Source organism: Mucilaginibacter calamicampi (assembly GCF_042676765.1).
Lineage (GTDB): Bacteria > Bacteroidota > Bacteroidia > Sphingobacteriales > Sphingobacteriaceae > Mucilaginibacter > Mucilaginibacter calamicampi.
In genome coordinates this window covers 1-114,219 of record NZ_JBHTHU010000002.1, presented here as the reverse complement: position 1 = coordinate 114,219, position 114,219 = coordinate 1, and the positions used below count along the sequence as shown (strand labels likewise).

Genomic DNA, 114,219 nt, shown 5'->3' with positions numbered 1-114,219 from the left:
CCCTATTCTGTCGCCGTAGGTAATCCTGCACGCGTTATTAAGCAGTATGACGAGGCAAGTGGTGAATGGGTGTCCGTAAAAAATTAGTTGTAAGGTTTAAACCTTATACGTTACAGGGGGTCGAATAGCTATAATTCAACCTGACATACCATGAAAAAAATCACCATTGCCTTTTCGCTAATGATCGCGTTTGCCGCCTGCAGAGTTCCATCGTACACTATCGGAATGTCTGAAACAGACTTTAAATCAAAACACAAATGGACCGCGCAAGTGGCCGAGCAAACCGCAAGCCATACTGTTTATAAAGTACAAACAAGCTTCCAGGATGAAAAAAGGAAAACTTATCAGTTTTTTTATTTTGAGAATGGTAAACTGGTACGCTTAGACGAAGGCCAGGCCATGTTTGGCATTTAATTGTACTGCGGATAGTTTTACAATTGGTAGGCTATCCGCATAAAACTTAAAACTTCCTCATTGATGTCCTCTGCGTGCAATAGCCGTAAGTGATGGTTGAATTGATTGCTGCCGGGTACCTGCGCTACTTTCTGAAAACAGAGATTGTCATAATACGGCTCCCGGAGCGGGAATACTACATGTATAAAGTTTTTGCCTAACTGCGTTACCCATGCAATACGTTTATGGCTGTTGGATATACCGATCATGGTTTTGGTAGCTTCTGTACTGATCTTCCCTATCTTTTCAAACTCGCTTATAAAATGACGGTAAAGAGCCAGCGTATGGGCAGACTTGCCTGCCAGCAAATCCTGTACTTGTTTACTATTGTCCATAGATTGTTATTTAAATCATTAAATAGATCGCGATTAGTCGCTTCGAAAAGATTTCTCCCTCCGCCCAGCTCAATCCCACGCTGGTCGTCTAAATGACAACGGCGTTATAACCATTTTGTCATCTCGACGCAAGGAGAGATCTATACACATGCCACTCCTGTGGCTCAAACTATGTATGGATTTCTCCGCCGCGCCAGCGCTCACGCCTCCCGCCGCTCCGTCGAAATGACAACGATGTTAATCTAATTTAGGAATAATCGCATCCAATCCCCAACGCTCCTCAATACCTAACCCAAATAAAGCGAAATCATATTTTACCGGGTCAAGCGGATCAAACTGGCGCAGCTTTTCTGTTAGTTCAACGGCTGTTTGCCAATCGGTTTGCTTTCGGTATATAAGTTTCAGATTACGGGCAACACGATCAACGTGCAGGTCGCAAGGCATTATCAGGTCGGCGGGTTTTATTCTGTTCCAAATGCCAAAATCAACGCCTTTATCATCCTTGCGTACCATCCAGCGTAAAAACATGTTCAGCCGCTTGCAGGTTGATTTTTGCGACGGCGATGAAACATGTTTTTTTGTGCGATGAGGTGCGTCTTCCAACGAAAAAAAGTAAGATCGGAAGTGGTTTAACGCGTTTTCAACGGTGGGACTGTCACCACCGCCCGGCAAGAAAGCATCCTCCAATGAGTTGTAATTAGAATAATGCTGTCTGAAAAATGCGACGAAATACAAAGTATCTATATCATTAAAAGTGCGGTGTTTAAAATGCAGCAGCTTTTTCAGGTCAGCTTCCTCGTGATTCATTATAAAATCATAAGGTGCGCCATCCATCAAGCTAATTAGTTCTTTACACTTATTAATTATGGTTACCCGTTGCCCCCATGCCAATGTAGCCGCCCAAAAGCCCATTATTTCTATGTCCTGCTTTTTAGTAAACAAGTGTGGAATAGATACCGGATCGTTCTTTATAAAATCCGGTTGGTTGTATTGAGCAACTTTGGTATCAAGAAAAGCTTTAAGATTGAATGGTTGAATAACACCCATTACCTGCTATTAATAAACTAATTTAGAATTGCTATTTATCATATTCACCACTTCCTTAAAGCTTTTCGAAATAAGTTCAGGACGAACGTCTTCTAATGAAGGATAAATCTTATATATTCCGACTCTGCCGATTCTAAAACCAATGTGATTAGCAGAAAGCGAGTAGTCGCTAAACGTGATAAAATCTCTTTCCGGTTCAAACTCTTCGATTATCCTCTCAAGCGACCAAACACTGAATAAATGTTCTTCCCATTCTAAATAATCGAACCCATTCATCTCTAAGTAGAGTTGCTTAAAATCGTCCGGAAATTGAAAATTCAAAAATGATTCGGCCGTTTCAATAAGGGTAGTTGAGGCCTTTTCGTTGAGTTTCAAATTTTGAGATTTCCAAATACCCAAAGCTTCATCTAGCCATTTTTCCATTTAAAAAAAAATATGTTACAATAAGTTAGTCAAAAACTCCCCCTTTAGGGGGCTGGGGGGCTAAAGCCTGCTTCAAATCCTCCAGCAAATCATCCACATCCTCTACTCCTACACTTAAACGTAAAAGGTTATCCACCACTCCTACTTTCTCACGTGCTTCTTTGGGTATAGAGGCATGCGTCATGGTAACAGGGTGATTAATTAGTGATTCTACGCCGCCTAATGATTCTGCCAATGTGAACACTTTAAATGATGATGCTATACGGAAAGTCTCCTGAAGGTCAGCATCTTTCAAGGTAATAGATATCATGCCGCCAAAATCGTGCATTTGCTGTTTAGCAATGTTGTGATTAGGATGATCGGTAAAGCCCGGCCAGTATATTTTATCAACTTTGGGGTGCGTTTTTAAAAACTCTGCTATTACGCGGCCGTTCTCGCAATGGGCTTTCATGCGTAAATGCAGGGTTTTAATGCCACGCAGTACCAGAAAGCTGTCCATTGGGCCCGGTGTAGCACCACAGGCGTTGTAAATGAAGAACAGGCGTTTATAAAGGCCCTCGTCGTTCATCATCAAAGCGCCCATCACTACATCGCTATGGCCACCGATGTATTTGGTAACAGAGTGCATCACAATATCTGCACCCAGATCAATAGGATTTTGCAAATACGGCGAAGCAAAGGTATTATCAACCACAGTAAGTAAACCCTTCTCCTTGCCAATTTTGGTCACCGCCGCTATATCCACTATTTGCATAGTAGGATTGGTTGGTGTTTCTATCCAGATGAGTTTTGTTTTTTCATTGGTATACTCCCTTATAATATCAGGATCAGACAGATCCAGGAAGTGAAATTTAATTCCGTAGTTGGCGAATACTTTAGTAAAAATGCGGTACGAGCCACCGTACAGGTCATCGCCGGTAATAACTTCGTCACCGGGTTGCAATAGTTTCATTACCGCATCGGTCGCACCCATTCCGCTTGAAAAAGCTAAACCGAATTTGGCATTCTCTAAAGCTGCCAAACAATTTTCTAATGCCTTACGTGTAGGATTGGTGCCACGCGAGTATTCATATCCCTGATGATCGCCCGGCGATTTCTGCCAGTAAGTTGAGGTCTGGTATATCGGCGTCATTACTGCGCCGGTGCTTGGATCGGGCTCTTGCCCTGCGTGTATAGCTTTGGTGGCGAATTTCATGTTGTGCTTTCAGCACGGTCCATAGTCGATAGTCGATGGACCATAGTTAAAATAAAGATATCCATAACTATGGACTATCGACCATGGGCTATGGACCTAAACCTAATATGCTCGTGCAAAAAGCACCCGTTGATTTGACGGCTTACCGGTAAGAATACACTTACCCTCCTCTTGTTTATTATCTAAAGGTATACAACGTATAGTTGCTTTAGTTTCGTCTTTAATGCGTTGCTCTGTTTCGGGCGTTCCATCCCAATGGGCAGAAAGGAAACCGGGTTTTTCGTCTAACAAGCGTTTAAACTCTTCATACGTATCAACCTCCGTAGTACTTTCTGTTCGGAAAGCAGCCGCTTTCTGATAGATGTTTGTTTGAATTTCTTCCAATAAAGCCTCTATCTTCACAGCTAAGCCATCCTGATTTACGGTTTCTTTAGTTTTCGTGTCGCGACGAGCCAGTTCCACCGTGCCGTTCTGCATATCGCGACTGCCAATGGCAACGCGCAACGGTACCCCTTTTAACTCGTACTCGGCAAACTTAGCACCTGGCCTGTGTGTGTCCCGGTTGTCAAACTTAACTGATATGTCTTTAGCTTTCAGTTCTTTACTTAGGCTATTTACATAAGCAGTTATATTGGCTAACTCCTCATCATGTTTATAAATCGGTACAATAACAACCTGTATCGGAGCCAGCTTTGGTGGCAATACTAAACCGGCATCATCAGAATGCGCCATAATTAAGGCACCTATTAAACGCGTGGATACGCCCCATGAGGTGGCCCAAACGTAATCTTGTTTATTATCTCTTGTAGTGAATTTTACATCAAACGCTTTTGCAAAATTCTGCCCCAAAAAGTGCGATGTACCTGCCTGAAGCGCTTTTCCATCCTGCATTAAAGCTTCAATACAATAAGTATCCAAAGCGCCTGCAAAACGTTCGTTGGGTGTTTTGCGTCCTTTTACAACAGGCAATGCCAGCCAGTTCTCAACAAAATCAGCATAAACATTCAGCATTTGTTCGGTTTCAGCAATAGCTTCGTCTGCAGTAGCGTGCGCGGTGTGCCCCTCCTGCCATAAAAATTCACTGGTGCGTAAAAACAAACGCGTGCGCATTTCCCAACGCATTACGTTGGCCCATTGGTTAACCAAAATAGGCAGGTCGCGGTAGGATTGGATCCAGCCTTTATAAGTGTTCCATATAATGGTTTCAGATGTTGGGCGGATGATCAGCTCTTCTTCCAGTTTAGCTTCCTCATCAACTATTATATTACCCTCGCCGTCGTTTTTTAAACGGTAATGTGTAACCACGGCGCACTCTTTAGCAAAACCATCAACATGGCTTGCTTCTTTAGAAAAAAAAGATTTTGGTATTAATAAAGGGAAATAGGCATTGCTATGGCCGGTATCTTTAAACATTTTGTCCAACACACCCTGCATCTTTTCCCATATAGAATAACCATACGGTTTAATGATCATGCAGCCTCTTACAGGCGAGTATTCGGCCATATCGGCCTTAATTACCAGGTCGTTATACCATTGCGAGTAATCTTCATCTTTACTTATAACTCCTTTGCTCATACTTTGTGATAGAAATGTGACTGTTATTTTTATACTTTCGCATCCAAATTTATAAATTTATACGTTATTAGTCCATGTTAATTAAACCTTAAGCCTATTTATCTGTCTAAATTAGAAATCTATCAATACTAAAAACTATGCAGCGCAACCTAAAATATTTAATAGCTATCTGTGCTATTGCGTTGAGTGCCTGCTCAACCAGCCAGAAATTAGCTTCTACACCAGGCGTTGACGACGACGATGTATATTACACACGGGCAAAAGCCGGCGACGAGATTGTTTATGCTGATAATAATTATCAGGCAAATAATGGCTATAGCGACGACAACGACGACTATTACTATTACGGAGATTATGCATCCAGGATAAACAGGTTTGATTACTACTCTCCTTTCTCGTACAACAATTTTTACTATGGTTACTCACCCTATAACCGCTGGGGCTGGGGAGGAATAGGCATGAATATGGGCCTGGGCGTTAATTATGGCATGGGTTACGGTTATGATCCCTTCTTTTACGGCGGCATGTACTCCCCTTATTTTTACGATCCATTCTATGCCTCTTTTTATGGATATGGCTATGGCTTAGGTTATGGATACGGGCTGGGTTATGGCTATGGTTATTCGCCATGGGGTTATGGCGGCTACGGTTTGGGTTATGGATACGGCTACGGTGGCGGCGGGTATTTAACCGGTGGCTATGGCCAAAGACAAAACCCTCGTCCGGTTTATGCTGGCGGCACTGCTGCAACATCAACTACACCGGGAAGAACCACAGTATATCAAACTATGCCGGGCCGCAGGCCTGGTGACCTGAGCACCCAAAGTATTTCTACCGTGGGTGGACAAGTACGTGGTGTGCGTGATACCAGAACCCGCGACGGCAATGTAAGCCGCCCTGAAGTACAACAGGTTAGGCCACAATACAATCCACCTGCACCATCTACCAATTTTGGCGGTGGTGGCGGCGGCGGAAACTCCGGCGGCGGTGGTGGTGGCGGCGGCGGTCGTCCGGTTAGGCCATAATAAACTTTTATTTTTTTGACACAACACTATGAGAACTAAATATATAATGTGCCTGATAGCTTTAATAGCGATAGGCAAAACCAGCTTTGCACAATATGCTAAGGACGCCGTTCGCTTTTCCGGTGCGCAAACCGGTACTACCTCGCGGGTAAAAGCCATAGGCGGTGCCAATGTTTCAGTGGGTGGCGATCTGACCTCGGTTAGTGGCAACCCTGCAGGTTTGGGTTTCTTTACACGCTCAGAGATAAGCGTTACGCCTGAATTTAACGGAACAAAGAATAATGCAAGCTATTTGGGGCAATCTACCTCACAATCAAAAAACTCGGGCAACCTTAATAATGTGGCGGCGGTTTTTTACAGCAGGCTTAATACGCCACGCGGAACAGATAAAACCAAAGGATGGTTAAGTATGAACTTTGGCTTGGGCTACAACAGAACAAATGATTTTGGTGAAAATATACGCTTTGGCGGTACCAACACCAACTCCATTAATGATTACTATGCCGACCTCGCTAACTCATCCGGCATTCAGGGCGACTTTGTGCAGGGATATGCTTATGATCATAATCTGATAGACGCCTATAATACTTCTGCTACACCTTACCAAAGTAACAACCCAAGGCCCATTTCTGTTAAACAGGCTAATGATATTATACGCACGGGCGGGCAATCTGAGTTTAACCTTTCGCTTGGCGCTAATTACAGTAACAAGTTGTATCTGGGCCTGGGCATTGGCATAGTTGGGCTTAATTACAACTCAACCAACATGTTTAATGAAATCGGTGTGGTTAATATTAGCGAAGGAACGCCTGCCACATTTGTTAACAGGAATTATAACTCAAGCTATACGCAATATCAAAACACTAAAGGTGCCGGTTTTAACGCTAAACTTGGTTTGATCTATAAGATAGACGAAGCCGTTAGACTAGGCGCTCAAATAACCACCCCTACCTGGATGAGTGTTGATGACAGTTTTAGCGAGGGGCTGAACACCCAAATAAGCAATGGTACTAAATACACCAGCGAGTCGCCGGCTTATACGTTAAGCTATACTATGCGCACGCCGTTTAAAGCAGCGGGAGGTTTATCAGTATTTATAGGTAAGGCAGGCTTTATTACCGGCGATGTAGAGTACGTTAACTATAGCTCAGCCAGACTTAACAATACTGATGGCTACAATTCGTCATACGATAACTCTATTATCAGGAACAACTATAAAGGTGCGGTAAACATACGTACTGGTGCCGAAATAAAGGTAGTGCCTAACTTTATGCTGCGCGGTGGTTATGGTTTACTGGGCAGCCCGCTTAAAACCGATGGTAAAAACACTACCATGGCAACAGGTGGCTTAGGTTACCGTTTTGGTACCTATTATTTTGATGCGGCCTACCAACACGTATCCGGAACGCAAAATATCAATCCTTATTTATTAGGCACCGCTTCGCCGGTAGCAAATGTTATGCGTACTAATGATAACTTCTTCCTTACTTTAGGCATGAGATTTTAAGATCAGTTAAATAAAATTTCTGAGCCCTCCCCGGTTACCGGCGGAGGGCTTTTTGTTGTCTTATTTATGTATTCTTAAATTCAGGCTAATCTCTTACATTAGCTATCACATCAACATTGCAAAATACTTTATGCTTACCATAGATAACTATTTGGACACTCATTACATTGGTAGAAGCAATTGGCTACGCGCGGCAGTTTTAGGCGCTAACGACGGCATTATATCTGTTTCAAGCCTGGCTATTGGCGTTGCGGCGGCAAGCAGCACACGTGAGCCTATTCTTCTTGCCACTGTGGCGGGGCTTGTGGCAGGAGCACTTTCTATGGCGGCAGGCGAGTATGTGTCGGTAAGTTCACAAACGGACACTGAAAAGGCTGATATTGAACGGGAAGCGCTTGAGTTGAAAGAAATGCCTGAGGAAGAACTCAATATGCTGGCCCAGATATATGAGCGGCGGGGCTTAAAAAAAGCAACTGCCATGCAGGTAGCGGTTGAATTAACAGCGCATGATGCTCTTGGTGCCCACATGCGCGATGAATTGGGTATTAACGAAATTAGCCAGGCTAATCCTATACAGGCGGCTTTGGCTTCGGGTGCATCATTTACCGCAGGCGGTTTGCTGCCGTTGCTGGCGGTATTGTTTTGCCCGGTTAAGCAGATGGAATATTATTTATATGGATTCACCATTATTTCATTGATGATACTGGGCGCCGTGGCGGCCAAAACCGGCGGCTCACACATTGGCAAAGCGGTTTTACGTATTACAGTTTGGGGAACAATAGCCATGGGATTATCCGGTTTAGTGGGCTATATATTTGGTGTAAAGGTATAATCACTTAATAGACACTACCCTAAAAATACTTCTCAAAATTCATCCCGTACGTAAATAGCAAATTCTCGCTGCCTGTTCTGTTCTGCCGGTTGTAGTTAAGGGATGAACTGATGCTTAGCCAGCTGCGTAATTTAAACGATAAGCCATTGGTAGAGCGGATAATATAATCATAGCCCCTGTCCAGGGAGTTTTGCAGAAAAGTATTGCTCTCAACAGTAACCACGTTATTGATATTGAATTTAATGGCCAGGCGGAAGGAGTTGCGGTAGGTATGGTAAGTAACATTATTTCCGGCAAGCAGTAAGTCGCTGGTGTCGTACAAAATGCCGTCGCTTACGTTAAAATAGGCCGTTGGTTTATCTATTATGCTGTAAGCTATCCCCGCTCCGGACAGTAACTGATTGTTAATTTTAAGTGAATAACTGGTATTATAGTTCAGCAATCCCCAATAATAAAAATGCTCGGGCCCCTTGTACAAATTAAAGTCGATAAATGATGAGTAATCGTTATTAGTAAGACCCACGTTTTGCCTGCCGTAGATCCACGTGTTGGTGAAGTTGAGCGAGATATCCTTTTTACGAATGTTAAACTTAAGGTTGTTATTTAGCAGATAAGCTGTATTGCCGTTGGCTTTGTTAATAGAACCCATTGGCGCGAAGCTGATATGGTAGAAAGTACTGTCATTATACTGCGCGCTGGCTTTTGCCGTGCACAGTATTATCGCTAAAAACAATATGTACCTTATTTCTTTAAATATCATTAGCCGTTTACTACTTCGCCGCCGTTAACGTGTATCACCTGCCCGGTAATGAAAGAAGCGTCGTCTGAAGCCAAAAATACATAAGCCGGCCCTAATTCGGAAGGCTGCCCTGCCCTTTCCATAGCGGTTTGCTTGCCGAACTTTTCTATATCCTCCTTTTTAAATGAGGAAACAATAAGCGGCGTCCACACAGGCCCCGGCGCAACCGCGTTCACCCTGATCTTCTTTTTTGAAAGATTGGTGGCCAATGAACGTGTAAATGATGTTATAGCGCCTTTGGTAGAAGAATAATCTATTAAATGCGGCGACGAGCGATAAGCCGTAACCGAAGTGGTGTTAATAATGCAATCGCCCTCGTGCATGTGTTTAAGGGCCGCATCAGCAAAATAGAAATAGGCGAATATGTTGGTACGGAAGGTTTCTTCCATGTGCTTGTCGCTAATCTCTCTAAGTTCTTCCTCCGGTATTTGCATACCGGCGTTATTTACCAATATATTAAGCCGGCCAAATTCATTGATCATTTTTTGCACGGCCTTTTCGCAAAATGCGCTCTTTTTAACGTCGCCTTTTATAAGCAGGCATTTGCGGCCAACACGTTCTACTTCTTTTTGCGTTTCTAATGCGTCAACGTCTTCATTGAGGTAAACTATGCCCACATCAGCACCCTCGCGGGCAAAATGTACGGTAACCGCTCTGCCAATACCGCTATCGCCGCCCGTTATTAGCGCCACTTTGCCCATTAGTTTACCGGCAGCTTTGTAATTGGGTTTTATGTACTCGGGCCTCGGGTCCATTTTGGCCTCAATGCCGGGTTGTTTGCTTTGCTTTTTAGGTATTTTGGTTGCCATAGCGATAGTGTTGTTGTTATTTTACAACTAACGCTTGTATTATAATGTTTGGCAAAATGTGATATTCAAGGGATATCCTCAGAAAAAGTTTGTCATCCTGAACGCAGTGAAGGATCCTATTCAACTGATAGTTCACACAATATTATAGGCGACATATCGCACGGTTTGCGTGGCGTATAAGATTCTTCGCTGCGCTCAGAATGACAAGCTAGTGTTTTACATTCTTTCCGGCACTGCAATGCCCAGCATGTTCATGCCCCTGCTAATAACCTTTGCCGATGCGGTAGAAAGCTGCAGCCTGAACTGTTTGGCCAGCTCATCCTCTGCCTGTAATATGGAGTGTTCGTGATAAAACTTGTTATATACTTTAGCCACTTCGTACACATAATTGGCAATTAAGCCCGGATTGTGCCCTTTAGCGGCCTCTTGTATCGTGTCGGGAAAACGGTTCAGCAGGACAATAAGATCGCGCTCTTCGGGCGCTAATTCGGTTGGTTGCTGCGCAACGCTGTTAACACCTGCCCTGGCTAATACCGACTTGATACGCGCATGGGTGTATTGTATAAACGGCCCCGTATGCCCCTGAAAATCAACCGACTCATTCGGATCAAACAGCAAACGTTTTTTAGGGTCAACTTTTAGCAGGAAGTATTTTAAGGCACCCATACCTATGGTGTGGTAAAGCTCCTGTTTTTCTTCGTCGCTAAAGTCGTTTACTTTACCCAGCGCTTCTGTTACTTCTTTGGCAGTGCTTTCCATTTCGGCTATCAGGTCATCAGCGTCAACCACCGTTCCCTCGCGCGATTTCATTTTACCCGATGGCAGATCAACCATCCCATAGGATAAGTGATACAACCCTTTTGCCCAGCTTTTTTGCAGCTTATCCAATATCAGAAAGAGCACTTTAAAGTGATAATCCTGTTCGTTACCCACCACATAGATGGATTCATCCATGCCAAAATCATTATACTTTAGCTGCGCGGTACCCAGATCCTGGGTGATATATACCGAAGTACCATCCGCACGACGAACCAGTTTTTCGTCCAGCCCATCATTAGTCAGATCTATCCACACCGAGCCATCTTCCTTTTTAAAGAAAACGCCTTTTTCCAGTCCCTCCTCAACAATATCCTTGCCTAACAAATAGGTGTTAGATTCGTAATAGAATTTATCAAAATCAACGCCCAGCGCTTTGTAGGTTTTGCCGAAACCATCATACACCCAGGTGTTCATGGTTTTCCAAAGGTCCAATACCTCCGCATCGCCGGCCTCCCATTTTTGAAGCAGGGTTTGCGCCTGCTTTATCAACGGAGCGTTCTTTTTTGCTTCTTCTTCGGTCTGCCCCTCGCCTTTCAGAAATTCAATTTCCTTTTTATATTCCTTGTCAAAGATCACATAATACTTACCAACCAGGTGATCGCCCTTCATGCCTGTTGATTCAGGCGTTTCGCCGTTACCAAACAGCTGCCAGGCCAGCATTGATTTACATATGTGAATGCCTCTGTCGTTTACCAGGTTCGCTTTTATTACGTCGTAACCCGCTGTCTTTAATATTTCGGCTACAGAGTAGCCTAACAGGTTATTACGCACGTGGCCCAAATGCAGCGGCTTATTGGTATTGGGCGAAGAATATTCTACCATCACCTTTTTGCCGTTGGGCTTAGCAATGGCAAAATCTTCGGTTGCGATGTTTTTATATAACTGATTTATCCAAAACTGATCTGAAAGGGAAATATTCAGAAAGCCCTTAATTACATTAAATGCAGATACTTCAGTTAATTCGTTTTTTATGAACTCGCCGATATCGGTCCCTGTTTGCTCAGGAGATTTGCGGGAAAACCTGGTGAACGGAAAAGTAACGATGGTTATTTGGCCATCAAACTCTTTGCGGGTTTCCTGCAGGCTGATGTCGGCAGGTGTAATATCAGTTTGGTAGATATGTTTTACCGCTTTAATTGCGGCATCAATTATAAAATTCATCGGGGCAAAAATACGCATTTAGTCGGGAAGACGGAAAGACCGCAAGTGGGAAAGATTTGCTGGGGGGAAAATCTCAACAATCCAACACAAAACACAAACCCTATAAAATTTGCGTTAAGTAAATATTAAGGAATAACCTTCAGCCTTTCAAGCTGTTTACTTTAACATAAAATAAGATAGCTTTGCTTACTAAACGTATGAAACAACAAACAAATGTTAATATAAACGTAGGCTCTGAAATTGGCAATCTGCGTTCTTTACTCATTCACAGTCCAGACAGCGGGCTGGGTCGGGTTGTACCGTCAAAAGCGCAGGATTGGCTGTTTGAGGATATTGTGCACCTGGACAGTATGCGCAAAAACGAGTATGATTATTATGTTAAGCTGCTGCTTTACTTTTTAGATGCGGATAAGATCAAAGGAAAGCTAAAAGAAATAGATTCCGCAGAAAGCGACCGCAATTTTTTTAAGCCCGACAATGCTGCCTTTTACGCGTCGGACAAAGTAATTGAGATACAAACCTTGCTTGCTGATATTTTAGCACAGGACGAGATCCGCAATACGCTGGTGGCATCGGTTTGCGCTATTGAGGGCTGCACCTATGTTATGCAGCAAAAGCTGATAGGCACTACACCTGTTGAGTTGGCCAAGATCTTTATTTCGGGCTCGTTAAACGCTGCTGAAATGATCTTCGCTCCCATCCCCAACCTGATCTTTTCTCGCGATCTGGGCGTTGTTATTAACGATCATATTTTGTTGAACAGACCGGCTAAGAAAGCCCGTTCGCGCGAAACGCTTTTGATGCGGTACATATTTTTTAATCACCCCATATTTGCGACTTACCGGGATAAAATTATTGAGATACCCGAGAACAGGCAGCTGTTTTTGCGCCCCGGCGAAGCTAACGATGAAAAAACCACTATTGAAGGTGGCGATTTGATGATGGTAAGCCCTAACCATTTAATAATAGGCTGCAGCGAGCGCACATCAGTAAGCGGCGCTAACGAGGCCATAAAGCTGCTGTTAGAAAAGGATGTAGTGAAGAAAATAACCATCGTAAAAATACCCAACAAGCGCGATTATATGCATTTAGATACGGTAGTTACCCAGGTTAAACGGAACATGTGGGTGCTGCTCAGATCATTAAGCACCACCGAGGGCGAGCCATTACAAAATGATGCCGTAGCATGGTTCTCTGATAAAAAGAATAAGGATAAAACCGAGATAGTACAATTCAGACAGGATAGAAAGCCTAAGAGCTTTGCCACGCTGGAGGCATTGCTGGATAATATTAGCAGGAAAGACCTGGGAAGCACAACGCCTACCCAATTTATTTACTCGGGCAATGATGAGTTTCCGTTTGATGCCCGCGAGCAATGGACAGACAGCTGCAACCTGCTGGCCCTGCGCGAAGGTGTGGTTTTGGGCTACGACCGTAATGACAAAACGGTAGGCGCCTTTAAGCAAAACGGCTTTAAAGTTATTAATGTAGATGAATTGCTTAAAAAGCTGGAAAGCGATGAGATTGATCCGCAGCAAATGAGGGACACGCTGATACTTATGCCATCTGCAGAACTGTCAAGGGCGCGCGGTGGTTTTCATTGTATGAGTATGCCGTTGCAGCGCGATGGTCTGAGTTAGTTAGGTGAATAAATCCTAAAATCATTTAATCTTAAAAATCCTAGTTCAGACAATGAACCAATCTCATATCCTAATGATCCGCCCGGTTAATTTCGGGTTTAACGAGCAAACTGCGGAGAGCAATGCTTTTCAAAATTTAGATTCCGACCAGCAGCAGGTGCAAGGAAAGGCGCTGGCCGAATTTGAGGCGTTTGTGCAGGTTTTGAGAGTTAATGGTGTTGACGTTACTGTTATTGAAGATACACGGGAACCGCACACGCCCGATTCGATATTCCCTAACAACTGGGTGTCTTTTCATGAAAATGGCGATGTGTTTTTATATCCGATGATGGCCGAAAACCGGCGACTGGAGCGGCGGGAAGATATCATCAGAAAGTTAGAAGAACGGTTTAACGTAGCGCATGTAATAGATTTAAGCCGCTTTGAAAAACAAGACAAATTTTTGGAAGGCACGGGCAGCATGGTGTTTGACAGGGAAAACAAACTGGCTTATGCCTGCCTGTCGCCACGTACTGATGTGGAGGTTTTAACTACTTTTTGTGAACATGCCGGGTACAAGCCGGTGGTGTTTAACGCTGCAGATGAGAACGGAAAGGCTATTTACCATACTAATGTATTAATGTCCATTGCATCGAAATATGTGGTGATTTGCCTTGATGCTATTGCTGACGATGATGAAGCGGAAATGGTGATAGACACGATTGCAGAAAGTGGTAAAGAGATTGTTGCCATCAGTTTTGAGCAGATGAACAATTTTGCAGGCAATATGCTGGAAGTTTATAATAATAAAGGCGAAAGTTTAATCGTGATGTCGCAGGTAGCATGGGGTTCGTTAAATGATGAACAAAAGGAAGTATTATCGGGCTTTAGTAAGCCGGTATATGCCGACATCAGAACGATTGAACAAAATGGTGGCGGCAGTGTGCGGTGTATGATGGCGGAAGTGTGCTTGCCTGTTAGCTTATAGTTGATAGTTACAGGGCATAGCCAACAAGTAGTCAGTTCGATATCACATATAAATTAAACCGTGTTTTATTGAATTATTATAAATCACAAACTATTATCCATGAACCATGAACTATGATCCATCAACAATTAACCCACTACTGAAACCCATCGGCATAATTTTATCAGCATTAAAACGATTAGAAGATTGCCCTTTACAGGAACGTGAAAGCGATACAGAAGCTGAGCTGCTTATTTCGCCGGAGTTTGCGGATGGAATAGCTGATCTTAAACCGGGTGACAAGATAGTTCTGCTTACCTGGATGCATCTGGCAGACAGAAACGAACTGAAAACGCAGCCGCGAAACAATATAAACGCGCCTTTTACAGGCGTTTTTTCAACGCGGTCGCCTAACAGGCCCAATCCAATAGGCTTGCATCAGGTAACCGTTCTTTCTGTAGCGGATAACCTGGTTAAGGTTTCAGGTTTGGAAGTATTGGATCAAACGCCGTTAATAGATATTAAACCGGTGATCGGCTGATTAACATCGCCGGGAAATGTAAAAGAGGTGTTGCAGGAAAGCGTAAAAAAGCGGGCAAAAACGGCTGTTGTTATTAAACTGATTATAAGAAAGTTATAACTGATTTATAGGTGATTATACTGACTTATATGTCTGTTGCAAAGTGTTGCATGTTTAAACATTTAAGTATTATAAATAATTAACAATCAAATATATGCAAAAAATGGTGTTGCAAGTGTTGCAAAGTGTTGCCTATTTTCTGCAACAGGTGTGCTTATGCCAACAGGTTGTTCACAGTAATAATTACATTCCCACCACAAAAAATTACATCAACATTTACGTATTAGTAACGTTTAAAATTTACATTTGCCCCAAATTTTAATAAATGCAGAGTTACCAGGAATTTCTTGACTTAAGCGTGGGCTTTCCTCAGGAGGGTTTTGAGATCATAGATGATGAATTATACTTCCATGATCTTAATTTAATGGAGATGATAGAGACGTACGGTACCCCCCTACGCTTTACCTATTTACCAATGGTTACCAAGAAGATACAGCAGGCAAAACTGCTGTTTCAGCAGGCTATTATTAAAAATAACTATCGCGGCAGTTATAAGTATTGCTATTGCACTAAAAGCTCGCACTTTAAGCATATTGTTGAAGAAGCGCTGAAGAATGAGATCCACCTGGAAACATCTTCGGCCTTTGATATGCCTATGATTGACGCGCTGGAGAAAAAAGGCGTGTTAACCAAAGACATGACCGTGATCTGCAACGGCTTTAAAACCTTCCAATACAAGCAATATATTATTGATATGTTGCATGATGGCTTTAAGAATATCATTCCGGTACTGGATAATAAAGAGGAATTCAATCTGTACGACGACGAGATAGAAATGAGTACGCCTTGCAACCTCGGCATCCGCATAGCGGCAGAGGAACAACCAGACTCGCAGTTTTACACCTCGCGTCTGGGCATCCGCATGGAAGATATCATTGATTTCTATTATAACAAGATAGAGAACAACCCTAATTTCCAGGTTAAGTTGCTGCATTTCTTTATCAACTCCGGGATCTCAGATACCCCCTACTATTGGAACGAGTTAGAGAAGTACGTTACGCTGTACTGCAAGTTCAAAAAGATCAATCCGCATTTAGATACCTTGGATATCGGCGGTGGCATGCCGTTTAAAGATTCGCTGGTGTTTGACTTTGATTATGAGTACATGATCAATGAGATAGTAAAGCGTATCAAGGAGATCTGCGCCGAACACGATACCATGGAGCCGGACATTATTACCGAGTTTGGCAAGTATACCTGTGCAGAGGCATCGGGTATTCTGTATAAAGTATTGGGCCGTAAACAACAAAACGATCGTGAGCGCTGGCTGATGCTTGATGGTTCTTTCATCACCAATCTGCCTGACGTTTGGGCGCTTAATCAAAAATACATCCTGCTGCCCATCAATAACTGGGATTCTGAGTACGAACGCGTAAACTTAGGCGGCATCACCTGCGACGGACAGGATTACTACAACCAGGAAGCACACATGAACAGCGTATTTATGCCTAAAACGCGTAAGGTGCAATATTTAGGCTTTTTTAATACAGGTGCCTATCAGGAAGTTTTAAGCGGCTATGGGGGTATACACCACTGCCTGCTGCCATCACCAAAACATGTTATCATCCGCCGCAACCGCGACGAGACCTTTAACTTTGAAGTATTCGGCGAAGAACAGAACAGCAAGCAGGTACTCAAAATATTAGGTTACACTACCTAACTTTGATTAGTTGACCACGGATTAGTGATTGTTTTTTTTATCTTTAGAAGTGAAATAACCAATCACTAGTCAACTAAACCATGTTTGCCAATCACAAAGGCGAAATCCCTTTTGTTATTTTGTCGCTGCCGTTTCTGGCTGGTATAGGATTAGCTTTATATCTCCCCTTTCAGGTTTCAGTAACTAATCTTGCTATTATATTCGCTTGTTTAAGTATTGCGTATATTGTTCTGAATATCAGCTATAAAAAGCTGGCTTTATATAAGCACCAATGGATTGGCGGTGTGCTTGTTAATTGCATTTTATGCTGCGCAGGATGTCTTACTGCCTTAAATTATAGCGACCTCAGCAAAGCCGATCATTTCTCCAAAATCCAGGTTCAATATCTTACGGTAAAGATTGACAATGAACCCGTTATTAAAAACGGACTGGTGCGCTTTGCAGCTACGGTGATTGAGGGCATTGACAAGGATATCCATTTACCGATGTCGGGCAAACTACTGATTAGCATTAACGACAGTTCGGCTTTTAATTTAAATTATGGCGATATAGTATTAGTTCCTGCAAAATATAATGCCGTTGATCCACCTTTTAATCCCGGCGAATTCAATTACAAGCAATATCTCGCTCATCAAAATATTTATCATCAGGCTTTTCTGTATCCCCGGCAATACGTAGTGGTACAACACAATACAGGCAATCCGCTTATCGCATTTTCACTGCAAACCAGAAAGCAACTGGTAGCCAGGTTTAACCGCACCATGCACGATTCATCAGCCATTGCTGTAGCATCAACCATGATATTGGGTTACAAAGCTGATTTGAGCGAGGATGTTTTACAAGCCTACGCCAAAACCGGCACTTTACACGTGCTGTCGGTATCGGGCGCACACGTTGCAATCGTATTCATTTTGTTAAGTTGGGCATTGTCGGTTTTAAACAGGTTTAAACATGGCAAGATCATCAAAACGCTTTTCATTGTCATACTGATATGGGCGTATGCATTGCTAACTGGGTTCTCGCCCGCTGTTAATCGCGCAGCTTTAATGATCAGCCTTATTATCGGCGGTAATAGTTTTTACCGGTATGTCAATCCGCTTAATCTGCTGGCAGTGTCAGCTTTTGCACTGTTACTATATAACCCGTATTACTTAACCGATGTCGGTTTTCAACTCTCCTACCTGGCTGTTGGCGGCTTGATAGTTTTACAGCCGGTTTTGTATAAATGCGTTCAAATTGAAAACAAATGGCTAGACAAATTTTGGAAATTGTGTTCCGTGTCAATAGCGGCACAGGGCATCACATTTCCCCTAAGCATGTATTATTTCCATCAGTTTCCGGTTTATTTTTTGTTAAGTAACCTGTTTATACTTTTGCCGGTTTTAACCATTATGTATATCGGATTGGCATTTTTATTATTATCCTGGCTTCTGGTTGTATGTACGGCATTAGCCTATCTGCTTGAGAAGAGTATTATTTTAATGAACAAAGGGCTTATCCTGATTGAGAAGTTACCTTACGCAAGTATCAACAATTTATGGATAAGCAAAATTGATTGCCTGCTGATATACGGTATCGTAATTCTAATGTTCTATTTCTTATTTAACCGAAACAAACTACTGCTTAATCTGGGTTTAGCATTAACGCTGATTTTATTTGTAAGCGTAGGTTGGAAAAAAGTTGATTCAGAAAAAAGTAATGCTATTACTTTTCTTAACTTAAAAAAGCAGCGTGTTATAGTGTTTAAAATGGGTGAAAACGCCATTGTGTTGTCTGATCTAAAGCCCTCTGATAAGAATTATCGCTATTCTGTTCAGCAGGGTTTAGATAGCACTAAAATTGAAAATATTAAAGTGTTCAGCTTCACCGAAGATATTAACCTGCCTTATTTAAGGAAGCGAGGAAATCTTATCCGGTTTCAAAATAAAAGCATTGTATTGCTTGATAGTTCCTTTCAAAAATTGAATTTAACACCACCGCTTAAACCTGATTATGTTTACCTGACGCATAATCCAACTGTTTCAATAAACGAAGTCAATGATATCTTTAACTATGAATTGTTAGTTATCGGTGCAGACAACAGCGACAGATATATAGACTCCGGTAAAAAGCACCTAACCAACAGTGGTAAGAAATATTATGTACTGAAGCGTAACAAAGCTTTAAACCTTACATCTGATTAAATATGACACAGGTGTTTTGTAATTTAACAGCAGAACAGATGAATAAAGTAATTTTAACACTACATCAGGTGGATATTTTTAACAAAGGTTTCTTAACGTCAAACTAAAATAAAGTACTTTTGCCAACCGATGTTGAGAAACCTTTTTTTTAGCTTTTTGCGGTTCTTCCTTTTTTGGCTGCTGTTTTTTGCCATTACACGCGCCACGTTCGAAATTTACTTTTACGGACATTTACATGGTGTGTCCACCATTGATATTATAAAAACCTTCTTGTATGGTATTAGGATGGACGCTTCGGCCACGGCCTATATTGCCATAATTCCCTTAATAGTGTTTATAGTCGAATGGTTTATCGGTGGCAAACCGTTAAAACCAATATGGCTAAAAGCCTACACATGGTTTGGCGTATTTATGGAGAGTTTTATTGCCATAATTGACCTCGGTATTTTTACTGAATGGGGAGCGAAGGTAAATTTCAGGGCCTTTGAAACCTTGTATAATTCTCCTAAAGAGTCATTCTCATCAACATCATCAGCACCTGTTGCGCTACATGTAACCATTGGGGTAATATTACTAACACTTGGGATTGTGTTATCGCATTTCATAATAGATTATAATATTAAACGCCCCATAATCAGCAAACGTAAAAAAGCGCTTTATGCAGTCTTATTGTTCGGCATCAATTTCATCATCCTTAGGGGTACCCTGCTCCCTGATCCTATTAACCAAAGCGCCGGTTATTTTTCCGATAATCAATTACTTGATATCTCCGCGCAGAATACAGAGTGGAATTTAGCCAATAATATTTTCGAGAATCTGCGTCACCCTTACAATCCCTACCTGTTTATGCCCCCGGTACAGGCAAAAAAGACCGTTACTGAGACTTTTAGGGTTGATAAGGACAGCACTATAAGTATATTGACTGTCAAACGGCCCAACGTAGTCATCATTCAGTTAGAGAGCTTCACCGCTGACCTGATAGAATCTTTAGGAGGCGAAAAAGGTGTGGCACCCAATTTTGAAAAATTGGCCGAACACGGTGTATTGTTCAATAATATTTATGCGGCAGGCGACCGCACTGATAAGGGCGTCATATCTATTTTAAGCGCATTTCCATCTCAGGCTATACGCACAATTATTGTAGACACACTTAAGCAGCGAAAACTGCCCTCGCTTATTACCGAGTTTAAGAACAATGGCTATTATACCTCCTATTTTTATGGCGGCCATAGCAACTATATGAATTTTGATACCTACATGAATGATCATAAGATCGACATGATATTTGATAAATCGCGTATCCCGGCTAACCAGATCGGTTCGGTTTGGGGAGCACATGATAATGTGCTTTTTCAGAAGAACGTGGCTGAGTTAGGTAAGCATAAGCAGCCTTTTTTTGCACTTGTACAAACCCTTACAAGTCATGAGCCGTTTGTGTTGCCCACTCCACCTCATTTTAAAGGAAAAGATGTGGCAGAAATGTTTAAAAGCACCGCCTGGTTTACAGACTCGTGCCTGAACGCTTATTTTGAAAGTGCTAAAAAACAGCCCTGGTATAAAAATACTTTGTTTGTTGTAGTGGCCGATCATGGTCACCGTTTACCGCGTAGTACTTCATGGGCATACAGTCCGGGTAAATATCACATCCCCTTGTTGTTTTATGGCGACGTAATTAAACCTGAGTACAGGGGCCAAAGGGTAACTAAGCTGGGTAATCAAACTGACCTGGCCGCTACCGTGCTTGCTCAATTACAATTGCCACACGGCGATTTTAAATGGTCTAAAAACCTGCTTAACCCTTACAGTAAGGAGTTTGCTTTTTATGATTGGGATAACGGCTTTGGCTTTATGATGCCGCAGCAGGCGGTTGCATATGATAGCCAGGGTAAAAGGGTTATCTACCGTAAGTATCCAAATGCACATGTTAAGTTTACTGAGGAGGCATTGACAAATGGTAAGGCTTTTATGCAGCAAATCTATACGGAGTATTTGGCGTATTAAACAAGATTGTCATTCTGAACGCACAACGAACTAATTAATTTCCCTACCCAACTCCACTACCCAATCATTAAATAATCTCGTTTCTATCTCAACTGCTTTATCTGCGTGTAGCTGCCAATCGGGAGAGAACTTGTGCAATTGGGCAATCATTTCTTCTAAGTGCCCCTCTTCTTCTAAGATGATGGATTTAACGTTGACTTTGCTGCCCGCATTATCCAAAGCGTCCTGATATACCGGGTACAGCTCATCAGCCCGCACTTCAATAGCATAGGTTACCAGTAAATAAGCAGCAAATCGCAATTCTTTACCGGTCAAGCGTAGATCTTTTTTTAAATATCGCGACACCTCAACATCAAGCACATTCAAATAATACTTGCTGTAGGCTGGCGCTACCAAATAATCGTCTGCATATGTTGGGCAATGCTCTTTGCCTGTTTTTTCTATCTGTTTTTTCAGATAAAAAGCATGACGATGCTCCTCGGCAGCATGTTTTAAAATGATATAGGTAACTGTTACGGGGTCCTCACTCGCTGATATTTTGCGGGCACCGGTGTTCTCCATTAACGACAACGTATTTAACCAGCGTGCATGTAACTGATTATTGGATATTATTTTAGGTAGTATGCTATTTAAGCTCATAGTGTTTCATAAAATAAATTCAACCGACCTGTAATCAACTAATCACCAATCTCCACCAACGCCTGTTCAATTTTGCTGTAAATGTACTCCAAGTCGGCATTGCTTATGCAATACGGAGGTAAAATATAAACAACATTACCTAAAGGCCGTAAAATTATACCTGCATCTAAAAAGTAACGATATAACACATCGCGCAGCGAACTAAAGTAAGATGTATTGCTTCCGGTATGCCACTCCAGCGCCAGTATGGTTCCGGTTTGCCTAACGTTTTTAAGTTTAGGGTTATCTCTTATTTTATCAGCAAAAGCAGCATGCTGCTCAGAAATTCTTTTAATACTGGCATTGGTATGTTCCTCTAAAAAAATATCCATACTTGCCAGCGCCGAAGAACAAGCTATAGGGTTTGCTGTGAATGAATGCCCGTGAAATAACGTTTTTAGCTTATCGTCACTCAAAAACGCCTCGAATATTTGTTTTGTACATGTAGTAACACCAAGCGCCATGGTGCCGCCGGTAAGGCCCTTTGAAAAGCACATTATGTCCGGCTTTTCATCTACATGGTTACATGCAAAAGGTTTACCCGTGCGCCCAAAGCCGGTAAAAACTTCATCGTCAATTGTCAAAACGCCTTCCTGTCTGCAATGCAGCATCAATTCATTAAGATATTTGGCTTCGTACATTATCATACCCGCCGAACCCTGCACCAATGGCTCAAAAATAAAACAAGCAAGTTGGGATTTTAGATTTGAGATGTACGATTTCAGATTAGAAATATTGCTCTCATTGGGTAAATCAATAAACTCAACCTCAAATAATAAAGAATCAAAGGCCGCTGTAAAAGCACTGCGCCCGCTAACCGCCATTGCACCAAAAGTGTCGCCGTGATAAGCGTTGTTAAAGGCAAGTATTTTGTTTTTTTTAAGCCCCCGGTTATGCCAGTATTGCAGGCACATTTTAATAGCTACTTCTACCGCGGTTGATCCATTGTCAGAATAGAAAACCTTTTGCTGGTTATCAGGTAAAATAGCCAATAATCGTTCTGCCAGTTCAATAGCTGTGGGGTGGGTAAACCCTGCAAAAATAACGTGCTCAAGCTGCTTTAACTGATCGGCTACTTTTTGTGCTATATGCGGATGCGCGTGACCATGTATATTAGTCCACCAGGAAGAAACGGCGTCAATATATTTAGTTCCATCTTCGGCAAAAAGATAAGCGCCCTCTCCCCTAACTATCGGCACGGGCGGCAACGCCGTTTTCATTTGCGTATACGGATGCCATATTACTTTCTGGTCACGCTCAACTAAGCCCATATTGTTCTCTTAATAATTTAACTACATGCTGATCTATCGGAAAGGTAACATCTCCCGTTTTTAAGTCGTTGATTTTAATCCAGCGAAACGCCTGTAAAACCTCGCCCTCCTCATCAAAATCAAATGGCACCTGTTTGAAATTCAGATTTAGCGGCCTGGTGTTTTTAACCATGTAATAAATACTTACTATCTGGGCGTCGCTAAAGGCTGATTTTAAAAAGAAGTCCGTAGTATAAAAATGACTTAACACTTCTATCTCCGCGTTGCACTCTTCCATAAATTCACGCTTCAATCCATCTATTGTGCCCTCACCATATTCCAATCCGCCACCCGGAAATTTGGAAAACATCATACCGTACTCTTTCTCATCGCTGATCAATATTTCATCATCAGCATTAATTAGCAGGCCATATACGCGGATACTATGATGCATTACTGTTCAAAATGTTTTTTGTTGCGAATAACCCTGTCAAGTGTCCAGCTGATATCGGTTGTTTTTGCCTCAAATCTTATTGGGCAATTAGGCATACTACAATAGTGGCAGCAATCCGGTAAACAGGGGTCTGTATGGATAAAAAGTTCCGTTTTGGTTACCTCGCTATTTATCATCTTATCAACCAGCGAAACCTCTTCATGTACCTTATTCAAATCAAAATAATTGGGGAGCGTAAGGTGGCAGTCAATATGTAGTTCGTTGCCGTATTGCTGCGCCCTGAAATTGTGTATATCAATCCATTCGGGCCGGCGCTGGTCATTTAGTATTTTGAGCACTCTGTTAACAACTTCAAAGTCGGCTTCGTCCATTAATCCTCCTACAGACCGTCTAACCAGTTTATAACCAATAAAAACAATATAAAACCCTACCAGTATGGCCAATATACTATCCAGCAACAAAATCCCGGTAAAATTTATCAGCAGTAAACCCAGTACCAATCCGCCACTGGTTACCATGTCGGTTATTAAATGCCGGCCATCTGCCTCCAGGGTTATTGATGCAAGTGCCTTTCCTTTGTTAACCATGTAATATCCCAAAGCGCCATTAACTACGCCGGTAATACCAATTATAACAGCGCCTGTTAATAGTTGGCTTACTGCATGCGGATAAAATACACCATAAACAGCCTTTATAATTATTAGCACCCCGGCTAATAAAATAAGGGCCCCCTCTACAAAAACTGAAAAAAACTCAATCTTTCCATGCCCATAAGGGTGATTTTCATCCCGGGGTTGTGCAGACAGATAGATACTAAAAAATGCGAACGAGCTGGCAATAACATTCACCACGCTTTCTGCGGCATCTGTTAATATAAATGTAGACGAGGTTAAAAAGTATGCGCCAAACTTGGCCACCATCAATATGGTTCCCGTTATTAAAGAGATTAATATTATGCGTTTTTGTTGATGCAAAACAAGCTTGTTAAGTGCCAAAGTTAGAAACAACAACCGCATTTACATAAAAATGTTATTTCTATTTCATAGTCAAATCTTTATAATAAAAGAGTTCAACTTTAGTCTACCTGTTTAGTATAGAATTTCTATATTTGCCGCAATAACCATCTAAAAAACAAAAATGAGTGCACTTAGTAACAGGATAAACAACCTGTCGGAATCAGCAACTATCAAAATGGCCAAAATGGGCCGTGAACTTGCCGCAAAAGGCGTTGATGTGATCAACCTTAGCTTTGGAGAGCCGGATTTTAACACTCCGCAACATGTTAAGGATGCAGCCAAGAAGGCCATGGATAATAATTTTACTTATTATACTCCTGTGTCCGGATATCCTGAACTGCGTAAAGCTGTTGCCGCTAAGCTAAAGAACGAGAATGGTTTGGATTATGATTTTAGCCAGATAGTTGTATCAACCGGTGCAAAACAATCTATTGCTAATACGCTGTTGGTGTTAGTTAACCCGGGCGAAGAAGTGATCATTCCTACCCCTTATTGGGTATCATACTCAGAGCTGGTTAAACTGGCTGATGGCGTGAGCGTTTTTATAGATAGTACTGTAGAAACAGATTTCAAAATTACTCCTGAACAACTGGAAGCAGCTATAACGCCCAAAACAAAGTTGTTTATGTTTTCATCGCCCTGTAACCCAACAGGTAGCGTTTATACTAAAGAAGAGTTAGCAGGTTTAGCCAAAGTGTTTGAGAAATATCCGAATGTGTATATCATGGCCGACGAGATCTATGAGCACATTAATTTCCTGGGTAAACACGAGTCTATTGCGCAATTTGACAGTATTAAAGACCGCGTTATCATAATTAACGGGTGGTCAAAAGGCTTTGCCATGACAGGCTGGCGCTTAGGCTACACGGCTTCAAATAAAGAAATAGCCGCAGCAATTGATAAATTACAGGGGCAGGTTACTTCCGGTACATCATCAATTACCCAACGTGCCGGTCTTGCCGCTTACGAAGGTGGTTTAGAAACAGTATTAGAAATGCGCGAAGCCTTCCAAAAACGCCGTGGCATTGTTTATGATATGTTGAGTGCTATACCCGGCATTAAAGTAAATCTTCCGGGAGGCGCATTTTATTTCTTTCCGAATGTTACCGCATTTTTTGGCAAAAGCTATAACGGCAGAACGATTAATGATGCTGATGAATTAAGCATCTATTTGCTTGAAGAAGCGCATGTATCAACGGTAGGTGGCGATTCTTTTGGCGACAAAAAATCTATACGTATATCTTATGCAGCATCAGAAGAAAAACTGATAGATGCAATGAACCGTATTAAAGCGGCTTTAGGTAAACTACAATAGCAGTCTAAGATAACGTCAATAAAAAAGCCTTCTGTTTTTACAGGAGGCTTTTTTTTATCCCCATATATTCTTTATCGCCAAATGAAGTTTTGCCATGCGGTTTTACCACAAAATCTAGTTTTGCGTTCAAAAAATGACTTATTCGTCAGTTTTGTAAAATAATCGCTATAATTATTTGTTGACTAACATTCTAAGCTTTATTTTTAAAATGTCATTCACCTAAACCTTATCACAAATGATACAAAGTCGCTCCGGTTTACCGGGCGACTTTTTTTTTGCTATTGCTTAGTATAATACGCCTGTTCAACAAAGTGGTATTCTGTTCTGATGTCCAGTCCCCAGCCCAGGCGAGGAAAAGCATTATAAATGCCTTCAAGCGCCATATTGGTCTCCGTTAAACTTCTTATTGTTTTAGTTTCGCTGCCTCCCCCATTTGGTTTAAGTATTATGCTGGAGCCATTGATAGTATATTTTAAAAACGAAGTTGTATCAGCTTTGAGTATGTTGTTTTGCTTATAAGGTTTGCCGGTAACAAACGCGTTCCCGTCGGCATTGTATATTTCAAACCACCAGTTTATATTGTTGGCAGCATCATAATTTATCGTAGTATCTTTTAGCAATGTATTGTTATCAATGCTATAAACAAGTGTGTGCCGTTGCGTTGATAGCCAGTTTCCAATTATTAAAGAAGCATTCTTTGACGAAATCTTCACCTCGCGCTCCTTTTTACAAGCTGTTGCAACTAAAACAATAAAAACAAACGTAAGTAAGTAGCGAATATCTTTCATAGAGATGGACGAGGTATAGATGTTTAACAAAAATATAAAGTTTTGTTTTAAAGTTTTAGTTATCCTTTATAATATTTTTGCTTAATGGAAGATGTATTAGGACAGGCGGTGTACGATCACTTTAAAAAAGACTTTACCGGTAAATTGTGGATCTACAATAAATATGGGCCACGTGAAGAAATGCCGGCTAACGTCTACTTCAGAAATGAAGACAATATGCCTGATATAGAATGGCTGGCCATTGAGCGATGTAACGGCAAGGTGCTTGATATAGGCGCTGGTGCCGGTAGTCACGCGCTGTTATTACAACAACGGTCCCTTGAAGTAACCGCGTTAGATATATCACCGTTACTTGCAGAGGTTATGCATAACCGAGGTGTTAAAAATGTAGTGCTGGCAGATATTTTCGAATACAATAATAGCAGGTTTGATACTATTCTGCTATTAATGAATGGTATAGGGCTTGCTGGTACGTTAGTACGATTAAAACAGCTGCTTTTACATTTTAAGAACCTGCTTAATCCTGATGGGCAAATACTTTTTGACTCATCGGATGTTGCGTATTTATATAATAGCGATTTGCCTGCCGACCATTATTACGGCGAAATAGCTTACCAATACGCCTATAAAGGAGTTAGATCAGAATGGTTTAAGTGGTTGTATGTAGACGAAAAAACCATGACAGGTATAGCGTCTGATTGCGGGTTCGATATGGAGGTTTTGCTGGAAGATGAATTTGGTCAATACCTGGCACGACTTACCCCAAAAGCCGGATCAATTACCTAAAAGTTTTTTCTTCTGCGCGTTAAATTCAGCTTGTGTAAGGGCTCCGGCATCTAACAGCTTTTTTAATTTAAGCAGTTCGTCCGCAACGCCGGTAGCTGGTGTTGATGCAGTATTTGTTGTAGTAGCACACGGTGTAACTTCGCATGCGGCAATGGCTTCTTCAATCCATACATCAAAGTTTACCAGGCCGTTACCTTTAACAACAAGTATTATTTTGTTGCCGCTATCAGTAAAACGGCTACCGGTTTTAATTTTCTTTATAACCGCATTGCTATGTGCAAAATCTTTGCGGGCACTTAAGTCGTTGCCGCTACGGCGCGGCGGTAAAAATGCGGGTTGACTTGCAGTTATATATTTGAAATTCCCGTCGGGCATTGAGCCTAAAGCTACTTTCACGGTATCTCCTATACGATAAGTTTTACCGTTAGATGCCTTATATTCACTTTGAGCAAAGCTGATAAAGGGCAGTAAACAAAATATCGCGATAATTATTTTTTTCATTTTAATAGCATGGGTTAATTAATCAAAGGTAACAATTAAGGATATAATGTTGGAGTTGCATTTTTTCATCATAGCTTAACTGCAAATCGTCGGCAATTTTATCAACTGTCGGTCTGATTATCACGCCGTACACCATTAAAATAACTGATATCAATAAAAAAAGGAAATTGGACGTTAGGATATAAGTAACAATTGCAAACAACGATATGGCCTCTAACGCCGCCATTCGTACAATCAGAGCAGTTTGATAGCCGGTAAGCTTACTTAGCAAATCGGGTAAGTTAACAGCTTTTGCAATCAGCGTTTTAAATAAAAAATTCGAAATCAGGAACGATGCGATAGCAAAGCCGGGGATAATAAACGTAAATTGATCGTGCTCATCAAATTTAACAGTTGTTTGCTGTGAATTAGTGAAAGCCACTAAGGCAAACAAAGCCTGGCCAGCTATTAGCGCCAAATGTATTATATTGATAGTGCGAATAATTGTCGCAGGTGTTTTTGCTTGAATGCTATTCATATAATTTTTTTAAAGTAAAGATATTTTTTTGCGCGTAACAATTACAAGTGCCAAAAAGTGCAGGTAACGGTATATAAATTATATCCTAAACTACTATTTATCGTTATTAATTTGGATTTATAAAAAAATGTTTTGTAAATTCACCTAAAAACATAGTTGCTATGAAAAACCTAAAGCCCTTAATGCTTTTGTTAGCTATGCTAACAATGCAGATTACGTTTGCGCAGAATACATCGCGTTTAAAGTTTTCCAATCCCTATCCTGAAAGAAATGAAAAAATAACCTTTACCTACGACGTCACGCCGGATTTGGCAAAGGTTGGCGGAAAAGTTGAAGGTACAGCCTGGTTTATTGAGGATACCGGATACCCGTCTACACCTATAACTATTCAGGGTGATGATAAAACAGTTAAAGGTGAATTTAGCGTATCACCGGGCGCCCGGGCGTTTTTTATAAAAATCAATAAAGGGACAACCATTGATAATAACGACGGAAAGGGATTCATTTCTCTTGTGTATAAAGACCAAAAACCTTTAGAAGGCGCATACGCCAGCAATGCTTTTATATTAGCAAGCGGTATTGGTACCAGCTATGCAAAAATTATCAGGAGCACCGATGATGCTGTTGTGCTGTATAAAAAGGAATTTGAGTTATTCCCGCAAAGCGAAAAGAAATATTCTAATAACTATTATACTTTTTTAGCTGCCAATCCGGCTAATATAGGTCTGGTCAACAAAAAAATAGCGGAATTACAGAAGAGCGCCGAGGAAAATGATTTCCTGTTTGCAATGAATCTGCTGAGGGCTTCCGGTCAAACATCCGGTATTGATTCGCTTACAAAACTGGCTAAAATAAAGTTTCCTATGGGCAGAGCGGCTATTGGAGAAGATGTCGGCGTGATTGGCAAAGAGAAAGATCCGGTAAAAAAAGACTCGCTTTTTAAGGCATTTTTGGTGAAGTATAACAATGCTGCTGCCAACTTAAAAGAACCCGTTATAGTTAATATGCTTGGGGGTTATTTAAAAAGCGGCGATACTAAAAGTTATGAAAAATACTCGGCCATGGTAACTAATAAAGAATTGATCATCATGACGTTAAATAACACATCCTACAATTGGGCGGTAGCCGGCGAAAGGCTTGCAGAAGCCGAAAAGTTGTCTAAGCAAACTATAGATATCATTCTATCAAAAGCTGGTATTATCTCGCTAAGTGATATAACGAAGACGAACGTACCGCAGTTTGCCATGTTTGGCGATACTTACGCGTACATTTTGTGGAAGGAAGGCAAGTTTGATGAGGCTGTAAAATATCAGTCTGTTGTTTACAAACTGGGTAGTGATAGCAGGGAGGTAGTTGAGCATTATGTACAAATGTTGAATTCTGCTAAAGATCATAAGCAAGCACTCGAAGTAGCGGAAAAGAGCATAAGAAAAGGACAAACATCAGATGCAATTGAGCAGGAATTTAAAACGGCTTATCAAAAAGTAAAGGGAGACATGGGTGGCTTTGACACCTATTGGGCCGACGTACAAAAAGCGAATAACGAGAAAAAAGAATTGGAGAAAAAAGCTTTTGAAGTGCAGCAAAAAGAAGTGTTAGCCAACGCAACTTCTGCTAATAATTTGCAACAGCTTGCTAAGGTTAAAAAAGACCTGAGCAGCAAAATTATAAAAGAAGCGGCACCCCTATTCACCTTGAAAGATCTGGATGGTAAAGTTGTTTCTTTAGCCAGCCTAAAAGGCAAAACAGTAATAATAGATTTTTGGGCAACCTGGTGCGGCCCGTGTATAATGTCTTTCCCGGGTATGCAGATTGCGCAAAACAAGTATAAAAGTAATCCTGATGTTGTGTTCCTGTTTATTGATACCTGGGAAAACGGTACTAATTATTTACCCGGCGTTAAAAAATTTGTTGCCGAAAAAGGTTACTCTTTCCATGTATTGGTGGATGAAATGGGTGCTGATAAAAGACAATCAAAGGTTATTAGTACCTATAAGGTTGATGGTATTCCGACCAAATTTATAATCGACAAAAACGGTGATATACGATTTAAATATATTGGCTATACAGGCAGCACTGAAGGCGTAGTTAATGAAGTTACCGCCATGATAGAGTTACTGGATGACCCTATCGCTAAAAGCAACACAACTGCGCCTGGCACAGCGCCTGCCGGAGTTAAGCCACCAGCGGCACCATCATTAAACAAATAAGAGCATAGTAATAAGAAAGCCCGGTTTTACCGGGCTTTTTTTGTTAAATATCCAGGGGTATTCGTATAATTATGGCGTGTTAAATAAGATTTATGCTACCATCTTTTCCCGCTGCGCCCGGCTATAAGGTACGCTACCGAACCCAAAAAAGGCGCCAGCAAAACCACGACCAGCCATAATAGCTTGGTTGTGGTATCTTTAAATGACGACTGAATAATATCTATTATACAGTAAATGGCCAATACCGCGTATAATATCCCGAATATTGAAGTACCGAACCCAAAGCCTAAAAAAAGTAAATTGCTCATACAAGGTTTTTAAACTAAGATAGCATTTGGCGTAACATATTACAGCATATTTGCAGAATTATTGTTATTAGAGCCAATGAAGATCTTTCAGCAACATATTCAGCTAAACCAACGCCGCCGGGGTTTTCATTTGATTACCGCTGAGGTTATTCATGCGCTTCCGCAGATCAGCGAAATAAAGGTTGGTATATGCCAGGTGTTCATTCAACATACTTCAGCTTCCCTTACTATTAATGAGAACGCCGACCCAACTGTACGCAAGGATTTTGAAATGTATTTTAGTAAAACAGTTCCTGAGAACGACCCGGAATATTTGCACGATGACGAAGGCCCTGATGACATGCCTGCGCACATTAAGGCATCTATGTTGGGCGCATCAGTAACTATACCTATTCGCAATGGCAGACTTGCATTAGGCATGTGGCAAGGTATTTATTTATGTGAGCACCGTAACTACGGTGGATCGCGTGGTTTGATGATTACCGCCTGGGGAGAATGACTTTACTATCGCCCATCAATAAGCCTTATCCCATAAAAAACTTTTCCCTATATCCGGTCGGCGTCATTCCTACAGCTTTACGGAAAACCTTTCTGAAAGCTTTCGGGTCGTTATAACCCGAGTTAAGCATAACCTCGGTCATTTGTTGGTTAGTTTGCACAAGTAACTTCTTTGCAGCTTCTATACGGGTTTTCTGCAGATATTCAATTGGGGTAATGCCTGTAATGTGTTTAAACCGCCTTAATATGTTACGGCGGCTGCCGGGTATTTCTTTAATAAGATCTTCAATAGTTCCGTTGTGATGAAATCCCTCCTCAATTCGTCGCTGGGCCATTGCCACCAGTTGGTCGTTATGTTGTTGCGCCGGATAAAAGGTACTGAAGTAAGTTTGCTGTTCGCGATCCATATCAATAGAAAAAAGCTTCGCAATACGTACGGCCATATCCTTACCGCAATACTTTTGTAACAGATGCAGCATTAAGTGGAAACTTGATGTAGAGCCGCCACTTGTATATAAACCGCCTTCACCGGTAACCACCTTATCGGGCTGTAAATTTACGGCCGGAAAACGGGCGTTAAACGCCTGGCAGGCATCAATGTGTGTGGTGGCCGGCCTGCCATTGAGCAATCCGGTGGCACCTAATAAAAACGCACCCGTACAAACACACGCTATCTCTGCACCTTTGCTAAATTGCTGCTGTAACCATGGTATAAGCTCCTGATTAGCGGAAACTGCACCAAATACATCATCCGTACGGAACGCCGGAACAAAAACAATATCCTGTTGCGGGGTTTCATTTAAAACCTGCACCTGGTAGCTGTTAAACTCTAAGTTATGGTTATCCCGTTTAGCAGTAAGCAGTGTAATGTTAAAAAAGGGTTCTCGCCCTTCCAGTTTGTAAAACCGGTTAACACTTTCAAATACGTCTAATATGGCTGCAACACTTAGTAAACGGTAGTTGTTGGTAAGCAAAATACCTAAGTTTTTCATGGTCAAATATTTATCTGTCAGCAAATATTAAGAATGTCTCAAATGCCCCCTACAATTGACCCCTATACCCATTTGATAACGCCAAAATACCAATTATTTTAGCATTATATTAAAAAACATTAAAACTTAACATAAAACAAAACAACTATGGCAACAATTAATCCTTATTTAAACTTTTTAGGCAATACCGAAGAAGCTTTCAATTTTTATAAATCAGTTTTTGGCGGCGAGTTTGCTATGGTTATGCGCTTTAGCGATACCGAATATGGCGCTACACTGCCCGAAGAAGACAGAAATAAGATAATGCATATAGCATTACCCATTGGAGGCAATATGCTTATGGCGACCGATTGTCTAACATCTATGGGGCAGAATCTAAATTTTGGTAACAATTTTTCTATTTCGGTACATGGTGACAGCCTGGAGCACGCCGAAAATCTGTTTAATAACTTATCAGCAGATGGTAACATAATTATGCCCTTTAAAAAAGAATTCTGGGGCGATTACTTCGGAAACTTTTTTGACAAGTTTGGTGTGCAATGGATGGTGAACTATCGCGAAATGCAATAACCTTTTAAAAAAGCATCTACCTATGAATATTTTAAAAGATCTTATTGAAACAAAAGCGGCTTTACTGGAAGCAATTTCGAACGTTCCAAAAGAAAAGTTTAACACCATTCCATTTGAAGGAAGCTGGACAGCCTCTCAGCTAGCGGAACATTTGCTAAAAGGAAACAATAGCGGCGTGCTATATGGTAATACCGAGGTTTCAGAACGGCCTATGGACGAAAAAATTCAGGCTATTTCGGACATATTTCTGAATTTTGAGTTAAAGATAACTCCTCCGGCCAATATCGTTCCATCAGGCGATCCACATGAAAAACACGAAATGTTAACAGGTTTAACCGTTAGTTTTGATAAACTGATAGAGGCAGCTAAAACGCTTGATCTGTCTGCTGTTTGTACATCGTGGGTAATACCCGCGTTCGGTCCGTTAACCCGGATGGAGTTTTTATGGTTGTACAATGTCCACTCCATTCGCCATACCAGGCAATTAAAAAATATAACTGTAGCGCTGGCGCAGGTTTAAACGTTTAATGGTTTTTATTATGATAGTTGAAGTTTTCAAAACAAATGTAGCGGAGGTTGAACTGTCTGAACTATTAATTCGGCAGCTTGAAGATCAATTTCCAGAAAGTCATATCAATTTTGATATGGAGGATTGCGACAAGATATTGCGCGTGGAGGCATCCATAATTGCACCGGAAAAAATAATTAAAATTTTAAATTCAAATGGCTATTCTTGTGAGGTACTCACGTAGCAAAGAGCCGATTACATACCATGACCTTTAAAAAATTTTTATCTGCTATAAAACTTTCACTTAGCGGAGCGGAACAGGATTACACAGAAGGAAGCATTAAAAAAGCGGTGTTTCTATTGGCAATACCCATGATACTGGAGCTTAGTCTGGAAAGCATATTTGCCTTGGTTGACATATTTTTTGTGAGCAAATTAGGGCCAAACGCTATTGCAAGCGTTGGTTTAACAGAGTCTGTCATCACGTTAGTATACTCTATAGCAATTGGTTTAAGTGTGGCTGCTACAGCCGTTGTAGCGCGACGTGTTGGCGAGAAAAACGGAAAAGCAGCCGGACATGCCGGGGCACAGGCTATTTTGGTGGCTGTGGCGTTGTCAATAGTTGTAACTATAGTAGGGACTATTTTTGCACCGCATGTTTTAGCCATAATGGGTGCCAGCCCCGAAGTTGTTGCCGAAGGCTCCATTTTTACCCGCATTATGTTTGGCGGAAGTATAGTTATTATGCTGATATTCCTGATCAACGGGATATACCGCGGCTCGGGCAACGCGGCAATGGCCATGAAGAGCCTTTGGATAGCCAGCGCGGTAAACATCATCCTCTGCCCTATTCTTATTCATTTTTTAGGATTAAAAGGAGCGGCAATAGCAACGGTTACCGGTCGTACTTCTGGCGTGCTTTATCAGTGTTATCATTTATACAAAGGCAACGGTATAATTAAATTCAATATGGCCGACTTCGGCTTTGATGCCACTGTTGTTAAATCTTTGATAAAAATAGCCTGGCCCGCTACACTGCAGTTTATAATAGCCAGCGGAAGCTGGATCGCTGTAACCCGTTTAGTAGCCGAAACAGACGGAACCAATGCATCTGCAGGGTACCAGTTAGCTATGCGGAACGTGATTTTCTTTATTTTACCCGCCTGGGGATTGAGCAATGCGGCAGCGACTTTAGTTGGTCAAAATTTGGGTGCTAAAAAGTTTGACCGGGCAGAAGAAAGCGTAAATATCACCGCTAAATACAATGCCATTTTTATGGGTTTTGTAATGCTGGTGTTTTTATTGTTTTCAGACTTAATTATTAAATTTTTTACACACGAACCAGAGGTTGTCAAATATGGTTCGCTGGCGTTAAAAATAATGGGATCTGCTTATATATTTTACGGTTTGGGCATGGTAATGAGCCAGGCATTAAACGGCGCCGGCGATACGCAGACACCCACCTGGATCAACTTTATTTGCTTTTGGCTGATACAAATACCGTTGGCTTATTTGCTGGCTAACACGCTCAATTTACGTTCAACCGGCGCGTTTATGTCTATACCCATTGCCGAAACTATACTTGCACTTGCAGCATGGTATTATTTTAGAAGAGGAAAATGGAAGGAAGTTAAGGTGTAAACTGCTGTATGAAAAAGATCATTGTTGAAAGCTATTCTTTAAGAGAGGCAACTTTAGCTGATATCCCCCAATTAAAGGAACTGGGCCTGGCCGCTTATGGCCAATACGCCGAAACTTTGGGGCCTGAGCATTGGGCCTTAATGCAGCAAAATTTAAGTAATGAGGCAATGTTTAGCGATCTGCTCAACAAATCCACCTGCTTTGTAACGAGCCATGAAGGCAATATTATTGGCATGGCTTTTTTGCTACCGAGCGGCAATCCAATTGATGTTTATGAAGCAGATTGGTGCGCTATACGGTTAGTAGCGGTACATCCATTATACAAAGGCAAACATATAGCAAAAACGTTAACGCAATTATGCATCAACCAGGCTATAAATACCGGCGAACACACAATTGCGTTACACACCTCATCAATGATGCCCGCAGCTATGCACATCTATGAGAGCTTTGGATTTAAAGTATTAAAAGGTATTGGCGAACGTTTTGGTCAGCCATATTTTCTATACACGCTTGATCTTCCCGCTAAAACCGCGGCTCCATAAAATGATAGCCATATACATCGGCAACGGCTTTATAGGTAACAGAGCCTTCAAAAGTGTTTAAGCCTTTTAATAAGGCTGCGTTATCAGCAAAGGCTTTTTTATAGCCTTTGTTGGCAATTTGCAGCGCATAACCTAACGTAGCGTTCGTTAACGCGATGGTTGAAGTATAAGGCACAGCACCCGGCATGTTGCCCACCGAGTAATGCAATACGTTGTTTTTCAGGTAAACCGGATCATCATGTGTGGTGACATGGTCTGCCGTTTCAAATATACCGCCCTGATCTATAGCCACATCCACAATAACTGATCCCGGTTCCATAGACGACACCATTGCTTCTGTAACCAATTTTGGAGATTTAGCACCCGGTATTAATACGGCACCGATTACCAGATCAGAACATTTAACAATTTGCGCTATGGTGCTTGAGTTAGATGCCAGCGTTGACACCTGGTAACCAAATATATCATCCAACTGGCGTAAACGATCAAGATTGGTATCCAGAATACTAACCTCTGCACCTAAGCCTACAGCTATCTTTGCCGCATTGGTTCCGGCTACCCCTCCGCCAATAATTGCTACTTTAGCCCTGCGCACGCCGGGAACACCACTTAGCAATACGCCCTTGCCACCATTTGGTTTTTCCAGATAAGCGGCACCAACCTGTACAGCCATACGGCCGGCAACCTCACTCATTGGAGTTAACAGCGGTAAAGTTCCGTTAGGTAATTGAATAGTTTCGTAAGCTATTGCGGTAACTTTATTGTCTAATAAAGCCTTGGTAAGTTTGGGTTCTGCAGCAAGATGCAGATAGGTAAATAATATCAGGTCATTGCGGAAGTATTGAAATTCGCTTTCAATGGGCTCCTTTACCTTCATCACCATGTTTGCCGCCCAGGCTTCGGCGGCGGTATCAACCAGGGTTGCACCGGCCTGCTCGTAAACAACATCAGTAAATCCTGAGCCTTCCCCAGCGCTTTTCTGAATGCTAACTTTGTGGCCTGCAGCAACTAATGCCTCAACGCCTGCAGGTGTAACTGCTACTCTGTTTTCGTTATTTTTAATTTCTTTTGGAATGCCGATAGTCATGATCAGTTAAAATAAATGTGTTTGCATATATTAAATAACCGATACCGGCTGGCCAATAAGCCATCCAATACTATTATCGCACGGTAGTAACGCGCTTTTTTTTGATAATAAGTCAGTTAAATAATGTCGCAAAAATAAAACTAATTTTCGTCAAAATAGTTTTAAATATCGCTTAACAAGGCTGGGTTTGTTAACATAAAAATAATATTAACTTTACCTTTCATTAACCTATTTTTGTCGCTGTACTTCAACCACTTATTTGAAATTAACTTCCGTATGAAAAAGAATGAAGCTGTAGCTATTGCAAAAAAAGCACGTAAAGCATTTAAAAAAGAATTAACCGATAAAATAGCTACACAATTAAAAGCCGCTGTTGGTGAGCTGGGTACTGATGTTAAGAAAGCTAGCAAAGCAATTGAAAAGGCTGCCAAAAATCTGGCAAAAAAATTATCAAAGCAGGCGACAAGCAAAAAACCGGCAGCACCTAAGGCCGAAGCTAAAGTAAAGCCTGTAGCAAAAGCCACCCCTGCCAAAGCTGACGCTCCTGCAGAAAAAGCTACCACACCTGCAAAAAGCAAAGCTGCTACCGCAAAAAAACCTGCAGCAAAGGCAGACTAACAAGATTTAGTTGTTAAAACTTCAAGGAATACCCGCTGTGTTATAAAAAAGTTTATTTTTATAACGAGGGGATTAATTAATTCAAAAAAAGTATTCGTTTGTAGCAAATTTGCTGCGTGAATATTATATTTGTTAATCCCCGTTAAAAAGTTGGTATTGATCTGCCTGAAAAAATATTTCTCACTTCCAATTGCTACTTTAGGGTGGTTGGTATTTTTTTTGGTTTGTTTAACCGGCTGCGAGAAACAATCAGACGACTCAGGCCGGTACACCGAAGCTTTTCTGCCTGTATTTAATCAAACTACCCGTTTTTTTGATGCTGATCAAACCGAAAAGGGTCTTACTTATTTGGATTCGACTTTTAGTAAATTGTCTTCGCCATCCTATTCAGACCGTTTCCGGTTTTACGCTTTTCATTATGTGCACTATCAACGTGTGTTGCACAATTATCCAACCGCTTTATTGTATGCCGATAGCATGATGCAAATGGCTAACAAAACCAGCGACAAGCCTGATTATGTGCACTATCTTGCCGAAGCTAACTATGCCAAGGGCGACACCTATTTTGATCTGAATCAATACAACGAATCCTATCAATGTTATTACCAGGGTTATCTGCTTGGTAAAAGCTACCTTAATAACGAAGCTCTTTCTGATTATACTTATCGCATGGGGATGATCATGTATAAAAAATCACGGTATTTAGCAGCTGCCAATTACTTTAAAGAAAGCTATAAACAGAGAAGCGATATTAAGGCAGAGAATGATTTTGTGGCTTTTTACCGCATGCAGGAGTTGCTGGATAATATTGGATTAAGCCATAAACACAACGGCGACCTTGACAGCGCTTTGGTCTATTTTAATAAGGCCACGTTGTTTGTGTCTGCCAACGCGGATAAATACCCCGAAAAGAAGGGATTTAAAGAAATGGCCCTGGGCGTAATATATGGGAACGAGGCAGAAGTTTACATTGAACAAAAAAAGTATGACAATGCGATTGACCTTTTACAAAAGAGTATTGCCATTAATAAGCAAAAGGGCTTTGATAACACAGATGCGCAATACGCACAGATTAAGCTTGCCCGTATATACGCCGATCAACACCAGATTACAAAATTAAAAGGGCTGCTAGATGAACTGCGCCCGCAACTAGATTCTACCAGGAATGGTACAGCCGAAGCGGAATGGCACCGTTTGATGGGTGAGTATTACATTACCCAAAATAACCTGCAACAAGCGATGAGCCATTTGCAGCTTTACAATACACTTAAAGATTCGCTGGCCAAACAAACCAGCCTATTGCGCGAAAGTGATGTTAATGAGCAGTTAAGCAACTACGAAAAGGCACACGAAATTGAATTACTGAATGAGAATAATAAGATACAACGTATTTATCTGGTTGTATCTATATTATTTGGCTTGATGGCGTTGGTTATTATTTTGCTGGTTTACCGTTACTGGCGCCGGTCTAAAAACGATGTTAGGTTGATGAATCAGCTTAATAAGCAAATAAATGAGCAAAACAGCAACCTTGAAAAAGCACTGGAAAAGCTACAGGTAAGTAGTCAGGAGAAGGACCGCATTTTAAGGGCTGTAGCGCACGATCTACGCAACCCGATAGGCGGAATAGCATCATTAACCACTATAATGGCTGAGGAGGCTTATAGCGATGAGCAGAAGGAAATGATAAACCTGGTAAGGGAAACATCGTACAATTCGCTTGAACTTATTAATGAGATACTGGAGGCCGCCAACGTAACTTCAATTCAATTAAACCCCGAGCCGGTTGAGATCAACGCGTTGGTAAATAACAGTGTTGAACTGCTGCGGTTTAAAGCTGCCGAAAAAGGACAGCAGATACTTTTTGACCCATTACCTGCTCCACAGGAATTGCAAATAAGCCGGGAAAAGATATGGCGCGTTATTAGCAACCTGGTAAGTAACGCCATAAAGTTTAGCCCAACGGGGGCTACAGTTTACGTTTTGGTTGAAAAAGCTGCCGATCAGGTAATTATTTCTGTAAAAGACAATGGCATTGGCATTCCTGAAAAAATGCAGGATCAGGTGTTCAATATGTTCACCAGCGCGCAGCGCCCGGGTACGGCCGGCGAAAAATCATTTGGATTAGGCCTTTCTATCTGCCAGCAGATAATGGAAAAATCGGGAGGTGCCATTTGGTTCAATAGCCGCAAGGACGGAACAACGTTTTATATAAGCTTGCCGTTAACAGATGGATCAGTAGGCGGCTCAGCTCAAAAAATCAGCGTACCATTTACCCGATGATTTGACAATGCGCTGCTGCGTTTCAAAATCAACATATATTATCCCAAAGCGCGGGTGGTAGCCTTCTGCCCATTCAAAGTTGTCTGTAAGCGTCCATATAAAATAGCCGCTCACCTTGCAGCCTTCATTCTTAGCTTTTAATACTTGTTGTAAATACTCCTGTAAGTACGTAACCCGCATGGGGTCGTCTACCGCGTCTCCTTCCCTGTTGTCGGGAAAGGCCGCGCCACTTTCTGTTAGATAAACCTTTTTTATTTGCGGGTATTGGTTGTATTTATGCAAAAGGTGATAAATAGATTGCGGCCATACCTCCCAGCCCATTGTGGTTACAGGCACATTCCTGTTTTCGGCTTTAACTAAGGATGCCTGTATATAGGGTGTGAAAAAAGAATATTTTACAATTTCGCGCGTGTAATTTTGCAGGCCAATAAAATCAAAATCAAATGCCAGCTTATTCTCATCGCCGGGCAGCATATATTTTTTGATGCCTTTTAATACCGGCAGATCTGCAAACGGATAACCTAAACCCAATACAGGCTCAATAAACAAGCGATTAAGCAAAGTATCAACCCTTTTAGCGGCAGCTATATTCCGTGGGCTGTCCGAGTAAGGTTCAATGTAAGAACAAGAGAATGTTGTACCAATTTCCGCGTTTGGAAGTATCTCCCTCAGTGCCTTCCCTCCTGCTGCTACACTCAATGTAACATGATGAACAGCCGGAAGAAAATTACTTAACCCGGTTTTTCCCGGCGCATGTATCCCGAAAAAATATCCGGCACCTGTAAACACCGAAGGCTCGTTCATCACCATCCAATGTTTAACCCTATCGCCAAAAGCGCGGGCACAAACGCCAATAAAATCTGTAAACCAATTTATAACCTCGCGGTTTGTCCAGCCGCCTTTAAGTTCAAGTGTGTGCGGCAGGTCCCAATGGTACAACGTTAGCCAGGGTTCAACACCAAGCGCCAGGCAATAATCAATTACTTTATTATAATAGTCAATACCGGCCTGGTTAATTGCACCCGTACCGTTTGGCATAACGCGCGACCATGATATTGAAAAGCGGAAATTTGGAATGTTTAGTTGCTTTATGAGATCAATATCGTTTTGATACTGATTATAAAAATTGCAGGCTGTGTAATGGTGAACGTTGCCACGGATCTTGCCTTTTTTCCGGGCAAATACGTCCCAGATAGAGTCGCCTTTGCCATCGGCATCATGCGCACCCTCAATTTGTACAGCAGCTGTAGAAACACCCCAGATAAAGTCGTCGCCAAAAAGCGCCTTGCTAACAGGTGTTTTGTTGTTATTAGATTCCATTAAATTGAGCTAACCAGCAGCCCAAATTGTATATTATAATTTGATAAAAAAAATCCTTTGGCGGATTAGTGAATAAAAGACGACCTCATGCTTTTTGAGATCATCCAGTCGCGTAAGCTGTTAAAAAAACCAATGATGTATTTCATGATATGCTTCTTTATGGTAATAAAGGTACGCTGCTGGTATGACGTTAGTATAACAACAACATTATCATATTGTTAAGCACTTTTTGCAAATAAATGACTAACAAGCTGCACAGTAACGTTTAAATTAGCCCATTAGAAAATGCTAATCCTATGTTTAAAGAATATTTTGCCGGGCTTTTTAAATATGATGCGTATTGTAATAAGAAATTTGCCTCTCTTATTAATTCGGCCAACAATAATTACCGGTCTACTGAATTAATGTCTCATTTGTTAAATGCGCAGCAAATTTGGCTGAGCCGCTGCCTAGGCACAGCTTTTACAACAAACCAACTTTGGCCAAAATGGGAACCGGACACATTTGATGGAATAATAGATAAAAACTACACGGAGTGGATGAATTTTCTAAATAATGATCCGGACGTTCATCAAACAATAGTTTATAAAAACACAAAGGGCGAGCAATTTAGTAGCAAGCTTATTGATATTCTGGCTCATGTTATAAATCATGGCACCCATCACCGCGCGCAAATTGGAATTCTGTTAAAACAAAACGATGGCGTAGAACTACCATCAACAGATTATGTACACTATGTGCGGGGCCTGCAATAATCAATCCCTTTAATTAACGTTATAAACCCATAATAAACCTTAATTTTGGCAATCTTAAAACTCACCCGACTCATGAAAAAATTGTTTATTCCCTTTGCGCTTATTGTTTTAGCATTTGCCTCCTGCACTGATGAAAAGGCCCAAAAAGAGGCAGAAGAAAAGACAAAGGAAAAGACATATCTAAACGAAGTGATTAAAATTCATGACGAAGTAATGGGTAAGGAAGATCGGTTGATGCGTAATAAAATGAAAATAGATACCATTTTAATACCCGATACGCTAAATGCTAAATACACCGTTGTAGAAAAGGCAACTCTAAGTGCTCTAAGATCAAAATTATTGGCGGCTGATGAAGCAATGTCTAAGTGGATGCAGGATTTCGACGCGGAGCTAAAAGGAAAAACGCACGAGGAAAAAATCAAATATTATATTGAGCAAAAAAAGGCTGTAACCCAAATTGACTCAATATTTACGGCGGTTATAGAGGGATCGGACAAATATCTGAAAGAAATAAAAAAATAAAATGAGAAAAATACTATTAGCAGCGATTGTAATTGTATGGAGTGGCTGTAAGTTTAATGATGATATTAAACGCCTGCCTATTGCAGGTAACCGCGATGTTGCTACCAAAGTAGTTAATGGGCAAACGGTTACTGATACAGTATATCAAACTATTCCGGAGTTTAAGACAGTTAATCAATACGGAGATTCTATTAAGAGTGTAAACCTGGATGCTAATATTTATGTAGCCGATTTCTTTTTTACCACCTGCCCTTCCATTTGCCCTACTATGCACCGTAACATGCTTAAGGTGTACGAAGAGTTTAAGGATATGCCCGATTTTAAAATTATATCTTACACCATCGACCCAAAAAATGACAGCGCAGCGGTGTTAAAAAAGTACGCTGATAAACTGGGAATTGAGGGCAACCGCTGGTGGTTACTACAAGGGAAAAAAGAAGAGATCTATAAACTATCGCAAAATTACCTTGTAACCTTCCCGGTAGAAGATGCCAAAGAAAAGTTCATTCATGATGGCTTCTTTATATTGGTGGATAAACAAAAGCGCATTCGCGGTCAGTATGACGGTACGCAACCTGATTCGGTTCAAAAACTGATCAATGATATTAAAATTTTAAGAGCCGAACCCGAACAAAAATGAAGTGGAAAGTAACTGGCTTTCTGGCTTTGTTTGTTGTTGCGCTGATAGCCTGTCAAAGCGACGAAGAGTTGGAATTTGCCCGTTACTACTCTGCCGGAATGGTAATATATCAAAGCAAATGTCAAAACTGCCACGGTTCTGACGGTAAAGGTTTAGCGGCTTTGATCCCGGCGCTCAACAACCCGGCGCACCTTAAAGCTAACTATTCATCGTTAGCCTGTTTGGTTAAATACGGTTCAAAAAGTTCAATAAATCCTGATGGGAAGACTTTTGGCGGCGAAATGCCCGCGACAGATCTGCCCAATGTTGATATTGCTAAAGTGTTAACCTATGTAACCAATTCTTTTGGAAACAAAATGGGCACCATCAACACGCAACAGGTAGAAAACAATTTAAAAGATTGTAAATAATATTATCTGCTTTTGCTCATTAAGGGCATTACCACCAAACGCACTATGGTATGTGCTACTAATGATAAGGTCAGGGTAAAGCCAATTATCATCCCCTTTTTTATCGGCGTATTGAAATAGTCTAAGAAAGCAGACTGCCCGTTACGGCTGCTAAGCACTGCCAGTGCAAACACTGTTAAACCAGTAAGCCACAATGTTAAATGCGAGTAGAAGTAACGTTTTCGCGCTAATTGTGAATTAGGAAAAGCCGTGAATAACAGTATAACATGCGCCAGAAATAAGCCGGCGGCTACCATCCATAAAAAATTATACATAAGGTAGATTTTTTTACCAATAATAACCACTTTTAGGAGTATTTACAATAGTGTTACTGCTTTTTAACTTCAGACTCAATGGTATTTCCGGTTTCTTTGTCAATTTTCTTAGGTAGCTTTTTTACATTTCTTTCAACCTCTGTCTGTTCTACATGTACAGCATAGTCAGCAGGTTCAATGCGCTTGCCTTTAAAATCAACATATGCCTTTGTAAATTCGGCACCAAAGTACAGAATGGCAGCAGTGTAATACACCCACAAAAGTATAGCTATGAGCGAGCCCGCTGCCCCATAGGTGGAACTATTGGCAGATGACGCCACATAGATGCCAATTGCAAAGCGGCCCAGCATAAACAGAAGTGAAGTGAATATGGCACCGGAACGCACATCTTTCCAGGCTATCTTGGCATCGGGCAGTACTTTAAATATCACCGCAAAAAGTGTGGTGATCACTATAAAGCTTATAATTATATTAATCGCATTGAAAATCAATACGGTAACATCAGGCAAGTAGGTTTTAAGCCTGTCGCTCAAAGCCAGCAGCGCACCATTTAGAATAAGGGATACCAGCAACAAAAAGCCTAATGAGATAATTAACGATCCGGATAGCAAGCGGTCATTTAGCATTTTAAGCCAGGCTTTTTTAGGCTTGGCTTTAACCTGCCAGATAATATTGATGGACTCCTGTATCTCGCCGAAAACTGTTGTGGCACCTATAACAAGTGTTATAGATCCTATGATGATAGATAGGGTTGATTTACCCGTTAATTCTAACCGTGCTATCATATCCTGGATCTGTTTAGCCGCGTCATTCCCTACAAAGCCATTTATTTCGGCAAATAGCTGTCCCTGGATAGCTTCTCTCCCTAAAAATAAACCCGCCAGCGATATTACCAGCAGCAACAGCGGCGCTAAGGAAAAAATGGTATAGTAGGCCAACGAAGCGCTGAATTTAAGCGCCATATCGTTAGAAAACCCTGCAAATGCTGCCTTAATGATCGTCCACCCGTTTTTAAGTGCCTGTATGGTAAAATATTTCTTCATAATAAGTTTAACTGCCATAACCTTCAACACAAGCACATAGCTTAGTGTTTTGCTCAACTTGCATTTGTTATCTAAATCATCACCACACTTGGCCTGTGCTTACTTACCGACTTAAACGCTATCTTTGTTACGCAAAACGTTCTATCGCTGTCTTGATTTTATCGGGGCGGAGGAAAGTCCGGGCAACACAGAGCATCCTGCTTCCTAACGGGAAGGCGCCGTCAGCCGGCGACAGCAAGTGCCACAGAAAATAAACCGCCCCGATTTATTGGGGTAAGGGTGAAAACGTGAGGTAAGAGCTCACGGCTTTTCCGGGCAACCGGGATCGCGGTAAACCTCAGGAGTTGAAAAACCAAATAGGTCCTGAACGCGGAGCTGCTCGCTCCCACTCCGGTAACGGAATTTCAGGATGGGTAGGTTGTTAAAGCCTGTTAGCAATAGCAGGACAAGATCAATGATAGAAACCCTTTTAGGGAAACAGAACCCGGCTTACAACTTTGCTGCTGAAAATTAAACGCCCTGCTTACGCGGGGCGTTTTCCTTTTTATTTCGCAATCGTTTTAGACGATTTTTACCTATTGCGGGACAATTACACGCGGCCACTTGTCTATTAATAAGCTAAAAACAGCTATTTTGCGCCCTTTAGGTTTGGTAAATTACTTTACTGAAGCAACCAATTTTAACCCGATTAAATTAAAATTAAGCAATGAAGATGATCTTAACAGCATCCAGAAACTTTATTTGGATATACGCGCTTGTTTTGCTGGCGTTCAGCGCCAGGGCAGACGATGGGCACGACCTTTGGTTAAGGCCGGTAAACGCAAAACCTGTAAAGGTAACAGGTGTCAACGCCAAATCGCCGATGATGGGTATAGCCAAAAAAGAAATTGAACAACGTTGGTTAGGTGCGGAAAACGCCACGGTAGAGTTCAGAATAGTAAAGGACCCAACCGTTAAGACCGATGGTTTTAAAATAACCGGCAATGCCATAAGCGCTACCAGCGAAAGCGGAATACTTTACGGCGCATACGAGCTGCTACGCCGCCAGCAAACCGGCGATTTGAGTAATGTTATCTCTAACCCATCGTACCAACGGAGAATATTAAATCATTGGGACAATTTGAATGGCTCCATTGAACGTGGTTATGCCGGCAACTCTATTTTTTGGCGCAGCGGCGATAATGCATTCACCGTAACCGAAAAAGACAAACAGCTATGGCAGGAATATGCACGCGCTAACGCGTCTATCGGCATTAACGGCTCTGTTTTGAACAACGTTAACGCATCCGCCCAAATATTAGGTGCAGATCAGCTAAAGCGATTGGTAGCCATTGCGGCGGTGTTGCGCCCATATGGCATTAAAACCTACTTGTCTATTAACTTCGCCTCTCCGATTGGTTTAGGCAAATTGCCTAATGCTGATCCGTTAAACCCAGAAGTAATAAAATGGTGGAAGGAAAAAGTAGCCGAGATATACAAGCTGGTGCCTGATTTTGGAGGCTTTTTGGTAAAGGCAAACAGCGAAGGCCAGCCGGGCCCGCAAGATTATAAACGTACACATGTTGACGGTGCCAACATGCTTGCCGATGCATTAAAGCCGTATAATGGCATTGTAATGTGGCGCGCGTTTGTATATAACGCGTCTGAAAAAGATCGTGCTAAGCAAGCTTATCTGGAGTTTATGCCTTTTGACGGGCAGTTTAGAGATAATGTAATTATCCAGGTAAAGAATGGCCCGATAGATTTTCAGCCGAGGGAACCATTTAGTCCGCTGTTTGGCGCCTTGAAGAAAACACCTATTATGCCTGAGTTACAGGTAACGCAGGAGTATCTGGGACATTCAGAGCAACTGGTGTTCCTGGCAACCATGTGGGAGGAAATGTTTAAGAGCGATACCTACCAGGAAGGTAAAAACAGCACCGTGGCACGCGTAACAGATGGCAGCATTTTCCCACAAAAATATACCGCTATAGCTGGTGTATCTAATGTAGGCCTTGACACCAACTGGAACGGGCATGAATTTGCACAAGCCAACTGGTACGCTTACGGCCGTATGGCCTGGAACGATCAGTTAGATAGCAAAACCATAGCCGACGAATGGATAAAGTTAACCTTCGCTCCTGCTGATGTTAACAATAACTGGAAAAACGGCTTTTTAGAGCCTGTTAAGAAAATGATGTTGGAGAGCCGTGAAACGGCTGTAGATTATTCAATGCCGCTTGGTTTACACCATATTTTTGCTGGCAGTCATCATTATGGCCCGGGCCCGTGGTGGGCTCCGGCAGGAACACGTAAGGATTGGACGCCTCCCTACTATCACCAGGCCGATGCCAATGGTATTGGGTTTGATCGTACCAAAAATGGAACCGATGCTGTAGATCAATATCACGCGCCATTAGCTGCTGATTTTAATAATGTAGCCACCACGCCCGAAATGTACCTGCTTTACTTCCACCACCTAAGCTGGGATTATAAAATGAAAAATGGCAAAACTTTGTGGGATGACCTGTGCTCGCACTGGGATAGCGGTGTTAAACAGGTGCGCCAGTACCAGGTTGTTTGGGATAAAGTTGAACCGTATGTTGACGCGCAACGTTTCGCCCGCGTTCAGGAGAAACTACGCCGCCAAACGCGCGACGCTCAGTTTTGGAAAGATGCCTGCATCCTGTACTTCCAGCAATTCAGTAAGCGGCCGATCCCTGACTATGTAGAGCGACCGGTAAATAATCTGAATTACTATATGACTACCGACCCGCTTAGCATGAAACCGGTGCAGCAAAGACGATAGCAAAATCTATAAAATGTATAAGAAAAACGCCTCGAATTAAATGAGGCGTTTTTTGTTTTTATAGGGTCGGCCTATCACAATTATTATACTTTTGCGCTAAATACTATTCTGCATGGCAAATAACATCAATCTACAGGTATACCACGGCGTTGAAGCAACAGTTAACGCCTACATTTTCTCAGACGATCAAAGCATAATTTTGGTTGATTGTCTTCGTAACAGCAACGAGGCATCAAAATTGGCCGCTCAAATTAAAGAGATGGGCAAGCCCCTAACCCATTTATTTATTACACACGGGCACCCTGATCACTACACAGGTATGAACGTAATTAAAAATGAGTTCCCGGATGTGCGGATAGTTGTCAATGCACCCGAAATAAAAGCAGACATCATCAATTTTTCAACCTGGATGGAAAGCGTTGGCTGGCTGGAGGGCGAACCGGCATTAAAGCCAAAAACAGATGCTAATCCTGATGGCTTTGACTATGAAGGTAACATCAGCATTTTAAAACGTGGTAAATTGATTTTGGCTGAAGGCGCTGAAATTGAAGCCTTTAGTAACTACGAACCTACTGAGTGCGAGCACCTGACCACTTTATATAGCGCGGACTTAAAAGCTTTCTTCTCGAACGATTTTGTGTACAATGGCGTGCACCCATGGCTGGCTATTGATAAACAGAATATTGAGAACTGGAAAAACCAACTGTTGGAGTTTGCTAACGTGCTGGAAAAAGACTTGACCATCTATCCCGGCCATGGTAAACCGGCTGATATAACCGTTTTTGAAAAACAACTAAAATACATTAACGATTTTGAAGCAACCGTAGCCGCTGCAAAAAGCCGCGAAGAAGCTATGCAAAAAATGCAAGAGCTATACCCGGATTACACGCAAGCTGATTTTCTGCTTGTCTATTCGGTTAACGCTTTTGTAGCAGAATAATATTCAGGGGTGGCAAAAATACCTTTTATGTGTATATTTGCCCTCCCGACTCCGTAGCTCAGCTGGTAGAGCAAATGACTCTTAATCATTGGGTCGAGAGTTCGAATCTCTCCGGGGTCACTAATAAGTCTCGGCAATTAGCCGGGACTTTTCTTTTTACTCGTCCCCGGTCACATCCCCCCTTCATTTAGTCACATATCCACCTCATTGCCTACAACCTTTTAACAGAGATTTGTGTTATTAATTAATCACACGAAAAACTATAAAAGGACACAAACACCATGAGAAAGATCATTGTATTATCATTCATCACATTAGACGGCGTAATGCAGGCACCGGGAGGACCGGAAGAAGATCCATCAGAAGACTTCAAATACGGCGGCTGGAGCGCGCCGTTTGACGACGAAAGCACAGGGCACCTAATGCAGAAAATGATGGAACCTGCCGATTTGTTGCTGGGCAGAAAAACGTTTGACATTTTCGCTAATTATTGGCCCACACATGCTGAAATTTGGCCCGGTGTTAACGATGTGCACAAGTATACACTATCAACAACGCTAAAAAACAGCGACGCTGTAGTTACTAGCTGGAACAATTCATCCGTAATAAACAGCCTGGATGAAGTTAAAAAGCTGAAAGATGCTGAAGGTTCTGACCTGAAGATATGGGGCAGCAGCAAACTTGTTCAGTCACTGCTTGAGCACGACCTGGTTGATGAGTTATGGATAATGACCCACCCTGTTATACTAGGGAAAGGCAAAAAACTATTTGCTGATAATTCCCTGCCGGGATCGTTTAAACTGGTGGAAAGCTTTGTATCAGACAAGGGTGTAATAATAGCAAACTACAAACGCGCCGGTGAGGTAGAGACAGGTAACATGGGCGTTTAAGCTCATAAAATTTCTAAATATCGCAATAGCCATGGGGTAACGCTCATGGCTATTTGCATTTCCGTCATTATTTATTAAGCCCCTCGCCTACACAATCCCGCGGGTTGTCTACACAACCACGCTGGTTGTCTATTACACACTAAGTGCCACTTAACTTTTTGTTTTTCAGCTTGTCATAGAGGTGTATTTAAAATAATTAAAAAATATTCACCATTAAAATATTCAAAAAAATGAAAACTCAATTCGCAACAATCATTACTACAGTAGCTCTATTTGTAAGCACAACCACCCTTACATTTGCTAACACAAAAACAGAAGGTGGAAACCTTGTTTCAACAGAAATAAAAACAGCCGGAAAAATTGACGCCGTTGAAGCCAGCGGCAACGTAGAGGTGTACCTGGTAAACGGCGATTATGATGCTGTTAATGTATACAGCGATTACTATGGCGAAAACGCTGTTGTTAAAAACGAGCAAGGCGTATTACACATAGCATCATACGCGGCTGATAAATTGGTAGTATTTGTTACCGTAAGCGATCTGCAATCAATTACCGCAAAAGATAAGGCCGCTGTAAGAACTTATGGCGACGCGTTATCGACAAAATTACTGGATATCAATATCAAAGATAACGCTACAGCACAGCTAAAGCTTGATGTTGTAGCAGCCAATGTAACGGCTAACAGCAAAGCTAACGTGCAACTGGCCGGTACAATTGAAAATTATCAATTAAACTATAGTCCTGTGGCAAGTATTAATGTAGAAAATCTTAAATGGAAAGCAGCCAGAACAAAAGAAATTGAGCAAGCAAAGCCGTTCCGTGTTAATGCAATGGCGTTCGGAGTAAACGCGGGTTTGTTAAACTAACCTGGCATAACCTTTAAAAAAAAACCCTTTGGCTAAGTGCCAAAGGGTTTTTTGTTTGAAGCGTACGGTTGGGCTACTTTTTATTAATAACACCACACCCTATCCTACTGCCTGAGTTACCGGTGGGCTGCGTTGTATAATCATCCACACCGGAGTGAACTATAATAGCGCGGTTTAAAATATTGGTTTTTTCAGGGCCGCCAATTGTCCAGCGGTCTGTTTCAATTGTAAGGGATGCCCGTCCGTCTTTATCCAGCTTGATATTACCTATATCGCCTGAATGATATTTGGCTGATCCCCATTTACCGTGGTCTTCTTTGGTTGGGTTCCAGTGGCCGTGCGCGCCTTTACCCTCATCGCCGCAGTCGCCATGCTCATGGAAATGAACAGCTACCGTTGAATTTGCTTTTTTAGGTACATTAAGCGTCAATGTAAGTTCAACTTTACCATCTCTTCTAACAAACCTGGCCACGCCTGTTACTACCGTATCAGCTTTAGTACCGCTTAGATCGGCAACTGCTTCGTCGTACATAGCGGTATCAGCATGCATTGTGTGCATAGCCGTGTCAGGTCCGCTTAATGAGTCTTCACGAGCTTCTATCACCTCGGTTTTTTCGCCGCCGCCACAGGCAGCCATAGCCAGCACCAGGCAAAAGCCCATTGCTGTCAAAAAATGTTTTTTCATGTGTTTAGCGTTTATATAAATACTAATGATTTTTTGTACGAAATTGTTTTAACCGCGATATCGCATTTCGGGGTTTAACTTATAATGTTATTTTTGATTTAATGTGGGACCTATTTTATCAAAGCATCCAAAAATTAGGTGTCGTTCTTAACGATGACGAAAAGGCCGTAATTCAGCAGCTGTTTAAATACCGCAAATTTCGTAAAGGCCAATACATTGTTCAGCAAGACGATGTGGTTAAATATGAAACCTTTATCATCAGCGGCGTAACGCGTACTTATACCGTTGATGATAAGGGGCAGGAGCATATTATTACATTTGGTGTTGAAGGATGGTGGACCGGCGACCTGTACAGTTTCTATACCCAAAACGCTACTGCTTTTAATATAGATTGCATTGCCGCGACCGAGGTTTTGCAAATAACGCAGCCTGCATTGGACGAACTTTGCCTTGAAGTGCCTAAAATGAATATTTACTACCGCAATTTGTACCGCAACTCTGTTATTGCCTTTAGCAAGCGTATGCAATCAACTTTAGAGAAAAGCGCGCCGCAGCGCTACGAAGAATTCAGGCAAAACTACCCTCTTATTGAGCAGCGCGTGGCCAACCACCAGATAGCGTCGTTTTTAGGCATTACACCACAAAGCCTTAGCCGTATACGCAGGTTGGTGGCAAAGCCAAAAAGTTAACCTATGTTAACGTAATTACTTATCCTGTGTGATTGCGGGATTTAATGCTTACCTACATCTTTGCATCATTAATTTAATACAAAGATGAAAACAGCAACATTCAACAAACAATCAATTTTTAAAACCGGCGACAGCTTCGGGCCACTTTTGTTAAGGGTTGCAGCGGGCCTGGTAATGCTTGTACATGGCTCGCAAAAGGTATTCGGTACATTTGGCGGTTATGGCTTTAGCGGTACCATGAACTTTTTTACCGAAACCATGCATTTGCCCTGGCTAATAGCGTTGTTGGTAATAGCGATAGAGTTTTTTGGTTCGATAGCGTTAATATTGGGTTTAACAACCCGGCTGGCCGCTTTTGGCATTACCGCAGTTGCCTTGGGCATAGTTATTACCTCGCATATACAATACGGCTTTTTTATGAACTGGTATGGCAGCCAAAAAGGCGAAGGCATTGAATACTTTATACTTTACATAGCTATAAGTGCCTCGCTGGTGATAACAGGTGGCGGTAAGTTTTCTGTAGACAGATTAATTCAACGCTAAATTTTCAACACAAAACTTACGCGGTGTGCTCCTGAATTTTCTCTAACAACGATTTTAATACGTCCCTTGGCAAAGCCTCACCGCTTATTTGCGTGCTGGTTTCGCCAATTGATATTTCGGCTACAGTTTCGTCATTTTCAAGGATAGCATAATGGCCAATGCTGGGCACCACTTCAAATTCCCTGTTTTTATTACCCGATCTTACAGATACTAAAAACCTTTCGTGTAAACCTTCCATAATAAATAAGTTTTGGTTGGTTATATAACACTAAATGCGGGTGTTATGTTTGAGAGATAAACAGCGGATGTTATCGGCAAATTCTAACCAGATATTAACATACATCTTCTATAACAAACAGCTAATGACCTCAATGCCCCTTCCCAAACAACTTCTCGCCCGCTTTAATAGCCACAGCAAGCTTATTCTCATCAGGCGGTTTAGGACATGAGTACAAGTTAGAAAACGCGCAATAAGGGTTGTACGCCTTATTAAAATCAAGTACCAGCAAGTTATCCTTAAACTCAGCTTCGCGCAGGTCTATATAACGGCCGCCACCGTAGGTATCATTGCCATTGGTTTCGTCTGTAAAGGGCAAAAACAGGTAATCTTTATACTCTGGCAGCGCCATCAGAGCTGTACTCCGGTAAACAGTCAATTCCAATGCTTTGCCGTTAAGGCTGAACTTAAGTTTGGCATAAGGCAGGTACTCGCGCGCGGCACCGGTAAACATGGGCATCATAAAGGCGTTAGGGCCGGGTATTTTCTCAACTTTCGCAGTTACCCGGTAGGTGCTGTCGGCTTTGTAAAACCGCAGGTACGGAAGGTCCTCTTTTTTTATGGGTGAGTTTTTCTCTGTTAAAAAATCGTTCTTATATTTTTCACGGAAAGCGGTAATCTGGGCATTGTGATCTTGCGCGAAACAAGCGAAAGTGGTTAACAGTAATAGTAAGGTTAGGTAGCGCATATAATTATTTTGTAGTGCAATATAGTAATTTGAAGAAAAATTTGAGATAGCGTACAGTAATTGCGGGCGAATTTACTGTTGCAGCAAAATTGCAAATTTTGCCTTTTTACAGCAATTTGATTATCAATATATTAGCTCACATTTACAGCTAAAAATCCTGACGAATAAGTGTGTTGCAAAGTGTTGCATGTTTAAACTTACAATAGTTATAAAACACTTAAAATCAATTACATACAAAAACTGCTGTTGCAAGTGTTGCAAAGTGTTGCCTATTATCCTGCAACACCCCTACTTAAATTTTTAGTTTGCCAAAACATCCTTAACTAAAAAGTGTTTACTTTACAATACAAACTATATATTAGCAATAACAACTACTTGAACGGCACATGGCTAAAATATTAATTATTGATGATGAGCGGGCGATCCGCAATACCCTACGCGAAATACTTGAATATGAAGATTATGAGGTTGAAGATGTAGATAACGGCATTGACGGACTGTCAATGATAAGCGCCAACAACTACGACCTGGTGTTATGCGATATTAAAATGAACCGCATGGACGGCATGGAAGTGCTGACCGAAGGTCTGATCATTAAACCCGACCTGCCTTTCATCATGATATCCGGCCACGGCACGGTTGAAACAGCAGTTGAAGCCAGCAAAAAAGGCGCGTTCGACTTTATATCCAAACCACCTGATCTAAATCGCCTGCTTATAACCGTTCGCAACGCGTTAGATCGCGGTAGTTTGGTGGTTGAAACCAAGGTTTTAAAGCGTAAAGTATCCAAGGTAAGGCCTATACTGGGTGATTCGCAGACCATTGGCAAGATCAAAGAAACCATTGAGCGCGTTGCCCCTACCGATGCCCGCGTACTGATAACCGGCGCCAACGGCAGCGGTAAGGAGCTGGTAGCACGCTGGCTGCACGAAAAATCAAACCGCGCCAACGCCCCGTTAATAGAAGTAAACTGCGCCGCCATACCATCTGAGTTAATTGAAAGCGAGTTGTTTGGTCACGAGAAAGGATCATTCACCTCGGCAGTTAAGCAACGTATAGGGAAGTTTGAATCGGCATCAGGCGGCACACTTTTTCTGGATGAGATTGGTGATATGAGCCAGTCGGCACAAGCCAAGGTACTGCGTGCGTTGCAGGAAAGCAAGATTACCCGCGTAGGCGGCGAAAAAGAAATAGATGTAGATGTACGCGTAGTTGCTGCAACAAACAAAGATCTTTTAAAGGAAATAGAAGACGGCAACTTTAGGATGGACCTTTACCACAGGTTAAGCGTGATACTAATACACGTACCACCCCTAACCGAGCGCAAGGATGATATACCACTGCTTACACAGAGCTTTTTAGAGGAGATTTGCAGCGATTACGGCATGCCAGTTAAAAAGGTATCAGAAGGTGCCATGGACGCGCTGAAAGCCCTGCCGTGGACCGGTAATATCCGCGAGCTGCGCAACATGATAGAGCGACTTATTATATTAAGCGACAAGACAATTACCGAAGATGATGTGCGACTGTTTGCTAATCCATCTGCGCCTGTTACTACCAGTGCAGGTACGGCTACTACGGCTGCTGCTGCTCCGCAAACAGACTTTAACCAGTTTAAAAACTTTCAGGAGTATAAAGACCACGCTGAGCGGGAGTATATCAAATTCAAGTTGGAGAAGAACAATTGGAACGTATCAAAAACAGCTGATGACATAGACATTCAGCGAAGCCACTTGTATAGCAAGATAGAAAAATATGGTTTAAAGCGGGGCGAATGATCCCGCTTTAAATTAAAGTATTACCTTTGTATATGCCGTATAAAGAACGCGATATCAGCAAACTATACTACACCATGGGCGAGGTTTCGGCCATGTTTGATGTTAACCCCTCGCTGATACGGTTTTACGAAAAAGAGTTTGAGGTACTGCAGCCTAAGAAGAATAAAAAAGGCAATCGCCTGTTCACTTCAGAGGATCTTGAAAACTTCAAGATCATTTTTCACCTGATAAAAGACAAGGGCTACACCCTTAACGGCGCCAAAGATCACCTTAAACAAAACATGCACGATGTTAAGGATGCCCAGCGTGTTATCGCTTCTTTAGAAAATCTTAAAAAGTTTTTACTGGAAGTAAAAGAGCAGCTGTAATTAAGCAACCATTTCGGCAAATAGCCTTTTCAGTGTTTTTTCGCAATCGTTAGTTAAGCCAGGATGCACTTTTGATGCCTGTACTACTGTGCTGCGCGTAGCGGTAAGCCATCTAAACCTTGACGCTTCATCTAACACAGCTATAGAACCACAGGTGGGGTTGCCTTTAGTTATTTCGGTAAAGGCATGCAGGTTAGACTTTACCTCTGTTATATCCAAACCACTTGAGAAAGCCTCGATACGCGCATCATCAACTTCAATTATACATTGCAGAAACTTCTCTGTTTTGCAAAACAAAATAACCCCGACATTAATAAACTCCTCGCGCTCTACCCTTGGTACAACGCGGATGACGGCGTACTCAAAAACGTTTTTCACGGGCATTTTTTGCTTCTTCAATAAAAATTGCCGATGCGGCAAGCCGCGTTAACAAAAACCGGATATATACTTCCCGTTTTTCTGCAGCGGTTAAAGTTTCATCATCCAACCATTCGTCTGGTATCAAACCGACGATCTCGCGTATCTTATCTTTAGTCAATATTGTTTTAAACTGTACATCAACAGCATCCAGCTCTGTGGCCCAGGGCAGCAACACATGGTCTTTAATCTGCACAAAAGGCCGTGTAGCCTGCTCCTGCCAGTTATCCCATGAGTGGTGAAAGTATAGTGCCGCGCCATGGTCTATTAACCAAAGTTCTTTATGCCACATCAGCATATTGGTATTGCGCGGCGTGCGGTCAACGTTGGTTATTAAACAATCCAGCCAAACTATTTGTGATGCCAGCAGAGCAGATGGCCGCGTAACCACAGCGTCAAAAGTTATAGCGCCCGACAGATAATGCAGCGCCAGATTAAGCCCCACGCTGGCTTTTAAAAGATCCTGGATTTCCTCATCAGGCTCGGTGCGGCCAAACGCGGTATCTAAATTAGCAAACACGATCTCGGGCACTTTAAAACCCAGCGTGCGGGCTAATTCTCCGCCTATAATTTCCGCAATAAGCGCTTTGGTGCCTTGCCCCGCCCCTCTAAATTTCAGTACATAAAGAAAATCGTCGTCTGCTTCGGCTATTGCGGGCAGCGAGCCACCCTCGCGCAACGGTGTAACATAACGGGTAACATTTACAGTTCGTAAGGCAGAAGTTAATGTAGTCATTGCTGATTTCAGGTTCTAAAATTACTCATTTAAACTAAATACTTTTTGTAACTTATACCAAAAATTACCGCTATGCTGAATAGAATCCTGCTAATCTGCGTTGTTTCTATATTATCACTTCTCAAAGCCGATGCGCAAATAACCTATCTGGACAACTCACTACCCACAGACACCCCTCGCCTGTTTGCGCCGGGAATCGTGTCGGATGGTTTGAACAACCGCGACTTTACTATATCGCCATCAGGCAATGAGCTGTTTTTTACGTTACAGCAGCCCCGATTTATCAGCAGTACTATTTTATATATGCGGAAAGAGAACGGCAAATGGAGTAACCCCATGGTAGCACCATTCTCCGGCAAATACCGCGACCTGGAGGCTGCATTCTCTCCGGACGGTAATACGGTTTACTTCTCGTCAGACAGGCCTTTAAAAGCAGGGGAAACAAAAAAAGACTTCGATATATGGAAAGTTAAGCGCCTGGCCGACGGAAAATATGCCGAGCCCGAGAATTTGGGAAGTACAGTCAACTCAGCCAAAGATGAGTTTTTCCCAAGCGTTACCAAAACCGGCGATCTGTATTTTACTGTGCAGGCAGCGTACGGTAAAGGCAGCGAGGATATTGTAGAATGTAAACTAACCGATAAAGGTTATTTAGCACCGGTTAGTTTACCCGAAGACATTAATACCAAGTTTGATGAATTTAACGCATTTATTGACCCTGACGGACAATTTATAATATTCACCAGCTATGGGCGTGCTGATGACATGGGTCGTGGAGATCTTTATATAGCCCGAAAAGACGCGGCAGGAAAATGGCTGCCTGCAAAGCATCTTCCCGCACCTTACAATTCGCCATTGCTTGATTATTGCCCATATGTTACGCCCGACAAAAAGTATCTGTTTTTTACAAGCCCCCGTATTAATACCGCTTTGCAAAACATACAACAAAAGGATTATGGGCAAATAACATCTTTACTAAACGGCCCGGGAAATGGTGCTGATGACATTTATTGGGTAAAATTCACTGAGCTTAAGTAACGCAAAAAATATCGGTTATTTGTAATTTCACAAAGCAAACAGACCAATAGAATAGCCAATGTATTTTAAGCTGATCAACAAAAACAAACAAGTAATATTATATGGTGTTGCGCTGGCGGCCTTGCTTGTGCTGTTAAAATGGTTGGAATTTAAGTTGATAATAGTTGACCACGCATTTGAAATGTACATTGGCGCTATAGCTATTTTTTTTACCGCGCTTGGGATATGGCTGGCGTTAAAACTGACAAAGCCTAAAGTAAAGACCGTGGTGATTGAAAGACCGGTTTATAAAGGTGCGATGCCTGATTTCAAAATAAATCAGCAGGAAATTGACAAACTGAACCTAAGTTCGCGCGAATTGGAAGTACTACAACTGATGGCACAGGGACTTAGCAATCAGGAAATATCAGAGAGATTGTTTGTATCACTCAATACTATTAAGACCCATTCGTCAAAAATATTTGAGAAGATGGAAGTAAAGCGTCGTACACAAGCCGTCGAAATGGCCCAACGTTTAGGAATAATATCTTAATAAGTATACGGCGCTTGCGTTATAAACAACCAAGCCGCCCAACTTAGTCAGGCGACTCGGTTATTACTGCAGTTAGTTTAAACGTATTCCTGCTATACCTTTTTCTAAGGCTATGTCTTTAACATCAGGTAACGCCGTGCCCTCTACCCTGAATACGGTTAGGTCGGTTAAGCCAATATGGCCCAACACGGTTTTTAGGTAGGGAGCCACAAAATCATTTCCCTGCATAGGTCCTTCTGAATAGATACCACCAGTAGATTCGGCGATGTAAACTTTTTTGTTTTCCAGTAAGCCCTGCAAGCCGTTCTCATCATATTTAAATGTAACGCCTGCCCTAACAATATGATCTAACCAGGCCTTAAGACTTGAGTGGATGCTATAATTGTACATTGGCGCTCCAATTACAATAAAATCTGCATCTCTAAGCGCTTGTATCGCATCATCAGAATGTTTAACCGCTTCCTTCAGGGCCGCGCTTCTGCTTTCTGCCGGTGTAAAAAAAGATGTTAAATGTGCCTCTTCCAGGTGCGGAAAATGTTGTTCAACTAAATTAAATTCTGCTACGGTACTGCCTGGGTGTGCTGCTTTGATCTTTTCAACAATCGCATTTCCTAGTTTTATGCTGAATGATGCCGCACCACGCGGGCTTGAAATAATGTGCAATATCTTTTTCATAGTATCTGTTTTTTTATTGCTCAAAACTACCTACATTTACTAACAAAAGGTTACTACTATACAAAAGGTAAGTAGTAACCTTTTGTATAGTAGCACTAAACAGATATGGTTGTAGAAGGAAAAAATCTGAACACTCAGGAATGCAGCAAACTCCTTAACGCCGTGGGCGATGCCTTATACGTTATCGGTGGGAAGTGGAAATTACGCGTAATTATAGCCTTACGCGAAGGCCATACGCGCTTTAACCTGATACAGCGTGCTATTGACGGGATATCTGCCAAGGTGCTTACAAGCGAGTTGAAGGACCTTGAATTGAACGGATTTGTAAAACGCAATGTACATACAGGGACTCCTGTAATTGTAGAATACCAATTGACACCTTATGCCGACACGCTAAACGACGTTTTAACCGCGCTATTTTCATGGGGTATTCAACATCGGGAGCGTATAAGAGAGGGTTCTATTTAAAGCCGGTAGGTTTTTTTAAAAGGGCAAGCATCTTAATACCATAGCGCCTGCCTAACTCTCTGCAACCCGCGGCATCAAAATGTAGTTTATCCTCTCCGGCCGTGCAGCCGGCTGATGATATAACATAAGCGTTCGGTATAATTTTTGGCAAGGTGGCAATCTGTTTATTCATATCAGCGCAAATTCCACCCTGATCAGCATTTACAGTCTCTCCGGCAAGCAGCGGCACTGCATTTGGTGTAAGTTTTATATCTGCAAGCAGCTTGTCATAAACCTCTTTTACTCTGCTTGTCCATTGGGCATCGTCTTTATTAGACTCGCCCTGGTGTAATAATATTCCCTTTATCACGCCAACTTTTTGGGCCATTTTTGCCAACTCCACCAATCGGGCGTAAGGATTTCCTCCCAGATCCTTAGCTATGCCTTGCATCCAATCAGGCGTAAATGTCAAATAACTTTTGTATTCGCTCTGTTGATATATTTCCATTTTCGCGCCTGCTATTGAAACATTTATAATGCCTATTTTGATGTTTTTAGGCAAGTTTGCGGCAACAGTACGTGCGAAATAATCTGCAGGGCTCAGGCCTGTCCAACAGCGGCATAATGGGGGTTTTGCGGTATACCACTTATCTTTCACCCTGTTCAGATTAACGCAATCAACCGCCTGCAGCACTTTTATGCGCGGGTCTATCCAAACAACGTCCCGGGTTTCTATAGGAGCGCCGCCTTCCATGTTTGACTGCCCGAAGCAGAGAAAAATGTAAAAGTTTTTGTCTTGCGAGAAACTTTTAACATTTACAAACAGTAAGGCGGCGATCGCTAATAGCTTAAACTTCATTAATCTTAAAACTTAAAATTAACACTAAGCCGTATAACCTGTTAATAGCATTATTCCGAATAAACGTACTTAGGGAATGATGCAACATCAACAGGTTTAAATATCAACTGTGAATACATATATAAGCCGTTTTTCCAAACTTTAAAATTGTGCTCTCCCGGCTCAGTATAATAAATATGCGGAACGCCTTTTAATGCAGCATAATCATGCGTTCTTTTGCTGTTGGTAATTAATCTGTCTTCGGTACCACATGATATCCAAAGCAGTTTTAACTGTTTTTTGGCCGCTTCCGGGTCAGGGAACAATTGTTCTGCAGGTTTGGTATTTGGGGCCGAAGAAAAAGCACCTATCCATGCAAACTTATCCAAATTACCTAAGCCAAAGTTTAATGATTGGCCACCACCCATAGAAAGGCCTGCTATTGCACGGTGCTCCCTGTCGGTTAATACTGAATATTTGCTTTCGATATAAGGTATAAGATCTACCAAAAGGTCTTTTTCAAAAGTAGCGAAGCCTTGAACTTTTGGGCCTGACATTGAATTTGACCTGGTATCGTCTTTTGACGCACGGCCATTTGGCATAACAATTATCATAGGCTCAGCTTTTCCATCAGCATACAAATTATCCATTATGATCTGAGGGTGTCCGCCATCGTTAAGCCACTCTTTTTCGTCGCCACCAATACCATGTAATAGGTAAAGTACAGGATATTTTTTGCTTGCAGTATAACCCGGTGGGGTGTAAACTGTAGCTTTTCTAACAGTTCCAACTGTGGTTGAGTTCCATGATACTGAATCAATTTTACCATGTTTGATGTTAGTTCTTTCTACATCATAAGTGGCCGGCATTTGCTTTACAACGCCTTGCGAAAGAGCAGGGAGAGTAAATACTGATGATAAGGCGATTGCACATGCAACTACCTTAATGTGTGATAACGCTTTCATTGTTTTAACTTTATTTTTGGTTGTTTTAATGCGAAAAAAATGTTTGGTTTAGCGGACTAATTTATAAAGTAGTGCAAAATCGCATTTTTTTAATTGTTTATGCAACAATTAAGGGAAATATGAAACTCTTTAACAAAGCTGTTACGATAACACTCCTGCCAGAAATATTAAAGGCTGAAAACTATTACGTTCCCAGCCTCTAACATTGTGCTATTTTTTGGCAGGTGCCAGCGAAAACACCCAATTAACTATTTGCTTAGCCTGATCTGGCTTGAGCGCCGGGTGAGGCGGCATGGCTACATCGCCCCATACACCGCTGCCACCATTTATAACTTTTTGAGATAATTTTGTAGCGTTAACTGTATTGTGTGCATATTTCTTTGCCACTTCTGTAAAAGCAGGGCCAATGGATTTTTCGGCAACCTTATGGCAAGCAGGACAATCCAAGCTCATCATTAACGCCCTGCCCGGATCATTAAGCTTTGCTGTTGCCGCAGCAGCTACAGCAGCCTGACTGGCACCTGCTACCACGCTGGTACTTTTACTTTTTCCGGTACCCGTGGCATCGCTTGCAGATACTGATACTGTGTAATTTCCTTTTGCGGTATAGGTATAAGTTAAAGCAGGTACTGTGGTTACACGCTTAATTCCATTGCCTAAATTCCAATTGTAACGCACTATTTTGTTATTTTCAGCATCGTTAGCCGTTGCTGTGAACGTAACGGTAAAAGGTACATCCCCGGCGGTTTTGTTAGCGCTTACAGTAGTAACCTGCGGTGCTACATTCCCGGTACTATAGTCAATTCTGGAAAGCGCTGCATCAGGGTTCCTTGCGAACCAACCATTTCCATATTCAAGTACGTATAGTTTGCCGTCAGGTCCAACTTCCATATCAACAGGGGCATTAAACTTGGTGCTCTCCATAAATGGCTCCATGTTATCATAATCCCCTTCTGGTGTTAACGTAACTGCCTTTATCCAACCACGCATCCACTCGTAAATAATAAACTTGCCGTTGTAATATGCAGGCAAGCCGGGTTTTACATATCTGTCGCCATAATATACCGGGCCTGCCATAGCAGTACGTCCACCGGCTCCGGTTTGCGGGAAATCAGCAGATGCGGTATAGGGATACCATATAAATGCAGGTTGTGCAGGCGGTAACTCGGTTAAACCTGTATTATTTCTTGAATTGTTAATTGGCTTCAAAGGGTCAAAAGCGGGACCCGATTTGCCGGTACCATAGTCATAGTCATGATAAGCCAGGTTGGGCCCAATAAACAGCGGCCAGCCAAAGTTACCCGCTTTGCGGGCCTGGTTAACTTCGTCATACCCTTTTGGGCCGCGGGTAGCCATGCTGTCTGCCTGTGCATCCGGGCCTACTTCGCCCCAGTATAAATACTGTGTTTTAGGGTCGATAGAAATACGATAAGGGTTACGATTGCCCATTACATAAATCTCAGGACGAGTTTTTGGCGTTCCCTTTGCGAAAAGATTTCCGTCAGGTATTTCGTATGTCCCATCAGGTTTAATTTTTATACGAAGTATTTTTCCGCGCAGGTCATTGGTATTACCGGCGGCTCTACGGTCATCATTGGTTTCAAAACCAGGGCGCTGATCCAGCGGAGCAAATGAGTTGGTATTTGGCGCGCCTTTAGGTACATTTTCTTCATCAAATGGCGAAGTATTGTCACCTGTTGATAAGTATAATTCGTGATCCTTGCCAAACGCAATTGAACCGCCTGTATGGCAGCAGGTTTCGCGGTCCGTTTTAACTTCTAAAATTCTCTTTTCGCTTTTAAGGTCGAATACGTTGTTTTTAAAGGTGAAGCGCGATAGGTAATTAACCGGTTTATTATCCGGGCTTGCCGGGCTGTAATAGACGTATAAGTAATTGTTAGTTTTAAAATCAGGATCAAGCTGTATGCCCAACAAGCCATCCTCTATAGGGTGGGTTGCTTTTTTCAATTCTTTAAAATACACATTCAGTTTGGCAACTTGATTTAAAGTTTTAGTCGCCTGGCTATATTTTAATATCTCCCCCCTACGCTGAACTATCAAAATATCTAAATTAGGCAGTATCGCCATTTCGGTAGGTTCGGTAAATTTACCTATAGAAAGTACTTTTTTAGCGAAGCGCGCTTCATCAGGCGCGTGCTGTGCTTTAACTTTGGTATAATCTAAAGCCGGATGATCCATGGCATAGTTAATACCGCCAAGTATATGCTTAACCATCAGGTCCTCACTATACGACTCCTTTGTATGGCCTAAACCTGTATAAAAAACCTTACCGCCATCAAATTCGTGATACCAGGCTATGGGGTGATTCGCTCCCATTTTAAAGCGGTTAAAGTTGGCGTTATAGGTTAGGCTTGATTCTTCAAGATTAATAAGCACCTTAACTTCTTTATTCAACATTTTATAATGATACCACTCATCCTTGCGTTTCCACTCGGTGGGTAACATACTGGTTGACGGATGGTTTTTATCTACTACGGTCATAGTAGCCATTTGCTGTTGCGGATGTGCTGCAAAATAGGCACCAATCATCCGTCCATACCAGCGCCAGTCGTATAAAGCGTCAGCGGCAGCATGTATACCAACAAAACCGCCTCCGGCTTGTATATACCTTTGCAGATCAACACGTTGATAGGGATCAAGAAAAGAGCCGGTTGTGCTTACAAATATTACAGCTGAATATTTTTTTAGATTATTTTCTGAGATCTTGTTGGCGTCAGAACTAGTATCTACGGCAAAGTTATTTTCTTTCCCCATTTTCATGATCGCTTCGGCGGCAGCCTGCCGTGAATCATGTGGAAATGCCGCTACTTTAGTGAAAACCAGCACACGTTTTTGTGCCGATGCAGTGCACACTGCAAAAAACATACAGATAAGCGTTAGCTTAACTGTATTTAAAAGTTTGAAAGTCATAATGTATTTGTTATAATCGGTATAAAGCAAATATGCAATATTTATATATAATTAGCTGTTAGTTTTGGACGGTTTTTACCAGTTTGCGAACGTCAAATCCTTTGCTTGCCGCCATAGCCAGTAAATGATTATAAGTCTGGCTATCCATTTGCGGTTTACGATTCAATATCCATAAGTATTTACGGTTGGGATGCCCAACAACAGCATAAGAATAATCATGTGCCAACCCTATTATCCAATATTTCCCTTTAAACGGCCACTGAAACTGAACGGTTAATTTCGCATTGGTTTTTTTATCAACCACACGGGCTTCGCCATCGGCAACAGATAATTTTCCTTCTTTTATACAGGAATTTTTAACAGCGATGCTACCATCAGCATTAAGGCTGTATTCTGCAAAGGTATTGCTACAACCACGTTCAAAACGTTGAGGAAACGCGGCGATCTCATACCATTTACCTAAGTACTTTTCCAGTTCTACAAACTGAACTGTTTGCAGGGGTTCATCATTGTTTCTTAGTGCAAGCGCTGCGGCGCCCGCTAAACCAATTATGGCAGTAGTAGCTAATATCTCTCTTTTATACTTCATACTATAACAACGGCTAAAGGGCACCAAAAGTTTAAATACCGACTTAAAAAACGGCATATTTGCTTTATGGTGATAAGTATATTAGGCTGCGGTTGGTACGGTAAGGCGTTAGGTGCTGAATTAATTAAAAAGGGTATAACTGTAAATGGTTCAACTACATCTTCGGAGAAAATTGGAATACTTAAAGCACAGTGTATAAAACCTTATTTGATAGACCTATCGCCGCAAAGTAAAACAATTGACGATGACTTTTTTAGCTGCGACTTATTATGGATAAGCATCCCCCCCAGGGCCAGAGCAGGCAGAGGAATGGAATACATTGCGCAGATAGCTGAATTAGTTGGCATAATAAATAAGCATGCTATCAAACATGTAGTATTGATCAGTTCTACAGGTGTTTATGGCGACAATAATACTACAGTAACAGAGCTGGATGAACCCAATCCGGATGGCGAGTCCGGAAAGATTTTGCTTGAAGCTGAAAATATATTACGAAGTGAAACAGATTTTACAACCACCATTATCCGTTTTGCAGGTTTGATTGGCCCGGGGCGAGATCCGGGAAGGTTCTTTGCGGGTAAAACAGGCATTCAAAATGGCGATGCGCCTGTAAATCTTATCCACCTAACAGATTGCGTTGGTGTTAGTTGCGCGATAGTAGAAAAGCAAGCATTTGGAAATATTTACAATGCATCAGCTCCTCAACACCCATCGCGGGCAGAGTTTTACACCAAAGCGGCTGAACGTTCGGGGCTGGAGAAGCCAGCCTTTATCAGCGAAAAAAGAAGCTGGAAGATTATAGACAGTGTAAATGTACCTACCTTATTGCAGTACACTTATCAGGTAAATTTAAACGAATAACGGCCCCTGCTTTCAGGAGCCGTTATTTATTTTATAAAGGATAAAACTTATCTGCTGGCGTTAACTATCTCAATAGCTTGCTTGGTAGATTCTGTTAGTTCGGCATATTTTTTACCGTCCATTACATCTTTACTTACCAGCTGGCTACCCATACCAACTGCGCATACACCCGCTTTGAACCATCCGCCAATGCTTTCTTTGGTTAGTTCAACACCGCCTGTAGGCATAAATAACAGGTTGGGAAACAGCACTTTTATGCTTGACAAAAATGCCGGGCCCAATATGTTGCCGGGAAACAACTTGATAACTTTTGCGCCCAAGTTCTCAGCCCTGATAACTTCAGATGGTGTCATACAACCTGGTACCCAAAGTAAACCGTTCTTTTCTGAAACCTCAACAACCTCTTCAACCAATCCGGGGCTAATAATGTAATCGGCACCCGCATCTGCAAATGCCTGTGCAGCTTTAGCGTCTTTAATTGTGCCAACACCCAGATACATGCCACCTAATTCCTTATCGCAAACCTCGCGTAGTTTTACAAAATTTTTCAGAGCGGCTTCGCCGCGGTTAGTGTACTCAATGGTCTTTACGCCTGCCGCGTAAAGCGCACGTAAAATATTTACACTAACTTCTTCATCCTGATGAAAAAACAGAGGTAATATGCCCTGTTCCTGTATCAATTTTAATATGGTGGCTTTCTTATCCATGGTTGTTAACCCGTTAATTTTAATATGATTTAAGAGGGGGTAAAAGTAAAAAACAAATATGTAAAACGGCAGGTTTGCAGCGCCAATAATTGCAAATTGTTTACGAAAACGTTAGCGGCAACTTTTCAACTAAAAAGCTTCCTATTTATTTAGGTTTAACGTAGTTTTGGTGACTTTGTAAAAAAGCAACCAATTTGGTCTAATATTAATTTTCAAACTTAAATACAGCAATAACGATGTCTAAAAAAGTCGTAACCCTTGGAGAGATAATGCTGAGATTATCAACTCCTGATTTTAAAAGATTTGTACAGTCAGACAGCCTTGAGGTAACTTATGGCGGTGGCGAGGCTAATGTTTCGGCTGCGCTTTGTAATTACGGCTTAAATGGCGTGTTTGTATCAAAGGTACCTAACAATGCCATTGGTCAATCGGCTATTAACCACTTACGCCGCTACGGAGTTGATACGCAGTTTGTAGCACGCGGTGGTGACCGTTTAGGCATTTATTTTTTAGAGACAGGTGCTTCTATGCGTGCATCGCAGGTTATTTATGACCGTGCGGGTGCTTCTATAGCTGATGTTGATGCCAGTGAATTTGATTTTGATAAAATATTTGAAGGTGCCGATTGGTTCCATACAACAGGTATTACCCCTGCTTTAAGCGACAAAGCAGCTGCCCTTACCTTAGCTGCCCTTAAAGCCGCTAAAGCTAAAGGTGTTACTACCAGTATTGACCTTAACTTCCGTAAAAAATTATGGAGCAAAGAGAAAGCCCGCGTGGTAATGACAGAGCTTTGCCAATATGTTGATGTTTGCATTGGCAACGAAGAAGATGCCGATACCACTTTAGGCTTTACAAGCGAAGGCACCGACGTAACCAAAGGCGAATTGAACCTTGACGGCTACAAAAGCGTTTTCAAACAAATGAAAGATAAGTTCGGCTTTAAATACATTGCTTCTACCCTGCGCGAAAGCCATAGTGCTTCTGACAACGGATGGAGTGCTTTGGTATATGATGGCAATGAGTTTTACCACTCTAAACAATACGAAGTGCGTATAGTTGACCGCGTTGGTAGCGGCGACTCTTTCGCCAGCGGGTTTATTTTTGGTTTAGTTACCGGTATGGCTTTGGGTGATGCTGCCGAATTTGGTGTAGCTGCTTCTGCTTTGAAACACACTATTCCGGGCGACTTGAACCACGCTACTTTGAACGAAGTTAAAGAACTGGTTAAAGGCGACGGATCAGGACGGGTACAGAGATAGTTTTTTTAGTCCATAGGCCATGGTCAATAGTCCATGGTTTATGGTTATATTAATTACAAGTCGCTATGGTCTATGGCCCATCGACTATGGGCAAAATAAACTAACATGATATTAGATACATTAGAAAACGGCAATAAGTACTTCAGCCTGCACCCCAACTTTAAGGTGGCATTTGATTACCTTACCTCAACCGACTTAAAAGCGCTTGAGGTGGGTAAGTTTGAAATTGCACCCGGCGTTAAGGCAATCGTATCAGACAGCGAAGGCAAAACTGCCGAGGTTGCTTTGCAGAAGTTTGAATGTCACAATAAAAACATTGATATACAGGTGTGTATTCAAGGCAGCGAAACCATTGGCTGGAAACCGCGCCAGGACTGCACCAACGCTAAAGGCGAAGGCTACAACGAAGAAAAGGATGTTACCTTTTTTGACCACACGCCTGATATGTACTTTGGTGTAAAAGACGGGCAATTTGTTATCTTTTATCCCGAAGATGTACATGCGCCTATGATTGGGCAAGGTTTGATAAAAAAGCTGGTTGTTAAGGTAACTATATAATTTAAATACCTTCCGCACATATTAAGGCTTGCATATTTTGCAGGCCTTTTTTATTGAACGTGTTGCAGAGTAATTGGCAACACTTTGCAACACTTGCAACAGCATTTTTTGCAACTATTTAACCATCAATCCTTTACAACTATTAACTGTTTAAACATACAACACTTTGCAACACACTTATTCGTCAGGATTTTTAGCTGTAAAATGTTATTAAATAATTGAATTTCAAATAATTGCAAAAAGCGAAATAACTGTGATTTTCTGCAACACTTTGTGAAGTTGTCATTGCGAGGAACGAAGCAATGACAACTTTTCTCCGTGCGCTTGCTTCGTGCCTCACAATGACAGAACGGTATAAGTTTAATTATAATAACACTTAAATTCCTAAACAAAAAAGGGCCGCACAAGCGGCCCTCTAAAAATACTAGTCTCTGATCAACTATTTCTTTTTACCCTGAAGCTGTTGTTGCTGACGCATCATTTCTTCCATTTTGGCACCGAAACCTGATTTCTTTTTGGTGCTTTCGGGTTTCTTTTTATTCTCTTGTATCTGCGCATGTATCTTCTTATCATCAACCATTAAACGGATGATGTATTGCTGCAGGAAGGTAAACATGTTAGCCAGGAAGTAATAATAGTTCAAACCTGCCGGATAACTATTCAATGCCCCTAAGAATATAATAGGCGTGATGTAGCCTATGTATTTCATTTGCCCGGTTACGCCCGAGATCTGGTTGTTAAAGTAGGTGTAGATAAGCGTAGAAATGGTCATCAGCACACACATCAAACTTAAGTGATCTCCTAAGAACGGAATGGTGAAACCAAACTTTACAAAGGCATCATAAGTAGACAGATCATGCATCCATAAAAAGCTTTCGCCCCTTAGCTCAAACAAACTTGGGAAGAACCTGAAGAACGCAATTACGATAGGCATCTGCAGCAATAAGGGCAAACATCCCCCTAAAGGATTTACCCCTGCCTTTTTATAGAGTTTGAGATATTCCTGTTGCAATAAAGTTGGGTTGTCCTCTCCTACCTTAGCTTTTATCTCGTCCATTTCGGGCTTAAGCACACGCATTTTAGCCATTGACAGGTAAGATTTATAAGTAAGCGGCGATAAAACCAGCTTTAAAATAACAGTAAGCGCCAGGATTATTAAGCCATAGCTCCAGTTAAACTGTTCTAAGAAATGGAACACCGGTAACACAGCAAACCTGTTGATGTATTTTAAAGGTCCCCAGCCCAGATCAACCTGTTTCTCCAAATCATAACCCTGCGTTTGCAAAAAGTCAAATTTGTTGTAACCAAAGTAAAACTCCATAGGGAATGTACCGTTAGCAGCACGGTCCACTACCAGGTTGGCCTTCATTTCCTTAATATGCACATGGTCAGAAGTGTCATGGCTAACAGCCATGTTTGCTTTACTGATGCCATTTTTAGCAATTAACACACTCGAGAAAAAATGCGCCTTAAATGATACCCATTGTATTTTATGGTCGGCTACTTCCTTAGCATCGTCCTTAGTTTCGCTCAGGTAGTCAACACCATCATCAAATGTGTTATAAAAAACAGATGAATATTGGCGCTCCAGGGCCATATCCATTTCCTGTTTGCGCACATTGCTTTCCCAATTCAGGTTAAACTTGTCGCTGTTGGCTACTACACCATCTAAACCCACAGGTTTAACAGTAAAGGCAACTTTATAACCTTCCTCCGGCAGTGTATATACATAGTCAATGTACTGTGTAGGGCTATAGCTTAAACGCAACGCTACTGTATTTGAACCATCAGTATATACCTGACCAAAATACCTTTCGTTGGTGTTAACAATAGTTGAACCGACTGTTAAAGTGGTACCAAACTTATTGTCTGTACCATCAAATAATATCAGGGGCTTTTTGTCAAAAGTTTTAAAATTCTTTAGCTCGGCAGAGTAAACGCGCGCGCCACGGGTGCTTATTTTTAAGCGGATATCCTTATTCTCTAAAGTGATCAGCTGCTCACCACCTGCCAACGAAGCACCGAAAGGGGCTTTTAAGGCGGCAGAATCAATAGCTGGTTTTGCAGCAGTATCTGCGGCTGAATGTACAACAGCTTGTACCGGATTCTTACCGGCTTTTTTCAAAGAGTCCAGATGTACTCTTTGTTTTTCTTTTTGGATCTCAGCGTCTGTTGGTTTCATTAAATAAACCGAACCGGCAATGATGATCATAATCAGGAATAATCCTGTAAACGTATTTCTATCCATTATATCGTATCTCGTACAAAATGTTACTTCTTGCGGGCATAAGCCATGGAAGCGGCGACAAAGTTAATAAAAAGTGGATGCGGATTAGCAACCGTTGATTTTAATTCGGGGTGGAACTGCGCACCCACAAAAAACGGGTGATTTTTTAACTCAACTATCTCTACCAGGTTATTTTGCGGGTTAAAGCCCGAAGGTACCAGCCCTGCCTTTTCGTATTGGTTCAAATATTCGTTATTAAATTCATATCTGTGGCGATGGCGCTCTGTGATATGCTGCTTGCCATATATGGCAGCGGCTTTGGTACCTTTCTTTATATCGCAAGGGTATGATCCTAAACGCATTGTACCGCCTTTGTTTACTACTTTCTTTTGCTCCTCCATCATGGCAATAACCGGGTTGGGGGTATCCGGGTTCATTTCTGTACTGCTGGCACCGTCAAGCATTAAAACATTACGGCCAAACTCAACAACGGCGCATTGCATACCCAGGCATATACCAAAGAACGGGATATTATTTTCGCGCACATATTTAATGGCCGCTATCTTGCCTTCAAAACCACGTTCGCCAAATCCGGGTGCAACCAATACACCGTGCAGGCCCTGTAGTTTCTCTATAGCGTTTTGCGGGGTTAATTCTTCAGACTTAATGTATCTTACCTTAACCTTGCATTCGTTTTTTGCACCTGCATGGATGAATGACTCTATTATTGATTTATAAGCATCAGGCAATTCTACGTATTTACCAACCAGGCCAATGCAAACATCAGATGTAGGGTTTTTTAAACGCCCTAAAAAGTCTTTCCAGTTTTCAAGGTCAGGTTCTACTTTATGTGGTAGCTTCAATTTTGTTAATACCGTTTTATCCAATTGCTCTTTCAACATCAATAACGGTACATCATAAATAGATGGCGCGTCTATTGATTCGACTACAGCATTGATGTTAACGTTACAAAACAAAGCGATTTTTTTTCTGAGATCAGTATTTAAATGGTGTTCTGTGCGGCAAACAAGTATATCCGGCTGTATACCGTACTCCAGTAACATTTTAACCGAGTGCTGGGTAGGCTTGGTTTTTAACTCGCCTGCAGCAGCTAAATACGGTACCAGCGTTAGATGAATAACCAATGAATTGCCCGAACCCGCTTCCCACCTGAACTGGCGTACAGCCTCAATGTAAGGTAACGACTCAATATCGCCTACAGTGCCGCCCAATTCAGTTATAACAATATCATACTCTCCGCTTTCGCCAAGTATGCGCATGTTTCTTTTTATCTCGTCGGTAATGTGTGGTACCACCTGTACGGTTTTACCCAAAAAAGCACCTTCGCGTTCTTTGTTGATAACATTTTGATAGATGCGACCGGTGGTAATGTTGTTCGCCTGCGAAGTTGGCGTATTTAAAAAACGTTCGTAATGACCAAGGTCCAGATCGGTTTCGGCACCATCCTCGGTAACATAACACTCGCCATGCTCGTACGGATTAAGTGTTCCGGGATCAATGTTAATGTATGGATCAAACTTTTGGATGGTTACGCGATAGCCGCGCGATTGAAGCAATTTAGCCAGAGAAGCTGATATAATACCCTTTCCTAACGAAGAGGTTACACCGCCCGTAACAAATATATATTTGGTCATGATTTTTGTTTGTGTACGGGATACAAAAGTAGAAATATTTTCGGGAGTTTGGGGTATAAAAAAAGATTTACCAAACAGGCTGATAATGAAAGGTTATGAATAGTTTTAAATTACCTATGTCGCGCAGATGGTGAAAAAAATGTCATTGCGAGGTACGAAGCAATCGCGAACTTTGCATAAAGGCATTGCATCCTTGCGATTGCTTCGTACCTCGCAATGATAAGTTGAGAATGTGGTTTACGGCAACAATTCCAGATCGGCAGGCGTATCAACCGCGTAGGTTTCAAACTCCGTTTCGGCAACCTTAATGCGGTAACCATTCTCTATCCAGCGTAATTGCTCTAAAGCTTCGGCTTTTTCTAAGGCGGAAACTTCCAGCTTGGTTATTTGCTGCAAAACGTCTGCCCTATAGCCGTAAATGCCAATATGTTTGTAGTAAGTATAAAACTCCAGCCAGTTTTGCGGCTCTTCGCCCCTTATGTGCGGTAAAGCCGAGCGCGAAAAATATACGGCCTCATTAAGTTTATTTACCACCACTTTTGGCGAGTTGGGATTGTGCAGTTCCTGTTCAGTTTTTATCCGTTTAATCAATGTAGCTATCTGCACATCAGTCGCATCAAAACATGCAGCAAGTTTGCTTATCTGTTCGGGTTCAATGTAGGGTTCATCGCCCTGAATATTGATAATAACGTCATAACCATTATGGATGGATGCTACCTCCGCGCAACGGTCCGTTCCGCTTTGGTGTTGGTCGCTTGTTATAACGGCCTTACCACCAAAGTTGATGACATGATCAAATATCCGGTCGTCATCTGTAGCCACCACAACACTGGTCAGATCAGCACATTTGGCAGCCTGCTCATAAACCCGCTGTATCATGCTTTTACCGGCAATATCAACCAAAGGTTTGCCCGGAAAACGGGATGACGCGTAACGTGCCGGTATAATACCTAATATGTTCATTGTTTAAACGTAATGGTTTTAAAGCCGGCTAAAGCCGCTTGTTGATCGGCTAAAGGAAGGTTTATCCCATTCATTTGAAAATTAAACTTTCCGGTGCGGCTTTTAATATAAATGCCTGTCATTCCTTTGCCGGGCACGGTGGGCCACAGCGTTTTTATGATATACTTATCGGTGGTATCTATTTTAAAATTGTGCCTTTTAGTTAGCAAGGGTATACCTAACGGTATAGTCTTAACTTCGCCGTTGCTAACTATATCTATCATGTAATCCGCTGTCGGGAATTCAATTTTTTGCGAAGGGGAAAGTTTATAAATACGCTGAACTTTTTCTACGGGATAAGGTTCAACCTTAACAAGCGAGGAGTCTTTTATACCCTTCATTTGCATCTCGCTTTTCTTTAACGCATCAACATTGGCTGAATCTGTGTAGGTTACATCAGGTTTACAGAAATGACAAGCCTCCCGCCATCCACCCTTTTCTAAATAATACTGCTCTGTTACTACAAGATTATTGGCGTAGCCCATATCGCTACCCTCAAAATTTAGTACCAGATTAGGGCCGGTAATAAAGCCTCCAAACGAGTCGCCAAAAGGGCCACCTTGCTCGCCCCCGTTCTGATAATTCCAACCCTCCGGAAGAGCAATGGTAAACTTATTTACGTCCAGCTCTTTGAATCCATCGGGAACCGACTTACAACCAACCAAAAGATATAAAAGCGCAAAAATGATGTGGTTCTTTTTCATGTTACTAATCATTTTCGCTATTAAAACAAGCCATTTATTTCTCTTTCAATGGCTTGAACAATGACGCCCATGTCCTCCGTATTATTGGCAAAATCGAGGTTATCCTTATCCAATATCAGCAATTTGCCCAGGTTGTAATTGTTTATCCATTTGTCGTACTTCTCGTTCAGTTTTGATAAATAATCAATACGGATGCCTATTTCATACTCACGGCCGCGGCGCTGAATATTATTTACCAGCGTAGGCACAGATGCCTTTAAATAAACCAGCAGATCAGGCGGTTTTATGTACTCTGTGATATTGTCGAATATGGAGGTGTAGTTTTCGTAATCGCGGGTGGTCATCAGGCCCATATCATGCAGGTTTTCCGCAAAAATGTAAGCATCCTCATAAATGGTTCTATCCTGAAGAATGTTGCGCCCGCTTTTTTGTATCTCGATGATCTGGCGGTAGCGGCTGTTCAAAAAATAGATCTGCAGGTTAAAGCTCCAACGCTTCATATCGCTGTAAAAATCTTCCAGGTAAGGGTTATTGTCAACTGCTTCAAAAAGAGGGTCCCAGCCGTAGTTTTTGGCCAGCATTTCGGTGAGCGTGGTTTTGCCCGCTCCTATATTTCCAACAATAGCTATATGCATCTTCAGTTAATGGATTTTTGGTTTATAGTTCATGGTAGATTGTTCAAAGCATGAACATACCTTATTCTCTTAAATTTATCGACTAATATACACTATGAACCATCAACTACCAACCATCAACACTACTAAAAACTTCTAAAGCCGATGATCTCCCTCACATCCTTAATAGTACGCGATGCGCTTTCGCGGGCTTTCTCTGCTCCCATTCCCGCTACTTTGCTTAGGTATTCCGTATCAGCAGCTATGGCATTTATACGATCGCGTATAGGTGCTGTTGCTATGATCATATCCTCGGCCAATTGTTTTTTAAGGTCGCCGTAACGTACCTGGCAGCTATTGTATAAGTTGTTAAAATGATCGTAAGTATCCTGCGCTGATACCACTTTCATTAAATCGAACAAATTCTGTATCTCATCAGGCTTTTGCTGATTCTCAACCGTCGGGCCGCTATCTGTAACAGCACGCATTACCTTTTTGCGGATAACCTCGGGGGAATCACCTAAAAATATGGCGTTACCCTCTCCTTCTGATTTGCCCATTTTACCTTTACCATCTAATCCGGGTATTTTTACCAGGTTGCTGCTAAAGTTAAACGCATAAGGTTCAGGAAAATACTCGTTGTTATATAAACGATTAAAGCGGTTACCGAAAGTGCGGGCCATCTCTAAATGCTGCTCCTGATCTTTACCTACAGGCACTTTAGTCGCTTTGTGTATCAGTATATCGGCGGTCATTAATACGGGGTAGGTTAACAAACCCGCGTTTACGTTTTCGGGATTGGCACGAACCTTATCTTTAAATGAAGTGCTGCGCTCCAGTTCGCCTAAGTAGGCATTCATGTTAAGGTACAGATACAGTTCGGCAATTTCCGGCACATCAGATTGTACGTAGATAGTTGCTTTTTCAGGATCTATGCCCGCGGCCAGGTACTCTATTAATACGCTTTTAACGTTAGTGTGCAAGTTGGCCGGTGTAGGGTGTGTTGTAAGCGAATGCAGATCGGCAATAAAGAAAAAACAATTGTATTCGTGCTGCATTTTCACGAAGTTTTGTATCGCACCATAGTAATTACCGAGGTGCAGATTTCCGGTAGAGCGAATACCACTTACAACAATTTCCATAGCGGCGAAAGTAAGTATTTTTTCTATTTTTGGTGACGATGAAAATAATATTGAGGAAGGTACACTGCTTTTTATACGCAGCCTCAGTGGGCCTCACCTACGCCATATGCTTACCTTTTCTGTACCTTTTATCCCGCAATACCCGCAATTATAAATACATGAATGCCATAAGGCGTGCCTGGGGTTTTGTGAGTTCAATATTGGTTGGCATAGTTTACAATTTTAAATACGAAAAGGCTATCGACTGGAGCCGCACTTACATAATTTGCCCCAACCACACCTCTAATCTGGATATTACCGCCATGACCCTATTGGTTAAAAACAATAACCACTGCTTTATGGGCAAAGAGGAGCTGCTGAATAGTTTTGTAACGCGCCTCTTTTTTAAAACTGTTGACATTCCCGTTAACCGCGAAAGTAAAATGTCATCGTACCGCGCGTTTAAAAGAGCATCAGAGGTGCTGGCGAACGGCACATCTGTTATTATTTTTCCGGAGGGGAAAATAGCGGATGATTATCCGCCCCGTCTGCAAGAGTTTAAAAATGGCCCGTTCCGGTTGGCAATTGAATTAAAAGTGCCTATAATTCCGGTAACTTCTGTTAATACCTGGAAGATTTTATGGGATAGCGGCGTTCAGCATGGCAGCAAACCGGGGATTTGTAATATATTTGTACATGAGCCGGTAGAAACGGCGCAATTAACTTTGGATGATGCCGACGATCTGCGCGATAAAGTTTATGGCATCATCAAACAAAAATTTGAATAAAAATGAATATTGATAAGGAAACCGTTGATAAGATAGCCCACCTTGCCCGCCTTGATCTGCACGAAGATGATAAGCAGGAAATGATTGGCGACATGAACCGGATACTTGATTTTATGGCGAAATTGAACGAAGTAGATACTTCGGGAGTTGAGCCGCTGGTTTACATGTCAACCGAGGTGAATGTTGTGCGGGAAGATATTGCAAAACAAGAGATAACTACCGAAGAAGCGCTTGAAAACGCACCTAAACATAATGATCAATACTTTTTGGTGGCTAAGGTTATTGGATAAAGACAATTTATAAACAGCCGTAACATTTTTAACAATACGCCGTCAAAGCAATAAAAATAATATATGAAGCCACTCATCACCATTAAAGACATTGGAAGAAAATATGTAATAGGCTCTGAAGTAATTCACGCCTTAAAATCTGTGTCTTTAACCATAAACAAAGGTGAATTTGTGGCGCTAATGGGTCCTTCAGGTTCGGGCAAATCAACCTTGATGAATATTCTGGGTTGTTTGGATACACCTACCAAAGGTGAATATATTCTGAATGGCATTGATGCCAGCCACATGACTGATAACGAACTTGCAGAAGTGCGCAACAGCGAGATCGGCTTTGTTTTTCAAACATTTAACTTACTGCCGCGTAATAGCGCGTTAGACAATGTTGCTTTACCGTTGGTTTATGCCGGCGTTAGCAAGGATGATCGTAATGAACGCGCCCGCCAGGCATTAACTAATGTTGGCCTTGGGCATCGTGTGGATCATAAACCCAACGAACTTTCGGGTGGTCAGCGGCAACGTGTTGCTGTGGCCAGGGCGCTTATAAATGATCCTTCCATAATTTTGGCGGATGAGCCTACCGGTAACCTGGATACAAAAACCTCAATTGAAATAATGGGGCTTATTGAGGATATCCACGCTAAGGGTAATACCATTATTTTGGTTACGCACGAGGAAGATATAGCACAGCATGCGCACCGTATTGTACGTATGCGCGATGGTTTGATTGAAAAAGATTACGCAAACCCTAAGATAATTACTGTTGACAGAAGCAAGATAGTTAAGGATGAGGTTGAGCAGGTTGAAGAGGAAGAAGAAAAACCGGCTTCTAAGATCAAGCTGAGTAAATAGTTTATTTAACGAATGGATAATTTACATTTTGACGATAGCGGCCTCAATAACGCCACTATTGATAATTTTAAAGCCATTTATTCAACCGTTAAAAACCGTTTCAATCTACAATTTACCGGGCACATTAATTTTCACCTGGAAGACTTTGAGGCTTTTAGAAATTGCCTTGAAATTAACCAGCGGGCATCATGTGTAATTAAGCACGAGCGCAGCGACTCCTATTTATTATTCATAGAAACAAAACATACGGGTAAAGGACATCATGCCGAAGAACATTACCTGTACCACACCTGGGCGCTTGCCTACCTGAAGAAGGATTTTGGAAGAATTGTTATCAGGCCGGAAACGCTGCGCGATAAAATTATTGAGCTGATACATCCCCTTGAGCTTGATTTTGATGATGATAAAGCCTTTAGCGATACTTTTTATGTAATTGTAAGCGATGTACAAAAAGCTAAAGACTGCATGGACCGCAAGTTCAGAAACGCGGTGATGGATATCCGCGATAATGACTTTATTATTGAGATAGTAAACCACACCCTGATAATTGGCAGCCACCACCCTATGCAACCAGAAAAAGCTTTTGAGATAGCTGATTTTGTTAACCAATTGGCAGGGTTTTGCTAATTACCACCATCTTGCATTCTCCTGCTGCTTTGATCGTTTTCCTTTCTCGTTGTTTGAGTTTATAAATTCAAAATTTTCCCAACCGAATTTAAAATATTTGCTGTTCGGTGAGAACTCTCCAGCTCCTATGTCGAAGGCGTCACCGTAAGGAATTCTATAGTCGCCCCAATTGCATTTTTTGCTTTTTGTAGCACCATACTGTATCCATGTACCTACGAACTCGTTATTTGAATAGCCATCAGCATTTAATTCGATATCATCGTAATAAACCTTATTATTCTTATCTAAATAAAAACTGGTAGCAAACGCACCGCTAAATACACCCGAATGTAATTGTTTTTTATCTTCTGAGATTGTATAATCACCTATAATGATAAACTGGCCTTTGATCCCCTTGTTCTTAAATTCGTCATCTACACCATAACCGGTAATTCTATACTTTTTAATTGCTGAGACGTTAATAGTACCCTCAAAATCGTTAATGTTATTTTTTACCATCGTTTTTCCAAATACATGATAGGTGCCTGTATTTGTACTATCTTTAATAACTTTAACAAATTTGATTCGCAATCGCTGGAAATTTTCTCCGATAAAACCATAAACAAATTTATTTTCAGTGTGCATCCAAAGCCTTGATAGGTCCGTTGATGCAAACTGCCTTTTATATTCTGTTGGAACAAGGTTTTTGTTGGAGAAATACTCTTTTCTGAACTGAGTGGCATCCGATTGAGAGAGTGATGTATTGTACGCAATAAAAATTAGCGCTATTGCAAAAAAATATTTCATATTGGTTCAGCTTATTTTTAATACGTATAAAACGCCATCTTTCCGCAAGAACAGGCACAGTTAGGATCGGTAACACCAAGTTTACTTAAAAAATGCTGATAGAAAGCTATCCTGTCGTTCATGCCCTCATTTTCATCTTTATTACATTCCACGGCTCCATTTATAATATTAATGGTCATGCCGAAGCCAGGTGTACGGCCCTTTGATTTGTCTGCTGCATTGGGTTGCCACTTTCCTATCATCACATCATGTGCCGATGGTTTATGCGTTTCGGGCATCATCCAAAACCAAATGGCTACTTTAAATGCGGTAACGGCGTCGTTTTCTACCTTGTCCGGATCATTCAGCAATATGTTTTTATCCCCGAAAATACAATCAGAGGCCTTGCCATAATTGCCGTTATAACTTAATTGCATGGGCCCGCGGCCGTAGTATTTTTTTCCTTTTACCTGCGGATATTCATCGCTCTCGCCATAATAATCTAATGATGTATTGGCCTCGTGGCGCAACATTAAACCGTCGGTGTAAGTTCCGTTCTCACCATGCCTTGTTTCATGCGCTATATGGGCGAAAAATGCTGCCAGTTCCTTTCTATTGGTTAGCGAATCCGCCCCGGTGCAAAAATTGCCGTAATCAACTGTAAATATGCTATCGGGCTTTACTTTGGCCCAGGGTTCGTTCCAATCTATATCTTGTCTTACTACCGCGTCTTTATCGGTAGCTTTATCTGTCCGCACTATTTGATATACCGACAATGCCCTGCGCGATACCTTTACTTTGATCTTCCCTAATTCGTCAACAGCCTGTATAAATGCTTGATAAGTATAGAAAGTATCCCGTTGCGGAAAAAGCTCGTTAAACTGCTTTTCGGTTATCAAAAATGATGGAGCTGGAAGTAAATTATCGCCCGTAACTTTTAATTTGGTGTTACCGCATTTAAAGCTTGATAACAACATAAAAAAAACGATTGTAAAAGATAACCTGGTTAATAATATGGCTGAGCGCATAGATAAGTTATTTGACTGTAAAAATACCGTTGTTTATTTTACATATAAAATATTGTACCAATTAATAGCTAAGTTTAAGCTACATTTAAACGAATGAAGATCTACACCAAAACAGGCGACAAAGGCTATACTTCTCTTATCGGCGGAACACGCGTGCCTAAACATCATGTTCGCATTGAAAGCTATGGAACGATAGATGAGCTGAACTCGTGGATAGGATTGATCAGAGATCAGCAAATTGATACTGCACATAAAGAAATTCTAAAGCAAATACAGGAAACATTGTTTGTAATAGGCTCGCAACTGGCGGCAGACCCTGAGCGTTCTAAAATGTCGCTGCCGGAGTTGGATGCAGGTGAAGCAGAGTTGTTAGAAAAAGCGATTGATAATATGAATGAGGGTTTGCCTGATCTAACTCATTTTATTTTACCCGGAGGTAGCACCGTTGTATCTTACTGCCACCTTGCACGTTGTGTTTGCCGCCGTGCCGAACGCGCAGTTACTCATCTTGCAGAAAACAGTACGGTTAATGATTTGACGATTATTTATCTGAACAGGCTGAGCGACTACCTTTTTGTTTTAGGCCGTAAACTGGCAAATGAACTTAATGTCGCTGAAAATCAATGGATTCCGGAGAGAAAAAAAAATTAAAAAAATATCTTGATAAACGATATAAAAATATTATACTTTTGCGAAAATTGAAACTCAATCAAATAACTAAAATATAGATAGAATATGTACTGGACACTTGAATTGGCATCTCACCTGGAGGATGCACCATGGCCTGCCACCAAAGACGAATTAATTGACTATGCTATACGTTCGGGCGCTCCTGTTGAGGTTATTGAAAACCTGCAGGCATTAGAAGACGACGGCGAGCCGTACGAAAATATTGAAGAGATATGGCCTGATTACCCTACAAAAGATGACTTCTTTTTTAACGAAGACGAGTATTAAAACGGTCAAAATATAAGTTAAAAACCGCTCTGATAGCTTTCAGAGCGGTTTTTTTGTTTAGTGCCTTTTTTTGGAATGGTTTTAGTATTTGCCCCAATATTATTCACAACTAAAACTTATAATCATGAGAAGTTTGCTTTACATCATCGCCGTTATTTTGGTAATTGGCTGGGTATTAGGATTTTTTGTTTATCCAACCGGCGGAAGTATAATACACGTATTGCTGGTAATTGCTATTATAGCAGTTCTTTTAGGGGTGATACGAAGAGCTTAGTTTTTTGAGAGTCAAGAAGCACGAATCAAGAGTTAAGACATATAAATTTTTGTGCTATCAATCTTGATTCTTGCTTCTATCACAAAGCCTTATACATTTTGCCCGGTAATGAGCGGATGTAGCCCTGCATTTCCATATTTAACAGGCCCATGGCTATCTGGCTCATGGGCATATTTATTTTAAGGCTAAGGTCATCAATGGCAACAGGCCCTTTATGTTGCTGTATCACATTAAATATCGTTTGCTCATCGGCAGACAGGTCAAAAGGGAGCATAAATTGCTCCACAGGTTTATTTTCTTCACTTCGCTCCCAGCCCAAACTGTAAGCCAGATCGGCAGCACAGGTAAGCAAAGCCGCTTTATTATGCCGGATAAGGAAGTTGCAACCTTCTGAATAAACATCATCAACCCTGCCCGGAAAAGCAAAAACATCCCGGTTGTAAGAATTTGCAATTTCGGCGGTTATTAGCGCCCCACCTTTTATACCTGCTTCAATTACAACAGTAGCATCGGCCATGCCGGCAACTATGCGGTTACGTTCGGGGAAATTCTCTCTGTCAGGTATCGTTCCTGATGGATACTCGCTCAATAATCCACCGTTATGCAGCATTTTATCCGCGGTTGCGCGGTTAGCAGCCGGATATAATCTATCCAGGCCGTGGCCCACTACGCCAACGGTAGTAACATTGTTTTTTAAGCACTCTTTGTGTGCGGCAACATCAATACCCAAAGCCAGGCCGCTTAGCACCAAAACATCATACTGTTTTAAATCCTCAACCAGTTGGCGGCACAGATCTTTTCCATATTCTGTAGCGTTACGTGTGCCAACAATACTAACCACACGCTGCTTATTAAAATCGGCATTGCCTTTACTATAAAGTAAAACGGGCGCATCAATACAATTCTTTAAGCGTTTAGGGTAGCGGGCATCGGTATAGAAAATAACATCGATTTCGTTTTTATCAATAAACTTCAACTCATGCGCTGCTTTTTGCAGGGCTTCATCAAAATTGAGCATTGATATCTTCTTCTCTCCTACACCAGGCACCTTCAATATTTTACTTGCAGAAGCCTTGAACACCGCTTCGGCGTCACCTAAATAACTTACTAATGACTTTGCAGACGCGGGCCCTATGCCCTTTAAAAATGTTAAAGCTATTTGATGGAGTTGTGACATGGTGTTTTTAATGTGCAGATATGCAAATGGGCAGATGTGCGGATGCAAAATATGGGATGATATGGATGTATGCAAATTTTCTTAGCAATTAATTGAAATGTGATTCATTGATCGCTTTTTAAAAAAACTACAAAAATAGTTTGCAAACTAGAAAAATAGTTTCTACCTTCACCTAACTACAAAAATAGTTTGCGATGAATATAAAAGAATTAACCAAAGCAGAAGAGCAGATAATGCAGATACTGTGGGCTTTAAAAGAAGGTATTGTAAAAGATATTCTTGAGCAGATGCCCGATCCTAAACCTGCCTACAACACCGTATCAACGGTGGTAAGGGTATTAGAAGGTAAGGGTTTTATTGACCATAAGGCCTACGGCAACTCGCACGTATACTTCCCCCTTATCAGCGAGGCAGCCTACCGCAAGTTCACCTTTGATAAAATGCTGACCAACTATTTCAGCAACTCTTATCAAAGCCTGGTATCGTTTATCGCCAACGAAAAAAAATTAGGCGTTAATGAACTGGACGAGCTAACCAAATTAATTGAGGACCTAAAAAACAAAAAGAAATGAACTGGCTGTATTACCTGGCAGAAGCTAACCTGTACCTATGTGTATTTTACCTAGCCTACTGTTTATTTTTAGTTAGAGAAACGCATTACCAGTTAAACCGGGCATACTTGTTACTAAGCTGCGTGATGGCATTTGTACTGCCTGTTTTACAAGTGGGTGCACTAAGACCAAATGTGCAGGAAAGTAATATGCCCGTGTTTTACCAAATTGCGCAGCCTGTACAATACGCTACGGAGGCCAACATTGCAATTACGCCTATTGCTGATGCACCGGCAGCATTTAATATTAACGATTATTTGTGGCTGGCCTATGTTGGCGGCGCGGTAATAGTGTTGCTATTATTAACGCTTAAGTTATACTCTGTATTTAAGCTGACCAGAAATAATAAGGCAGCTATGGGACGCTACAAAATAGTATATCTTAAAGATACAGACGTAGCCTTTTCATTCTTTAACTATCTGTTTATAGGTACGCGCGCTGCCGGGGCCAACACCATTATTACCCATGAGCTGGTGCACATAAAGCAAAAACATTCTGTAGATATTATGTTTTTGGAGTTGCTTAAGGTGATTTGCTGGTTTAATCCGTGTATTTATATGCTGCAAAGCAGCCTAAAAACCGTGCACGAATACATTGCTGATGAACAAACCGCCGCTACCGAAACCGACGCGTTAACCTACTCATCATTTTTAGTAAATAATGCCTACGGTACGGGTGGCTCATCTATTACGCATTCCTTCTTCAATTATAACCTTTTAAAAAAGAGAATTATTATGTTAAACCAACAACGCTCGGGTAAGTTAGCCAGGCTAAAATACCTTATTGCCCTGCCCGTGTGTGCAGGTTTGCTTTGCGCGTCTACTTTAGCCTTTAGCAAAACTTATGGCTGGGTAGATTTAAAGCCGGTGGCAAAAATTGCTTTGCCCGATACTTTGAAAACATCAAAGGGCTTTAAATACAAAGAGAAAATTTATTCAAAAAACGGCTACAAGTATTGTGATGTAATATTTTTTGAAGCCAACGGACAAACTAAAACTTTTACGTCCAATTCGATGACTGAGGCAAAGTTAATTCTGTTAAAACAGCACTATGACTATCAGTTCCCTGCGGGAACTGTTCCTCCACCCCCGCCGCCAATGCCTTCAAAACCAAAGTTCAATAAGATAAAGTCGCCGCAATATGGTAAAGTGGATCAGGTTAAATTTCCGCCGCCAATGCCTCCAAAACCAAAGTTCAATAAGCTAAAGTCGCCGCAATATGGTAAAGTGGATGAAGTTAAATTTCCACCACCCACAGTAAAAAACGCTAAAGGCGACCTGGGCAAACTTTCGCCACCTGAGCCGCCCAAGGCGAAAATTGACGTGGTAAAATTTCCACCGCCCGCTACAGGTGATTTAAAAACCAGTTCAACTGGTTATCAATACGAAGAAACGGGGTATTTGGTGGCAAGGAAAACAAATTTCAGGGTTATAATTCATGAAAAAAATGGTGAAGAAACCGCGTATTTCAGGAACACTGCAACAAAAGCACAGATACAACTACTTAAAGACAAGTATGGCTATACTTTTCCGGACATAAAAATTTACGATCAGTTACCGCCGCCGCCCCCAGCGCCCCCTGCTGCAAAACCGGGTGCGAAAACAACGGGCATTCAGCTTGGTGAAAAGAACAGTAATGGAGGTGTAGCAACCAAAATGGGGCTTAACAATGTTGTTTATGATACACAAGAGGCCAATACAAAGCGTAGGTTTTTGCCTTTAATAATAGTTAACAACCAGCGTTATACACTTAGTAAGGACCTTCAGAAGCGATATGAAAACGGCGAACACCTTGTATTCTCGGCTACTGATTCAACGATTGCCTACGTAAGGAATACACCCTATGCTATTTCAAAGTGGGGGCCTGATGCTACCGAAGGTGTGTTGAGCCTTTATGGAAAAACATCAATTACAACTACAAAATAGTAAAGTTCATTTCGCTGATTACCAACCTAAATATCTTGAATATGAGAAAGACAGTTCTGCTTACCTTAATAGTTTTGGCAGCAGCAACAGCAACTAACGCGCAAAAACTCCCTAACGTGCAAAAAGAGAGCTTACGTGCACCTGTAAATATTAAAATTGACGGTAAAGCAACAGAGTGGGATAACAAATTTAAAGCGCAAAACAGTGCTACAGAACTTTTGTATACCTTATCAAATGATGATGAAAATTTGTATCTGACGGTGCAAACTAAGTTTAAAGATGTGATTGACAAAATAATGCGTGGCGGCATTACTTTGAACGTAAATTCAACAATTGACAGAAAAAGCGGGAACCAAATCTCGTTAACCTATCCGTCATTTGATCAGGCAGGTGCATCAAAAGTTACCAATATGCTTGTAGTTAAGAATTACCCAAAAGCCAACCTGGATGAAGAGCCTGTATCTATTGATAATTTAAATAAAGCATTTGCATCCCAATCAAAAGTTATTGATGTTAAGGGTATTAATGGTATACCAAACGGAGAAGTTTCGATTTATAACGAAAATGGCATACAGGTTGCCGCGCATTTTGATGACGAATACGGTTATACTTGCGAGCTCGCCATCCCTGTAAAATATTTATCCTTACCCGACAATGGCAGTAAGCCTTTCAGTTATCAGCTAAAGGTGAACGAACCAAAACAATTTTCGCCAAAAGCCGGAAACAGACCACCGCCGCCTATGAAGATGACCTCGGTAGCTGCTACAGATACCTGGGGTGAGTATACACTGGCGAAGAAATAATATCTCAATGAGTGGTTCACAGAAATGTGAACCACTTTTTATTACTTATGGGATGGGGCACAACAAAAAAGCTAAAACCTTGTTATAGTAATATTAGCTTATCCTAAAACATAGATGCTATGCAATCACCACGAAAAAAAAGTTTTAAAAAGATCACTAAATATGTTCTGGCGGGCGCGTTAACATTTGGCTTAACCCAAATAAGTGCTTCGGTAATGGCGCAAAGCGCACCACCTGCACCCCCGCCACCAGATAAGGTGTTTAAGAAAGTGGGGGCTGATCTTAAAAGAATAAATCCTTTTAAGAAAGGAAAAACGCCACCCGCACCTGGTGCAAAAGCAGGCTTACCTTCACCGGGTACGCCGCCTGCAGGTGGGCCTCCAGCCCCGCCCAATCCATTAAATTTATTTAAAAAGAAACCTGCTGCTCCGCCAAAACCACCGGGAGCATAAGTAACTTAATCTCAGGGGTTCATATCAAGCTCGCCGTGTTTGTTTATTTGGCAAACTATAAAAATATGGCTTGATATGGGCTCTTTATTATAAGTAGCGGGCTTAAATGTTTTATCTTCCGGATAGAGTTGACCCGGATCAATTGATAACGTTCGTTTGTAATAATGTGCTACAAAATGCATTTTGAATTCGGCCACTTGCCCCATTGAAGTTATAAAAAGCTCAATTACCACATTCATATCGTCCGGGTCATAGCCTTGCAACTCCTGCGGCATTTTAAAAAACCGCAGATAAGGCAAAAATCCGAAGTAACGCCCCCCCTGCTTTAAAGGCTTTGTAATTATTATAGAATCGGTAGTTTTAGCTTCTATCTCGTATTTAAAGCTCGAGGTTGAATCTTCGGGCGCCTCATATATAAATTTGCCGGTATCGTAATTAAAAACCTGTATAAGTTTTTGTTTTTTATCAAAAAAACGCCATAAACCAACCCGCTTGTCATCAGCATATTTACCCTGTGCTAAAAGCACCTTTTTGCCATACATGGCTTGATAAACGCCCTGCTTCATTTGCCGGTCGGCAGTTATAACGGTATTGTACTTTTCTGTTACTTGTGATGTGATCTTGTTTTTGCGCACTACTTCGGTTTGTGCCAGGCAAACCTGTACCCCGCAAAACATCATTATCAAAATAAAAAACTTGCTCACCTCGGTTATTTTTTACAATATTATAAATTATTATACAACACCACCAACGTAAAACCCGCAACTAAATTCTATTATGCCCGCCATAAATAATGATCAGCCCTATAAATCTGTTAGTTTCTCTGAAACCGTGATTACCGAACTGATGATACCGTCCTATTCTAATTTTGGCGGAAAGATACATGGGGGCATTTTGCTTTCGCTGATGGATAAAGTGGCTTACGTTTGCGCGGCAAAGCACGCGGGCAATTACTGTGTAACAGCATCAATAGACACTGTAGATTTTTTGCAGCCCGTTGAAGTTGGCGAACTGGTGTCGTTAATGGCATCGGTAAATTACGTAGGTAAAACATCTCTGGTGGTAGGTATAAGAGTGATATCTGAGAATATTAAAACCAACACCGTTCAGCATACCAACACCAGCTACTTTACCATGGTGGCTAAGGATGAAGAAAATAAACCTGTTATGATACCCGGGCTCATTCTGCAAAACCGCGACCAGGTACGTCGTTTTATAGAGGCCAAGCGCCGCAGGCAAATAAAACAGAGTTATAAACAGGAAATAGACAGCATTACCGTGCCCGACGAATACGAACTTTGCCAGCAAATGCTAGCGGGTGAAAGATGCCAGATAGCCCAATAGTTTGCATAAAGCTTTTTTCTCTAAAATAAAAAACCTTTCAAGATAATTAATTGCATATATTACACTCCGATTACAAACCTAATATTCAAATTAATTTAAAATGATTTAATGGCTTTTATAAATAGAGTACTGGAACCACCTACGTACGGATGGAGTGATATGAGTGGTAACCTGGCGAAGCCAACCCCCAAGCAAATTTTCGCAGAGTTTTTCTCAAGATTGAATGTATTTAAAAATAAAAAGAACTGGCTCTCTTTTTTAAGCTGGATGATGATCGTGGTGCTTGCACCGTTCCTCCTCCTGTTCATTTTTAAATACTTTACTTTCAAATTATTGCTGGCAGCATTTTTTTACAGCATGATTGTTATGGGTACCCACGGCACCATATGGCACCACAGGTATTGCACCCATGGCGCCTATCAGTTCAGCAATAAATTCTGGCGCTTTTTTACGCAGAATCTTACCCTCAAAATTATTCCCGAAGAGATCTATGCGGTATCGCACCATGTGCATCATGCTTTGTCTGATCAGCCCGGCGATCCATATAATGCAGGCGGGGGCTTTTTATATTGCTTTTTGGCTGATGTAAATCATCAACCCATTAACCGTAACATGAGCGAAGCTGACTATGCCAAATGCGTAAACTTAATGAAGCATACAGGTGTAAATGTCAACACTTATGCGCAATACCAAAACTGGGGCACATTGGCTAACCCAACACGTACTTTAATTAGCGTAGCTTTAAGCTGGGGTTTTTGGTTTACTGCTTTTTACCTTATGGGCGGTATTGGGCTGGCTTGCGCATTGTTTGGTGCTGCCGGCTTTTGGGCGGTGGGTGTACGTACCTTTAATTACGAAGGGCACGGCAAAGGCGAAGACAAACGCAGGGACGGTGTAGATTATAATCGTAATGATATGTCTATTAATCAGTTATGGCCTGGTATTGTAGCGGGCGAATGGCATAACAATCACCATTTATTTCCAAAAAGCGCGCGGTCTGGTTTTAAACCTTACCAGGTAGATGGTGCATGGTATTACATAAAATTTATGAGCGTGATAGGTGCTGTTAAATCTTACAATGATTCAAAAAAGCAATTCTACCAGCAATATTGTAATGCTCAGGTTGTTCCAATACATGAAGAACCTATAATCGTAATACAAGAAGAAGTTGTGGTATCTGCGTAGCTTGTTGAAAAAAATACACCAGAATAAACTAGGGAGACATAGAAACTATGTCTCCTTTTTAATTGATTAGTGGCCTGTTTGTTAAGGGAATATTTACCTTTAGTGAACCGATTAGTCCTCAAATAAACTAAAATCATGATCAGGAAAGTATTTTATTTTTCCGCGCTTGCAATAGCTATAAGCTGCAGCGCTAACGCACAAAGCATTGGCATTTTTGAAGGCCAGGGCGATGTAGGTAACGTAAAACCTAAAGGAACAGCCACTTATAACGCGCAAAATCAGCAGTATACGCTTACATCGTCCGGTGCAAACGTATGGGGTACAGCAGATGCTTTTCATTTTTTATGGCGCAAAATAAAGGGCGACTTTATTTTAACTGCCAACGTGCGCTTTTTGCCACGCAAAGGTGCCAGCGAATACCGTAAGGTGGGTGTTATGGTGCGCTCTAACTTAAATGCAGGCTCAAAACATGTTGACGTTGCTACGCATGGCGGTAAACTGGTTGCTATGCAATATCGCGCTAAAGAGAACGACAGCACAAGGCAGGTAATATCAAAAGTAGAAAACGCTGATGTTATACAATTGGAGCGCCGCGGAAATAAATACAGAATGTGGGTAGCTAAACAAGGTAACCCGTTCACGGTGGATTCAATGACAACCGATGCAGTTGAAGACGAGGCTTACGTTGGTATATTTTTATGCGCCCATGATGCCAAGGCCGTGGAAAAAGCCGTATTCAGCAACGTAAGAATCACTGTACCTAACAAACTGGACTTTAAGCCATATACAGACTATATAGGCAGCAATGTTGAAATACTGGACCTGGCTACTAAAAACCGCAGGGTTATTTATCAGTACAATAAATCTATCCAGGCACCTAACTGGACGCGCGACGGAAAGAAATTATTATACAATCAGGACGACCTGCTTTATACCTATGATCTGGCCACTAATAAACCTACCCTGCTAAACACAGGCGAGGTTAAGCGCAACAATAATGACCACGTTATATCTTTCGACGGAAAAAGGTTGGCTATAAGCAGTTTTGGCGTGCGTGGTGGCCCGGATGGCGGGCGGTCAATAGGTTATGTTGTACCTATTACCGGGGGTGAGCCAAAACGTATTACAACCGTTGCTCCTTCTTACATTCATAGCTGGTCGCCCGATGATAAGGCTATAGTATTTATGAGCACCCGCAACGGCAACTCTGATATTTACAGCGTATCGCCGGATGGTGGTACTGAAACCAGATTAACAACTGACCCGGCTTACGATGATGGATGTGAATATACTCCTGACGGCAAATACATTTATTTTAACTCTGTACGTACGGGCCACATGCAGATATGGCGCATGAAACCTGATGGCAGCGAGCAAACCCAGGTTACACACAGCGAGTTTAACGACTGGTTCCCGCACATATCGCCTGATGGAAAATTCATCGTATACATCTCTTTCCTGCAAAACGAAGTAGGCCCTCAGGATCACCCTTTTTACAGGCATGTTTATTTACAGCGCATGCCAATAAGCGGCGGCAAACCCGAGGTCATAGCCTATTTATATGGCGGGCAGGGCACCATCAATACACCTTCGTTTTCGCCTGATGGTAAACAAGTAGCATTTGTAAGTAATACCGATCTTTTGTTTCCATTATTTCCTATCGAGTATCAAAAAAAATAGTATAATTGTTACCTTGCATTGCAATGGCAAAGCTTACACTTTAAACAAAGTGTGGGCTTTGCCATTGTTACCAATTAAACTAAAAATCAGAACTAAAAAATGAAATTAAGACTTGGAATGGTGGGTGGCGGACAAGGTGCCTTTATTGGCGCTGTACACCGTATAGCCGCCCGCATTGACGACGACTATGAATTGGTTTGCGGTGCTTTTAGCAGCAACGCCGAAAAATCTAAAGCAAGCGGCATTGCGCTTGGTATTTCAGCAGACAGGGCTTACGGATCATACGAAGAAATGATCCAAAAGGAAAAGCAGCTGCCTGAAGACCAACGCGTACAGGTGATAAGCATTGTTACACCCAACCACGCTCACTTTGGCCCTACCAAAATGGCTTTGGAGAATGGCTTCCACGTTATTTTAGATAAGCCCATGACGTTCTCATTGGCCGAAGCCAAAGAGCTGGAAAAAGTAGTTGCCGCAAGTGATAAATTATTCTGCCTTACCCATACCTACACCGGCTATCCTATGGTAAAAGAAGCCCGTCAGTTAGCCGTTACAGGTAAGTTAGGCACTATCCGTAAAATATATGTGGAGTACCCACAAGGCTGGTTAAGCAGCTTTTTGGAGGGCGAGGATAATAAGCAAGCTTCATGGCGTACTGATCCGGGTAAAAGCGGTATTGCAGGCTGTATGGGCGATATAGGTACCCATGCATTTAACCTTTGCGAGTATGTCACCGGTTTACAGGTTACCCAACTTTGTGCAGATCTGAACATTGTTGTTGAGGGCCGCAAGCTGGATGATGATGGCTCTGTGTTGATGAAATTAGATAACGGTGCAAGCGCTGTTTTAACCGCATCGCAAATTGCCATAGGCGAAGAGAACAATGTTAAAATTAGAGTTTATGGTGATAAGGCAGGTTTGGAGTGGGAACAATGGGATGCCAACACACTCAAAGTTAAATACGCTGACAAGCCTACCGAAATATGGCGCACAGGTGCCGGTTACTTAAGCTCGCACGCCGGGCATAATACCCGTACGCCGGGCGGTCACCCCGAAGGTTATCTTGAAGCGTTTGCTAACCTTTACCATAACTTCGCTTTAACCATTAAAGCAGGTATTGAAGGTAAAGAAGCAGCTGCCGAAGCAAAAGATTTTCCGGGCATTAGCGACGGATTAAGAGGTATGGCATTTATTGAAAATGTTATCGCGTCAGGAAAATCAGATCTTAAATGGACTAAATTCACTGTATAAAATTCTATGAAAACTATTAAAGGACCTGCTATATTTTTAGCACAGTTTTTAGGTGATAAACCGCCTTTTGATACTTTAGATGACATTTGCAAATGGGCTGCAGGCCTGGGCTTTAAAGGCGTACAGATACCTACATGGGCAGGTAACTATTTCGACCTGAAACAAGCGGCCGAAAGCAAAACCTATGCTGATGAAATAAAAGGCAAAGTAGCCAGCTATGGCCTGGAGATAACCGAACTTTCTACGCACTTACAGGGACAGTTAGTGGCTGTACATCCTGCTTATGACGACCTGTTTGATGGCTTCGCTCCTGCCGAATATCATAAAAACCCAAAGGCACGCCAGGAATGGGCAGTGCAGCAACTAAAATACGCTGCTAAGGCGTCTAACAATTTAGGACTTAACGCGCACGTTACTTTTAGCGGTGCCTTACTTTGGCCAACTGTTTATCCATGGCCACAGCGCCCTGCGGGTTTGGTTGAAACCGGCTTTACCGAACTGGCTAACCGCTGGAAACCGATATTGGATGTATTTGATGAGAACGGCGTTGACGTTTGTTATGAGATACACCCCGGCGAAGATCTGCACGACGGTATAAGCTATGAAATGTTCTTAGAGAAGGTGAACAATCATAAGCGTGCCTGTTTATTGTATGATCCATCGCACTTTGTATTGCAATGTTTAGATTATCTTGATTTTATTGACATCTACCACGAGCGTATCAAAATGTTCCACGTTAAGGATGCGGAGTTTAACCCAACCGGACGCCAGGGAGTTTATGGCGGTTACCAGAACTGGGTTGAGCGCGCGGGCCGTTTCCGTTCTTTAGGTGATGGACAGGTTGACTTTAAATCTATATTTAGTAAAATGGCACAGTACAACTTCGGCGGATGGGCCGTTATGGAGTGGGAATGTGCTATGAAACACCCTGAAGATGGTGCAAGAGAAGGCGCTATCTTTATTAAAGATCACATTATCCGTGTTACCGAAAAAGCATTTGATGATTTTGCAGGTACCGGCTCCGACGAGGAATTTAATAAAAGAGTGTTGGGTATAAAATAGAGATTGAAGATTAGTGATTAAAGATTGGTGACCGGCTAATTGTTCCAACTACCAATCTTTAATCACCAATCTTTACCCAAAAGCTAACTAATTAAACAAACCGATTATAAACCTAAAATTAAAAGAAGAATGCAAATTAACCGACAACAGTTATTTATAGCAAGTTGCCTTGCTTTAATGGTAACGGGCCTTTCCTTTGGCATAAGGGCAGGTATTTTAGACCAACTTGGAGTTGCCTTTCAATTAGATAAGAGTCAACTAGCATCAATAACAGCAACCGCTTTCTGGGGCTTTCCACTGGCCATTGTTATAGGCGGATTGGTAGTTGACATAATTGGAATGAAAAAATTGCTGGTAGCAGCATTTATCTTTCATTTCCTTGGTATCATCCTTACTGTGTTTGCAAGCGGATTTTGGACGCTTTTCCTGTCAACGCTATTGGTGGGTTTAGCTAACGGTACCGTTGAAGCAGCTTGTAACCCTTTGGTTGCCGGCATGTACACGGAAGAAAAAACTACTAAGCTTAACCACTTTCACCTTTGGTTTCCAAGTGGAATTGTTATAGGTACGGTAATTGCATTTGCCCTTAATAAAGCGGGAATAGGATGGCAAGTACAGGTTGGCACTATGTTGATACCTACTATTTATTACGGCTATCTGTTTTCTAAATTGGATTTTCCGGTTACCGAACGTGTTGCTTCGGGCGTTAGCTACGGTGGTATGATAGCTGCAGTAGCCAATCCATTATTTATAGTAATGTTTATTTTGATGTTTGGTACAGCCATAACCGAGTTATTTACCGGTCAATGGATCAATGTATTATTGAAAAACGTAACAGACAATGCCTTACTATTATTAACACTTGAAACAGGTGTTATGGTGCTGGGCCGTGCTTTTGCAAAACCGGTACTTAAAATGATAACCCCGCAAGCACTTTTGGTTGTATCTGCAGCCTTGGCAGCCTTAGGTATATTTATGTTCACGGTAGTAACCGGCCCTATGCTATACCTTGCAGCAATTATATTTGGTATGGGTGTATGTTTCTTCTGGCCAACTATGTTGGGTTTTGTTAATACAAACCTTCCTAAAACCGGAGCTTTGGGCTTAAACCTTATGGGTGGTGCCGGTATGTTTGCGGTATCAATATTCACCTTAATTATGGGCGATTATTATGACAGCATACAAAAGAGCGCAGGTGGAAATGAGACACTGGCGGGTCAGGCTGTTTTAAAAGCTACTTTAGTAATACCTATTTTTCTTGTAGTAGCCTTTGTTGTATTGGTGATGTATATGAAAGGCCGCAGTAAAAAAACTGCTGCTGCCGTGCAGGCATAAGTAAGTAGACGCTTAAACAAAAATAGCGGTGGGTTTGATACCCATCGCTATTTTTGTTTAATTGCATAATGCAAACCGCTATAAAACTCGATAATATTTCTAAAACGTTCAATCACGGCAAACCCACACAGGTTGATGCAATAAAAGATGTTGGCCTTACAATCCAAAGTGGTGAGTTTGTTGTAATAGTAGGTTCAAACGGCTCGGGTAAAACAACTTTGCTAAACCTTATATCGGGCAGCATCCCTCCTTCATCAGGCATCATCAGCATAAACGATGCTGACGTTACCAAATTGGCCGACCATGAGCGTAGTAAATGGATAGCGCGCGTTTTTCAAAACCCGCTGAGCGGTACAGCATCCGAGTTAAGTATTTTAGATAATTTCCGCTTGGCAGCCATACGCACTAAAGCAAAAGGCCTCACTATTGGCGTTAATAACGCATTTAAAGCTGCTGTGCGCAATAAGGTGGCAACACTGGGCATGGGGCTTGAAAACAAAATTGAACAGCCCATGGGTACGTTATCAGGCGGACAGCGGCAGGCTTTAACACTTTTAATGAGTGTTATGGATGAGTGCAAAGTATTATTACTTGATGAACCCACAGCAGCCTTAGATCCACGCTCGGCGGCAGTTGTAATGCAAACCGCTGATAAGCTAAGCAAAGAGTTTAACCTGACAACTATTTTGGTTACGCACAACCTTAAGGATGCCTTTACCTACGGCAACCGCATTATTCAAATGGCTGAAGGGTTGGTGATAAAAGACCATGATGCTAAAGCAAAGAATGGTCTGACTCAAAACGATCTGTTTGATTGGTTTAGTTAACCGCCAGGGCCAACAGCCTGATAATCAACGTTGCGCTACCCGTTATTTTTCGCTTTATTTGCAGTAAACTAATATTGATTAAACTGAATGTACTTTTTTAGAATATCTCTTATAGCAGTTCTTTCTTTCGCTTCTTCGTTATGCTATGCCCAATACGCGTCAAATACCGAATATAACCACCAGGAGCTTTTTGGCCCTATAAATTGGCCGTCACCGGGCGAAAGCCGCACAGCCAGCGGCAAACCATCTGAGCGCTATTGGCAAAACCGGGCCGATTACCAGATACGCGCCACTCTTCATGAAGGATCGCAGGACACAACCATTAATGGCGAGGTAAATATAACTTATACTAATAACAGCCCCGACGAGCTGGAATACCTTTGGTTACAATTAGATCAGAATTTGTTCAAGCCGGATTCGCGCGGCGCTGCCAGTACGCCGGTAACCGGCGATCGTTTTGATGTAAAGGGTTTCAACCGGGGCGGTGTACGTATAGCTTCTGTAAATATTACTTATAAAGGGCAAACCTATTCGCTAAATCCTGTAATTACTGACGCGCGCATGCAGCTTCGGCTTAACAAAGCGCTTGGGGCTAAAGGCGATAAAATTCAGGTAAAAATTGAGTATAATTTTTCAATTCCGCTATACGGAGCGGATCGTATGGGGCGGAAAAAGTTCAATCAAGGCTATGTTTACGAAATAGCGCAGTGGTACCCACGAATGTGCGTTTATGATGATGTAGAAGGTTGGAATACGCTGCCTTATATGGGGCTGGGAGAGTTTTATTGTGATTACGGCGACTTCGACTACTACATAACAGCTCCCGGTGATATGATTGTAGTAGGTTCGGGCGATTTGCAAAATGCGGCGGAAGTACTTACTCCCCTACAACTAAAACGTTTAAACGAAGCGAGGAACAGCGATAAAACAGTAATGCTGATAACAGAAAAAGAGGTTGGGGATAAGTCGACACACCTCGGCAAAGAAACCCTTACCTGGCACTTTAAAATGGATAACAGCCGCGATGTTGCCTGGGCGGCATCGAAAGCTTTTATATGGGATGCGGCCAGCGTAAATCTCCCTTCGGGCCGTAAAGCTATTGCTATGTCGGCCTATCCAAAAGAGAGCGCAGGTAATGATGCCTGGGGCCGCTCAACCGAGTATCTGAAAAACAGTATGGAGATCTACTCAAAAAAATATTTTGAGTACCCCTGGAATTCAGCTGTAAATGTTTCGGGTGTTGCACTGGGAATGGAGTATCCGGGTATTATATTTTGCTTAAGCAACTATAAAAACGGTAAATTATGGGGCGATGTTACCCATGAAATAGGCCATAACTGGTTCCCGATGATAGTTGGCTCCAACGAGCGTAAATACATGTGGCAGGATGAAGGTTTTAACACTTTCATCAACGATTACGCCGCAAAAGAATTTAACAACGGCGAATATTTTAGTGCCACCGAGCTAAACGCGCAAAGTGTTTTGCAACAATATAAAAGCAGTAAAGACCCTTTGATGACGCCTCCCGAGGCAATCGGTTTAAATGATTACGGCCAATACTATGTTAAAACCGCGCTGGGCTTAAAAATGCTGCGAAACGTTGTACTGGGTGCGGACAGGTTTGATTACGCCTTTAATCAGTACATAAAAAACTGGGCCATGAAACACCCCACCCCTTATGACTTTTTCAGAGCGATGAATAACGCAGCGGGTGAAGACCTTAACTGGTTTTGGAAAGAATGGTTTTTTACCACATGGAAGTTAGACCAGGCTATTGAGGGGGTTAGGTACGATGACGATGATTCAACAAGAGGCGCTTTAATTACCATCGTTAATAAAGGAAAAATGGCCATGCCTGTTGATTTGAGGATCACCCTGAGCAATGGCAGGTATGAAAATATACAATTACCGGTTAACGTTTGGCAAAGAGGCAGCGTGTGGACATTTAAGTTTCCATCTAAACTCACCATAAAAAGCATTGTAATAGACCCTAACGGCGAACTTCCGGACGCGGACCTGCGCAATAATGAATGGAAGGCCAATTAATTACGCAACAATATGCTTTTATAATGGTTTACTCTAAACGTTAAGCTATTATATCTGCCAATGGAAAAGTTTGAAATATCAGTTAACACTACGGGCGGACACCGCCACTTTGAGGTTAAAGACTATATGCATCATGATGGTGAAAGCTGCAAATATGAAGTGTTTGAGAATGGCCAGTTTATAGGGAGCTTTGAACCGGATGCCCATCGCCACCTGCATATTTGTAAAGACGCGGGTGTGTTAAAAGCGGAGTTACTTCATAGCATAGCCGAGCAATTGGAGCGTTATAGTATCTAGCAGAGCATATTATAGCTGATAATGTGGTATTACTGAAGGATTTTTATTAATTTTAGTAATCCTTTCACTTTTAAACATTTATGCCATGCCTAACCACCTTTCTCCGCTGGGTATCATCCATACCGCCATTAGTATTTTAGCACTTTTAGTTGCGTTTTATTGTCTTTTTAAAGACGGTAAGATCCTGCCATCAAATGATCGTGGTAAATTGTACATTGTGCTAACTGCAGTAACCTGCATAACCGGTTTTCCGATAATGAGAACGGGCCATTTTACGCAGGCACATGGCCTTGGCATCCTGGTTTTGATTTTATTGCCCTTGGGTATGTATGCAAATTATATAAAAGCTTTTGGCAAGGCAGCTAAATATTTTCAGGTTGCTATAATGTCTACTACGCTGTTTTTGTCATTCGTTCCCGCTATAGTTGAAACTTTAACCCGCTTGCCAATAAGCCACCCAATAGCTACAGGTCCGAATGATATGCCTGTGCAAACAGGCCTGGGAATTTTGTTTACATCATATATTATTGGTCTTATATATCAGTTCAGAAAACTAAGATCAAGTCAGCAGTCGGCAACTTCTCCAAACGGAATAGTTTAAAAATCATCCCTCTTATCTTTTCTATGAAAGCTCGTTTATTATCAATCGCTTTTGGCCTTTTATTATCAGGCGCGGGTGTTGCCTATAGTCAAAGTGCCCCACCCGCTGCTGTTGATGCCGCGCTAAAGGTTCACCGCCAAAAAATTGACAGTCTTGATGATCAGTTATTAAAGATCATTGGTTTAAGAGAGCAAATTGTAAAAGTGGTAGGCGTTTACAAGGCAAAAAACAATGTTCCTCCCTTGCAAGCAGCGCGCTTTCAACAGGTATTAGAAAAAAACATAGCCCTTGGTAAGCAAATGGGGCTTTCTGCAGCGTTTATTACCGAGTTGATGAATGCCATTCACAAAGAAAGCCTGCGTATTGAGGAGGAAGTAAAAACGCACAAGTAAACTTGACTTACGCGCGCTTTTTTCGCCGGGCAAAAAAATTAAGATACACCGATATTATCACGGCCGCAGCAAAGCTAACCGCAATTAAAATATCTATAAATTGTGTATTTACATCGCTGCCCGTTAACTTGTCGGCCCAATATTTTATAAATGAATTTGGCAGATTACGCTCGCCCAGTTTTTCTTTAACCTGCCATTGCCAATCTGTAACGGGGCAATAGCCTATGCCATACCAAATTCCTAATATAAACCAGCATGAAGCCGTTATCATTATCACAATAAAATTGGCCATCCGCGTCTTTTTCCATATCCATCCAAAAAGATTAAACCCCACAATTATGATGTGGAAAATGGTGAGAAAGATGTCAAGTAGCTGCAGGCCTATCATGTTTATGGAGAAATAAAGATATACTTTTTACGTAGTTGTTATTCTGACAGCGCTGCAATAATCAATTTACAATCAAATTGACAATTTGCCCGCATTGTTTTTTAACTTGTGGTCATGAAATTAACTGATACATTATTCCAATTAAAAATCTGCAGCAAAGCTACTACCTTTATTGCAGGTGCCATGCTGTTTGGAAGCACGGCCAGGGCCCAAACGCCCAATAAGGGTGTTATTGATGCCATAATGAATGAAGCTACCCAAAACTCGCAGTTAGAAAAACTGGCGCATGAGTTAATGGATGGCGTTGGGCCGCGACTGGTGGGCACCCCCCAGATGAAACAGGCGAATGATTGGGCTGTTGCCAAATATGCAAGCTGGGGTATACCTGCCCGTAACGAAAAATGGGGCACCTGGCGCGGCTGGGAACGCGGTATATCGCATATTGATATGATATCGCCGCGTGTGAAATCATTAGAGGGAACGCAATTGGCATGGAGCCCGGGCATGGGCAAAAAGACCGAAACAGCACAGGTGGTTATCCTTCCTGATCTTACCGATTCATTGGCCTTTAAAAACTGGCTGCCATCGGTAAAAGGTAAGTTTGTTATGGTATCTGTTTGCCAGCCTACCGGGCGCGATGAAAATAATTTGAAGACATTCGCGCTACCATCAACCTACACAAAAATAAAAGCCACCAGAGACAGTTTGACAAAGGCATGGGCGGCGCGTATTAGAAAAACCGGGCTAACCACGCGTACACTACATGCAGCTTTAGAAAAAGCTGGAGCACTGGCAATACTCACCAACAATTGGTCGGCCGGGTTTGGTGTAGATAAAATATTTGAGGCCTATACCAAAAAGGTACCCACTGTAGATATTGGCCTGGAAGATTACACACTGGTTTACCGGTTAACCGAGGGCGGAAATCCCCCCACCCTTAGCATTCATACCGAATCAAAAGAACTTGGCGAGGTGCCTACTTTTAATACCATCGCCGAAATAAAAGGTACAGAAAAGCCAAACGAGTACGTAATGCTATCCGCGCACTTCGACTCATGGGATGGCGGAACAGGCGCTACCGATAACGGCACCGGCACGCTAACTATGATGGAAGCTATGCGTATATTGAAAAAAGTGTATCCCAACCCAAAACGTACCATATTGGTGGGTCATTGGGGTAGTGAAGAGCAGGGCCTTAACGGTTCGCGGGCATTTGTAGAAGATCACCCCGAAATTGTGGCCAATTTGCAGGCGCTGTTTAACCAGGATAATGGTACTGGCCGCGTAACAAGCCTGGCGGGTCAGGGTTATGTAGAACCGAAAGATTATTTAACCCGTTGGTTAAATGCCGCGCCTGATACGATAAAGAACAGGGTAAAAACCAGCTTCCCGGGTCAGCCGGGCAGTGGCGGGTCAGACTTTGCGTCATTTGTAGCTGCGGGTGCGCCGGGTTTTTCAATAAGCTCATTAAGTTGGGATTATAGCACCTACACATGGCATACCAACCGCGACACTTACGACAAGATTGTGTTTGACGATGTGCGCAACAACGCTATACTGGCAGCCATATTAGCCTACATGGCCAGCGAAGATCCCGCTAAAACCATTAACACCAAAACACCCGGTATAAAATGGCCTGCGCAAACTAAAGCTACCAGGCGAGGCGGTTTTAATTAATAAACGTTTTGTATAAATAAAGGCCATCCTTTTAAAAGATGGCCTTTATGCTTTTATTTGCAGATCAGAATCTTGCTGCCAACTACCCCATATGCTTAAAGTAAGCGAGTTATACATTTACCCTATAAAATCCCTTGCAGGTATAAAACTAAATCGTGCCGAGGTGACTGACCGTGGTTTTAAGCACGACCGCCGGTGGATGCTCATTGACGAAAATAATCGCTTCCTTTCGCAGCGCGAAGTTGCATTGATGGCTTTATTGAAAGTATCAATTGAAGATGCAGGCGTAACTGTAACCTTTAACAAAACTTCAATACAAATACCCTTTGATTTTGAAAATCAAGAATTTATATCGGTTGAAATTTGGGACGATACCTGCCGGGCGCAATTAATTGACAAAAATATTGATAAATGGTTCTCAGATATATTGGGTATAAATTGCCGGCTGGTTTACATGCCTGATGAATCATTAAGAGTTACTGATCCCCGGTACGCTCCGGCCGGATCTGTTACCTCATTTGCTGATGCATACCCCTTCCTGCTGATTGGCCAGGCCTCGCTTGATGATTTAAACAGCCGCCTGGATGTGGCCATACCGATGGATAGGTTCCGGCCTAATATTGTTATAACGGGCAGTGAACCTTATCAGGAAGATCTAATTGATGAAATTACAATTAACGGTATAAGCTTTTCGGGAGTTAAGCTTTGCGCGCGTTGTAATATTCCCACAATTGACCAGCAAACAGCAAGGGCATCAAAAGAACCTTCAAAAACGATGGCTAAATACCGGCTTAAAAATAAGAAGATCTATTTTGGCCAGAATTTAATTCACTCAGCAACCGGCTTAATTAATGTTGGCGATGAAGTAACCATTCTATCGAAGCATACCGAAGACAGATTTATTGTTTAAATAAAACCATGAAACCACTTATAACAATTGAGTATTGCCCAAAATGCCACTGGTTGCTGCGTGCAGCCTATATGGCTCAGGAGCTGCTAACTACTTTTGAGGAAGATCTGCAAGGTATCACACTAAAACCCAGCGAAGTATCCGGAAGATATACCATAAGCATAGATGATAATATGCTGTTTGATAGAAAACGCGAAGGGCGATTCCCAGAGATAAAAGAATTAAAACAGCTGGTACGGGACATTGTCCATCCGGGAAAAAGCCTGGGGCATTCTGACAATGCACCTAAAAAAGTATAGTAAATAGGTATTTTTTATTGATTTACAATTCTTTACTATATTTGTGATAATTAACTGTAAAAAATGCTGTCTAAAAAAACCAAATATGCCATTAAGGCATTAGTTGTTCTTGGGAAGAATGCTGATCAGCCCCCCATGCAGATCTCAAAGATAGCAGAGCTTGAAAAGATACCTAAGAAATTTCTGGAGCAGATACTGCTTGATATGCGCAATGCCGGCTTTTTGTATAGTAAAAAAGGTGCCGGCGGTGGCTATGCATTAAATAAAGATCCTAAAGATATTTACCTGGTTAGCATAATGCGTATAACTGATGGGCCCATTGCTATGGTTCCGTGCGCAAGCCTTAACTTTTATCATCGTTGTGACGAATGCCATCAGGAAACAAGCTGTGGCATACGCGATGTTTTTGTTGAGGTGCGTGATGCTACACTTAAAATACTTACAGAAACCAGTATTGCCGACGTGATTGCCCGCGAAGGCCATCTTATAATATAAATCTCATTTTTAAGTAACAAAACAAGGTTTTTTGAGGTAAATTCTACTACTTCCGTATGCTATGTATATCTTTGAATAACGAATAGCACAGAAACTGCTGGTTTGTTAACTGAAAAATAGCTAAATTTAGTTAGCTACAACTAATACACCCTCTATTACTACTACGAGGATTTTTTGATAGATAATTTATAACGCCATATGCAAAGCTTCAGAACAGAACTGGAGAATCCAATTGTTGAGAAAGATATAATCGACCTTGAAAAGAAAATACGCGCTTTTCGGGAAGGTACCATACATGATGAAAAATTCAGGAGCCTTCGCCTGGCCAGAGGAATTTACGGACAACGCCAGCCAGGTGTGCAGATGGTACGTATAAAACTGCCTTTTGGAAAAGTAACCTTTAAACAATTGCTGCGGATAGCTGATGTATCTGATGAATTTGCAAGCAGAAATTTACACTTAACTACGCGTCAGGATATACAGATCCACTACGTAAGTTTAGACAGAACGCCGGAACTTTGGGCCGAACTGGAAAAAGATAATGTTACTACCCGCGAAGCATGTGGCAATACTGTGCGTAACGTTACTGCCTCTCCTACTGCCGGAATAGATCCAAAAGAACTTTTTGATGTTTCTCCATACGCTCAGGGTGTATTTGAGTATTTACTGCGCAACCCTGTAAATCAGGATATGCCGCGTAAATTCAAGATCGCTTTTTCAGCATCTGAGGAAGACACTGCTTTTTCATTCGCGCATGATCTTGGCTTTATTCCGAAAGTAAACGCTAACGGCGAACGCGGTTTTAAAGTAATGTTAGGCGGCGGCTTAGGTGCACAGCCTATTTTAGCATTTATTGTTGACGAGTTTTTACCCGAAGATCAACTGGTGCCTTACATAGAATCTACTTTAAGGGTATTTGACCGTTATGGCGAGCGTACCAACCGTAATAAAGCCAGGTTTAAATATATTATACAAAAGCTTGGCATTGACGAGGTTTTGCAGCTGATCAAATTAGAACGCATCGCCAACAAAGTAAAATCATATAAAATAGATACCAGCAACGTTCCTTTACCTGCATTGCCCGAAGCTAAAACTTATGACAATGTAGCGGTAAGTAATCCACTTGGGTATGAGCAGTGGTTAGCTACTAATATATTTGAGCAAAAGCAAAAAGGCTTTTATGGCGTATATATAAAAGTGCTTACCGGTGATATTCCTACCGATAGGGCGCGTAAACTTGTTGCATTATTGCAGACCGTTGCCGCTGATGAAATACGCATAACGCAAAATCAGGGCTTGTTGTTAAAATATGTACGCCCTGAAGCGTTCCCTACCCTGTACAATGGTTTGGCCGAGCTGGATATGGCGGCACCGGGCTTTGACAGCGTTGCCGATGTAACAACCTGCCCCGGCACAGATACCTGTAACCTGGGCATATCTAACAGCATGACGTTTGCGCGTGTGCTGGAAGACCTGATATACAATGAATACGAGGACCTGATCTATAACCGCGATATCAAGATAAAAATAAGCGGTTGTATGAACTCATGCGGGCAACATAGCATGGCGCATATAGGCTTTCATGGCAGTTCTTTAAAAGCAGGGCCAAAAGTATTACCATCTATGCAGGTTATGCTGGGCGGTGGTGTTGTTGGCGATGGTGTTGGCCGCGCAGGCGACAGGGTGATAAAGATCCCGGCCAAACGTGCTACCAACGTGTTAAGAATGCTGTTAGACGATTATAAAACCAATTCTATTGAAGATGAGGTTTTCCATAACTATTACGATAGGCAAGGTAAAGACTATTTTTACCAGATGTTAAAGCCACTGGCTGACCTGACCACCTTAACAGATGAAGATTTTGTTGACTGGGGCCACGTAGAAGATTACGAGAAAGCAATTGGCGTTGGCGAATGCGCCGGTGTTGTAATTGACCTGGTAGCTACATTGTTGTTTGAGTCTGATGAGAAAATGGAATGGGCAAATGAGTCGTTTAGCGGCGGTGCATGGGCAGATGCTATTTATCACTCTTACAATGTATTCATTAACTCGGCTAAGGCTTTGTTGTTAGATAAAGGTATAAACAGCAGTACGCAAATTGGTATCATCCGCGAGTTTGATACGCAATACGTAAGCACTGGCGAAATGGAATTAGACGGAAGTTTTAACGATCTGGTTTTAGAGATCAACAAAAACGAGCCATCTGAGGAATTTGCAACTGCTTACAAAGCGAAGGCAGCTGCGTTTCTTGAAGCGGTTAAAATAAAAAGAGAGGCAGTACTGCAATCTTAATAAATAAGTTGTGTCAGGTAACAATGTAGGTGAAGGCTTAATTCAGCATAAGGATAATACGGGAAACCAGTTGTTTCCGGTATTTCTTAAACTGAACGAACTGCATACTGTATTAATTGGTGCCGGTAATGTTGGCTTAGAGAAGTTAACTGCTATTCTGAACAATTGTAACAGCGCTACTATTACGGTTATTGGCAGGGAGGTATTACCTGAAGTATCGCGATTGAGTGAGCATTATGCAGGCGTAACAATCCGTCAAAAGTCTTTTGAAGCTATTGATCTGGACATTGCCGATATTGTGGTAGCTGCTACTGATGACAGCGAATTAAACAAACAGATAAGGCTGGCCGCAAAGGCACGCAAGCTACTTATAAACGTTGCAGACAAACCCGAATTATGTGATTTTTATCTGGGATCGGTAGTAAAAAAGGGGGATTTGAAGTTGGGGATCTCAACTAACGGAAAATCTCCAACTGTAGCAAAGCGAATTAAAGAGGTATTAAATACCGCTTTGCCCGATGAACTGGATATTACCCTGCAACAGCTGAATGATTTGCGAAACAACCTGACCGGTGACTTTGCATATAAGGTAAAAGAGTTGAATAGAATTACAGCAATGCTATCAACTCAGGATAAGGGCAAGGAAGATAAACCCTTACCCTGAAATTGAAGAAAATAAAAAGTATTAATTAGAGAGATTTACAACAATGGATCTGTTTAGCGACGAAGTAAAATTATTAACTGCAGGCCTTGATCCGGTTGAAGCATTGACAGCGCTGGCCAGCCGTTTTCCGGGCAAAGTTATTTTTTCGAGCAGTTTTGGCTGGGAAGACCAGGTGATCTCTCATATGATATTTGAGAACAATCTGGATATAAAGGTTTTTACTTTAGAAACAGGCAGATTGTTCCCCGAAACCTATTACGTGTGGAACCGCACTATGGAGAGGTACGGAAAAACTATACATGCTTATTACCCTCAGCATGAATTGGTTGAGGAAATGGTAACAAAAAAAGGCCCAAGCAGCTTTTACGAATCTGTTGAAAATCGGAAAGAGTGCTGCTACATCCGTAAAATAGAACCGCTTAAACGCGCTTTACAAGGCAACGATATTTGGATAACCGGTATAAGAGCCGAGCAATCTGCCAACCGCCAGTTTATGGATAATGTAGAGTGGGACGAAGCGAATAACCTGATTAAATATCACCCTATTTTTAGCTGGAGTTTAGATAAGGTAAAAGAATACATACGCCAATATAATATTCCTTACAACCCTCTTCACGATAGAGGTTTCCCGAGCATAGGCTGTATGCCATGCACCCGTTCCGTTGCAGAAGGTGAAGATTTCCGCGCCGGGCGCTGGTGGTGGGAAGATCAATCAAAAAAAGAGTGCGGTCTGCACGAAGTAGAAAAGCAAGATTAAGTCGGCTATTTCAGAATCAAACTTTATGGTAGTTGGTGGTGAGCGCTTATGCGCCCTGCTACTGCATTGTAACAATTGCGCTTACGCAAACGTGTGATTGAATAAATACATGTTATTGTAGCAACAGCTTTTGCTTATAGCACAGCAATTATCTACTTTTAACATAACCGATTATATACTGAAATGGAGAAAAACAAATTTAACCTATCCGGAAGGCGGGAGTTCCTTGCGGGTGTTTGCGTGCTGGCAGGCGCGTCAATAGTAACAGGCTTGCCCGGCGTAAGCTTCGCCAAAAATCTTGGTTCTGCCCCTGCAAACTTTACAGTAAAACAGGTGATCGATATCGCGTTAAGCGAAACGCCTGGTGCGCCACTGACTAAAACAGTCGATCAGATACGAGCAGGGAGCTTAGATCAGCAGGTTACGGGCATTGTAACCACCACCTTCCCTACTATTGATGTTATCAACAAGGCCATCAAGGCGGGTGCTAATATGATCATTAGTCACGAGGCGGCGTTTTACAACAACGATGATAACCTTGCCCGCGTTAAGGACGATGACATCATTAAATACAAAACAGAATTGCTGGAGAAGAACAAAATAGCTATCTGGCGTTTTCACGATAGCTGGCACGCGCACAAACCCGACGGCATAACCTGGGGAACTTTGGTTAAGCTGGGTTGGGAAAAGTACTATAACCCTGCTAATCCCCGTATTATCATGCTGCCCACTCCTATTACTTTGCAGCAGGCGGTAGCACTTACCAAAACCAAGTTAGGCGCGCCGCAGGTACGTGTTATTGGCGATCTGAAAAAGCCGGTTAGAACAGTTTATTTTACTTTAGGATCGCTAATGAGTACGGAGGTTATACCTGTTATTCAGTCAGAAAAGCCTGATCTCATCATCAGCGGCGAATCGCGCGAGTGGGAAGTGGGTTTGCGCGTGCAGGATGGCGTTATGATGGGCCTGAATACCAAGTTGATTGTGCTGGGCCATGCCATTAGCGAGGAAGCCGGTATGGCGTACGCTGCCGCCTGGCTGGCACCCAAGGTGCAGGGCCTTAAAGTAAGCCACATTGCCGCCGGAACTCCTTTTAAATATGTTTAACCCCTTTTGAACAGCGAAAAATGAAAATAACAACTTACTATACAGCACCTACTCCTGCTACCTCCGCCACCTTTACCGTGCAGGACGTGATAAAGCTTGCCCTGAGCGAGAACGAAACTGTGCGGGCACAAACCGTTGATAAACTGCGATCCGGTAGCCCTGAGCAGCAGGTTACGGGTATTGTTACCACCATGTTTCCTACCATCGAGGTGATAAATAAAACCATTGCGGCAGGTGCCAACATGATCATAGCCCATGAGACGCCGTTTTTCAATAATAACGACGAAACCGAATGGCTGAAGGACGATGACGTTTATAAATTTAAACGCGACCTGCTGGAGAAGAACAAAATAGCCATATGGCGCTTTCACGACCACTGGCATGGCCACCGCCCTGATGGCATTATTTATGGCTGTTTGCTAAAAATGGGTTGGGAGAAGTTTTATAAAAACGAGGACCGCCAGCTGCTTACCCTGCCCCAGCCCGAAAAGCTGAGCTCTATTGTGGCGCGGCTAAAAAAAGCGCTTGATATCCCTTCTATACGGCTGGTGGGCAATATGGATGCGCAGATAACTACCGTGTTTTTCTGCTTAGGCTTTACCGGCATAGGCAACATATCTAAACTAAAGCCCGACCTGGTTATAAACGGCGAAACCCGCGAGACCGAGAACACCGAGCAGATACGCGATGGCCTTAGTATTGGCGAAAAAACCAACCTGCTTACCCTTAGCCACTCAGTAAGTGAGGAGCCGGGTATGGTGTATTGCGCCCAATGGATCGCGCCGAAAGTACCGGGCCTCAAGGTAACCAGCATACCCAGCGGCACGCCTTTTCAGTACTTGTAAACGGCGCGTGCTGTTGCAGCAACATAGGCAACACTTTGCAACACTTGCAACAGTGTTTTTTTGCATGTATTTGATTTTCAGTTTTTTATAACTATTAAATGTTTAAACATGCAACACTTTGCAACACCAATATATTCACATTTTATGATACTATATTCGCGTTTATTTGCTTAAATAACTATATATCAATAATTTACAATATAAAGTAAGAAAAATGCGAAAGTGTTGCGGCTGCAACAGGAAAACCTGTATAAAGCCATGTGTTTTAGAAAGCCTGGTTTCGCTTAATAACATAGCATAAATTTTTATCTTGAATACAGTGAGATATCTATACACAGACCTGTGCTCTGGCTTAGCGGTGTATAGATTTCTCTCTGTCAATCTAGGATGTGAAAGACACACTCTTCATTTTACACCCCACCTCTCCCAAATCCCTCCATCTTTTGGCTAAAATAAAAAACACGCTGTATCCTAAAATAGCCGTTGTAAAGCCTTTTCCATCTCAATTAAGCGCCATAATGCTTATGGCATGCTTTTAGCATTGCACTTCATATACAAAATATATCACCATGCAAAACTTAGACTTAACCACCATAATTTTATTAAAGGCCAACGATATGGAACTAAAAGAACTATTGTTAGCCGAATTACAAACCTTACGTTCACAAAAAGCCGCCTAATGAAAACATACAAAGCCAACGCCTCTGTAATCTACACCGATGCCAGGGGCCGCAAAATAGACACCTTCGTAATTTTTGATACGGATAGCCATACCGGCCTTACGCACATTAATCACGAAAATTTAAAGGTTTCTGCTGATCAATTGCAAATACATCCAAAAACTGTTGGTGATTACCATATGCCGCTAAACGATGCCTTCAGTTTTGAAATGTTGAAGAAATTGCGTGATAAATACGCCATTATAGACAGTACAAAAAAGGCAACTGTAAGCAGATTGCCGCAAGTGGCGCAATTAGCCAAAGCATCCTAAGCGTTTTTAACTATCTCTTTATACATCATTTAAAAGCCCTGTCGCGCCAAATTCGACAGGGCTTTGTTATTACTGACAAAACCCCTCTCTTAAGGGGAGTGTTGGGATTAAGAAACTGTCGATCTAGTAGCCATTATGGGCTAACAACTAAGAACTATGGTTGCTATTATGAATGGAAAGTTTATTAATCTTTAAACAGCGATCTTTAAATCGCTAACATAGGGCAATACAAACATGGTGTTATCAAACGCCCTGAAATGGACGATGAGGTGGGTGTGGTCATCAAAGAAAACCTCCACATAAAACTGATGCAGATTGTACAGCCTGATATAATACCTATCAGTTAGCCTGTCGGCCAAAAAGGTGCCTTCTAAAACCAATTCTGTTTTTCGTTGAAAGCTGCAAGCATTAAAAATATCCGAAGTCATAGCAACTCTGTTTATACTTTGATAAACAAAAGGATACAAATGCTGTGCCTGTATTAATGCATAGCTATTAAATAGCACACTGAGACTTGGTAGCGACTAAAATTTTGTACAGAGCGTCTAAATTTTTTTATTAATTTATACAATTACTGCCTTTGCAACGGCCACGGCATTAAGTATGTATTTATTCGTTCTTGTGTTTCTTGCTATGATTACTATGATTTTGCAGATAAATATAAAACGATATCAATACAACTATCACAATACCCAATATCGCCATTCTATAAAAATCATCTGCAACTAAATGGTGGGGTTTGTTCTCGGCCGGGCCGGCTGTGTTGGAATGACTAGCAGTTTCAACCGGATTAGCAGTGTTAGACGGACTAGCAATTTCAATAATTTTAAGAAACAAATAAGAAACTAACGTAGATACGAAAAGCGTTTTAGTTACTTGAATTAACTTTGATGCCAGAACAAGATTTTCCTCATCCTGTTCCTGCTTAGTAATGAATAATCCAAGCGATTTGTCATAAAACATTGTGAAACCAATTATAATCAACATCGGCAAAAATGCCACAAAAGCGTATTCCGCTATGTGTATCATTTCAAATTTTGAATTAGTTAATATCGACGCTTTTCCCATGTGAATTAATTCGTACACAAGAAAGCCAAACCCCGCCAGCGCAAAGAACACTACCGCTGCATACATACAAATCTTTATAACAACATCTGCCACCGTTTGAAACGTTTCGTACCAACGTTGCAGTTTCCATCTAATTTTTTGCCTCGGGTATTCTCCATTTTCTTTATTAGATGGCAACTTCCAACCGAACCAATTTAATATCCATTTTGGACAGCGACTAAATTTAAAAACCAAATCTTTATGATCGTCATAATTAGACGGCAATTCCCAACCGTACCAATTTAATATCCATTTTGGACAGCGACTAATTTCAAAAGTTAATCTTTTTTGATCATTATGTTCTTTTCCATTAGGTTCATCTTTGTTAGTCTCATCTTTATTATTATTTAATTTTAAATTAAATAATTGCATAATCCAAGGTAGAACCCACTCGTCCAAAAGTCCCTCTAAAGAATTTTCGCCGATTTTATTTTTACTAAACCTTTGCAAACGGGGATTTGTAAAGTCAATATCAATTTTATCGCCGTAAGTAGTTAGAACTGCAATATGGGTATGATCAAACTTGGCGTCTTGTTTTAAAAGCTTATTATATATAGCAACCCCGGTTCTGTCATTTTTTCTGGTGCTTAAGCTTATATCCAAAAAAATAACAGATGGGTCAAACACCCCAATAATATCTTCAATCTCTTTTAAATTTTTGTCGCTATCCTCTTTAACATACTCGTATAATTTATCGTTGAATTGAGAAAAATCGGCATCGGTGGCCGGGTATATTTCGCAAGTATATTGACTTAAAAAATCACTTACTCTTTGCCAATCATAAAAGGTATCTTCAATGATCAGAAACTTAACTACAGCTGAATTCATTTATTTTGATAAGGTTAAATAGGTTTTATACAAATTGTCTTTGATTGCATTATCAATTTTAGGTAGGTTTAAATTTTTCTGGAGAATAGAGTTACACATATTAATTCCTCCAAACTTTTTTTCTAAATCTTGGCCACGATACTCTGAATCAAAACTATTTGTAAAAACGAGCATATTGTCCTGTTTCTCAATACCCATATATTTAATTCCGGGGCAGTTTAAAGCGTATTTACGCATGTTCACAATCAGTTCCGGAATTATCAGATCCATAATTACGTCATGGCAATCAAATTTGAAATCAGGTATATTAATTTCCATATCCTTAAGTGGTATTTCATTACTCGCCAGGTACGGCACCACCCTAATAATATGAAACAGCTCCCTTATGTCTTCGCTTGTTTTCCTTTTAGATAAGTGACTGTACTGAATTTTGTTCATTGACAGAAAATGGCATTGTATTGTTTTGGTGATAAATCGTAACATTTTAAAATCACGGGCCAAATCATCTAAGTTGCCATTACTTTGTTTTTTTAACTCAATACGCGCGGTGATAAAATATAAGGCCTCAAAATACTCTCTTAATCCATGTTGTATAGATCGTTTCATGAAAGTATTCTCGCGAGTTTGCAACACTTCCATAAAGGCCGCGCTTCTAAATTCTTTTTTAAAATACTCTACCAATTCTTCTTTTATCAACAATAGCAGCCTGAGTTTTTCTACTTTAATAAATTCAATAAATGATGCTGAGTTAACCGGCGCTTTGCTGCATATTGCCATCACAGCCTCACCGTTTAAAACACCTCCGTCTTCTGTCTCTTCAATGGTCGCCAATCTGAAAAGTAGTACCATTTTAGCGTCAGTGATCATGTTTAAACCGTATTTACCGTCTGAGCAATCTTTTTTTAATGCTTCACTCACATCTAACCTTTCCCATGTCTCAGCTTCATTGTCGGAAATTGTCGCCTTCTCCTCATTTAGCTCCGAAGAGGTAGGATTTTTAGTAGCGCTTTTGCTTTTTGCCTTAATATATTGTTTCTGAAAGGCGTGTATTTTTTCGTCTTGTTTAGCCAGCCCGATAAAAGTTTGCACATTTCCGTCTTCGGAATCCAAAAGTCCGTTCAACATGTTTAATATCAAGCCATCTTTTGATATTTTAATTAGCTTTCCGTCATCCAGATCTTCCGAATCATTCGACAGAATGGTAAAAATATGATCGGTCTTATCCTCGTTCTCGCGATCTCTGTACTTCATAAAAAAACAGTAATCAAGTTCCTGGCTTGCTGTGCTATCTCTTTCCATTATGTTGCACACCATTCTTAAAATCTTGTTTATTTCTGTCTTGAAGCCGCGTTCAACGTTGGGGTCCGGCTGTCCTTCGTGATGCTTCCCTGATTCATGTTTTTTTAGCAACATGCAGGTTTTAAGCATGGTTATTATTGAATTAGATTCATTTGGCAATCCGTCGCTGGCCTTTGCGTTGGCTGAGTACTCTAGAAGGGTTTTTACGTTTTTATTCGGAATATCATTAATTTCATCAATAAAGTATTTTCTTTTCAGTTCCGTAACAGACATCGCCAATTCTTTATCAATGTTTGACGCATTGATTTTGTCTAAATGGAACTCTTTAAACTTATTAATGTGATATATATTTTCTATTCGTAAAATGCGGGAAAGCTGATAAAAAGGATCAGTAAGTAATTGATCTAGTGGTACAGAGTTTACATTTAAGATAACTGTAGGTTTCAGATCTTCAGAATTTAATAGTTGCTCTAAACGAAAAGACCGTGTAGGGTTTTTCATGATGAGTTCTTTATAACAATTCAATAAAAAATATCTGTAAGATTTAACCTGCTGCTTTTTATATTTAATATTTTTTAAGCCTACGTAAATATTATCGGTATCTTTTTTTGTAAGCGATGGATCGTTCACATCAAAACTCTCAAACTTTTTGATCAACTCTGCGCTTTTCTGGTTGTATTGTGAGATGTAATCACCATCTTCTTTAAAATTTGCCCTTAAATTTTCTAAAAAATAACGCGAGGTAATAAAATTAGAATTAAGCTCAACCGATCTCCTGATATGGAATTTCAATCGTCTAAATTGATTGAAACTATTAGACGTTAATTTAGTATGTCCCTCTGTACTAGTAATTAAGTTAGTATTGATATCTACCAAGCGTTCTAAATTATATTTAAATGTTGCCTGAAAAATAGAAACATAAAACTTAAATGGACTTCTGCATAGTGTTTTAATAATAATGTCCTCAATTATATCTTTCTCCTGACCGCCATTTCTTTCATCACTTGCCGACATATCAAAATAACTACTCAGGTTATCTTTCGTCGTAAGTTTTGTTATAACACCTCGCAAGAATAAATAACATTTTTGTGGGTCGTCAGTGGGCGTCATCTCTGAAAAACTCTCTGCTAAGTCATGAAATACTTTTAGCTTAATGAGACCAATTCTTTGATTAGTATATTTTTCATAATAGTCATTTGATATATCGCCATTTGATAAATCAGACTGCTCTGAAAAAGGAAAATATTTGAGTGTCTCAGTGTAGTCCGTCTCCGCGTTGTCAAAAGTCTTTATTTTAGTTTTAGCAATTTCCTTTATTACAATAGATTTTAAAGCGTCTAAATGGCAATCTTTTAATATTTTTCGTAATAATATTTCCCTTTCTTTTATCGGATCGCCTAAATGAATGTTATCCACATGGTTCATGTGAAGACGATGGAACGCTAAAAACTTTCCTGCTCCTGAACGGCCTTCCTTATGAAATACAAGTTTACGCAGAATCTCATTTTTATTAAAAGTTGTGGTGCTATCTACAAAAGTTAGCAGCGCATCAAAGCCTTCAACTTCATCAATAGCAATTCCATTATTTCCGCTACTTTTCGCGTGCTTCAGATAATCACTTATCATCTTAAAGGTTTCCCCATTAGATATAAAATCATCAAAGTAAAATATCCATGATGCATCGATCAGGATTTTGCGATACAGGTAAATAAAATTTTCAACAAACTCTACTGCGGGCTGATAATGTAAAATCGAAATGGTGTAGTCCGAAAGTGGTTCCTTATGGATCAGATCCTCTAAAAATGTTGATGATTTTAGATGTATGGGCGTAATGAAAACTACAGATTTGCCAGTTACTTTTTTATTGGAAGTGCTAAAGAGGTTTTCTAAGTGTCCTGAAAAAAAATTAAGAATTTTAGTTGGATTTTTTTTATAGAATATATCTGTTTTAATATAATTTATAAAAACACTATCGTCTGCTTTAAAATATCCTGCTAAAAACGGGTTTAACTTATCATTCAAATTAATAACCTCATCAAATTTATAAGTTGGTTTGGTATCGCTTTTATCTGGCGTGCTAAACTTTGGGCTTCCAAAAATATAAGCCGGTGTATCATGATTGGAGTGAGTAGGAAATAAGGGCTTCTCTTCTCCGACAGTTAAATTATGTATTTCGGGATGGCACCATTTGCAAGTTTTGGATAAGTATACGGTAGTTGTAAGTTCGATAAGATAAAAGCAAACCGCTGTTTCTCCGTTTTTATCTAACCATATTTTTTTTTGATCCGTATCAATATTTGACCAGTTGAACGAAGAATAAAGCTCTATTACTTCCTTTTCGTTCTCGAAACTATTTATCGGCCCGTTGTTAAGGCGTTTGTCTTTAATAAAAAAAACTGATACGAAAGTAACGTTTACTCGAGATTCGCGATGCTTTTCTTCAATAAATTTGCGGATTCCGTGAAAAGAATCAAATGTGCATGTTATTGATAATAATATAATTACATTTTTTTTTACCTCAGGTTCAAATAGAAAAACATAGCCATTTTCATACGCGTCAATTAACCCGTAGTTGGGGGTGTGATTAAATTTCTCATTAATTTCTTTACACATCTCGCTCAGAAAAAGACGAGAGTAACTACCATAACCTATTAGTGTAGTGTCTTCAAAAGATAAACCAAATTCCTCAGATTTCGCTACCAGGATTTTTGCCAGAGTAGACGAATTTTCCTGTTTTTGGAAATATCGTTTTGCATAGTAGTAATCTGTTGTGTGTATTTTGCCACCAATTTCAAAATGCTCGCCGTTTACCCGGTAACCATTATCAGAAACAGGCTGCTCCATTTCTTCTTTGATAATTGCGATTGTATCTGCGATCTCATTGGTATCCATATATGATATGAGGTTATGGTTAAACTTTAAATTTATTATTTTATTAATATTATTTAAATAAATAATTAAAAAAAAAGGCCGGTGTAAACACC

At 41.4% G+C, this 114,219-nt stretch carries 118 protein-coding genes, 1 tRNA gene and 1 other RNA gene (1 of these 120 only partly in view); 74 read left to right on the top strand and 46 right to left on the bottom strand.

Going from position 1 to position 114,219, the window contains the following annotated elements; all coding sequences use genetic code 11:
- Positions 1-87: the 3' portion of an acyltransferase gene (locus tag ACFQZS_RS04690; protein ID WP_377097775.1), read on the top strand. It extends 534 nt beyond the left edge of the window; the window shows 87 of its 621 coding nt (coding positions 535-621); its start codon lies off the left edge, out of view; it ends in the stop codon at positions 85-87.
- A gap of 63 nt (positions 88-150) precedes the next feature.
- Positions 151-414, top strand: a complete 264-nt coding sequence (locus ACFQZS_RS04685) for a hypothetical protein (RefSeq protein ID WP_377097773.1) — start codon at positions 151-153, stop codon at positions 412-414.
- Positions 415-431: 17 nt separating this feature from the next.
- On the opposite strand, the gene ACFQZS_RS04680 is transcribed toward ACFQZS_RS04685, so the two are convergent.
- The 5 genes from ACFQZS_RS04680 to proS form a co-directional block, all read right to left on the bottom strand.
- Complete coding sequence (locus ACFQZS_RS04680) at positions 432-788, bottom strand: DUF5655 domain-containing protein (RefSeq protein ID WP_377097771.1); 357 nt, start codon at positions 786-788, stop codon at positions 432-434.
- 237 nt (positions 789-1,025) lie between these two features.
- Entirely contained in the window at positions 1,026-1,835 is an 810-nt protein-coding gene (locus ACFQZS_RS04675) for a TIGR02757 family protein (protein ID WP_377097769.1), read from the bottom strand.
- Positions 1,836-1,844: 9 nt separating this feature from the next.
- Entirely contained in the window at positions 1,845-2,258 is a 414-nt protein-coding gene (locus ACFQZS_RS04670; RefSeq protein ID WP_377097768.1) for an SMI1/KNR4 family protein, read from the bottom strand.
- A 25-nt stretch (positions 2,259-2,283) separates the two neighbouring features.
- Positions 2,284-3,453 (bottom strand): cystathionine gamma-synthase, encoded by a 1,170-nt coding sequence (locus ACFQZS_RS04665; RefSeq protein WP_377097766.1) that lies wholly within the window; start codon positions 3,451-3,453, stop codon positions 2,284-2,286.
- A 102-nt stretch (positions 3,454-3,555) separates the two neighbouring features.
- Positions 3,556-5,028 carry a proline--tRNA ligase gene (gene proS, locus ACFQZS_RS04660; protein WP_377097765.1) on the bottom strand — a complete coding sequence of 491 codons (1,473 nt, stop codon included), beginning with the start codon at positions 5,026-5,028 and terminating at the stop codon, positions 3,556-3,558.
- A gap of 137 nt (positions 5,029-5,165) precedes the next feature.
- On the opposite strand from proS, the gene ACFQZS_RS04655 reads away from it, so the two are divergent.
- From ACFQZS_RS04655 to ACFQZS_RS04645, 3 genes are all read left to right on the top strand, one after another.
- Entirely contained in the window at positions 5,166-6,053 is an 888-nt protein-coding gene (locus ACFQZS_RS04655) for a hypothetical protein (RefSeq protein WP_377097764.1), read from the top strand.
- A 28-nt stretch (positions 6,054-6,081) separates the two neighbouring features.
- The gene (locus ACFQZS_RS04650; protein WP_377097763.1) at positions 6,082-7,560 is read left to right on the top strand and encodes an OmpP1/FadL family transporter; all 1,479 of its coding nucleotides are present in this window, start codon (positions 6,082-6,084) and stop codon (positions 7,558-7,560) included.
- A 130-nt stretch (positions 7,561-7,690) separates the two neighbouring features.
- Entirely contained in the window at positions 7,691-8,392 is a 702-nt protein-coding gene (locus ACFQZS_RS04645) for a VIT1/CCC1 transporter family protein (protein ID WP_377097761.1), read from the top strand.
- A gap of 19 nt (positions 8,393-8,411) precedes the next feature.
- Here ACFQZS_RS04645 and ACFQZS_RS04640 read toward each other — a convergent pair whose 3' ends face one another.
- From ACFQZS_RS04640 to argS, 3 genes are all read right to left on the bottom strand, one after another.
- Positions 8,412-9,152, bottom strand: a complete 741-nt coding sequence (locus tag ACFQZS_RS04640; RefSeq protein ID WP_377097759.1) for a DUF481 domain-containing protein — start codon at positions 9,150-9,152, stop codon at positions 8,412-8,414.
- Positions 9,152-10,000 carry an SDR family oxidoreductase gene (locus ACFQZS_RS04635; protein WP_377097757.1) on the bottom strand — a complete coding sequence of 283 codons (849 nt, stop codon included), beginning with the start codon at positions 9,998-10,000 and terminating at the stop codon, positions 9,152-9,154. Before ACFQZS_RS04635 ends, ACFQZS_RS04640 begins: the two co-directional genes overlap by 1 nt.
- Before the next feature lie 216 nt (positions 10,001-10,216).
- Positions 10,217-11,980, bottom strand: a complete 1,764-nt coding sequence (gene argS / locus ACFQZS_RS04630; RefSeq protein WP_377097755.1) for an arginine--tRNA ligase — start codon at positions 11,978-11,980, stop codon at positions 10,217-10,219.
- Between the two features lie 197 nt (positions 11,981-12,177).
- Here argS and ACFQZS_RS04625 point away from each other — a divergent pair, with 197 nt between their 5' ends.
- The 6 genes from ACFQZS_RS04625 to ACFQZS_RS04600 all read left to right on the top strand — a co-directional run bounded on the left by ACFQZS_RS04625 (position 12,178) and on the right by ACFQZS_RS04600 (position 21,050).
- Entirely contained in the window at positions 12,178-13,620 is a 1,443-nt protein-coding gene (locus tag ACFQZS_RS04625; protein ID WP_377097754.1) for an arginine deiminase family protein, read from the top strand.
- Positions 13,621-13,672: 52 nt separating this feature from the next.
- Complete coding sequence (gene ctlX / locus ACFQZS_RS04620) at positions 13,673-14,587, top strand: citrulline utilization hydrolase CtlX (RefSeq protein WP_377097753.1); 915 nt, start codon at positions 13,673-13,675, stop codon at positions 14,585-14,587.
- A 106-nt stretch (positions 14,588-14,693) separates the two neighbouring features.
- Positions 14,694-15,107 (top strand): tRNA (N6-threonylcarbamoyladenosine(37)-N6)-methyltransferase TrmO, encoded by a 414-nt coding sequence (gene tsaA / locus ACFQZS_RS04615; protein WP_377097751.1) that lies wholly within the window; start codon positions 14,694-14,696, stop codon positions 15,105-15,107.
- Positions 15,108-15,471: 364 nt separating this feature from the next.
- Positions 15,472-16,866, top strand: a complete 1,395-nt coding sequence (locus tag ACFQZS_RS04610) for an arginine decarboxylase (RefSeq protein WP_377097749.1) — start codon at positions 15,472-15,474, stop codon at positions 16,864-16,866.
- Between the two features lie 80 nt (positions 16,867-16,946).
- A complete protein-coding gene (locus tag ACFQZS_RS04605; RefSeq protein ID WP_377097747.1) occupies positions 16,947-19,049 on the top strand; it encodes a ComEC/Rec2 family competence protein in 2,103 nt (700 codons plus the stop codon).
- Positions 19,050-19,178: 129 nt separating this feature from the next.
- The gene (locus ACFQZS_RS04600; RefSeq protein WP_377097745.1) at positions 19,179-21,050 is read left to right on the top strand and encodes an LTA synthase family protein; all 1,872 of its coding nucleotides are present in this window, start codon (positions 19,179-19,181) and stop codon (positions 21,048-21,050) included.
- Between the two features lie 30 nt (positions 21,051-21,080).
- On the opposite strand, the gene ACFQZS_RS04595 is transcribed toward ACFQZS_RS04600, so the two are convergent.
- The 4 genes from ACFQZS_RS04595 to ACFQZS_RS04580 are packed head-to-tail and all read right to left on the bottom strand — an operon-like array spanning position 21,081 to position 24,406.
- Positions 21,081-21,689 (bottom strand): hypothetical protein, encoded by a 609-nt coding sequence (locus tag ACFQZS_RS04595; RefSeq protein ID WP_377097742.1) that lies wholly within the window; start codon positions 21,687-21,689, stop codon positions 21,081-21,083.
- Between the two features lie 38 nt (positions 21,690-21,727).
- Complete coding sequence (gene bioA / locus ACFQZS_RS04590; RefSeq protein WP_377097740.1) at positions 21,728-22,999, bottom strand: adenosylmethionine--8-amino-7-oxononanoate transaminase; 1,272 nt, start codon at positions 22,997-22,999, stop codon at positions 21,728-21,730.
- Entirely contained in the window at positions 22,986-23,432 is a 447-nt protein-coding gene (locus ACFQZS_RS04585; protein ID WP_377097738.1) for an NUDIX domain-containing protein, read from the bottom strand. The genes bioA and ACFQZS_RS04585 overlap by 14 nt, the downstream gene beginning before the upstream one ends.
- Positions 23,432-24,406, bottom strand: a complete 975-nt coding sequence (locus ACFQZS_RS04580; protein WP_377097736.1) for a cation diffusion facilitator family transporter — start codon at positions 24,404-24,406, stop codon at positions 23,432-23,434. Before ACFQZS_RS04580 ends, ACFQZS_RS04585 begins: the two co-directional genes overlap by 1 nt.
- Before the next feature lie 163 nt (positions 24,407-24,569).
- Between ACFQZS_RS04580 and ACFQZS_RS04575 the strand changes: the two genes are divergently transcribed.
- Entirely contained in the window at positions 24,570-25,763 is a 1,194-nt protein-coding gene (locus tag ACFQZS_RS04575) for a pyridoxal phosphate-dependent aminotransferase (protein WP_377097734.1), read from the top strand.
- Between the two features lie 278 nt (positions 25,764-26,041).
- On the opposite strand, the gene ACFQZS_RS04570 is transcribed toward ACFQZS_RS04575, so the two are convergent.
- Complete coding sequence (locus ACFQZS_RS04570) at positions 26,042-26,551, bottom strand: hypothetical protein (RefSeq protein WP_377097732.1); 510 nt, start codon at positions 26,549-26,551, stop codon at positions 26,042-26,044.
- A gap of 84 nt (positions 26,552-26,635) precedes the next feature.
- On the opposite strand from ACFQZS_RS04570, the gene ACFQZS_RS04565 reads away from it, so the two are divergent.
- Complete coding sequence (locus tag ACFQZS_RS04565) at positions 26,636-27,337, top strand: class I SAM-dependent methyltransferase (protein WP_377097731.1); 702 nt, start codon at positions 26,636-26,638, stop codon at positions 27,335-27,337.
- Here ACFQZS_RS04565 and ACFQZS_RS04560 read toward each other — a convergent pair.
- Both ACFQZS_RS04560 and ACFQZS_RS04555 read right to left on the bottom strand, forming a co-directional pair.
- Positions 27,326-27,838 carry an SHOCT domain-containing protein gene (locus tag ACFQZS_RS04560; RefSeq protein WP_377097729.1) on the bottom strand — a complete coding sequence of 171 codons (513 nt, stop codon included), beginning with the start codon at positions 27,836-27,838 and terminating at the stop codon, positions 27,326-27,328. The genes ACFQZS_RS04565 and ACFQZS_RS04560 overlap by 12 nt on opposite strands.
- Before the next feature lie 22 nt (positions 27,839-27,860).
- The gene (locus ACFQZS_RS04555; RefSeq protein ID WP_377097727.1) at positions 27,861-28,355 is read right to left on the bottom strand and encodes a hypothetical protein; all 495 of its coding nucleotides are present in this window, start codon (positions 28,353-28,355) and stop codon (positions 27,861-27,863) included.
- A 161-nt stretch (positions 28,356-28,516) separates the two neighbouring features.
- On the opposite strand from ACFQZS_RS04555, the gene ACFQZS_RS04550 reads away from it, so the two are divergent.
- Complete coding sequence (locus ACFQZS_RS04550; protein WP_377097725.1) at positions 28,517-30,565, top strand: redoxin family protein; 2,049 nt, start codon at positions 28,517-28,519, stop codon at positions 30,563-30,565.
- 95 nt (positions 30,566-30,660) lie between these two features.
- On the opposite strand, the gene ACFQZS_RS04545 is transcribed toward ACFQZS_RS04550, so the two are convergent.
- A complete protein-coding gene (locus ACFQZS_RS04545; protein ID WP_377097723.1) occupies positions 30,661-30,873 on the bottom strand; it encodes a PLDc N-terminal domain-containing protein in 213 nt (70 codons plus the stop codon).
- A gap of 76 nt (positions 30,874-30,949) precedes the next feature.
- Here ACFQZS_RS04545 and ACFQZS_RS04540 point away from each other — a divergent pair, with 76 nt between their 5' ends.
- Positions 30,950-31,372, top strand: coding sequence for a secondary thiamine-phosphate synthase enzyme YjbQ (locus tag ACFQZS_RS04540; RefSeq protein WP_377097722.1), 423 nt, complete (start codon positions 30,950-30,952; stop codon positions 31,370-31,372).
- 25 nt (positions 31,373-31,397) lie between these two features.
- On the opposite strand, the gene ACFQZS_RS04535 is transcribed toward ACFQZS_RS04540, so the two are convergent.
- On the bottom strand, positions 31,398-32,363 hold the full coding sequence (locus ACFQZS_RS04535) for a GlxA family transcriptional regulator (RefSeq protein WP_377097721.1): 966 nt from the start codon (positions 32,361-32,363) through the stop codon (positions 31,398-31,400).
- 147 nt (positions 32,364-32,510) lie between these two features.
- Between ACFQZS_RS04535 and ACFQZS_RS04530 the strand changes: the two genes are divergently transcribed.
- Genes ACFQZS_RS04530 through ACFQZS_RS04510 form a run of 5 tightly spaced genes read left to right on the top strand, consistent with a single transcriptional unit; the run spans position 32,511 to position 35,627 of the window.
- Positions 32,511-32,933: a VOC family protein gene (locus tag ACFQZS_RS04530; RefSeq protein ID WP_377097719.1), complete on the top strand. Its 423-nt coding sequence runs from the start codon at positions 32,511-32,513 to the stop codon at positions 32,931-32,933.
- A 22-nt stretch (positions 32,934-32,955) separates the two neighbouring features.
- Positions 32,956-33,453, top strand: a complete 498-nt coding sequence (locus ACFQZS_RS04525; protein WP_377097718.1) for a DinB family protein — start codon at positions 32,956-32,958, stop codon at positions 33,451-33,453.
- Positions 33,454-33,472: 19 nt separating this feature from the next.
- Entirely contained in the window at positions 33,473-33,685 is a 213-nt protein-coding gene (locus ACFQZS_RS04520; RefSeq protein WP_377097717.1) for a hypothetical protein, read from the top strand.
- Positions 33,686-33,705: 20 nt separating this feature from the next.
- Positions 33,706-35,082 carry an MATE family efflux transporter gene (locus ACFQZS_RS04515; RefSeq protein ID WP_377097715.1) on the top strand — a complete coding sequence of 459 codons (1,377 nt, stop codon included), beginning with the start codon at positions 33,706-33,708 and terminating at the stop codon, positions 35,080-35,082.
- 8 nt (positions 35,083-35,090) lie between these two features.
- Complete coding sequence (locus ACFQZS_RS04510) at positions 35,091-35,627, top strand: GNAT family N-acetyltransferase (protein ID WP_377097713.1); 537 nt, start codon at positions 35,091-35,093, stop codon at positions 35,625-35,627.
- Here the strand turns inward: ACFQZS_RS04510 and ald are convergent.
- Positions 35,608-36,714, bottom strand: a complete 1,107-nt coding sequence (ald, locus tag ACFQZS_RS04505; RefSeq protein ID WP_377097711.1) for an alanine dehydrogenase — start codon at positions 36,712-36,714, stop codon at positions 35,608-35,610. The genes ACFQZS_RS04510 and ald overlap by 20 nt on opposite strands.
- A 276-nt stretch (positions 36,715-36,990) precedes the next feature.
- Between ald and ACFQZS_RS04500 the strand changes: the two genes are divergently transcribed.
- Together ACFQZS_RS04500 and ACFQZS_RS04495 are read left to right on the top strand one after the other, a co-directional pair.
- Positions 36,991-37,332 (top strand): hypothetical protein, encoded by a 342-nt coding sequence (locus ACFQZS_RS04500; protein WP_377097709.1) that lies wholly within the window; start codon positions 36,991-36,993, stop codon positions 37,330-37,332.
- 129 nt (positions 37,333-37,461) lie between these two features.
- The gene (locus tag ACFQZS_RS04495) at positions 37,462-39,615 is read left to right on the top strand and encodes a tetratricopeptide repeat-containing sensor histidine kinase (protein WP_377097707.1); all 2,154 of its coding nucleotides are present in this window, start codon (positions 37,462-37,464) and stop codon (positions 39,613-39,615) included.
- Here the strand turns inward: ACFQZS_RS04495 and ACFQZS_RS04490 are convergent.
- Positions 39,580-40,935: a GH1 family beta-glucosidase gene (locus ACFQZS_RS04490; RefSeq protein WP_377097705.1), complete on the bottom strand. Its 1,356-nt coding sequence runs from the start codon at positions 40,933-40,935 to the stop codon at positions 39,580-39,582. The two genes, ACFQZS_RS04495 and ACFQZS_RS04490, sit on opposite strands and share 36 nt — an antisense overlap.
- 296 nt (positions 40,936-41,231) lie before the next feature.
- Here ACFQZS_RS04490 and ACFQZS_RS04485 point away from each other — a divergent pair, with 296 nt between their 5' ends.
- Genes ACFQZS_RS04485 through ACFQZS_RS04470 form a run of 4 tightly spaced genes read left to right on the top strand, consistent with a single transcriptional unit; the run spans position 41,232 to position 43,262 of the window.
- Positions 41,232-41,690 carry a DinB family protein gene (locus ACFQZS_RS04485; protein WP_377097703.1) on the top strand — a complete coding sequence of 153 codons (459 nt, stop codon included), beginning with the start codon at positions 41,232-41,234 and terminating at the stop codon, positions 41,688-41,690.
- Between the two features lie 45 nt (positions 41,691-41,735).
- Positions 41,736-42,212 carry a hypothetical protein gene (locus ACFQZS_RS04480; RefSeq protein ID WP_377097701.1) on the top strand — a complete coding sequence of 159 codons (477 nt, stop codon included), beginning with the start codon at positions 41,736-41,738 and terminating at the stop codon, positions 42,210-42,212.
- A 1-nt stretch (position 42,213) separates the two neighbouring features.
- Positions 42,214-42,852, top strand: a complete 639-nt coding sequence (locus ACFQZS_RS04475; RefSeq protein WP_377097700.1) for an SCO family protein — start codon at positions 42,214-42,216, stop codon at positions 42,850-42,852.
- Complete coding sequence (locus ACFQZS_RS04470; RefSeq protein ID WP_377097698.1) at positions 42,849-43,262, top strand: c-type cytochrome; 414 nt, start codon at positions 42,849-42,851, stop codon at positions 43,260-43,262. The genes ACFQZS_RS04475 and ACFQZS_RS04470 overlap by 4 nt, the downstream gene beginning before the upstream one ends.
- A 2-nt stretch (positions 43,263-43,264) precedes the next feature.
- Here ACFQZS_RS04470 and ACFQZS_RS04465 read toward each other — a convergent pair whose 3' ends face one another.
- Both ACFQZS_RS04465 and ACFQZS_RS04460 read right to left on the bottom strand, forming a co-directional pair.
- Entirely contained in the window at positions 43,265-43,576 is a 312-nt protein-coding gene (locus ACFQZS_RS04465) for a hypothetical protein (RefSeq protein ID WP_377097696.1), read from the bottom strand.
- 53 nt (positions 43,577-43,629) lie between these two features.
- Positions 43,630-44,619 carry a YihY/virulence factor BrkB family protein gene (locus ACFQZS_RS04460; RefSeq protein WP_377097695.1) on the bottom strand — a complete coding sequence of 330 codons (990 nt, stop codon included), beginning with the start codon at positions 44,617-44,619 and terminating at the stop codon, positions 43,630-43,632.
- Between the two features lie 128 nt (positions 44,620-44,747).
- Here ACFQZS_RS04460 and rnpB point away from each other — a divergent pair.
- From rnpB to ACFQZS_RS04430, 6 genes are all read left to right on the top strand, one after another.
- Positions 44,748-45,126: RNase P RNA component class A (gene rnpB / locus ACFQZS_RS04455), an RNA gene on the top strand.
- Positions 45,127-45,325: 199 nt separating this feature from the next.
- Positions 45,326-47,407, top strand: a complete 2,082-nt coding sequence (locus ACFQZS_RS04450) for an alpha-glucuronidase (RefSeq protein ID WP_377097693.1) — start codon at positions 45,326-45,328, stop codon at positions 47,405-47,407.
- 112 nt (positions 47,408-47,519) lie between these two features.
- Entirely contained in the window at positions 47,520-48,347 is an 828-nt protein-coding gene (locus ACFQZS_RS04445; protein ID WP_377097691.1) for an MBL fold metallo-hydrolase, read from the top strand.
- Between the two features lie 47 nt (positions 48,348-48,394).
- Positions 48,395-48,467: transfer RNA gene (locus ACFQZS_RS04440), tRNA-Lys, on the top strand.
- A 161-nt stretch (positions 48,468-48,628) separates the two neighbouring features.
- Entirely contained in the window at positions 48,629-49,237 is a 609-nt protein-coding gene (locus ACFQZS_RS04435; protein ID WP_377097688.1) for a dihydrofolate reductase family protein, read from the top strand.
- 230 nt (positions 49,238-49,467) lie between these two features.
- Positions 49,468-50,103 (top strand): GIN domain-containing protein, encoded by a 636-nt coding sequence (locus ACFQZS_RS04430; RefSeq protein WP_377097685.1) that lies wholly within the window; start codon positions 49,468-49,470, stop codon positions 50,101-50,103.
- Between the two features lie 73 nt (positions 50,104-50,176).
- Here the strand turns inward: ACFQZS_RS04430 and ACFQZS_RS04425 are convergent, their stop codons facing one another.
- Positions 50,177-50,788, bottom strand: a complete 612-nt coding sequence (locus ACFQZS_RS04425) for a superoxide dismutase family protein (RefSeq protein WP_377097683.1) — start codon at positions 50,786-50,788, stop codon at positions 50,177-50,179.
- 101 nt (positions 50,789-50,889) lie between these two features.
- Here ACFQZS_RS04425 and ACFQZS_RS04420 point away from each other — a divergent pair, with 101 nt between their 5' ends.
- Both ACFQZS_RS04420 and ACFQZS_RS04415 read left to right on the top strand, forming a co-directional pair.
- Positions 50,890-51,477 carry a Crp/Fnr family transcriptional regulator gene (locus ACFQZS_RS04420; RefSeq protein ID WP_377097681.1) on the top strand — a complete coding sequence of 196 codons (588 nt, stop codon included), beginning with the start codon at positions 50,890-50,892 and terminating at the stop codon, positions 51,475-51,477.
- Positions 51,478-51,561: 84 nt separating this feature from the next.
- Positions 51,562-52,020 carry a DoxX family protein gene (locus tag ACFQZS_RS04415; RefSeq protein WP_377097679.1) on the top strand — a complete coding sequence of 153 codons (459 nt, stop codon included), beginning with the start codon at positions 51,562-51,564 and terminating at the stop codon, positions 52,018-52,020.
- 16 nt (positions 52,021-52,036) lie between these two features.
- Here ACFQZS_RS04415 and ACFQZS_RS04410 read toward each other — a convergent pair whose 3' ends face one another.
- Together ACFQZS_RS04410 and ACFQZS_RS04405 are read right to left on the bottom strand one after the other, a co-directional pair.
- On the bottom strand, positions 52,037-52,258 hold the full coding sequence (locus ACFQZS_RS04410) for a hypothetical protein (protein ID WP_377097678.1): 222 nt from the start codon (positions 52,256-52,258) through the stop codon (positions 52,037-52,039).
- A 130-nt stretch (positions 52,259-52,388) separates the two neighbouring features.
- Complete coding sequence (locus ACFQZS_RS04405) at positions 52,389-52,985, bottom strand: DUF1684 domain-containing protein (RefSeq protein ID WP_377097676.1); 597 nt, start codon at positions 52,983-52,985, stop codon at positions 52,389-52,391.
- Between the two features lie 386 nt (positions 52,986-53,371).
- On the opposite strand from ACFQZS_RS04405, the gene ACFQZS_RS04400 reads away from it, so the two are divergent.
- Together ACFQZS_RS04400 and ACFQZS_RS04395 are read left to right on the top strand one after the other, a co-directional pair.
- Complete coding sequence (locus ACFQZS_RS04400) at positions 53,372-54,763, top strand: sigma-54-dependent transcriptional regulator (RefSeq protein WP_377097675.1); 1,392 nt, start codon at positions 53,372-53,374, stop codon at positions 54,761-54,763.
- Between the two features lie 32 nt (positions 54,764-54,795).
- The gene (locus ACFQZS_RS04395; RefSeq protein WP_377097673.1) at positions 54,796-55,131 is read left to right on the top strand and encodes a MerR family transcriptional regulator; all 336 of its coding nucleotides are present in this window, start codon (positions 54,796-54,798) and stop codon (positions 55,129-55,131) included.
- Here ACFQZS_RS04395 and ACFQZS_RS04390 read toward each other — a convergent pair whose 3' ends face one another.
- Complete coding sequence (locus ACFQZS_RS04390; protein ID WP_377097670.1) at positions 55,132-55,515, bottom strand: DUF3037 domain-containing protein; 384 nt, start codon at positions 55,513-55,515, stop codon at positions 55,132-55,134.
- Positions 55,493-56,284 carry a HipA family kinase gene (locus ACFQZS_RS04385; RefSeq protein ID WP_377097668.1) on the bottom strand — a complete coding sequence of 264 codons (792 nt, stop codon included), beginning with the start codon at positions 56,282-56,284 and terminating at the stop codon, positions 55,493-55,495. The genes ACFQZS_RS04390 and ACFQZS_RS04385 overlap by 23 nt, the downstream gene beginning before the upstream one ends.
- 72 nt (positions 56,285-56,356) lie before the next feature.
- On the opposite strand from ACFQZS_RS04385, the gene ACFQZS_RS04380 reads away from it, so the two are divergent.
- Entirely contained in the window at positions 56,357-57,322 is a 966-nt protein-coding gene (locus ACFQZS_RS04380; protein ID WP_377097666.1) for a hypothetical protein, read from the top strand.
- 58 nt (positions 57,323-57,380) lie between these two features.
- Positions 57,381-57,854 (top strand): response regulator transcription factor, encoded by a 474-nt coding sequence (locus tag ACFQZS_RS04375; protein ID WP_377097664.1) that lies wholly within the window; start codon positions 57,381-57,383, stop codon positions 57,852-57,854.
- A 72-nt stretch (positions 57,855-57,926) separates the two neighbouring features.
- On the opposite strand, the gene ACFQZS_RS04370 is transcribed toward ACFQZS_RS04375, so the two are convergent.
- The gene (locus ACFQZS_RS04370) at positions 57,927-58,529 is read right to left on the bottom strand and encodes an FMN-dependent NADH-azoreductase (RefSeq protein ID WP_377097662.1); all 603 of its coding nucleotides are present in this window, start codon (positions 58,527-58,529) and stop codon (positions 57,927-57,929) included.
- A 105-nt stretch (positions 58,530-58,634) separates the two neighbouring features.
- On the opposite strand from ACFQZS_RS04370, the gene ACFQZS_RS04365 reads away from it, so the two are divergent.
- Positions 58,635-58,997: a winged helix-turn-helix transcriptional regulator gene (locus ACFQZS_RS04365; RefSeq protein WP_377097660.1), complete on the top strand. Its 363-nt coding sequence runs from the start codon at positions 58,635-58,637 to the stop codon at positions 58,995-58,997.
- Here the strand turns inward: ACFQZS_RS04365 and ACFQZS_RS04360 are convergent.
- The 4 genes from ACFQZS_RS04360 to ACFQZS_RS04345 form a co-directional block, all read right to left on the bottom strand.
- Entirely contained in the window at positions 58,990-59,835 is an 846-nt protein-coding gene (locus ACFQZS_RS04360; RefSeq protein ID WP_377097659.1) for a sialate O-acetylesterase, read from the bottom strand. The two genes, ACFQZS_RS04365 and ACFQZS_RS04360, sit on opposite strands and share 8 nt — an antisense overlap.
- A 50-nt stretch (positions 59,836-59,885) precedes the next feature.
- Positions 59,886-60,779 carry an alpha/beta hydrolase gene (locus ACFQZS_RS04355; RefSeq protein ID WP_377097657.1) on the bottom strand — a complete coding sequence of 298 codons (894 nt, stop codon included), beginning with the start codon at positions 60,777-60,779 and terminating at the stop codon, positions 59,886-59,888.
- A gap of 210 nt (positions 60,780-60,989) precedes the next feature.
- A complete protein-coding gene (locus tag ACFQZS_RS04350; RefSeq protein ID WP_377097655.1) occupies positions 60,990-63,710 on the bottom strand; it encodes a ThuA domain-containing protein in 2,721 nt (906 codons plus the stop codon).
- Positions 63,711-63,768: 58 nt separating this feature from the next.
- Positions 63,769-64,299 carry a lipocalin family protein gene (locus ACFQZS_RS04345; protein ID WP_377097653.1) on the bottom strand — a complete coding sequence of 177 codons (531 nt, stop codon included), beginning with the start codon at positions 64,297-64,299 and terminating at the stop codon, positions 63,769-63,771.
- Between the two features lie 66 nt (positions 64,300-64,365).
- Here ACFQZS_RS04345 and ACFQZS_RS04340 point away from each other — a divergent pair, with 66 nt between their 5' ends.
- Entirely contained in the window at positions 64,366-65,160 is a 795-nt protein-coding gene (locus tag ACFQZS_RS04340; RefSeq protein ID WP_377097651.1) for an SDR family oxidoreductase, read from the top strand.
- 47 nt (positions 65,161-65,207) lie between these two features.
- Here ACFQZS_RS04340 and ACFQZS_RS04335 read toward each other — a convergent pair whose 3' ends face one another.
- Entirely contained in the window at positions 65,208-65,867 is a 660-nt protein-coding gene (locus ACFQZS_RS04335; protein ID WP_377097649.1) for a bifunctional 4-hydroxy-2-oxoglutarate aldolase/2-dehydro-3-deoxy-phosphogluconate aldolase, read from the bottom strand.
- 236 nt (positions 65,868-66,103) lie between these two features.
- Between ACFQZS_RS04335 and ACFQZS_RS04330 the strand changes: the two genes are divergently transcribed.
- Together ACFQZS_RS04330 and ACFQZS_RS04325 are read left to right on the top strand one after the other, a co-directional pair.
- Complete coding sequence (locus tag ACFQZS_RS04330; protein ID WP_377097647.1) at positions 66,104-67,129, top strand: PfkB family carbohydrate kinase; 1,026 nt, start codon at positions 66,104-66,106, stop codon at positions 67,127-67,129.
- A 105-nt stretch (positions 67,130-67,234) separates the two neighbouring features.
- The gene (locus tag ACFQZS_RS04325) at positions 67,235-67,687 is read left to right on the top strand and encodes a YhcH/YjgK/YiaL family protein (RefSeq protein WP_377097645.1); all 453 of its coding nucleotides are present in this window, start codon (positions 67,235-67,237) and stop codon (positions 67,685-67,687) included.
- A gap of 439 nt (positions 67,688-68,126) precedes the next feature.
- Here the strand turns inward: ACFQZS_RS04325 and yidC are convergent, their stop codons facing one another.
- The 6 genes from yidC to trpS all read right to left on the bottom strand — a co-directional run bounded on the left by yidC (position 68,127) and on the right by trpS (position 75,031).
- Positions 68,127-69,935, bottom strand: coding sequence for a membrane protein insertase YidC (yidC, locus tag ACFQZS_RS04320; RefSeq protein WP_377097643.1), 1,809 nt, complete (start codon positions 69,933-69,935; stop codon positions 68,127-68,129).
- Between the two features lie 23 nt (positions 69,936-69,958).
- Complete coding sequence (locus tag ACFQZS_RS04315; RefSeq protein ID WP_377097641.1) at positions 69,959-71,569, bottom strand: CTP synthase; 1,611 nt, start codon at positions 71,567-71,569, stop codon at positions 69,959-69,961.
- A gap of 237 nt (positions 71,570-71,806) precedes the next feature.
- Positions 71,807-72,532, bottom strand: a complete 726-nt coding sequence (kdsB, locus tag ACFQZS_RS04310; RefSeq protein ID WP_377097639.1) for a 3-deoxy-manno-octulosonate cytidylyltransferase — start codon at positions 72,530-72,532, stop codon at positions 71,807-71,809.
- Positions 72,529-73,275, bottom strand: coding sequence for a hypothetical protein (locus ACFQZS_RS04305; protein ID WP_377097637.1), 747 nt, complete (start codon positions 73,273-73,275; stop codon positions 72,529-72,531). Before ACFQZS_RS04305 ends, kdsB begins: the two co-directional genes overlap by 4 nt.
- 20 nt (positions 73,276-73,295) lie before the next feature.
- Positions 73,296-73,910, bottom strand: a complete 615-nt coding sequence (locus ACFQZS_RS04300; RefSeq protein ID WP_377097635.1) for a deoxynucleoside kinase — start codon at positions 73,908-73,910, stop codon at positions 73,296-73,298.
- 125 nt (positions 73,911-74,035) lie between these two features.
- Positions 74,036-75,031, bottom strand: a complete 996-nt coding sequence (gene trpS / locus ACFQZS_RS04295) for a tryptophan--tRNA ligase (RefSeq protein WP_377097633.1) — start codon at positions 75,029-75,031, stop codon at positions 74,036-74,038.
- 38 nt (positions 75,032-75,069) lie between these two features.
- Between trpS and ACFQZS_RS04290 the strand changes: the two genes are divergently transcribed.
- From ACFQZS_RS04290 to ACFQZS_RS04275, 4 genes are all read left to right on the top strand, one after another.
- A complete protein-coding gene (locus ACFQZS_RS04290; protein WP_377097631.1) occupies positions 75,070-75,798 on the top strand; it encodes a lysophospholipid acyltransferase family protein in 729 nt (242 codons plus the stop codon).
- Between the two features lie 2 nt (positions 75,799-75,800).
- On the top strand, positions 75,801-76,088 hold the full coding sequence (gene gatC, locus ACFQZS_RS04285; protein ID WP_377097629.1) for an Asp-tRNA(Asn)/Glu-tRNA(Gln) amidotransferase subunit GatC: 288 nt from the start codon (positions 75,801-75,803) through the stop codon (positions 76,086-76,088).
- Between the two features lie 63 nt (positions 76,089-76,151).
- Positions 76,152-76,937 (top strand): ABC transporter ATP-binding protein, encoded by a 786-nt coding sequence (locus ACFQZS_RS04280; RefSeq protein ID WP_377097627.1) that lies wholly within the window; start codon positions 76,152-76,154, stop codon positions 76,935-76,937.
- 12 nt (positions 76,938-76,949) lie between these two features.
- Complete coding sequence (locus ACFQZS_RS04275; protein ID WP_377097626.1) at positions 76,950-77,564, top strand: hypothetical protein; 615 nt, start codon at positions 76,950-76,952, stop codon at positions 77,562-77,564.
- Here ACFQZS_RS04275 and ACFQZS_RS04270 read toward each other — a convergent pair whose 3' ends face one another.
- Positions 77,565-78,350, bottom strand: a complete 786-nt coding sequence (locus ACFQZS_RS04270; RefSeq protein ID WP_377097624.1) for a hypothetical protein — start codon at positions 78,348-78,350, stop codon at positions 77,565-77,567.
- A 17-nt stretch (positions 78,351-78,367) separates the two neighbouring features.
- Positions 78,368-79,306 (bottom strand): chitinase, encoded by a 939-nt coding sequence (locus ACFQZS_RS04265; RefSeq protein WP_377097622.1) that lies wholly within the window; start codon positions 79,304-79,306, stop codon positions 78,368-78,370.
- A 144-nt stretch (positions 79,307-79,450) separates the two neighbouring features.
- On the opposite strand from ACFQZS_RS04265, the gene ACFQZS_RS04260 reads away from it, so the two are divergent.
- From ACFQZS_RS04260 to ACFQZS_RS04250, 3 genes are all read left to right on the top strand, one after another.
- Entirely contained in the window at positions 79,451-80,008 is a 558-nt protein-coding gene (locus ACFQZS_RS04260) for a cob(I)yrinic acid a,c-diamide adenosyltransferase (protein WP_377097620.1), read from the top strand.
- An 84-nt stretch (positions 80,009-80,092) separates the two neighbouring features.
- Positions 80,093-80,314: a DUF2795 domain-containing protein gene (locus ACFQZS_RS04255; protein WP_002996718.1), complete on the top strand. Its 222-nt coding sequence runs from the start codon at positions 80,093-80,095 to the stop codon at positions 80,312-80,314.
- Positions 80,315-80,438: 124 nt separating this feature from the next.
- Entirely contained in the window at positions 80,439-80,588 is a 150-nt protein-coding gene (locus ACFQZS_RS04250) for a lmo0937 family membrane protein (protein ID WP_377097618.1), read from the top strand.
- A gap of 79 nt (positions 80,589-80,667) precedes the next feature.
- Here ACFQZS_RS04250 and dprA read toward each other — a convergent pair whose 3' ends face one another.
- Positions 80,668-81,765, bottom strand: coding sequence for a DNA-processing protein DprA (gene dprA, locus ACFQZS_RS04245; protein ID WP_377097616.1), 1,098 nt, complete (start codon positions 81,763-81,765; stop codon positions 80,668-80,670).
- Positions 81,766-81,959: 194 nt separating this feature from the next.
- Here dprA and ACFQZS_RS04240 point away from each other — a divergent pair, with 194 nt between their 5' ends.
- The 4 genes from ACFQZS_RS04240 (at position 81,960) to ACFQZS_RS04225 (ending at position 85,556) form a co-directional block, all read left to right on the top strand.
- The gene (locus ACFQZS_RS04240; RefSeq protein ID WP_377097614.1) at positions 81,960-82,337 is read left to right on the top strand and encodes a BlaI/MecI/CopY family transcriptional regulator; all 378 of its coding nucleotides are present in this window, start codon (positions 81,960-81,962) and stop codon (positions 82,335-82,337) included.
- Positions 82,334-84,301 carry a M56 family metallopeptidase gene (locus tag ACFQZS_RS04235; RefSeq protein ID WP_377097612.1) on the top strand — a complete coding sequence of 656 codons (1,968 nt, stop codon included), beginning with the start codon at positions 82,334-82,336 and terminating at the stop codon, positions 84,299-84,301. The genes ACFQZS_RS04240 and ACFQZS_RS04235 overlap by 4 nt, the downstream gene beginning before the upstream one ends.
- Before the next feature lie 41 nt (positions 84,302-84,342).
- A complete protein-coding gene (locus ACFQZS_RS04230) occupies positions 84,343-85,104 on the top strand; it encodes a hypothetical protein (protein WP_377097610.1) in 762 nt (253 codons plus the stop codon).
- A gap of 119 nt (positions 85,105-85,223) precedes the next feature.
- Positions 85,224-85,556 carry a hypothetical protein gene (locus ACFQZS_RS04225; RefSeq protein WP_377097608.1) on the top strand — a complete coding sequence of 111 codons (333 nt, stop codon included), beginning with the start codon at positions 85,224-85,226 and terminating at the stop codon, positions 85,554-85,556.
- Positions 85,557-85,567: 11 nt separating this feature from the next.
- Here the strand turns inward: ACFQZS_RS04225 and ACFQZS_RS04220 are convergent, their stop codons facing one another.
- Entirely contained in the window at positions 85,568-86,260 is a 693-nt protein-coding gene (locus tag ACFQZS_RS04220) for a hypothetical protein (RefSeq protein WP_377097606.1), read from the bottom strand.
- A gap of 73 nt (positions 86,261-86,333) precedes the next feature.
- On the opposite strand from ACFQZS_RS04220, the gene ACFQZS_RS04215 reads away from it, so the two are divergent.
- The 11 genes from ACFQZS_RS04215 to ACFQZS_RS04165 all read left to right on the top strand — a co-directional run bounded on the left by ACFQZS_RS04215 (position 86,334) and on the right by ACFQZS_RS04165 (position 97,576).
- Entirely contained in the window at positions 86,334-86,900 is a 567-nt protein-coding gene (locus ACFQZS_RS04215; protein ID WP_377097605.1) for an acyl-CoA thioesterase, read from the top strand.
- A gap of 108 nt (positions 86,901-87,008) precedes the next feature.
- On the top strand, positions 87,009-88,085 hold the full coding sequence (locus tag ACFQZS_RS04210) for a fatty acid desaturase (protein WP_377097604.1): 1,077 nt from the start codon (positions 87,009-87,011) through the stop codon (positions 88,083-88,085).
- A 135-nt stretch (positions 88,086-88,220) separates the two neighbouring features.
- Positions 88,221-89,765, top strand: a complete 1,545-nt coding sequence (locus ACFQZS_RS04205; RefSeq protein WP_377097603.1) for a hypothetical protein — start codon at positions 88,221-88,223, stop codon at positions 89,763-89,765.
- Between the two features lie 99 nt (positions 89,766-89,864).
- Positions 89,865-91,016: a Gfo/Idh/MocA family protein gene (locus tag ACFQZS_RS04200; RefSeq protein ID WP_377097601.1), complete on the top strand. Its 1,152-nt coding sequence runs from the start codon at positions 89,865-89,867 to the stop codon at positions 91,014-91,016.
- Between the two features lie 6 nt (positions 91,017-91,022).
- Positions 91,023-92,078 carry a sugar phosphate isomerase/epimerase family protein gene (locus tag ACFQZS_RS04195; RefSeq protein WP_377097599.1) on the top strand — a complete coding sequence of 352 codons (1,056 nt, stop codon included), beginning with the start codon at positions 91,023-91,025 and terminating at the stop codon, positions 92,076-92,078.
- Between the two features lie 129 nt (positions 92,079-92,207).
- Positions 92,208-93,413, top strand: coding sequence for an MFS transporter (locus tag ACFQZS_RS04190; RefSeq protein ID WP_377097597.1), 1,206 nt, complete (start codon positions 92,208-92,210; stop codon positions 93,411-93,413).
- A gap of 68 nt (positions 93,414-93,481) precedes the next feature.
- Positions 93,482-94,240 carry an ABC transporter ATP-binding protein gene (locus tag ACFQZS_RS04185; protein ID WP_377097595.1) on the top strand — a complete coding sequence of 253 codons (759 nt, stop codon included), beginning with the start codon at positions 93,482-93,484 and terminating at the stop codon, positions 94,238-94,240.
- Between the two features lie 87 nt (positions 94,241-94,327).
- Positions 94,328-96,286 (top strand): M1 family metallopeptidase, encoded by a 1,959-nt coding sequence (locus ACFQZS_RS04180; RefSeq protein WP_377097593.1) that lies wholly within the window; start codon positions 94,328-94,330, stop codon positions 96,284-96,286.
- Between the two features lie 60 nt (positions 96,287-96,346).
- Entirely contained in the window at positions 96,347-96,583 is a 237-nt protein-coding gene (locus ACFQZS_RS04175) for a hypothetical protein (protein ID WP_377097591.1), read from the top strand.
- Positions 96,584-96,668: 85 nt separating this feature from the next.
- Positions 96,669-97,184 (top strand): hypothetical protein, encoded by a 516-nt coding sequence (locus ACFQZS_RS04170; protein WP_377097589.1) that lies wholly within the window; start codon positions 96,669-96,671, stop codon positions 97,182-97,184.
- A gap of 23 nt (positions 97,185-97,207) precedes the next feature.
- Positions 97,208-97,576: a chorismate mutase gene (locus ACFQZS_RS04165; RefSeq protein WP_377097587.1), complete on the top strand. Its 369-nt coding sequence runs from the start codon at positions 97,208-97,210 to the stop codon at positions 97,574-97,576.
- A gap of 7 nt (positions 97,577-97,583) precedes the next feature.
- Here the strand turns inward: ACFQZS_RS04165 and ACFQZS_RS04160 are convergent, their stop codons facing one another.
- The gene (locus tag ACFQZS_RS04160; RefSeq protein ID WP_377097585.1) at positions 97,584-97,964 is read right to left on the bottom strand and encodes a DUF2784 domain-containing protein; all 381 of its coding nucleotides are present in this window, start codon (positions 97,962-97,964) and stop codon (positions 97,584-97,586) included.
- 114 nt (positions 97,965-98,078) lie between these two features.
- Here ACFQZS_RS04160 and ACFQZS_RS04155 point away from each other — a divergent pair, with 114 nt between their 5' ends.
- The 10 genes from ACFQZS_RS04155 to ACFQZS_RS04110 all read left to right on the top strand — a co-directional run bounded on the left by ACFQZS_RS04155 (position 98,079) and on the right by ACFQZS_RS04110 (position 108,001).
- The gene (locus ACFQZS_RS04155) at positions 98,079-99,641 is read left to right on the top strand and encodes a M20/M25/M40 family metallo-hydrolase (RefSeq protein ID WP_377097583.1); all 1,563 of its coding nucleotides are present in this window, start codon (positions 98,079-98,081) and stop codon (positions 99,639-99,641) included.
- A 91-nt stretch (positions 99,642-99,732) separates the two neighbouring features.
- A complete protein-coding gene (locus tag ACFQZS_RS04150) occupies positions 99,733-100,551 on the top strand; it encodes an MOSC domain-containing protein (RefSeq protein ID WP_377097582.1) in 819 nt (272 codons plus the stop codon).
- Between the two features lie 8 nt (positions 100,552-100,559).
- Positions 100,560-100,850, top strand: coding sequence for a SelT/SelW/SelH family protein (locus ACFQZS_RS04145; protein ID WP_377097580.1), 291 nt, complete (start codon positions 100,560-100,562; stop codon positions 100,848-100,850).
- A gap of 63 nt (positions 100,851-100,913) precedes the next feature.
- On the top strand, positions 100,914-101,345 hold the full coding sequence (locus ACFQZS_RS04140) for an RrF2 family transcriptional regulator (protein ID WP_377097578.1): 432 nt from the start codon (positions 100,914-100,916) through the stop codon (positions 101,343-101,345).
- Positions 101,346-101,543: 198 nt separating this feature from the next.
- Positions 101,544-103,637 (top strand): nitrite reductase, encoded by a 2,094-nt coding sequence (locus ACFQZS_RS04135; protein WP_377097576.1) that lies wholly within the window; start codon positions 101,544-101,546, stop codon positions 103,635-103,637.
- Between the two features lie 10 nt (positions 103,638-103,647).
- Positions 103,648-104,301, top strand: a complete 654-nt coding sequence (locus ACFQZS_RS04130; RefSeq protein WP_377097575.1) for a precorrin-2 dehydrogenase/sirohydrochlorin ferrochelatase family protein — start codon at positions 103,648-103,650, stop codon at positions 104,299-104,301.
- A 43-nt stretch (positions 104,302-104,344) separates the two neighbouring features.
- Positions 104,345-105,058, top strand: a complete 714-nt coding sequence (locus ACFQZS_RS04125) for a phosphoadenylyl-sulfate reductase (protein WP_377097573.1) — start codon at positions 104,345-104,347, stop codon at positions 105,056-105,058.
- Positions 105,059-105,241: 183 nt separating this feature from the next.
- Positions 105,242-106,165, top strand: a complete 924-nt coding sequence (locus ACFQZS_RS04120; protein WP_377097571.1) for a Nif3-like dinuclear metal center hexameric protein — start codon at positions 105,242-105,244, stop codon at positions 106,163-106,165.
- Between the two features lie 20 nt (positions 106,166-106,185).
- Entirely contained in the window at positions 106,186-107,010 is an 825-nt protein-coding gene (locus ACFQZS_RS04115) for a Nif3-like dinuclear metal center hexameric protein (protein WP_377097569.1), read from the top strand.
- Between the two features lie 679 nt (positions 107,011-107,689).
- Positions 107,690-108,001: a hypothetical protein gene (locus tag ACFQZS_RS04110; protein WP_377097567.1), complete on the top strand. Its 312-nt coding sequence runs from the start codon at positions 107,690-107,692 to the stop codon at positions 107,999-108,001.
- 191 nt (positions 108,002-108,192) lie between these two features.
- Here ACFQZS_RS04110 and ACFQZS_RS04105 read toward each other — a convergent pair whose 3' ends face one another.
- The 3 genes from ACFQZS_RS04105 to ACFQZS_RS04095 form a co-directional block, all read right to left on the bottom strand.
- The gene (locus tag ACFQZS_RS04105) at positions 108,193-108,429 is read right to left on the bottom strand and encodes a hypothetical protein (RefSeq protein WP_377097565.1); all 237 of its coding nucleotides are present in this window, start codon (positions 108,427-108,429) and stop codon (positions 108,193-108,195) included.
- Between the two features lie 181 nt (positions 108,430-108,610).
- Complete coding sequence (locus ACFQZS_RS04100; RefSeq protein ID WP_377097564.1) at positions 108,611-109,936, bottom strand: hypothetical protein; 1,326 nt, start codon at positions 109,934-109,936, stop codon at positions 108,611-108,613.
- Positions 109,937-114,127, bottom strand: coding sequence for a hypothetical protein (locus tag ACFQZS_RS04095; RefSeq protein WP_377097562.1), 4,191 nt, complete (start codon positions 114,125-114,127; stop codon positions 109,937-109,939).
- Between the last annotated feature and the right edge of the window lie 92 nt (positions 114,128-114,219).

What these genes read in the sequence shown, in the direction of transcription:
- ACFQZS_RS04350 (WP_377097655.1), bottom strand. Translation starts at nt 63,710, where the DNA reads ATGACTTTCAAACTTTTAAATACAGTTAAGCTAACGCTTATCTGTATG.
- ACFQZS_RS04180 (WP_377097593.1), top strand. Translation starts at nt 94,328, where the DNA reads ATGTACTTTTTTAGAATATCTCTTATAGCAGTTCTTTCTTTCGCTTCT.
- ACFQZS_RS04450 (WP_377097693.1), top strand. Translation starts at nt 45,326, where the DNA reads ATGAAGATGATCTTAACAGCATCCAGAAACTTTATTTGGATATACGCG.
- ACFQZS_RS04210 (WP_377097604.1), top strand. Translation starts at nt 87,009, where the DNA reads ATGGCTTTTATAAATAGAGTACTGGAACCACCTACGTACGGATGGAGT.
- ACFQZS_RS04395 (WP_377097673.1), top strand. Translation starts at nt 54,796, where the DNA reads ATGCCGTATAAAGAACGCGATATCAGCAAACTATACTACACCATGGGC.
- ACFQZS_RS04155 (WP_377097583.1), top strand. Translation starts at nt 98,079, where the DNA reads ATGAAATTAACTGATACATTATTCCAATTAAAAATCTGCAGCAAAGCT.
- ACFQZS_RS04185 (WP_377097595.1), top strand. Translation starts at nt 93,482, where the DNA reads ATGCAAACCGCTATAAAACTCGATAATATTTCTAAAACGTTCAATCAC.
- ACFQZS_RS04400 (WP_377097675.1), top strand. Translation starts at nt 53,372, where the DNA reads ATGGCTAAAATATTAATTATTGATGATGAGCGGGCGATCCGCAATACC.
- ACFQZS_RS04535 (WP_377097721.1), bottom strand. Translation starts at nt 32,363, where the DNA reads ATGAAAAACTTAGGTATTTTGCTTACCAACAACTACCGTTTACTAAGT.
- ACFQZS_RS04265 (WP_377097622.1), bottom strand. Translation starts at nt 79,306, where the DNA reads ATGTTGTTATCAAGCTTTAAATGCGGTAACACCAAATTAAAAGTTACG.
- ACFQZS_RS04575 (WP_377097734.1), top strand. Translation starts at nt 24,570, where the DNA reads ATGAGTGCACTTAGTAACAGGATAAACAACCTGTCGGAATCAGCAACT.
- ACFQZS_RS04685 (WP_377097773.1), top strand. Translation starts at nt 151, where the DNA reads ATGAAAAAAATCACCATTGCCTTTTCGCTAATGATCGCGTTTGCCGCC.
- kdsB (WP_377097639.1), bottom strand. Translation starts at nt 72,532, where the DNA reads ATGAACATATTAGGTATTATACCGGCACGTTACGCGTCATCCCGTTTT.
- ACFQZS_RS04625 (WP_377097754.1), top strand. Translation starts at nt 12,178, where the DNA reads ATGAAACAACAAACAAATGTTAATATAAACGTAGGCTCTGAAATTGGC.
- ACFQZS_RS04485 (WP_377097703.1), top strand. Translation starts at nt 41,232, where the DNA reads ATGTTTAAAGAATATTTTGCCGGGCTTTTTAAATATGATGCGTATTGT.
- ACFQZS_RS04645 (WP_377097761.1), top strand. Translation starts at nt 7,691, where the DNA reads ATGCTTACCATAGATAACTATTTGGACACTCATTACATTGGTAGAAGC.
- ACFQZS_RS04570 (WP_377097732.1), bottom strand. Translation starts at nt 26,551, where the DNA reads ATGAAAGATATTCGCTACTTACTTACGTTTGTTTTTATTGTTTTAGTT.
- yidC (WP_377097643.1), bottom strand. Translation starts at nt 69,935, where the DNA reads ATGGATAGAAATACGTTTACAGGATTATTCCTGATTATGATCATCATT.
- ACFQZS_RS04640 (WP_377097759.1), bottom strand. Translation starts at nt 9,152, where the DNA reads ATGATATTTAAAGAAATAAGGTACATATTGTTTTTAGCGATAATACTG.
- ACFQZS_RS04445 (WP_377097691.1), top strand. Translation starts at nt 47,520, where the DNA reads ATGGCAAATAACATCAATCTACAGGTATACCACGGCGTTGAAGCAACA.
- ACFQZS_RS04240 (WP_377097614.1), top strand. Translation starts at nt 81,960, where the DNA reads ATGAATATAAAAGAATTAACCAAAGCAGAAGAGCAGATAATGCAGATA.
- ACFQZS_RS04365 (WP_377097660.1), top strand. Translation starts at nt 58,635, where the DNA reads ATGGTTGTAGAAGGAAAAAATCTGAACACTCAGGAATGCAGCAAACTC.
- ACFQZS_RS04315 (WP_377097641.1), bottom strand. Translation starts at nt 71,569, where the DNA reads ATGACCAAATATATATTTGTTACGGGCGGTGTAACCTCTTCGTTAGGA.
- ACFQZS_RS04545 (WP_377097723.1), bottom strand. Translation starts at nt 30,873, where the DNA reads ATGAGCAATTTACTTTTTTTAGGCTTTGGGTTCGGTACTTCAATATTC.
- ACFQZS_RS04540 (WP_377097722.1), top strand. Translation starts at nt 30,950, where the DNA reads ATGAAGATCTTTCAGCAACATATTCAGCTAAACCAACGCCGCCGGGGT.
- ACFQZS_RS04275 (WP_377097626.1), top strand. Translation starts at nt 76,950, where the DNA reads ATGGATAATTTACATTTTGACGATAGCGGCCTCAATAACGCCACTATT.
- ACFQZS_RS04335 (WP_377097649.1), bottom strand. Translation starts at nt 65,867, where the DNA reads ATGGATAAGAAAGCCACCATATTAAAATTGATACAGGAACAGGGCATA.
- ACFQZS_RS04250 (WP_377097618.1), top strand. Translation starts at nt 80,439, where the DNA reads ATGAGAAGTTTGCTTTACATCATCGCCGTTATTTTGGTAATTGGCTGG.
- ACFQZS_RS04600 (WP_377097745.1), top strand. Translation starts at nt 19,179, where the DNA reads ATGTTGAGAAACCTTTTTTTTAGCTTTTTGCGGTTCTTCCTTTTTTGG.
- ACFQZS_RS04140 (WP_377097578.1), top strand. Translation starts at nt 100,914, where the DNA reads ATGCTGTCTAAAAAAACCAAATATGCCATTAAGGCATTAGTTGTTCTT.
- ACFQZS_RS04340 (WP_377097651.1), top strand. Translation starts at nt 64,366, where the DNA reads ATGGTGATAAGTATATTAGGCTGCGGTTGGTACGGTAAGGCGTTAGGT.
- ACFQZS_RS04280 (WP_377097627.1), top strand. Translation starts at nt 76,152, where the DNA reads ATGAAGCCACTCATCACCATTAAAGACATTGGAAGAAAATATGTAATA.
- ACFQZS_RS04565 (WP_377097731.1), top strand. Translation starts at nt 26,636, where the DNA reads ATGGAAGATGTATTAGGACAGGCGGTGTACGATCACTTTAAAAAAGAC.
- ACFQZS_RS04135 (WP_377097576.1), top strand. Translation starts at nt 101,544, where the DNA reads ATGCAAAGCTTCAGAACAGAACTGGAGAATCCAATTGTTGAGAAAGAT.
- ACFQZS_RS04405 (WP_377097676.1), bottom strand. Translation starts at nt 52,985, where the DNA reads ATGCGCTACCTAACCTTACTATTACTGTTAACCACTTTCGCTTGTTTC.
- tsaA (WP_377097751.1), top strand. Translation starts at nt 14,694, where the DNA reads ATGAACTATGATCCATCAACAATTAACCCACTACTGAAACCCATCGGC.
- ACFQZS_RS04360 (WP_377097659.1), bottom strand. Translation starts at nt 59,835, where the DNA reads ATGAAGTTTAAGCTATTAGCGATCGCCGCCTTACTGTTTGTAAATGTT.
- argS (WP_377097755.1), bottom strand. Translation starts at nt 11,980, where the DNA reads ATGAATTTTATAATTGATGCCGCAATTAAAGCGGTAAAACATATCTAC.
- ACFQZS_RS04470 (WP_377097698.1), top strand. Translation starts at nt 42,849, where the DNA reads ATGAAGTGGAAAGTAACTGGCTTTCTGGCTTTGTTTGTTGTTGCGCTG.
- ACFQZS_RS04585 (WP_377097738.1), bottom strand. Translation starts at nt 23,432, where the DNA reads ATGCATCATAGTATCCGCGTATATGGCCTGCTAATTAATGCTGATGAT.
- ACFQZS_RS04290 (WP_377097631.1), top strand. Translation starts at nt 75,070, where the DNA reads ATGAAAATAATATTGAGGAAGGTACACTGCTTTTTATACGCAGCCTCA.
- bioA (WP_377097740.1), bottom strand. Translation starts at nt 22,999, where the DNA reads ATGGGCTTAGTTGAGCGTGACCAGAAAGTAATATGGCATCCGTATACG.
- ACFQZS_RS04465 (WP_377097696.1), bottom strand. Translation starts at nt 43,576, where the DNA reads ATGTATAATTTTTTATGGATGGTAGCCGCCGGCTTATTTCTGGCGCAT.
- ACFQZS_RS04420 (WP_377097681.1), top strand. Translation starts at nt 50,890, where the DNA reads ATGTGGGACCTATTTTATCAAAGCATCCAAAAATTAGGTGTCGTTCTT.
- ACFQZS_RS04525 (WP_377097718.1), top strand. Translation starts at nt 32,956, where the DNA reads ATGAATATTTTAAAAGATCTTATTGAAACAAAAGCGGCTTTACTGGAA.
- ACFQZS_RS04095 (WP_377097562.1), bottom strand. Translation starts at nt 114,127, where the DNA reads ATGGATACCAATGAGATCGCAGATACAATCGCAATTATCAAAGAAGAA.
- ACFQZS_RS04150 (WP_377097582.1), top strand. Translation starts at nt 99,733, where the DNA reads ATGCTTAAAGTAAGCGAGTTATACATTTACCCTATAAAATCCCTTGCA.
- ACFQZS_RS04100 (WP_377097564.1), bottom strand. Translation starts at nt 109,936, where the DNA reads ATGAATTCAGCTGTAGTTAAGTTTCTGATCATTGAAGATACCTTTTAT.
- ACFQZS_RS04215 (WP_377097605.1), top strand. Translation starts at nt 86,334, where the DNA reads ATGCCCGCCATAAATAATGATCAGCCCTATAAATCTGTTAGTTTCTCT.
- ACFQZS_RS04105 (WP_377097565.1), bottom strand. Translation starts at nt 108,429, where the DNA reads ATGACTTCGGATATTTTTAATGCTTGCAGCTTTCAACGAAAAACAGAA.
- ctlX (WP_377097753.1), top strand. Translation starts at nt 13,673, where the DNA reads ATGAACCAATCTCATATCCTAATGATCCGCCCGGTTAATTTCGGGTTT.
- ACFQZS_RS04560 (WP_377097729.1), bottom strand. Translation starts at nt 27,838, where the DNA reads ATGAAAAAAATAATTATCGCGATATTTTGTTTACTGCCCTTTATCAGC.
- ACFQZS_RS04175 (WP_377097591.1), top strand. Translation starts at nt 96,347, where the DNA reads ATGGAAAAGTTTGAAATATCAGTTAACACTACGGGCGGACACCGCCAC.
- ACFQZS_RS04430 (WP_377097685.1), top strand. Translation starts at nt 49,468, where the DNA reads ATGAAAACTCAATTCGCAACAATCATTACTACAGTAGCTCTATTTGTA.
- ACFQZS_RS04635 (WP_377097757.1), bottom strand. Translation starts at nt 10,000, where the DNA reads ATGGCAACCAAAATACCTAAAAAGCAAAGCAAACAACCCGGCATTGAG.
- ACFQZS_RS04510 (WP_377097713.1), top strand. Translation starts at nt 35,091, where the DNA reads ATGAAAAAGATCATTGTTGAAAGCTATTCTTTAAGAGAGGCAACTTTA.
- ACFQZS_RS04435 (WP_377097688.1), top strand. Translation starts at nt 48,629, where the DNA reads ATGAGAAAGATCATTGTATTATCATTCATCACATTAGACGGCGTAATG.
- ACFQZS_RS04520 (WP_377097717.1), top strand. Translation starts at nt 33,473, where the DNA reads ATGATAGTTGAAGTTTTCAAAACAAATGTAGCGGAGGTTGAACTGTCT.
- ACFQZS_RS04675 (WP_377097769.1), bottom strand. Translation starts at nt 1,835, where the DNA reads ATGGGTGTTATTCAACCATTCAATCTTAAAGCTTTTCTTGATACCAAA.
- ACFQZS_RS04205 (WP_377097603.1), top strand. Translation starts at nt 88,221, where the DNA reads ATGATCAGGAAAGTATTTTATTTTTCCGCGCTTGCAATAGCTATAAGC.
- ACFQZS_RS04605 (WP_377097747.1), top strand. Translation starts at nt 16,947, where the DNA reads ATGTTTGCCAATCACAAAGGCGAAATCCCTTTTGTTATTTTGTCGCTG.
- ACFQZS_RS04270 (WP_377097624.1), bottom strand. Translation starts at nt 78,350, where the DNA reads ATGAAATATTTTTTTGCAATAGCGCTAATTTTTATTGCGTACAATACA.
- ACFQZS_RS04115 (WP_377097569.1), top strand. Translation starts at nt 106,186, where the DNA reads ATGAAAATAACAACTTACTATACAGCACCTACTCCTGCTACCTCCGCC.
- ACFQZS_RS04225 (WP_377097608.1), top strand. Translation starts at nt 85,224, where the DNA reads ATGCAATCACCACGAAAAAAAAGTTTTAAAAAGATCACTAAATATGTT.
- ACFQZS_RS04595 (WP_377097742.1), bottom strand. Translation starts at nt 21,689, where the DNA reads ATGAGCTTAAATAGCATACTACCTAAAATAATATCCAATAATCAGTTA.
- trpS (WP_377097633.1), bottom strand. Translation starts at nt 75,031, where the DNA reads ATGGAAATTGTTGTAAGTGGTATTCGCTCTACCGGAAATCTGCACCTC.
- ACFQZS_RS04665 (WP_377097766.1), bottom strand. Translation starts at nt 3,453, where the DNA reads ATGAAATTCGCCACCAAAGCTATACACGCAGGGCAAGAGCCCGATCCA.
- ACFQZS_RS04345 (WP_377097653.1), bottom strand. Translation starts at nt 64,299, where the DNA reads ATGAAGTATAAAAGAGAGATATTAGCTACTACTGCCATAATTGGTTTA.
- ACFQZS_RS04330 (WP_377097647.1), top strand. Translation starts at nt 66,104, where the DNA reads ATGTCTAAAAAAGTCGTAACCCTTGGAGAGATAATGCTGAGATTATCA.
- ACFQZS_RS04200 (WP_377097601.1), top strand. Translation starts at nt 89,865, where the DNA reads ATGAAATTAAGACTTGGAATGGTGGGTGGCGGACAAGGTGCCTTTATT.
- ACFQZS_RS04415 (WP_377097679.1), top strand. Translation starts at nt 51,562, where the DNA reads ATGAAAACAGCAACATTCAACAAACAATCAATTTTTAAAACCGGCGAC.
- ACFQZS_RS04145 (WP_377097580.1), top strand. Translation starts at nt 100,560, where the DNA reads ATGAAACCACTTATAACAATTGAGTATTGCCCAAAATGCCACTGGTTG.
- ACFQZS_RS04475 (WP_377097700.1), top strand. Translation starts at nt 42,214, where the DNA reads ATGAGAAAAATACTATTAGCAGCGATTGTAATTGTATGGAGTGGCTGT.
- ACFQZS_RS04515 (WP_377097715.1), top strand. Translation starts at nt 33,706, where the DNA reads ATGACCTTTAAAAAATTTTTATCTGCTATAAAACTTTCACTTAGCGGA.
- ACFQZS_RS04425 (WP_377097683.1), bottom strand. Translation starts at nt 50,788, where the DNA reads ATGAAAAAACATTTTTTGACAGCAATGGGCTTTTGCCTGGTGCTGGCT.
- ACFQZS_RS04160 (WP_377097585.1), bottom strand. Translation starts at nt 97,964, where the DNA reads ATGATAGGCCTGCAGCTACTTGACATCTTTCTCACCATTTTCCACATC.
- ACFQZS_RS04390 (WP_377097670.1), bottom strand. Translation starts at nt 55,515, where the DNA reads ATGCCCGTGAAAAACGTTTTTGAGTACGCCGTCATCCGCGTTGTACCA.
- ACFQZS_RS04530 (WP_377097719.1), top strand. Translation starts at nt 32,511, where the DNA reads ATGGCAACAATTAATCCTTATTTAAACTTTTTAGGCAATACCGAAGAA.
- ACFQZS_RS04355 (WP_377097657.1), bottom strand. Translation starts at nt 60,779, where the DNA reads ATGAAAGCGTTATCACACATTAAGGTAGTTGCATGTGCAATCGCCTTA.
- ACFQZS_RS04550 (WP_377097725.1), top strand. Translation starts at nt 28,517, where the DNA reads ATGAAAAACCTAAAGCCCTTAATGCTTTTGTTAGCTATGCTAACAATG.
- ACFQZS_RS04490 (WP_377097705.1), bottom strand. Translation starts at nt 40,935, where the DNA reads ATGGAATCTAATAACAACAAAACACCTGTTAGCAAGGCGCTTTTTGGC.
- ACFQZS_RS04370 (WP_377097662.1), bottom strand. Translation starts at nt 58,529, where the DNA reads ATGAAAAAGATATTGCACATTATTTCAAGCCCGCGTGGTGCGGCATCA.
- ACFQZS_RS04650 (WP_377097763.1), top strand. Translation starts at nt 6,082, where the DNA reads ATGAGAACTAAATATATAATGTGCCTGATAGCTTTAATAGCGATAGGC.
- ACFQZS_RS04260 (WP_377097620.1), top strand. Translation starts at nt 79,451, where the DNA reads ATGAAGATCTACACCAAAACAGGCGACAAAGGCTATACTTCTCTTATC.
- ACFQZS_RS04120 (WP_377097571.1), top strand. Translation starts at nt 105,242, where the DNA reads ATGGAGAAAAACAAATTTAACCTATCCGGAAGGCGGGAGTTCCTTGCG.
- ACFQZS_RS04385 (WP_377097668.1), bottom strand. Translation starts at nt 56,284, where the DNA reads ATGACTACATTAACTTCTGCCTTACGAACTGTAAATGTTACCCGTTAT.
- ACFQZS_RS04500 (WP_377097709.1), top strand. Translation starts at nt 36,991, where the DNA reads ATGAAAAAGAATGAAGCTGTAGCTATTGCAAAAAAAGCACGTAAAGCA.
- ACFQZS_RS04655 (WP_377097764.1), top strand. Translation starts at nt 5,166, where the DNA reads ATGCAGCGCAACCTAAAATATTTAATAGCTATCTGTGCTATTGCGTTG.
- gatC (WP_377097629.1), top strand. Translation starts at nt 75,801, where the DNA reads ATGAATATTGATAAGGAAACCGTTGATAAGATAGCCCACCTTGCCCGC.
- ACFQZS_RS04670 (WP_377097768.1), bottom strand. Translation starts at nt 2,258, where the DNA reads ATGGAAAAATGGCTAGATGAAGCTTTGGGTATTTGGAAATCTCAAAAT.
- ACFQZS_RS04410 (WP_377097678.1), bottom strand. Translation starts at nt 52,258, where the DNA reads ATGGAAGGTTTACACGAAAGGTTTTTAGTATCTGTAAGATCGGGTAAT.
- ACFQZS_RS04680 (WP_377097771.1), bottom strand. Translation starts at nt 788, where the DNA reads ATGGACAATAGTAAACAAGTACAGGATTTGCTGGCAGGCAAGTCTGCC.
- ACFQZS_RS04195 (WP_377097599.1), top strand. Translation starts at nt 91,023, where the DNA reads ATGAAAACTATTAAAGGACCTGCTATATTTTTAGCACAGTTTTTAGGT.
- ACFQZS_RS04255 (WP_002996718.1), top strand. Translation starts at nt 80,093, where the DNA reads ATGTACTGGACACTTGAATTGGCATCTCACCTGGAGGATGCACCATGG.
- proS (WP_377097765.1), bottom strand. Translation starts at nt 5,028, where the DNA reads ATGAGCAAAGGAGTTATAAGTAAAGATGAAGATTACTCGCAATGGTAT.
- ACFQZS_RS04230 (WP_377097610.1), top strand. Translation starts at nt 84,343, where the DNA reads ATGAGAAAGACAGTTCTGCTTACCTTAATAGTTTTGGCAGCAGCAACA.
- ACFQZS_RS04110 (WP_377097567.1), top strand. Translation starts at nt 107,690, where the DNA reads ATGAAAACATACAAAGCCAACGCCTCTGTAATCTACACCGATGCCAGG.
- ACFQZS_RS04235 (WP_377097612.1), top strand. Translation starts at nt 82,334, where the DNA reads ATGAACTGGCTGTATTACCTGGCAGAAGCTAACCTGTACCTATGTGTA.
- ACFQZS_RS04325 (WP_377097645.1), top strand. Translation starts at nt 67,235, where the DNA reads ATGATATTAGATACATTAGAAAACGGCAATAAGTACTTCAGCCTGCAC.
- ACFQZS_RS04300 (WP_377097635.1), bottom strand. Translation starts at nt 73,910, where the DNA reads ATGCATATAGCTATTGTTGGAAATATAGGAGCGGGCAAAACCACGCTC.
- ACFQZS_RS04190 (WP_377097597.1), top strand. Translation starts at nt 92,208, where the DNA reads ATGCAAATTAACCGACAACAGTTATTTATAGCAAGTTGCCTTGCTTTA.
- ACFQZS_RS04380 (WP_377097666.1), top strand. Translation starts at nt 56,357, where the DNA reads ATGCTGAATAGAATCCTGCTAATCTGCGTTGTTTCTATATTATCACTT.
- ACFQZS_RS04555 (WP_377097727.1), bottom strand. Translation starts at nt 28,355, where the DNA reads ATGAATAGCATTCAAGCAAAAACACCTGCGACAATTATTCGCACTATC.
- ACFQZS_RS04170 (WP_377097589.1), top strand. Translation starts at nt 96,669, where the DNA reads ATGCCTAACCACCTTTCTCCGCTGGGTATCATCCATACCGCCATTAGT.
- dprA (WP_377097616.1), bottom strand. Translation starts at nt 81,765, where the DNA reads ATGTCACAACTCCATCAAATAGCTTTAACATTTTTAAAGGGCATAGGG.
- ACFQZS_RS04375 (WP_377097664.1), top strand. Translation starts at nt 57,381, where the DNA reads ATGTATTTTAAGCTGATCAACAAAAACAAACAAGTAATATTATATGGT.
- ACFQZS_RS04460 (WP_377097695.1), bottom strand. Translation starts at nt 44,619, where the DNA reads ATGAAGAAATATTTTACCATACAGGCACTTAAAAACGGGTGGACGATC.
- ACFQZS_RS04305 (WP_377097637.1), bottom strand. Translation starts at nt 73,275, where the DNA reads ATGAAAAAGAACCACATCATTTTTGCGCTTTTATATCTTTTGGTTGGT.
- ald (WP_377097711.1), bottom strand. Translation starts at nt 36,714, where the DNA reads ATGACTATCGGCATTCCAAAAGAAATTAAAAATAACGAAAACAGAGTA.
- ACFQZS_RS04610 (WP_377097749.1), top strand. Translation starts at nt 15,472, where the DNA reads ATGCAGAGTTACCAGGAATTTCTTGACTTAAGCGTGGGCTTTCCTCAG.
- ACFQZS_RS04165 (WP_377097587.1), top strand. Translation starts at nt 97,208, where the DNA reads ATGAAAGCTCGTTTATTATCAATCGCTTTTGGCCTTTTATTATCAGGC.
- ACFQZS_RS04125 (WP_377097573.1), top strand. Translation starts at nt 104,345, where the DNA reads ATGGATCTGTTTAGCGACGAAGTAAAATTATTAACTGCAGGCCTTGAT.